The sequence below is a fragment of the Pedobacter sp. 01N310 genome (assembly GCF_056399805.1).
On sequence record NZ_JBFTSB010000002.1, the window covers coordinates 115344 to 230686 of the forward strand.

A 115343-nucleotide genomic window follows, 5' to 3' on the forward strand; every position below is an offset into this window, starting at 1 on the left:
AATGAGGAGAAATACAAAAATGAAGGTAGACCATCCAATAATCTGCTGGCCAATGGGATGATTGATCAACAAACTCCAATGGATCATTTTAATTATACCAAAAAACTCATATTTATAATCGGCAACTAAAGTTACTTTTCCGGTATAAGGGTTAATCAGCACAACATCGTAATAATCTATAGAATCGAAATACCAGAATGCCTTAGCGTCGCCAGGTTTATAAACGCCAAGTTCCCATGCCCTTTCTGGTGCTTTATATGCAGAAACAAAGGTGATTTTCTTTTTATTCCCCAGTGCTTTTTCGGCATTGGCCTGTAGTACGCTTAATGGTAGGGTTTTAGGATTTGATGGAACTTCTACAAAAATCTCCTTGTGGCGAATGAGTTCGGTAATTTCTTTTTGAAAAACATAAATACAACCGGTAATGCCCAACATCAGTACGATTAAACCAGATGTGATACCCAGCCATAGGTGCAGCCAGTCGCTTATCCGCCTTAAACGCGATTTCTTGTTTTTTGATTTGGTTGATGTTTTTGTTAGTGCCATTCGCAAAGCTGTATTAATAAAAGAACCAATTAGCCTTTTTTAAGACTAATTGGCTTTAAATTTTATAAAATTTCGACTATTTAACTTCAGTAGTATAAGTTACCAAATGCCAAACTTTATCGTAGTCTTTTCCATTTAATTTTCCTGGCGTTTTATCTTCAGTAAAAGCTTCCAGAAAATAATTTCCTTTTTTTTCTGGTTTGAAAATGAATTTTCCTTCCGCATCTGTTTCAGTAGGTTGTGCTTTTCTTTCAGCATTTACAACTGTTAACTTTTGTTTTGCAAAAGGTGCTGTGTTGTAAATTACCTGATGAACTGAAGTTTCTCCAACGGTTAAAGCGTGTTTATCTGGTCTGATAGTTAATGCCGCAGCTGCCGGAAAACTGGTGTTTATTTTTGCGTTCCCTACGGCAACGTCTGCAAAAGCATAATATTCAATTTTAGCTTTTTCATAAACCGCTGCAACTTCATGTACTACAGAAAGTTTATAGGTGCCTTCTTGATCCGGTGTGAAACTGGCTTTGAAGAAACGTACATCAGCAGTGGTTGGTAAAACCTTGGTTGTTCCATTTGGAGCAGTTAAAACCAGCTTAAATTCTTTTAGGTTACTAAACCACTTGGCTGCAGAATCTGGTTCGTTACTCTCGTATTCGCCGAAGAAAACTTTTACTTCCTGTGCTTGTCCTTTTTTGCCTGTTGAGGCTGTTTCTATCCATAAAGCATGTGCAAATGCACTAGAAATGCTAAAGGTTAGAAAGAAAAATAGTAATGAGATTTTAGTTTTCATGTTTTCTGGGTTGGGGTTTAAAACCAGGAGAAATTGATCTGATCCAGCTTCTCCTGATTGATTTAATTAAAATTTGTAAGTAACACTTCCAGTAAAGGTTCTCAGGTCCTGAGGGTTCATGGTGCTGTAACCTGTCCAGTATTTTTGATTGGTAAAATTGTCTGCTTTAACACCAAGTCTAAATCTATGATGATCATAAAATACTGATGCGTTAAAAACCTCATAAGCAGGTAATATAAATACGCCTTGGCTAACACTGTTTACAATTTTATTGTCGCTGGCATAATTACCGCCGGCACCTAATCCAAAACCTTTAAGTGATCCTGTAGCGAATTTATAACTGATCCATAAATTTGCTGAATAAGGCGCTGCCGAATAAGCATCTCTTCTGCCTTCTACATCTGGCGATGCATTTTCTAAATGGTTATCGTTATAAGCGAAACCTGCAATAATATTTAAACCGTTAACCGGGTTTGCAATAACTTCGGCTTCTATACCTTTGCTGATTTTATTGCCATCCTGGATTTGTGCATTTGGATTTGATGGATCTCCGTTATAACCCCTAACAATATCTTTAACTTTAATGTAATAGTAAGATACAGCGCCTGTTAACTTACCATTAAATATGTTTGTTTTAACTCCACCTTCAATTTGGTTTGCTTGCTCTGGTTTAAAAGCATTACCTTGATAATCTATACCGTTTAAGTTGTTAAAGCCGTTTTGGTAATTGGCAAATAATGATAGCTGATCTTTAATTGGCTGAAATACCAAGCCAAATTTTGGCGAAAAAACAGTTTGTTTGTACGCACCTTTTGGTGCCGAGCCTGTACGATCGGAATTGCCTTTATTGTCAAATCTGTCTACTCTTAATGCAGCTAAGGCGATTAACCTATCTGTTAAACTAATCACATCAGAAACATAAGCACTGTATGTATTGGTTTTGAAGTTATACGGATATTTAGGAACACTAGGAAGTGCTGCATAAAATGCCGCTAAATTATGTTCAGTAAAGTTATTGTAGTTAGCGCCGCTTCCATCTTTATTGGTCAGATCAAAAGTATCGATCGAATAAAATAACTGATCGGAGTTTTGTCGTAAATAATCAAGGCCTAAAACCATTCTGTTTTTTACCGAACCTAAGTTAAAAGTGCCATTGAAATTTTGTTGTACCTCGTAAGTGAAAACCTTACTGTTATCAGTTGATTGATCTGCTCTTGATATCAAATCGGCACCTGGTGCAGCCGTTGGGTTGCCCAGTGGAGGATAGTTGTTTGGGACTAAGAACAAATACGTACCACGGCCATTAGAGAAACTATAGTTGCTTGAAAAGCTGGTGTGAGACGACCAATTATCATTAAACTTGTAATTAGCCTGTCCGAAGAAGTTTGAGCTATTGTATTTTTGCTTCATCGCATCAGCGGTGAAGGACTTGTCGTAAGCTATTCCAGATTGATCCGCCCTATCAAAACCAAGGTCTTTTACAGGGAAATAGAAGAAAACGAATGGTTTTAGGGTGCTTGTACCGTTGGCAATTTCGGCATCAAAAACAAAGTCTAATTTATCGTTTACTTTATACGACAGGCTAGGCGCAATGAAGAAACCTTTGTCATAAACATTCTCCTGGAAAGAACCTTTGTAATTGTAAGAAGTATTTAACCGGGCATAAATGTGGTTATCTTTATCAACAGGAAAATTGAAATCGGTACTAACCCGGTTAAAATCGTAGCTACCTGTCGAAAAGCTTACCGCGCCTCCCATTCCTTCGAAAGGTTTTTTAGTTATACGGTTAATTAAACCACCATATGAGGTTAATGTGCTACCGAATAAAGTAGCAGATGGACCTTTTATAAACTCTACATTTTCTAAGTTAGCAGCATCGTTGCGGCCGGTTACGTTACCAGCAATTCCATTTCTGAGTTTAGCCTGTACAATAAAGCCTCTTGATGCGTAATAAGCACCACCATCGCCACCGCGCGAAGTTGATTCCCACATTTTTTGAACGCCAGTCGCATTGCGGGCAGCATCATCAACCGAAAACACAAGCTGGTCGGCCATTGTTTCCTTCGTAATCGTGGTATATACCTGTGGGTTTTCTAGGTTGTTAAGCGGCATTTTTGAAACGAATTCACTTTTCTTAGCGATATACTTATTTATGCCCTGGTTAATATTTACTTCATTAAGCTGATTTGAATTTTGGTTGATTACAAAATCAACGGTTTTGTTCTCTCCAGCAGTAATAACTATTGGTTTTTCTATATTTTGGATACCAACAGCCGATACCCTTAAAGTATAAGATCCTGGTTTAACTCTCTGGATTTCGAAAATACCCTTTTCGTTGGTTACATTCCCCAGGCCTTTTCCTTTTAAACCAACCGAAATGTAAGCGGCAGGTTTACCATCCGAAGTGGTAACTGTGCCGCCTATGGTCGAAAACTGTTGGGCAAAGGAGAGTAGACTGGCAAAAGTTAAAAAAAACGTTATACAGAAAAGTCTGATTTTAAGCATGATAATATTTATTTGGATTAATTCTAAACTGCTGCAAAATAACGGTAGAAAATCTTATTATCCAAATTATTTTGAATTATTCTAAATAGTGGTGATTGGTGCCTGTAAAACCTAGTTTTAATTCAGACTAGGAATGAAGTGAAGTAAATAGCTTTAACGTTTTAGTTGTGTTAAAATCTAAGTTTATCGAAATTTTTTCAACTAAACTTCTGGGAGATTTTTTTCGAATTTAGTTCGAATGTGATCAAGAAATATGAGGTAATTTGGCAAAATAGACCGTTTTGAGCAGCTATTGGTATATTGTTAATTGCAAAAGTCAGTTTTTGTAAAACAAAATGTGGTATTTAAGCCAATTTTTAGGTTAAAATATGGTTCCTTTTGATTAAAAAAAAATTAAAATCGAAGTAAAAATGTTGATACTTTTAGTTTGTAATCAAACCAAACTAACTAATCATCAATGGAAAAAACTTCTACAAGACATTGCTATGTGAAATTTTTGATGGCAACATTCTTTTATTTACTTATTCCGTGGCTCGCTTTTGCGCAGAAAACAATTAAAGGAACTGTTTTAGATCAAAATGACAAACCCATACCAGGGGTTTCTATTATCGAAAAAGGTACCAAGAATGGTACCGCTACAAACGCCGATGGAAAATTCACCTTAACAGTTCAAAACGACGGTGCAATTATTACCGCTAGAATAGTAGGTTATCGTTGGGCAGAGAAAACGGTTTCGGCAAGTGGTACATTAAACTTTTCTTTGGAAGAGGATAATAATACGCTGAATGAAGTGGTTACTATCGGTTATCAAAAAATTACCAGAAAGAAAACTACAGCTGCAATATCCAGTATTTCCGCTAAAGAGTTGGCAAATTTGCCGTCCGCGAGTTTCGATCAATTGCTGCAAGGTAGGGTGTCGGGTGTAAACGTTCAGAATTTCACCGGTCAACCCGGAGCATCGCCTACCGTATCTGTTAGGGGTAATTCGTTGGTTAGCAGGGGTTACGATGAGTTTAACGTAATAAATTCACCACTTTATGTGGTTGATGGCGTTCCTCAGCCAACCGAAACCTATGTCGGGCCAGGTGTAGGTACAGGTCAGAATTATCTAGCCGGCATAAATCCAACAGACATCGAATCTATAGACGTATTAAAGGATGCGTCAGCAGCAGCTATCTATGGATCTCGTGCAGCCAATGGGGTTATCTTGATAACGACGAAAAAAGGGCTTAGCGGCGAGCCGCGGGTTTCTATCAATGCTTATGCAGGGTTAACCCAAAGACCAAAGTTAAGAGATGTGACACTTGGAACCACCGAGAGAAGGCAGAAAATGGATGTTTTGCAAAGGCAATTATCTTATAGTGATCTGAAACAGCTTCCTTACATTTTAACAGATAGTTTAAATCCTGCTTATAATGGCAATACAGATTGGCAGGATCTTTTTTATCAATCTGGAAAAATCACTAATGGCGATTTGAGTGTGAGTGGTGGGGGAGCTAATGGAATGGTATACAGGTTTAGTGGAGGTTACTATGATGAACAAGGTATTATTAAGGCAACTGGTTTCAAAAGGTATTCTGGTAGGTTAAATCTGACGACCAGAGCCATGAAGGAGAAATTAATGATTAATCCCATCATTGCCTACTCGAGATCGGATTTTTCAAGAGGTAATGGGAGTGGCAGTAGCCCTGTTAATTTAGGGGCTGGCAATATGCCTTCATCATTGTTGAATCTGGATGAAGATAAAAAAGCACTTTTATTAGGTGCCTATGATGAGAATTTGGATAAAAACATCAGCAATCAACTTACGCTAAATTTAAACTTAAGTTATGAGTTTAATAAACACCTAATGCTCACTTCTCAGTCCTCTTATTTGTTAAATACAGCCAGAAGGGATTATAGTAGGACAAGTATATTGAACAATGGCCAGGGAAATTCATCATCGAGCTACGCAGATAATAGTACAAATGCACTAACGTCTAATTTTTTATCATATAACAATCAGTTTGGTAAACATTCCCTGAGTGTTATTGCTGGGCAGGATATTCAGTATAACCAGTTCCAGAATACATCTGCTTCAGGTTATGGAGGTCCATCAGATAACATTCAAGTTGTCAGTGGGTTTCAGCAATCAAGGATTTCAGCTGGTTCTGACTATCAGGCTTATGGACTTCTTTCCTATTACGGACGTTTAGCTTATGATTTTGATGGTAAGTATTTACTTTCGGCAACTGCCAGGGCAGATGGTTCATCCAGATTTGGTAAAAACAATAAGTGGGGATATTTCCCGTCTGCATCTGTTGGTTGGCTAGCTTCAGAAGAAAATTTTATGAAAAACTGGGTAAATAATCCATTTACACTAATCAAATTGAGGGCCAGTTTAGGAACATCAGGAAGTTTACCTAATAATAATTATTTACAATATAACTTGTATTCTGTAAATAATGGTGGGTTTAATGGAAATGGTGGAGCAACTTCCTATAATGGTACTACAGCTATTACACCGAATTTAAGTGATGGTGCCGCGCAAAGTAACCTGAGCTGGGAAAAATCCCTTCAATGGAATATCGGTACTGATATTGAAATCAAAAATGGTAAGTATGCACTATCGTTTGACGTATATAACAAAGAGTCTTCTCTACAATTATTTAGTGTAAACCTTCCACTAACAACAGGGTACGATCGAGCTTTAACGAATTCCATAGGCGTCCGAAATTCAGGTGCCGAGTTGACCGTTTCTGCTAATCCGCTTGAAGGAAATTTCAAATGGTTTACGAGGATTAATGCTTCATATAATAAAAACCAGATCATGAGTTTGCCGAATGGTGGAAGAGATCTTATTTTAAGTGGAGACAGATTTGATAAATCCCATATCCTTTCAGTTGGAAGTCCAATAAATGCATTTTATCTTTATAGGACAAATGGCGTATTTTCAAGAACAAGCGATATACCTGTTAATCCTTTTACAGGAGAATTATATAGAAATAGCAATGGTGCGTACCAAGCAGGCCAATTTTACCTAGCGGATCTTGACGGAGATGGTTTCATTGATATTTTTAATGATGGCATCAATCCGGACAAAGCGCCGATCGGCGATCCTAATCCAAAAGTTACCGGAGGCTGGACCAATGATTTCAGTTACAAGAACTTTTCATTGAACATATTTTGCACCTTTACTTTCGACAGAGATGTGTTAAATTTATTTGAATCAGATCGTTTTTCTAATTCAACAGATGGGGACCCAATAAATAGATTTGCTGGATTTTCAACTCCGGATTTAAGCAAAACAAATATTTGGAGAAATCCTGGTGATCAGGCAGACTACGCCAAATATGATTTGGGAAGTTATCGTTACTATTACACCGGTGCCCAGACTTTTTTCTTGGAAAAAGGTGGTTATTTCAGAATCAGAAGTATAAATTTTGGTTACAATTTTCCGGCTAAAACGCTTAAAAAATTGGGGGTAAATAAACTTAAACTTTTTGCAATTGCAGATAATGTTTATATGTTCCAGCAGTCTAAACGCCTTCCCGATGCTGAAAACGTAAATCCATATGGGGAATATAATGGCGGGGGATATCCTATCCCAAGAAAATATACACTTGGTTTGGAACTTCAATTTTAATTTTAACACTATGAGACAGCACTTAAAAACTTTAAGCATATTAAGTTTAGTTATATTAATAACTCCACTTATTTCTTGTAAAAAAATATTGGAGCAGGAACCAAAAAACTCTACTTATTTAGAAAAATTTTGGAAATCAGCAGGTGATGCAAGAAGTGCATTAGCTGGTAATTATGCATTGCTTCGCAATGCTTGTACAGATAAGGAAAACCGTTACTATATGTATGGAGATGCCATTGCCAAGAATTATTTTACAATTCAGTATAATGGGGATGGGCTTGAAGGTATACAAAATGGTGATTTTACTTTTCAGTATAACATAAACTCACTGGCTAATTATACGCTATACTATAAAACGATTGCGATGTCTAACATCGTTATTGCTAATGTAGGCAAGATGACTGATGCCCAACTGAAAGACACAGATGATCCTATAGCGTTTAAAAACAACATAACGGGGCAGGCAATGTTTATCCGTGCTTTAAGCTATTTTATGATGGTAAGGGTTTGGGGTGATGTCCCCTTGGTTACTACAGCTTATGACGATCCAATCACAGCGCCACAACTTCCGAGAAGTTCGAGAGCAGATGTTATGAAGCAAATTGAAACCGATTGCAGAAATGCCATCAATTTATTGACCTGGAATTATATTAATATTGGCGATGCAAAAGTGACCGCCAATAAAGGGTCAGCATATGCATTATTGGCCCACCTATACCTATGGAGAGCTACGATGTCTGACGTTAGCAAAGATGCGCCAAATTTAACTGACGTAAATAGTGCAGATACGACAATTACTACTTTAATACAAAAGGGAGGATATAGCCAGACAGATACTGCAAATTATAAATCAACCTTTGTAGGCCGTTCTACTGACGGAATATTCGAGATCAATATGAGTGAGAATACATTAGAAGGTTCTAATTCCAGCATTGGTACGAGATTCCTTAGCGGTGCTTATATCAATACATATTCTAATAATCCAAGATTTTATGTTGTTCCACGTTTTCTGACAGATCAATTTGGATCAAATTCTAACGATATTCGCTTTACCAAAAACTTCGACCTTTCAAATCCTGAAAGACCAATTTGTACAAAATACAGCAATATAATTTATAGAAATCCCGGACAGAAATTAGATGCTTACTTGAGTAATAACATGATTATTTTCCGTTTAAGTGATATGAAGTTGCTAAAAGCGGAAATCGCATTATACAAAAATGATGCAGCCACAGCGACCACTATCATCAATGAATTCAGAACAAGGAATAATCGTAATCCTACACTTGTACAAAATGGACTTTCTGTAAGTGGAGTAATGGATGAGTATATTAAGGAAAGAAGTAAGGAAATGTATCTTGAGGGGCACTTGTTCTTTGATCTTTTACGTACCAGACGCTATGGTAATGTTGTGGACTGGCTTACGGAAACCAGGTTTAGAAGAGAAGGGTTTTATTGGCCGGTAGATCCTGCACTATTCAGGGAAAATCCAAATCTTAAACAAACAACCTATTGGCTTGGAAAAGTTTAACTATTTAGTATTAAATCATGAAAAAATATATCATAGCTGTAATAGCGATTATAACCGCCGCATTTACGTCCTGCAAAAAGGATAGCTACAAGAATGATGGGGGTATTAGTAATGCCTTTGTTAATATGACAACATATGACTATTTGAAATCTAACCCAAAGTTTGATTCTTTAGTTAAGGTTATTGACAAGGCAGGTTTGAAAGATGCTGTAAATGGAAATATAACTTTTTTTGTTACGACAAATTACGGAATTGTGGACTATGTCGCGGCGAAGAAGAATCAACAGGCGATAAAAATTGGTAAAGAAAACTTTGATTTTGGGATTAAAGATATTCCTTCTCAAGAATTGAGTGATTCCTTGAAAACATACATGTTTGCGGGTAAAATTAACCGTGATCAAATGACAATCTCCGGTAAACTTTATGATAGTATGCTTGGTTCAATTCCTAATGTACAGTATCTGATTAAGCTAAGAAGGACGTTTGATTATAACGCTTATGTAAGTAATGTAGATTACGTAACTTATACCAAAGTGATTGGTACCAGAGATGATCGTGAGCCAAATCAGGATGATATTCCAGATAATCAAAAAGATAAGGCTGTTGATTGCCAGACTTCAGGGATTATTACTACAACCGGAATCGTGCATGTGCTCAATGGAAATCATAGGTTGTTTTTTAATGCCCAGTCGTTAGGTAACTAAGACTACCTGTGAAAAACAATATGTTAACCTCAATAATGTATAATTATGAAAACAAAATATATTTTAGGTTTTTTTGCGCTGCTAAGTATAGCAGCATGTAAAAAAATACAACAAGGCTTTCAAAGTGATGCTATTAGATATAAAGACAATAATATCTACGCTAAAAGAGGCTTGATTTTATATCAGTCTGATAGGATAAATGCCGATGGCTCTACACCGCCATATACATTTAAACTTCTTAATCTTCGACGCGAGGATGGATCTCCTGCTCCTTCTCAATTTAATACCGAGTATGAAATTACTACGTTTAAAGCTGGGATGTCATTTGATGCTACTACTGATACTACTGTAGCATTGCTAAATAAAAAGAGAGAGACAGTTAAGCGATTGCCTATGTACTTCAATGAAGCCAGCGGTCAGCTTACTTTTAATAAGGCTTCTGCCAATTTACCCTTAGGTAAATACTATTATGATGTAGAAATGACAAATGTAACGGGTACAAAATTATTTCCTAAATTGGCTACGATAAATGTGGTAGACCCTGAATTGGAAGATCTTTTTGTAGTAACTGATAATGTTGCTAATGGATTTAATGATATAACAGGAGTTGCAACAGCAATGCGTAACCCAACCATTACCTGTACCAAAATATCAAATTCAGGTGCACGCGCAATTTTGAAAATGGTTGATAAGAATGGACGTACATTTAATCCGAAAGCCGGCGAGATCATTCAAAGAGGAGACCGTCCAGTTTTTGAAAACTATGCAAAGTTTAACCCCGTTATCAAAACGGATACCGCGATGATATGCGACTTTGAAGTTGCGCCGTTTCCACTAACGAAGTATATAACGCCTACAACCGATTGGGGATTTCTAATGTATTATCGAATACCTAGTCAATTTGTTACTATTGATAATTTTCCATCTTCACCGGGTTTTTCTGTGAATCCAAGATGGTCGTGGCAATTGAAGCTTGAGGGTACTTATGTAATCCAGATAAAATTTCCTGATGTAACAAAAAAATAGTGATGAAGAAATAGCTTTAGCCTTAATGGGCAGATAACCTTTTTCTACGAATTAAAACGGCAATTTTCGATACGAAAATTGCCGTTTTTTTATGAAGGGTAAACACAAAAAGCCTTTTTTTATTTGATCAATATAACCTGTAAACTTAAAGGACGTTCAGTTTCATTTGCAGGTGTTACCAAACCACCGCAAATAATGTCATAATGATAACCCGCTGTAAAACTGGTGCTGGCGGAAGTAGCTTTAACTGTTCCTGATGAAGTTTCTTTTGCATCCAATGTATAAGTTCCTGCATCTACAGCAATAAAACCACTCGCATTTTTATAAGTTTTATTGGTAACCAGCATGGTCGTTGCGCTCGTTTTGGCCAGGTCTAAAGCCGGTGCATCAGGCGATAAATTGATAAAGCGGATGTAAGCTTTATCAGTTGATGGTATAGAAAGATCATCACCAATGGTATAAATATCTAGCGCCGCCGGTTTATTAATTAAATAAGAAGAGTAATAGGTGCTTGCATTTAAAGTAACGGTTTTGGTTAACAAGCTCTCTGCGCTACTGGCCGTTGTAAATTTTAAACTGTAAGCGCCTGCGGCATAAGAAAGATAAGCAGCAGAGCCTCCAAATGGTAAAGCTGCCGAATTAACCATGCTGCCATTAAAGTAAGCATTGTAGGTAGCCAAAGAAGGTGATGCATTGATTACCCTTAAATAAGATATGTTGGGATCGGCAGTCTCGGTTTTTTTACATGAAGTTAATGCTGTAAAAGCAATTAGAACAAATAAAGGGATCGATTTGAAATGAAATGGCGTAAAATTCTTCATACGGTTAAAATTTGATTTAATATTTAAGGAGTATCCATAAAACGATAGCCAGATCGCATTCGCTACAGACATACAAATATTGAGTTTAAACCGTATTACGGGATGTTAAATGATGTTAAGCAGATGTTAAAGTTTGTTGCGTTTTTTTAACAATGTTAAAATTGGCAAAAGAATCTATAACTGAAATGCACGATACTCGAATTTTTTATAAATTTATAAATGGCCTCAATACTTGTTTAAGTCAGATTAGTTCAATAAAATCGAAAGCTTAACATAAAAAAATGATGATATTATTGTGTAACTCGATTTTTATTTAAACCTTTGCACCTCAATAGAGTTAAAGCCGTTTTAATACGCAAGAAATGATTAAACAAATTTTATATAAACTTTCTGTTTCCACAGCACAAAATGTGTCTGGGAAAGGTATGTTTATTAATCATTTTCAGCCCGTGTTTTATTATCCCACAAGCCGGCAAAATTTCACTCCACGTATTTAGTACCTACACTAAACGTAACGAGGAATTGATCCTCTCTAAAAACCCAATTAACAAGAATACTTATAATTTTTCGTTAGAAAACGAATGGATATTAACGAATTTATAGTGCAGGTTGCACTTCCTGAACATCGTGTATTTGCAGAAGAAATAGTAACCGAAATGGCAGAATCGGCAAAAGCTCGTGGAACAGGGATTGCTAAGCGTTCGCCGGAATATATTTCTAATAAAATGCAAGAAGGCAAATCGGTTATTGCTTTCCATAAAGATGGCTCCTGGGCAGGATTTTGCTATATAGAAACCTGGAGCCACGGACAGTTTGTGGCCAATAGTGGCTTAGTGGTAAGTCCTAAATACCGCAAAGCGGGATTAGCAAAAGCCATCAAAAATGAAATTTTCGGTTTATCGAGAAAGTTGTACCCAAAGGCAAAAATATTTGGTTTAACAACAGGCTTGGCCGTAATGAAAATCAATTCAGATTTAGGCTACGAGCCTGTAACCTACAGCGAACTTACCCAGGATGAAGAGTTTTGGAAAGGCTGCCAAAGCTGCGTAAACTTCGAAATTTTAAAAATGAAGGAACGCAAAAACTGCATGTGTACAGCTATGCTTTACGATCCGGCCGAGAAGAAACATGAGGTAGCCAAGCAATTTGCCGAAGAACTGCAAAAGAAACCCAAATTATACGAGCGCTTTATGCGCATTAAACAGCGTTTAGTTGTTAAACCTAAGCCAAAAAATGGCTTAAAAGCCCTTTTATTTTTATTTACCTTTTTATTTAAATAGCATGAAAAAAGTTGTTTTAGCATTTAGCGGAGGCTTAGATACCTCATTTTGTTGTATTTACCTGGCACAAGATCGTGGATTAGAAGTTCATTCAGTAATTGTAAATACTGGTGGTTTTTCTGATGAAGAGTTACAGGAAATTGAGAAAAGAGCATATGCTTTAGGCGTAAAATCGCATGCTGTTGTAGATGAAACTGAAAGTTACTATGAAGGATGCATTAAGTACCTGGTTTTTGGTAACGTATTAAAAAATGCTACTTATCCATTATCGGTAAGTGCAGAGCGTGTTAGTCAGGCAACAGCTATTGCCAACTACGTGAAAAAAATTGGTGCAGATTATGTAGCTCATGGAAGTACCGGTGCAGGTAACGATCAGGTACGTTTCGATATGATTTTCAATATCCTTATCCCAGAGGTTGAAATCATTACCCCAATTAGAGATTTAAAATTATCCCGCGAGGCGGAAATAGAATATTTAGCACAACATGGTGTAGAATATAGTGCAGAAAAAGCAAGATACTCAATCAATAAAGGTTTATGGGGAACTTCGGTAGGAGGAAAGGAAACGTTAACTTCTCACGAAACCTTACCAGAAAGCGCCTGGCCAACCCAGGTTTCGGAAACAGAATCGCATAGGGTAGAATTAACCTTCGAAAAAGGTGAACTGGTTGCTATTGATGGTGAAAAATTAGCACCTGTTAGGGCAATCCAAAAATTACAGGCAATCGCTCAGCCTTTTGGTATCGGTAGAGATATCCACGTTGGTGATACCATTATTGGTATTAAAGGTCGCGTAGGTTTTGAGGCAGCTGGCCCCATTATCATTATCAAAGCACACCATACGCTAGAAAAACACACCTTAACCAAATGGCAGTTAAGCTGGAAAGAACAATTATCGTCTTTCTATGGTAACTGGTTGCACGAAGGTCAGTTCCACGATCCGATTATGCGGAATATTGAGGCTTTTTTAGCTGATACGCAAAAATTTGTGAGCGGTAAAGTATTTGTAGAGTTGTTACCGTATCGTTTCCAGGTTATCGGAATTGAATCAAACCATGATTTAATGAGTAATAAATTTGGCAGCTATGGCGAAATGAATAACGCCTGGAGCGGAGAAGACGTTAAAGGTTTCTCTAAAATATTTGGTAACCAGGTGATGATCTGGCATAAGGTGAACAACGAGGCATAAGGTAAAAGGCATAGGTGGATTAGTGCAAACCTTACACTCAAACCCTCTACCTTAAAACTTTAAATTGTGAGTAATATAACAATCAAACAGATAGATTTAACAGAAACCAACTTAGTAGTTGGTCTGTTTAATCAGTATCGCATATTCTACAATCAGTTTTCTGACATCGGAATGGCTAAGGCTTTTCTAGATGAAAGATTACAGCATAATGAGTCTATCATTTTTGTTGCTACTGATAGTAATACACAAGAAGCGATAGGTTTTACACAGCTATACCCAAAATATTCGTCGGTAAGATTAACAAAAAATTGGATTTTGAACGATTTATATGTTGATGAAAATTACCGTAAGCAGGGCATTGGAGAAAAGTTAATTAAAGCAGCCATGGGTTTTGCCAAAACTCAGGGAGCTACATTTGTACAGCTGGAAACAGCGGTTGATAACTATACTGCCCAGCATCTGTACGAAAGTATAGGATTTGTTAAGCAAGAAAATGATTCAGAATTTTTTCTTTATAAAATAGCACTAAACGCATAGAGATGAATAAAATTAAAGCAGGAATAATTGGTGGTGCGGGTTACACTGGAGGCGAAATGTTACGCATTTTGGTTAACCACCCAAATGTTGAAATTGCTTTTGTAAACAGTACAAGCAATGCCGGGAACTTAATTTCTGATGTACACACTGATTTAATAGGCGATACAGATCTAAAGTTTGTGAGCGATATTCCACAGGATATTGACGTGCTTTTCCTTTGTGTTGGCCATGGTGATGCGAAGAAGTTTTTAGCCGCTAATCCAATTAGCGATAACATTAAAATCATCGATTTGTCGCAGGATTTCAGGTTGCATGCAAATGCTAACTTTTCGACCAAAGACTTTGTTTACGGATTACCCGAGCTAAACCGCGATAAAATTAAAGCAGCTAAAAATATCGCAAACCCTGGCTGTTTTGCAACTTGTATTCAATTAGGCTTGTTGCCTTTGGCATCGAAAGGTTTGATCAAGAATGAAGTTCATATTAATGCAACTACGGGATCAACCGGTGCAGGACAGAGTTTAGCTACCACTTCGCACTTCAGCTGGAGAAACAACAATCTTTCCATATATAAGGCATTTGAACACCAGCATTTGAACGAGATTAGCGAGAGTTTGTTGCAGTTGCAACCATCACTTTCTGAAGCTTTAAGTTTTATCCCACAGCGTGGTGCATTTACAAGAGGTATTTTAGCTGCCATGTACCTGGAAAGTGATTTAAGTTTAGAAGAGGCGCAAAATATTTACGAAGCATATTATAGTGCCCATCCATTTACACATGTCAGTCGGAAAAATATCGATCTAAAACAGGTAGTGAATACCAATAAAGCGCTGGTTCATGTAGAAAAACATGGCGGTAAATTATTTATCATCAGCGTTATTGATAACCTGTTAAAAGGTGCCAGCGGACAAGCGGTTCAGAATATGAACTTAATGTTCGGCTTGGATGAAACAGCAGGACTTAAGTTAAAAGCAGCTAATTTTTAGGTAGAAGAGACCAAAGCTGAAAGACTAAAGTCTAAAGCGAAGGTAGCATGAAGAATAACTAAAACATCAAATGAGAGACTATCAAAAATTAGACGTTTGGAAAAAATCACATCTAATGGTTTTACATGTATATAAAGTTATTTTACCTGCTTTTCCTCCTCATGAGAAATACGACTTGCAAAGTCAGGTTAAAAGAGCTGCATATTCTGTTCCACTAAATATTGTTGAGGGAGCAGGGCGGCGGACTGAAAAAGATTTTGCCCACTTTCTTGATAATGCTTTAGGCTCTGTCCAAGAAATGGAATATGCTTGTTTTCTTGCAAAAGATTTAGATTATCTTGAAGAAAGCAAATATTTTGAAATTTATAAAATGGCAGGTGAGGTTAAAGCAATGTTAATTGGCTTAATTAAACACCTTCGACAATAACCAAGATTAAATGCTATTGGATTTGGCTTACTGCTATATGAAATGTCACAGGAAGCTTTGGTCTTTGGTCTTTAGTCTTTAACCTTATAAAAAAAATGCAACTATTCGACGTTTACCCACTTAACGATATAGAAATAACCAAAGCAGCAGGCAGTAATGTTTGGGATGCTAATGATCAACAATATTTAGATTTATATGGCGGTCATGCTGTAATTTCAATCGGGCATACCAACCCACATTATGTAAACCGCTTAACTGATCAATTAAATAAAGTTGGTTTTTATTCAAATTCAGTAAAAATTCCTTTGCAGGTTCAGCTTGCAGAATTATTGGGAACTGTTTCTGGTAAAAAAGATTTTCAGCTCTTTTTATGTAATTCTGGAGCTGAGGCAAATGAAAATGCTTTAAAACTAGCTTCATTTTACAACGGGAGAAAAAAGGTAATTGCTTTTACAGGCGCTTTCCACGGACGTACATCTTTGGCAGTTGCCGTAACCGATAATCCTAAAATTGTAGCACCGGTTAATCAGACCGAAAATGTAATCTTTTTGCCTTTCAATAATGAGGTTGCTTTAGAAGAAACTTTTAAAGCACAGGGCAATGAAATTTCGGCTGTTATTATTGAAGGTATTCAAGGTGTAGGCGGCATTAAAGAAGCTTCGAAAAGTTTCTTGCAAAAAATCCGTTCACTTTGCGATGAATATAATACGGTTTATATTGCAGATAGTGTACAATGCGGTTACGGACGTACAGGATCGTTTTACTCACACGATTACGCTGGGGTTAAAGCAGATGTTTATACCATGGCAAAAGGAATGGGTAATGGCTTTCCGGTAGCGGGAATCTCTATAGCGCCCAAATTTAAACCTTGGCATGGAGAGTTAGGTACAACTTTCGGTGGTAACCATTTAGCTTGTGCTGCGGCTTTAGCTGTTTTAGAAGTGATGCAACAGGAAAACCTGATGAAAAATGCAGAAGAAGTAGGAAGTTACCTAATTACCGAATTGAAAAAATTTGAACAGGTGGTAGAAATACGTGGCCGTGGATTAATGATCGGTATTGAGCTACCTGCCGAACTGGCGCATGTTAAAAAAGAATTATTGTTTACACACCATATTTTTACTGGTGAGGCAAAACCGAATGTGATCCGTTTGTTGCCAGCCTTAAATTTAACAAAAGCACATGCTGACGAGTTTTTGGCGGCGTTTAAACAACTGGTAAAATAAATACTGTGTATTTGGTCGATCGTCATGCTGAATTTATTTCAGCATCTATTTTGTAGAAAAGACCCTGAAATAAATTCAGGGTGACGGATCGGGATAAATTAATTTATATTAAAAATGAAACTTTTCACTTCCGTACACGATGTTCCAAGCATCAAACAGTTTGTAAATGATGCGCTAGCGTTAAAGGCGAATCCTTATGCGCACCAAGATTTAGGTAAGAACAAAACCTTAGGTTTAGTTTTTATGAATCCAAGTTTACGTACCCGGTTAAGTACGCAAAAAGCGGCCTTAAACTTAGGTATGAATGTAATGGTGATGAATCTGGATAAAGAAGGCTGGGCTTTAGAAACGCAGGATGGTGTAGTGATGAATGGTTCGACAGTTGAACATATTCGCGAAGCTGCTGCCGTAATGGGCCAATATTGCGATATTTTAGGCTTGCGTTCTTTTCCAAAACTGAATAACCGTGAGGAAGATTATAGCGAAGATTTCTTCAATAAATTTGTGAAATATTGTGCCGTACCTGTAGTGAGTTTGGAGAGTGCAACACGTCACCCTTTACAAAGCTTTGCCGATATCATTACCATTCACGAAACCTGGACAAAGAAACCTGATGGGCGCAAACCAAAGGTAGTTTTGGCTTGGGCGCCTCATGTAAAGGCTTTGCCCCAGGCAGTACCAAATTCTTTTGCAGAGTGGATGTGCAAAGCTCAGGCAGAAGGAATGATCGATTTTACTATTGCGCAACCAGAGGGTTACGAGCTTTCGGAAGATTTTACGCCTAATGCCGATATTCAGTATAATTTAGAAGAAGCTTTGGCCGGTGCTGATTATGTGTATGTGAAGAACTGGAGTAGTTATAAAGAGTATGGAAAAGTGTTAACTTATCCTGATGGCTGGATGATGAATAATGAGAAATTAAAATTCACAAACGATGCTAAAGTGATGCATTGCTTACCTGTACGCCGCGATCTGGAATTATCATCAGAGATTTTGGATGGACCAAATTCATTGGTTATTCACGAAGCCGGAAACCGTTTATGGGCGGCGCAGGCAGTAATTAAAGCGATGTTGGAGGAATTGTAAATCATATGCCTCGGCTCGTGTCCCCGCGAACCGAAATTATTAATATGGTGAAACAAAACTATTAATGTGATTCGTGGAGACACGAACCACGGTAAGAATAAATTATGAAACAACTCACTATCATAAAAATCGGCGGAAACGTAATCGATAACTCCGAAAACTTACACCAGTTTTTATTGGATTTTACTGCATTGCCAGGAGATAAGATCCTGGTGCACGGCGGGGGTAAAATTGCAACTGAACTGGGCGAATCGTTGGGCATTGAAGCCAAAATGGTTGAGGGTAGAAGAATTACCGATATCGAAACCCTGCGTATTGTAACGATGGTTTACGCCGGACTGATCAATAAAAATATGGTTGCCCAACTACAGGCCAAAGGAAGTAATGCGATTGGTTTAACCGGCGCAGATGGTAATATCATTAAAGCGAAAAAAAGGCCTGTTAGTACCAAAACTTATGGTGCAGAGGCCGGCCCTATGGCAGGTGCAGTTATTGATTACGGCTTTGTGGGCGATTTAGATGAAAATTCTGTTTCAGCGAATGCTTTAGGCACTTTATTAAATGCTGGCTTTGTTCCGGTTTTATGTGCCATTACACATGATGGTGGTACTCAGCTTCTGAATACCAATGCTGATACCATAGCCTCTTCTGTTGCGGTGGCTATGTCAAGCTTATATGAAACCCGTTTGGTATATTGCTTTGAGAAAAAAGGAGTACTTAGGGACGTTAATGATGATGCTTCTGTTGTAAGAGAAATCAAAGCTGATGAGTTTGAAGGTTTAAAAGCCGATGGAACTGTGCAAGGTGGAATGATCCCTAAACTGCACAATGCCTTTGAAGCGATTAAAAAAGGAGTTTCTGCAGTTTATATCGGCAAAGCCGATGAGCTCGCTGAACTTGCCAAGGGAACTTTTGGTACTAAAATGCTGAAGTAAAGGTGGGGGAAAAGAGGTAGAAGGTGAGTAGGTTGAGGGTGGAAGGTTTTTAGTCGAGGTACCTAAACTTATCGTTTGCTTTTCAACACAAAAAATCTGTGCAATCAAACCGAAGAAAAAAAATAAAATCTGTGTAAGCAAACTAAAGGGAAAATAATCATGACAAAAAAAATAGCCATAATTGGTAGCGGAAATATCGGTTTATCTTTAGCGAAAGGTTTGGTAAAGGCCGATTTTGCTCAAGCAGGCGACATTACGCTTACCCGTAGAAATATTGATCATTTAAAATCATTCGCCGAAGCCGGTTTTAATGTAAGCAATAACAATAAACAGGCTGTAGTTGATGCTGATGTTGTGATTTTGGCTGTTCTGCCACAACAATTAAATACGGTTTTAGATGAAATTCAAAATTCAATTGTTCCGACCAAACATTTGGTTATTTCGGTAATTTCTGGCGTGAGCTGTGCTGCGGTTAGGGAAAAATTAGGTGATGATGTTGAGGTAATCAGGGTAATGCCTAACACAGCAATTGCTATTGGTCAATCGATGACTTGCATGGCCAGCGATAATGCATCAGCAGCAAACATTGCAGATGTGACTAAAATGTTCGAAACGGTTGGTTCTGTTGTGAAAATTAATGAAGATTTAATGACTTCAGCAACAGCGCTTTGTGCCTGCGGGATTGCGTTCTTTTTAAGGGCAATCAGGGCTGCATCGCAAGGTGGCGTAGAAATCGGTTTTCATGCTGATGAAGCTTTAAAAATGGCTGTTCAAACGGCTAAAGGAGCGGCTGATTTGCTTTTATTACATGGAACACACCCAGAATCAGAAATAGATAAGGTAACTTCGCCGAAAGGTTGTACCATAGCAGGTTTAAATGAAATGGAACATAACGGTTTTAGCTCATCATTGATAAAAGGTATTAAACTTTCGGCTTTAAAAGCAGGGAATCTGTATACCAAAGAAGGTTAGAGGTGTAGGGTTTAGGACATAAAGTCTTAATTGCAAACATAAAACTGAAAGCCAAAATAAAAGGTAGAAAGTTTAAAGACGGGTTTAGTCTTAATACTTAATACTAATTACTTGATACTATGTTACTAGAAAATATACAAAAAGAAAGTCTGGATTTATTGCGACAGTTGATCCGCATCCAGTCTTTTAGTAAAGAAGAAGATCGGACGGCGAATTTAATTGCGCAGTTTTTGGAGGAGAGAGGAGTTAAGACTCAGCGTAAAATGAATAACGTTTGGGCTTACAACAAACATTTTGATCCAGCTAAGCCAACACTTTTGTTGAATTCACATCATGATACGGTAAAGCCTAATTCAGGTTACACCCGCGATCCTTATGATGCTGCAATTGAAGGTGATAAACTGTTTGGTTTGGGCAGTAATGATGCTGGTGGTTGTTTAGTGTCGCTAATCGGAACCTTTTTATATTATTACAAGCAAGAAAATTTAAAATACAATATCTGTTTGGCAGCGACTGCCGAGGAAGAAATTTCTGGTAATAATGGATTAGAACTGGTTCTTCCTGATTTGGGCGAACTGGAGTTTGGTATCGTAGGCGAGCCTACAGAAATGAATTTAGCCATTGCCGAGCGCGGTTTGTTGGTATTAGATTGTGTATCGCATGGTAAAGCCGGTCATGCTGCTCGTGAAGAGGGAGAGAATGCGATTTACAAAGCATTAAAAGATATCGAATGGTTTAGGAACTATCAGTTTCCAAAAGTTTCGGAGGTTTTTGGGCCATTAAAAATGACGGTTACGATTATCAACGCAGGTTCGCAGCACAATGTTGTTCCGGCAAATTGTACTTTTACGGTTGATGTTCGTGTAACTGATGCTTACACTAATGAAGAGGTTTTAGAGATTATCAGGGCAAATGTTGATTGTGATGTTACCCCACGGTCTATCCGCTTAAAACCATCGTCGATTGATAAAAACCATCCGGTTGTTCAGGCTGGTGTTGCCCTTGGAAAAACTACTTATGGTTCGCCTACTACCTCCGATCAGGCGTTATTAGATATTCCATCAGTAAAATGTGGTCCGGGTTTTTCTGGCCGATCGCACATGGCTGATGAGTTTTTGTATGTGCGAGAAGTAGCAGAGGGTGTTGAGGGCTATGTAAATATGCTGAAACCGGTTATACAAGGTTGAGGGTTTTAAGGTTGATGGTATATGGCTTGGATGCCCAACTTAAATGCTTTACAACTCCTGGTGTTCGCTGTGTAAAACGCTGAGTACGCTGTGGTAAAATGATAGAATAGCTTTGTGTGCTTTGCGGAAAACTTAGCGCACTTTGTGGTTAAATAAATTTAAAATGAAAATTGCGGAAGCATTCTTCATAACCATTGAAAAAAATATCACTAATGAAAATCTGGCAAAAAAATATAGATGTAAATCAGTTTGTAGAGCGTTTTACGGTTGGTAAAGACCGTGAACTGGATCTGCAAATGGCAAAGTTTGATGTATTGGGTTCTTTGGCGCATACCCAAATGTTAGAAACTATTAATTTGCTATCCGCTGAAGAACTGAAAACGGTTCAACAAGAATTGAAAAATATTTATGCTGAAATTGAAGCTGGAAATTTCACCATAGAAGACAGTGTGGAAGATGTGCACTCACAGGTAGAGTGGTTGCTTACACAACGTATTGGCGAAGCAGGTAAGAAAATCCATAGTGGCCGGTCGCGTAACGATCAGGTGCTGGTTGATTTGAAACTGTTCTTTAGGGCTTGCATCGAAGATATGGTTGGCCAAACCTCAATCTTGTTTAATGAGCTAATTGAGCTGAGCAATACGCACAAAGATAAATTGATGCCAGGTTATACGCATTTGCAGATTGCCATGCCATCGTCTTTTGGTTTATGGTTTGGTGCTTATGCCGAAAGCTTGGCAGATGATATGGAATTGATGTTGGCTGCATGGAAAATCTGTAATAAGAATCCATTAGGGTCAGCTGCTGGTTATGGTTCTTCATTCCCTTTAAACAGAACTTTAACAACTGAGTTGTTAGGCTTTGAAAGCTTAAACTATAATGTAGTTTATGCGCAGATGGGGCGTGGCAAAACTGAAAGGGTTTTAGCACAGGCAATGAGTGCTGTTGCAGCAACTTTAGCTAAAATGGCGATGGATGTGTGTTTGTTCATCAATCAGAATTTTGGCTTCATTAGTTTTCCGGCAGAACTGACTACAGGGTCGAGTATTATGCCACACAAAAAAAATCCTGATGTTTTTGAGTTGATCCGTTCGCGTTGCAATAAAATTCAGGCTTTGCCGAATGAAATTGCCATGATGATTACCAATCTGCCATCAGGTTATCACCGCGATTTACAATTGCTGAAAGAAAATCTATTTCCAGCAATTACTTCTTTAAACGAATGTTTGGAGATTGCTACTTTTATGTTCCAGAACATCACGATAAAAGATGATATTTTAAAGGATAAAAAATACGACTATCTGTTTAGCGTTGAAGTAGTGAATGATCTGGCTTTACAAGGTGTTCCATTTAGAGAGGCTTATAAAATTGTTGGCGAACAGATAGAAAATGGTACTTTTGCACCGTCTGGCCAAATACATCATACACACGAAGGGAGCATTGGCAACCTGTGCAACGAGCAGATTGCTGCAGCAATGCAAGGAGTATTGTCTCAATTTGGTTTCGGAAAAGTGAATAAAGCAATAGAAGATTTAATTCGCTAATTATAAGATCGATAATAAATAATAGTATATGAAAGTTTCAGTATTGGCCAGTTCATTAATCGGCTCAGAAATTATAAAAATCGGTAATGAAGTTAACGAAATGAAGCGCAAAGGTGCTTCGATCGCTAATTTAACCATAGGCGATTTTGACGCAAACATTTACCCAATCCCAACCGAATTAAAGGCCGGAATTGTAGAAGCATACAACGCCAACCAAACCAACTACCCGCCTGCTGACGGTGTTTTGCCTTTAAGAGAAACGGTTTCGGAATTGTTAAAGGATAGATTTGGGTTAGAATACAACACCAACAGCATTTTAGTTTCTGGTGGTTCACGCCCTTTAATTTATGCTACTTACCTGGCTTTGATCGATCCTGGAGATACCGTGGTTTTCCCTGCACCATCTTGGAATAACAACCACTATTCTCACTTAACTTCGGCAAAAACAATTGCGGTAGAAACCGATGCTGCGCATAATTTTATGCCAACTGCAGCGCAATTAAAACCGCATTTAAAAGGGGCAACCTTATTGGCGCTGTGCTCGCCATTAAACCCAACAGGAACCATGTTCGATGCCGATTCCTTAGCTGAAATCTGTGATGCTGTTTTAGAAGAAAATGCATCACGTGGTGCCGACGAAAAACCATTGTACATGATGTACGATCAGATTTATTCGCTTTTAACTTTCGGAAAAGAACATGTAAATCCAGTTTCCTTACGCCCTACAATGCGTCCGTTTACTGTTTTTGTTGATGGTAGTTCGAAATGTTTGGCGGCAACTGGTGTACGTGTAGGATGGGGTTTTGGTCCGGAGGATATTATCAATAGAATGAAAGCTTTAGTTGGCCACATGGGTGCCTGGGCGCCAAAAGCCGAGCAAGTGGCTATGTCTAATTATTTTAACGATAAAGCACAGGTTGATACTTTCTTAACCAGTTTTAAAGGTCAGATTCAAGATAGCTTAAACGCACTTTACAATGGATTTAACGAATTAAAGAACGAAGGCTTTAATGTTGATGCTGTTGAGCCGATGGGCGCGATTTATTTGACCATTAAAATCGATTATATCGGAAAAACCACTGAAGATGGTCAAGTTTTAAAAGATAGTGCAGATGTAAATTTCTATCTGATTAAAGAAGCTGGAGCAGCTTTGGTTCCATTCTCTGCTTTTGGAAATGAAGACAGTATGCCTTGGTTCAGGGCTTCGGTTGGTGCTTGTACCCTGCAGGATATTAAAGATATGTTGCCAAGGATTAAAACCGCTTTGAGTAAGTTGAAGTAAAGATTATAAATTAGATAAGAAACCCTCTTCAAAATTAACTTAAGAGGGTTTCTTTATTTTTACTCCAACGAACATTTTGATTCGTTTCCTAACTTGGTCGTCATGCTGAATTTATTTCAGCATCTTTATTGGGAGATAGACCCTGAAATAAATTCAGGGTGACGACTGTACAGTAGACTCCAGACTAAGGACTCCAGGCTAAAAACTAATCCTCCCTGCTTCCATCATCAGCCATTCTCACCATTTTAGGTTCAAATTTGGCCACTACATCAACCAGTTCGGTTTGCGCTGCCATCACTTTGTTGATGTCTTTATAGGCCATTGGCGCTTCATCTAAACCTGCACCAATTAGGGTAACATTATGATCTTTCAAAATCGCTTTCATATCCGATTTGGTAATCGATTGAATCGCTTTGGTCCGGCTCATTTGACGTCCCGCACCATGAGATGCTGAATTGATTGCACTCATTTCGCCTTTTCCCCTAACCAAAAATCCTGGTGCGGTCATACTTCCTGGAATAATCCCCATCACATCTTTACCTGCTGGTGTAGCACCTTTTCGGTGGACAATTACTTCTTCTCCATCAAGCATTTCTTTCCATGCAAAATTATGGTGGTTCTCTACCTTGGCTAAAACTTTAGCGCCAATTGCCTTGGTTAATCTTTTGTGGATCACCTCATGACAGGCTGAAGCATAATCGCCGGCTAAATTCATGGCAATCCAATACTCTTGTCCTTCGGCAGAATTTAAATCCAAATAAGCCAGGTTTACAGCCTCTTTAGGTAGTTTACATATGTCTTTAGCCAGTTTGGTGTAATGACCTGCAATGGTTGCGCCAAAACCACGGGAACCCGAATGGGTCAATAATGCTACGTAACGTCCTTTATCGATATTTAAAATCTCATCACGTTCGGCAAAATCAATAATCCCCCATTCTACAAAGTGATTTCCACCACCCGAAGTACCCAGTTGTGCCCAAGCCTTTCCGTGTAAATTTTTAAGAAAAGGAGTAGCGTTGAAAGCGTCGTTTTCTAAAACATCATGATCAGCCCTTTCATTACCTTTAAAATTCTGACCCGCACCAAATTTGGTGAAAGCAATTAATTCGCGTTTATACATTGCATCTTTCCCAAAATAATGTTTCTCTGGAATATCGAAAATACTTAAAGCCATTCTACAACCGATATCTACACCGACACCATAAGGGATAATTGCATTTCTAGTCGCTAATACGCCACCAATTGGTAAACCATAGCCTTGATGGGCATCGGGCATTAATGCCCCAGCTACCGAAACTGGCAGTTTCATGGCGATATCCATTTGGTTTCGGGCACCTTCTTCTATATAATCGGCACCGAAAATTGAATAATCTTTAGCATTGTTGATTAGTTCAATGGTCCCATCTGATTTTGGATTGGCTTCCTCGATCACAGCAGTTGCCAATACATTTAATACCTCGTCATCCAAAAAACTTTCCGGGTATTCTTTTACTTTTTTAAATAAGGCCAATAATTCTTTTTCCTCAATATTCGCGAAATTTTCTTTCAGGATATCTAATGCTATGCCTACTATTTTTCCTTCGGAATAACCTATTTCGATCAGGTTATTACCTGTTATGTTGTTGTTCATTTTATTTCTTGTTCAATCCTCGGCAGGTAATACTCACCTGACCGAGGGTTTCTAAATTTAATTTATTTTACGAAGATTTGCTTCAATTGATCTACAATTTGTCCACTGCCTGATAAGCTGATGTTGTTGATTTTTTCTGCGATTTTCTCTACATATTCCATCTCTTTCAACTTGTACAACATTGCATTGTCTTCCATCAATTTAGCTGTATTCAACAAACTTCTGGTTGATGCTGTTTCTTCTCTCCGGGTAATGATATTGGCTTGGGCTCTTTTTTCGGCAACTAAAACCTGGTTCATAATTTCTTTAACGTCACCAGGTAAAACGATGTCTTTAACCCCACAATTGGTTAGTTTTACGCCCAAGTTTTCAACCTTATCCAAGGTGATGGCCATTACCATTTCGGCAATTTTTTCTTTGCTTTCCATCAATTCGTCAAAAGTCATTAAGCCAATACATTCCCTTAACGCCAATTGCATGGTGATGTATAATTGTTTTTCAAATTCTTTGTTCTCCAATAAGGCCTTAATGATATCATCCACTTTATATTGAATGCTGAAATTTACCCTCAATTGTGCTTTATCTTTGGTTAAGATTTCTTGCCCGATAATTTCCATATTCAATTGCCTCATATCGGTTTTCAAAACTTGAACAGTAGTGCTGTTTTTCCAGTAAACATAGTTTCCTGCTTCCAATACGGTTTCAAATTTACCATCAATAAACAATAAAGCTTTTTCGAAAGATTCTACTTTATAAGCCCTGATATAATTCAATAATGGTGCTTTCTCCAATAAGTTTTTATCAATGGTTTCATCAATTTTGATGTTACTGATATCTACCTTAACAAAGTTATATGCCGACAAACCTTTCCAGATGGCGTGTCTGCCAGCTGTTAAAACGTTCTTGAAATTTTTGTTTTGATAAACCAAGGCCAATTCATTATCGGAAACGCTTACCAAGTGAATTAAATTCACAAAATCTGTGTTTTCCAATAAGATATCCAATTCGGCAACTGTGTAATAGTACTCTTTTGCCATATCATACAAAGTCATGTCTTCACCGAAACCTAACCAGTAAGTTCCAGCTGTTAAAACGTTTTTTAATTTTCCTTTTTTAAACACCAATCCAACATAATTGGTGTTAATTGTTACTCTTTTCATGTTTTTTTGATGTTAAGATTTATAATTATTTAATTTTTGTTTTACAAAGCATTGCAAAAGCACATTCATTTTTTTCTTGCGGAAGCAAATTGAATCTTGATGTTTTTAAGAATGAAATCAAGCTTTGGCAAGTAGTTAAATCCGAGGATTTAAATAAATTTTTCGGCGAAATTTGATTTTTAAATCAGCTCTTTCATCGTTTTTACTTTCAAAGCAAAAGGCAAATTGCGTTTCAGATTTATTAAAAATCTTAAAGCCGAATGCGGTTTTACAATGCTGTTCTTTTGAGCGATTTTAAAAGTTGCTCTTCTTTTTGTTTTGGAGTTTGAGTCCTAAACGCTTACCAATTAGCTATTCCAAGTGATGGTTGGAAGCAGGATTCGAACCTGCATGGTTTGGTTGTTATTCTACCCCTGAATTATTCCGAATAATATCGGAAGTGGGATTCGAACCCACGACACACAACGTGTTTAGACAATCTATCATAATTCTTATCAGCATATTCTACGCAATTGCCCGAATACTTTGGGGCTATTCCGAAACCCGCAACATTGGATAAGTTTTATTTAGTATTGCCATCCCTTTCGGGATTTCTTTATATTAACCTGATTGTGATAACCTTTACTAATGTAACCCTGTCCGGCGTATCCCGAACAGGGGCTTCATGTTGGTGAATGCTGATCCAGTTAAAACCGGAGCAGCATAAACGAGAGCGCGTATCATTTAGAACAGTAAACTGTTTCTATCAATCAGATTGTTGTTATTAATATTTATCAAAGAACTTTATCGACTGGCGACATTACAAAGATGCCACCACCACTACGCGGCAGATTTGCGCAGTAAAATTTATTTTGGTATAAAATATATAATTGGTTGATAATTAGATGGATAAATTTAATTTTTACATTGTATTTTTTCTTTTATCCTCCCATTACGCAATTGTATTGCGTAGATTATAAATGCTTTGCTATATTTAGTTAAGCTTTTCAATCAGATTTTTTAGCTTCAAACTCAAATTGATTAAAAATGGCAGTAAATAAATTGGCACTCATCCGGTATAAAACCATCGACGATTGTTTGAAGAACCGTTACCGTAAATGGACACTAGAAGATCTTATCGAAAAGGTATCGGCAACGTTATACGAGCTCGAAGGAATTACCACCGGGGTAAGCAAGCGGACCATTCAGGCAGATATCCAGCTCATGCGGAGTGATAAGCTTGGCTATAATGCACCGATTGTGGTGAAAGATAAACGCTTTTATGCCTACGAAGAAGCTGGTTTTAGCATTACCAAAGCACCAATCAATAACGCTGATGTAGATAAAATGAAAGAAATTGTAGGTGTACTGAAACAGTTTAATGCCTTTAATTATTTCGACGAAATGAGCGATATGATCGCCCGTTTAGAAAATAACCTCTACAAATCGACGAAACAGAGTGGCAATAATATTCAATTGGAAAGTAATAAGCTCGTTAAGGGTTTGGAATGTATTCCACCATTATATCAGGCTGTTTTAAACAAACGTTCACTATTAATCGAATATAAGTCTTTCAAGGCGCAACAATCGCAACAAGGAATTTATTATCCGTATCTGTTAAAAGAATACAGAAACAGATGGTTTTTGATCTGTAAAGCGAAAAAACGGCCAGGGATCTTAAATTTGGCATTGGATAGGATAGTAGAATTTCAGGAATTGCCTAACGAAGAATTTGTAAGTTATCAAGGAGTAGATTTCGATCGGTATTATGAAGATCTGATCGGTGTAACGAAAAGCGAAAGGGACCGTGCGCAGAAAGTGATCCTCGAATTTACAAATGACCATGCGCCCTATGTCGTAACGAAACCAATGCATCAATCGCAGGTAGTATTAAGTAAGAGCGAGAAAACAACAACTTTTAGGATCGATGTGGTACTAAACTATGAACTGGAACGCGAAATTTTAGGCTTTGGAGAGTGTGTTAAAGTGCTTTCGCCACGATTGTTGATTTCAAAAATCAAAAGAAGATTGGCGCAAACTTATGAGCAATACGAAAGCATTGATGAAGGAAAAGTTTTTATAAAGTCCTGAAGAAACTAGTTAAACGTTTTAGTAATTGGATTCTTATGTGTAATTTGAATTTAATTATGTTCAAGACCAAATATATTCTAGCTTTTCTAATGTGCTGTTCGATAAGTATTTTCGCTCAACGGCATACGCCTCAATGGAGGCCAAATTATCATTTCACTGCACCATCAAATTGGTTAAACGATCCAAACGGGTTAATTTATCTGAATGGGGAATTTCATCTTTATTATCAGTACAATCCGTTCGAAAATAAATGGGGGCATATGAGCTGGGGCCATGCCACCAGTAAAGATCTGGTAAACTGGAAGCACCTTCCGGTTGCTATTCCGGAAAAAATTACAAATGACACCACCACCATGATTTTTTCAGGTTCGGCTGTGCTAGATAAACATAATGTAAGTGGATTGGGGAAAGGACAGGCACCCGTTGTTGCTTTTTATACAGCAGATCTACCTAAGCAACGGAATGAATCTCAATATATGGCCTATAGCAATGATGGAGGGTTAACCTTTACCAATTATGCCAAAAATCCCATTATTGATTTAAATAAAAAAGATTTCAGAGATCCTAATGTATGGTGGCACGAGGCCTCTCAACAATGGATTATGACTGTTGCAATGGTTGATGAGCATCAGGCAAGGTTTTATGGCTCAAAAAACTTGAAAGATTGGACCATGCTGAGTGATTTCGGTAAACAGGGTAATCAGGCGAGTGGTTGGGAATGCCCGTTTATTATTCCCCTGGCCGTTGACGGAAATAAGAACATTACAAAGTGGGTTTTGGCAATATCATTATTTGGACCAAAGGGGCCAACAATGCAGTATTTTGTAGGTGATTTTGATGGCAAGACTTTTAAGAACGACAATGATGGAAAATTAACCTTATTGGTTGATGAAGGCGATTCTTTTTATGCCGCCATTCCATGGAACGATGCGCCAAAAAAACAGCGGATTTTATTGGGATGGTTACAACCTGGCGGTAAAGAAACATTCCCATGGAAAGGACAGATGTCTATCCCAAGAGATTTATCTTTAAAAACTACACCCGAAGGAATTAGGCTGTTTCAGCAACCGGCCAGCCTGATTGCCGATAATATTAAAAAACACTCAAGTGGTAAGGTTATAACGAGGCAAAATGTTGTTATCGATCAGGATATCGACTTAGCTGCCAGCCAAAATTCGTATTGGATTGATGCCGAATTTTCTGTTAAGGATGCAAAAAACTTAGGTTTTAAGCTTGCACAACTAAAGGATGAGAAAGAAAATGTTGTTAAGGAAGTTGAAGTGGGCTATGATGCTGTTAAAAAACAACTTTATGTAGATTGCTCACGTTCAGAGAAAGGTGTTAAAAATGATAAGAACATCATTCAAACCATAACCGTGAGTCCGTTAAACGGTAGAATAAAACTCCAGATTTTGCTCGATAAATCTTCATTAGAAGTTTTCGTGAATGGTGGCGAAAAAGTAATTACCACGATGATTTTTCCTGATGAAAAAGCCACAGGTTTAGCCGCCTTTTCCACAGGAGGTAAAGCGGTTTTAAATAGCCTTAAAGTTTGGGATATGAGTAAACGAAAATGATTGAATTTGAGTGATTGAATTAATGAATTTATTAGTGCTGTTGCCAATATTCCCTCATTCAATCACTCAATTATTCAAAAGTTAATTTTTAAATTCGCTGGTTTTATGGAATTCGATATCTGGATAATCCTGTTTGGTTAAATTAATCATGTATTCACTATCGGCCAAATAAACTGGATTAGCCTCTTTATCAAAACCGATGTGCTGTTGTTTACGTTTTACAAATTCATCCAGTTTCTTTCTGTCGGTAGAAGTTACCCAGCTCGAACGGGTATAACTCAGAGTACGGAAACGGCATTTTGCACCATATTCGTGCTCTAACCTGAAGTTGATTACCTCAAACTGAAGTTCGCCAACCGCACCGATCACTTTCCGGTTTCCAGGCTGCATCACGAATAACTGTGCAACTCCTTCATCGGTTAACTGCTCAATGCCTTTTTCCAATTGTTTGGTACGCATTGGGTCCATATTTTCTACCTCTTTAAAAATAGATGGAGAGAAACTAGGGATGCCTTTAAACTGCAGTTTTTCACCTTCGGTTAAGGTATCGCCGATTTTAAAGTTACCGCTATCGTATAAACCCACAACGTCACCTGGCCATGCCTCTTCCACAATACTTTTTTCGTTCGCCATAAAGTCCATCGGGTTGGAGAATTTCAGTTTCTTATCCTGACGGGTGTGGTAATAAAATTTATTGCGTTCAAATTTACCCGAGCAGATCCTTAAAAATGCAATCCTGTCGCGGTGTTTTGGATCTAAATTGGCGTGGATCTTAAACACAAAGCCACTGAAATTTTTCTCTTCAACCAGTACATCACGCTCTTCAGCCTCTCTATGTCGAGGGCTCGGGGCAATATCAATAAAGGTGTCCAAGAGTTCTTTTATCCCAAAATTATTAATCGCACTGCCAAAAAATACTGGTGCAACCAAGCCATCGGTATATAAATCCTTATCTATCTTACCGTAGATACCATCAACCAATTCAACATCATCTTTCAATGTGTTGATTTCGTTCTCTTTAAGGTAATTTAATAAAGATGGATCATTTAAATCGCTTGCCGCCACAACCGAATCGGTTACTTTGGTCTTATCGGAATTAAATAAATTTAAATGTTTGTTATAAATGCTGTAAACACCTTTAAATGTATGTCCCTGGCCTATAGGCCAGGAAAGCGGACAAAGGCTGATATTTAATTTTTCTTCAATTTCATCCAATAAATCGTAAGCCTCTTTACCTTCACGGTCCATTTTGTTGATAAAGATAATCACCGGGGTGTTACGCATCCGGCAAACCGACATCAGTTTTTCGGTCTGTTCCTCCACACCCTTTACACAGTCTACCACCAAAATAACACTATCTACCGCCGATAAAGTTCTGTAGGTATCTTCCGCGAAATCTTTGTGACCAGGTGTATCGAGAATATTGATGCGTTTACCACTATATTCGAAACCCATTACTGAAGTCGCAACCGAGATACCACGTTGCTTTTCGATCTCCATAAAATCGGAGGTATTACTCTGGTTCGCTTTGTTCCTTTTTACCGCACCAGCAGTATTAATAGCGCCACCAAAAAGCAGAAATTTTTCTGTCAATGTGGTTTTGCCCGCATCGGGGTGGCTAATAATGGCAAAGGTTTTACGTTTTTCTATTTCAGGGTTAAGCATAATAAAATTTTGGGTGTAAAGAGTGATGAAACCTTGTTAAAGGAATTTAACAGCGATAAGATTTGAATATTGTTGTTTCATCAGGGCGCAAAGATAAGAAAAAGCTTTATTATTAATTGTTAGGATGTTGTATTGTTTTGTTAAATAGATCTAAATATTAGCAATACTTTGGAAAAGTAGGGACAGTAGTTCTTTCGTTATTGTAGCCCTGCCATACACTATAGTCCCGACGAATCCGGATGTAAAATTGGGCCGGGAGCTGCCGTTTCTGTCAGGTTTATGTTGCTTCTCCAGTAATTCTATTGAGGTTTTTTATTCTGCTAATTGAGATTAATGAACTGTTCTGCTCCGTGATAGATAGAAAAGCATTGTCATCCTGAGCTTGTCGAAGGACAAATGTTTTATTTGTTTAACTATCAAAAGGTCTTCGACAGGCTCAGACTGACAGCTCTTGCGCTTAAAGTTAATAGCGTTTGAAGATCCAATGTGGCTTGAATAAGTGCTCGCTGAAAATTATCCAATAAAATTTAAAATTTCTCATCAATCATTGTTTAATTTTGTGCTAAAATGTTTAGCTTTATTCATCCCTCCGTTTATTGTTGACTAAAATTTTACTGCCGATGCCCACTTTAGAAGAAACTTCTATGCCCGCAGAAATTGCGGCCAAATTTGTTAATTATACCTCAAAACACGTTTTCTTGACCGGAAAAGCAGGAACAGGTAAAACAACTTTTCTACGGAAACTCATTCAGCTTACGCACAAAAAAGCCTTAATTGTGGCACCAACGGGTATTGCTGCAATCAATGCAGCTGGGGTAACTATCCATTCGCTTTTTCAACTTCCTTTTGGGGCATTTTTTCCTGATGCTGCCGGCGCCTTGATCAATGAAAATATCAATTTTAACTTCAATACGGCCAAAACTCTAGTGAAACACTTAAACATGCAAGGCAATAAACGCCGCATGTTGCAGGAACTGGAGTTACTTGTTATCGATGAGGTAAGTATGCTGCGGGCCGATATGCTCGATGCCATAGATTTCGCTTTACGTTATGTACGCAGGAACAGAAACCTTCCGTTCGGCGGAGTACAGTTATTGTTTATAGGCGATCTGCACCAGCTGCCACCTGTGGTAAAAAATGATGAGTGGCGCATCATGGCTAAGTTTTATAAGAGTATTTATTTCTTCGATGCCCTGGCCCTGCAGGATAATCCACCGGTTTATATCGAACTGGATAAAATTTACCGTCAGGACGATGCTGTTTTTATCGATTTGCTGAACAACCTACGGAACAACAAAATTACTGCTGAAGATACTGCATTATTAAGGCAGCATTTCAAACAGGATTTTAAACCCTCGGCAGATGAAAATTATATCACTTTAACCACCCATAACAATAAAGCTGATAGCATCAACCGTGAAAGATTAACCCAGCTGAAAACTAAATCTTACTTTTTTGAGGCAAAGATTCAGGGTGAATTTAGTGAATATGCTTACCCGAATGATAAAAGTTTAGAGTTAAAGGTTGGTGCACAGGTAATGTTCATCAAAAATGATATGACTGCCGAAAAGCGGTATTACAATGGTAAGATCGGTGTGGTACATCATATCGAAAAGGATGTAGTTGAAATTGAACTGCCTGAAGACAAAGTGGTGATCCAGATTTCACCCTATACCTGGGAGAACGTAAAATATAAATTGGATGAAGCAACCAACGAAATCAAAGAAAATGTAGCAGGATCGTTTATCCAATATCCGATTAAGCTGGCCTGGGCCATCACCGTGCATAAAAGTCAGGGTTTAACCTTTGATAAGGCCATTATTGATGTAGGTGATGCATTTGCACCTGGCCAGGCTTATGTAGCCTTGTCGCGTTTACGCTCTTTGAAGGGTTTGGTTTTAACCTCTCATCTGCGCGATAGTGGTTTGCAACAGGACCAAAATGTACATTACTTTTCTAAAACGAAACAACCTTCCGAGGTGCTAAACGAGCAGATCAGTATAGAGAGTTATACTTTTATCCGCAGTTATTTGCTTGCGGCATTTGATCTGAACCTGATCCGTTATTACTTAAAAGAACATCGTCAGACTTTTGATAAAAGTGAAAAATCGACCAAGCAAAAACACGAAGATTGGACTGATACTGTTTATACCGATTTTCAAAAAATAACAGCCACAGCCGATACGTTTGTTAATCAGCTCAAAAACCTGTTCGCACAGCAAACCGAACATACTTTATTTAACGTATCGAAAAGGGTAGAGGCTGCCTTAAAATATTTTAATCCACTGGTTAAGGAGATTTCAGATCGTTTTCTCGCTCAAATTGAAGTGATAAAGGAAGAAAAGCAGATTAAAACCTATGTTACAGAACTGTTAGAGCTAGAAATTTTGGTGTATGAGCAGTTAAAGAAAATGCACAAAAGTAAAGCATTGTTGCAGGCACTCATCGCTGGGAAAGAGTTTAGCAAAGCCGATACCGATGCACTGTTGAATACGGTTGAAAGAAACAACCAACTCCAAAAAGCAATTCAGCTAAAAGGAGAAACGCTTAAAGTAAAATCTGCAGCAGAGAAAAAGAAAAAAGAGCCAAAGATTGATACCAAGTTAGTGAGCTTCGAGCTGTATGAGCAGGGCAAAACCATCGATGAAATTGCAAAAGAACGTGGCTTTTCTGCCGGTACCATTGAGGGACATTTGGCCTATTATGTTTCTACACAACAATTGGATGTAACCAAACTGGTAAAGGCCAATAAAATCAAAAACATTACCGATGCAATAGAAAGTCAGAAAACAAAATCTATGGCCACGATAAGGGAGTTTTTAGGTAAAGATTATTCTTTCGGGGAGATTAAATTGGTGCTGGCATCGTTGTTCCCATCAGAGGAATAGGTCGAAATCTAACCGCAAAGATAGCTAAGAACAAAAATGGAAGTGCAGGCCAGGTTTACTACGCGCTTATAAGGAGCGTTTGTTCTATAAATCTGATCGTCATGCTGAACTTGTTTCAGCATCTTTCCTGAATAAAGACCCTGAAATAAATTCAGGGTGACGATTGTATGTTTAAGTATGTACAGAACATTTTTCCCAAAACAGATTATTTATCTAATTGAGTTTATAAACTTTGTTGTAAATGGTTATTAGAATTGCCTCTGTTTTCTCTGTGTAAGCTCAGTGAATCTCTGTGGTTAAGCAATGATGAATTCTGTTTTATCTGTGTAAAACTTTGTGCCATTTGTGGTTAAACCTTAAAATTATTTATCTTAGCATCCGTGGAAAAGGTTAAAGTTTTAGCGCAGTACATGCCCGAACCAGCGGCACCGCTAATTGCAAAATGGATAGATTATTTTCAGTGCGAATTTAAGATTTCTAAAACCCGCTCTACAAAACTGGGCGATTACCGCCATCCTTATCAGGGCAAAGGGCACCGCATTTCGGTGAATTTTAACCTCAATCATTATGCCTTTCTGGTTACTACCGTACACGAGTTCGCGCATTTACTCACCTGGAACGACTTCAAGAATAAAGTAAAACCGCATGGCACAGAGTGGAAGAAGAACTTTCAGCGGATGATGGTTCCCTTTTTTGAACTGAATATCTTTCCGGCCGATATCCACAAAGCGATTGATAATTATATGTCTAACCCGGCGGCATCCAGCTGTTCTGATCTTCATTTATCGCGAGCCTTAAAAAAATACGATAGCAATAAAACCGAGACTTTACATTTAGAGCAATTGCCGATTAATACCACTTTTAAAATTAAAGATGGCCGGCGTTTTACCAAAGGCGAACGCATTAGGAAGCGGTACCGCTGTATTTGTTTAGATGATAAACGGCTATATCTGTTTAATCCTTTGGCAGAGGTTTTTGTAGTGGAATAAGATTAATTTGCTGTCATTCTGAATGCAATGAAGAATCTTTTGCAAAATAGCTCTGCAATTACATTTTGCGTTTGAAGATACTTTAGATTAATGTCATTTGAAGTGTCAATAGTAAACAGATTCTTCGCTGCGCTCAGAATGACAAATCAGCTACACAAACTTAAACTCATCCCCATCAAATAAACCTTTATCGCTTAATTTTAAGTGTGGAATCACCAATAAGGCCATAAAAGAAAGCGTCATAAAAGGGGCAAGCAAAGTAGAGCCTAAATCTTTCGCAAATTGATCTATTGAAGTATAACTTTCTGCAACCTGATAACCGTTATGGTTACTCATTAAGCCTGCTACCGGTAAAGCTAAAACTTCTTTTTTCCCATTTCCCAATGCCACTACGCCACCGGTTTCATTAATCACCAGATTTACGGCTTCACAGATACTTTTATCGTCTACGCCGACAGCAATAATGTTATGACTATCGTGTGCAACACTTGATGCAATGGCGCCTTCTTTTAATCCAAAGTTTTTTACGAAGGATACTGCGATAGGCGCATCATGATAACGGTTTACCACCACCATTTTCAAAACATCGTTTTCCAGATCACTAAGGATATTTTGATTTAAAACTTTCGGTTTGGCAGATATTCTGTTGGTAATCAATTGCCCATCCAATGCTTCAATAACTGGAATTTCTTTTTGTCCGCTGAAGGGATAAATAAAATCTTCTTCCTTTTTCAAACTGCAATCGAAATGGTTTACCGATTCTCGATCTTCGACATGTTTTACCCAATTGCCAACTGTTTTGCCATTCTCAGCAAGTAATAAGCCATCGATATAGGTTTGTTTAACCTTGAACGTTTTTAAATCTTCAAGCACAATAAAATCTGCATCATCATTGGTTTGGAGTGAGCCAACATCTAATTTATAGTGAAGAATAGGATTGATGCAGGCTGCTCGGAGTATATTGAATATATTGATCCCTTTTTCTACTGCCCTTGCACAGAGCTGATTAATATGGTTTTCGACTAAACTATCAGGATGTTTATCGTCGCTGCAGAACATCATCATTTCTGGCCAATCGTTCAGTAGATCGATTAAGGCTTCGAAATTTTTTGCCGCACTTCCTTCACGGATGAGGATTTTCATGCCGCGCTGTAATTTATCCAATGCTTCTTCGGCAGTAAAACATTCGTGATCGGTAGAAATTCCGGCATTGATGTATTGTTGAACAGCATCGCCACGTAAGCCCGGGGCATGCCCATCAACAGGTTTACCCAACTGGTGCGCCGCCGCAATCTTTTTTAAAACTTCTTCATCTTTATAAAGTACACCTGGGAAATTCATCATTTCGCTGAGGTATTTTATTTCAGGACGTTCTAAAAGTGATTTTACATCATCATGGTCCAATTCAGCTCCGGCCGTCTCAAAAATGGTAGCTGGAACACAGCTTGGGGCACCAAAATTGAATTTAAAAGGCACGGTATTGCCATTTTCAATCATAAATTCTACACCTTCCATACCACAAACGTTGGCAATTTCGTGTGGATCGCTAATAGTTGATACCGTTCCATGAACTACTGCTAACCGCGCAAATTCACTTGGAATTAACATGCTGCTTTCGATATGCACATGACTATCTATAAAACCCGGTGAGATAAAATGTGCTCCTTCTTTCTGTTCAGAAATTTTAGAGATTGATTTTATTTTTCCATCCTCAACGGCTACTTCGCCAAAGAAAATATTTCGCTTTGTGATGTTGATGATATTTCCTTCGACTTTAAAATTGCTCATGCATTCTTTATGTTTAACTGGTTAATTGTATAAATTGGTTAACTGTCGATTTACTTTAGCAATTAACCAATTCAAACAGTTTATACAATTAACCACCTTCTTAATATTTCAATAATTTATCAATCGTTTCTGCCAATCTTGCCTTAGCTAAAAAATCTTCCTCCAATACCTTACTCATTGGAATTGCCGTATCTAAGCTTGCACAGCGCATTACAGGTGCATCGAGACAAGAGAAACAGTGCTCTCCAATCCAGGCAGATAGTTCGGCGCCAAAGCCATTGGTTAAGGTATCCTCATGCAAAATTAAAACCCTTCCTGTTGCTTTAACCGCTGCCCTTACTGCTTCTTTATCCCAGGGCTGTAGCGTGCGCAGATCAATTAATGTAGCGCCGCTTTCAGGATATTGTTTCAGGTAATCTAAAGCCCAATGTACCCCCAGCCCGTAAGTAATAATCGCAAATTTATTTCCTTCGGCAAGCCTAACTGCTTTACCAATCTCTGTAGTATAGTAGCCATCAGGAACAGGAGCGCTTAAACTTCTGTAGAGGTATTTGTGCTCGAAATAAAGCACTGGGTTTGGATCTTCAATCGCTGCCAACAGCAAACCTTTCGCATCTTCAGGGAAAGCTGGATAAACAATTTTTAAACCTGGTGTTTTGGTAAACCATGCTTCATTACTTTGTGAATGGAATGGTCCAGCCCCTGTTCCGGCACCCGTGGGCATACGCACCACTACATCGGCTTTTTCGCCCCAACGGTAATGCGTTTTGGCCAGGTTATTCACGATCTGATTAAAGCCGACGGTTACAAAATCTGCAAATTGCATTTCTACAACAGCTTTATGGCCATTTATGGATAAGCCTAAACCTGCCCCCACAATGGCCGATTCGCAAATAGGGGTATTGCGGACTCTGCTTTTGCCATATTTAGCAGTAAAACCATCTGTAATCTTAAAAGCCCCGCCATAATCGGCAATGTCTTGCCCCATTAAAACGAGATTAGAATACTTTTGCATGGCCAGGTCTAATCCATCAGTTATTGCATCTAAATATCTTTTTTCTGTAGAAATTTGACTAGGTTGGACAACATCTTGCTGGTAAGGAAAATACATATCAGCCTCTTCCTGATCGGCATTAGTAATCGGCTCATCTTCTTTAAAAGCTTCTTCAACTTCCAGCTCTATATCTCTTTTAACCTGGATTTTGATGTCGATAATTGAATCTGAGGTTAAAATACCCTGCTCAATTAAATACGCTTCGTAATTACTCAAAGGATCTTTCTTTCCCCACTCGTCCAACAATTCTTGCGGAACGTATTTCGTGCCCGATGCTTCTTCATGGCCACGCATCCTGAAAGTTAGACACTCTACCAAAACCGGTCTTGGATCTTTTCGGATTTCCATAGCCAGTTGATTGATGGTATCATAAACTTCTAAAATATTATTCCCATTTATCTGAATACCCTCTACACCATAACCAATGGCCTTATCAACCAGGTTTTTGCACCTGAACTGCTCTGACTTTGGAGTGGAAAGTCCATATCCATTATTTTCGATCAGAAAAATAACAGGGAGGTTCCAAACTGCAGCAACATTTACTGCTTCGTGGAAATCGCCTTCACTGGTTGCCCCTTCTCCGGTGTAAACTAATGTGGCATGCTGTTTATTGGCTAAAACATCGGCAAGAGCAATACCATCTGCCAAAGCCATTTGTGGCCCCAAGTGGGATATCATCCCAATTATTTTATATTCTTGTGTGCCGAAATGGAAAGAGCGGTCGCGGCCTTTGGTAAAGCCGGTAATTTTGCCCTGCCATTGGGCCATTAATTTTTTTAAAGGAATATCGCGAGAGGTAAAAACGCCCAAATTACGGTGCATGGGTAAAATGTACTCCTCACTTTGCATCGCTAAGGTGCTACCAACAGCTATTGCTTCCTGGCCAATGCCCGAGAACCATTTGCCAATTCTACCCTGACGCAACAGCTTGAGCATTTTGTCTTCAACCATCCGAGGGTAAAGCAATCTTCTGTATAAGTTCAATAAGAACTTGTCGTCTTTATCACCTCTGTTAAATTGCATATCTGGTTATTTTGACTAATGAGTCCTGATTTAAGACTCCTTATTTTTTTTCAATTCTTCCCATTGTTTAGCAAAAGATTTATCGGCAACTTTAGGCATTTCCCGGTATTTGCCCCAGCTCTTTTTGAAAAATCTTTTGAGCATAAAATTTTTAAACTTTCCGCCAAAAAAATCCATCCATTTGCGTTTTTGCATCATTCTGCTGAACATGCTCCAGCCAATTTCTTCTTTTTTGCCGTTTTCATGCCCTGCGGCGGCATCTCTCCGGTTAAGCAAGAGCATTTTATGGATATCGATTTTTACCGGGCACACTTCTGAACATTTGCCGCAAAGACTAGAAGCATAGCTTAAGTGTTTAAACTCTTCCATACCCTTTAAGTGAGGCGTAATTACTGAGCCGATTGGCCCACTATAGGTTGTATTATAAGTATGCCCACCAATATTTTTATAAACCGGGCAAGCATTTAAACATGCACCACAGCGGATGCAGTACAAGCCCTGTCTCTGGTCTTTTTGTGCCAATAAATTGGTGCGGCCATTATCTAGCAAAATCACATACATTTCCTCTGGCCCATCTGTTTCATTGGGTTGGCGTGGACCACTTAAAATGGTATTATAAACCGTTAAGTTTTGCCCAGTTCCATGCGATGCCAGTAAAGGCCAGAACAGATCAAGATCTGTCATCGAAGGAATTACTTTTTCAATACCCACAATAGCAATGTGGATTTTAGGGAAAGTGGTACTTAAACGAGCATTACCTTCATTCTCCGTTAAGGCAATACTTCCGGTATCGGCAATTAAAAAATTTCCGCCACTAATACCAATATCGGCATTTAAGTATTTATCGCGGAGTAATTCTCTTGCTTTTTGTACCAGCTGCGGGGGAGTGGCATCGATAGGTGTGCCAAATTTATCGTGAAATAACTGCGCTATATCTGTTGCACTTAGGTGCATGGCCGGGGTAACAATATGGTAGGGAGCCTGCCCAAGCAGTTGAACAATGTATTCGCCCAGATCACTTTCTAAAGACTCGATGTTGTTCTTTTCCAGGAAATCGTTTAAGTGGATTTCCTCGGTGGTCATCGATTTTGATTTGATAACCGTTTTGCCATTGTTTCTTTTGATGATGTTGAGGATTTCCTGTTGGGCTTCTTCAGCATCATTGGCCCAGATTACCTTACCGCCACGGCGTTGGAAATTTGATTCAAATTCTGGCAAGAACTTATCAAGGTTTTCCATCACACGCCATTTGATTACGTGTGCCTTTTTTTTGGATGCCTCTAAATTTTCGAATTTTGATAAGCCCCGTTCAACAGCTGCATTGTATTTCCCAATATTATAATTTATGGTTTTACGATGCGGTAGATCGAAAGCTTTCTCGTCAGATTTCTCTAAAAATTCCTCGGCAATATTCATCAATAGTTATTTTGTAATAGGGTAACGAATATTAACTGATTTTAGTTCTTAGCTATTTCGTTATAACATCAAAGATAGGAATTTATGCAGGCGCGAAAAGGTATTGTGCATAAAAAAGCCCCGACATTTTGTCGGGGCTAACTGTTTTGAATATTTATTTCTTTGGATTTCCTTTTCCATCCATATCTACCGCCGGACGTTTTGCGCTGTTGGCCAATTCCCATGCGGTAAAATAGGTCAGTTTAGCTCTTTTGGCCAAAAGTGGGAAGTTAATTTTACTTACTTCATCACCTGGTTTGTGGTAATCCTGCAGTAACATCCCGTCGTAATAGAAGATGATCGGAATACCCAATTTAGCAAAGTTATAATGATCTGAACGGTAATAAATCTGCTCAGGATCTTTTGGATCATCGTATTTATAATCCAGTTTCATTTTGGTATAGGTCGCGTTAACTCGCTCGCTTAAATTAGCCAAATCACTACTCAACATTCTTGAACCTACAGAGTAAATGTAATTTGCAGAATCTGCTTTACCTAAATATTCTTCGCCAGTACGGCCAATCATATCGGTATTTAAATCAGCAATGGTATTTTCGACAGGGAAAACCGGATGCTCCGAATACCATTCAGAACCCCAAAGCCCTTTTTCTTCACCAACAACAGTCATGAAAAGGATACTGCGTTTAGACCCTTTTCTGGCTTTTTTAGCATCTGTAAATGCTTTTGCCATTAATAAAACGCCGGTAGTTCCCGATCCATCATCATCTGCTCCGTTGTTCACTTTGTCTTTTGCATTTGGATCTGTTTCCAATCCAATATGGTCGTAGTGGCCAGTAAGGATTAAAACTTCTTTTTTAAGTACCGGATCAGAACCTTCTAAATAACCCAGAACGTTCTCACATCTAACTGGTGTTTCTGTTTTTGCAGCACTTGCGGAGAAAGGTACGTTTAATACTTGTGATGCGGGAGCCTGACTATCTACTATTTTCTTTTGCAGATCAGCCACAGTAGTGTTCGAGGCCTTTAGCAGATCGTTTGCCAAAGCGACAGATATCGAGATGCGTGGAATATCGTTTTGCTTTTGAGCTTCGATAGCAGCATTGGTTTTCACCATTACCTTACCATTTTTAAGAGTTTGCTTGGTGTTTTCAGTTATTCTATCAACTGCTGGGTCGATCAGGATAATTGCTTTCACATTATTTTCTGCAAAATACTTTGCCCTTGCTTCAAGCGTAGCACGATAAGCTGCTCTATCAATTCTTGTACCCGGTTTTACGGTTGGATCTCCACCATTAAACATGATAACCACTTTTCCTTTGATATCGGTACCTGTAAAATCGTTATAGTTGTCTTTCTTTAAACCATAACCAATAAATACAAGTTCGTTGGCTGAGAATGTAAAACCTTGATCGCTGATTAAGCTAGGAGATACCAAATAATCTTTTTGGTATTCTTTAGGCTGACCGTTAACCGTTAAGTGGCTTTCTTTTAAGGTAACGTTAACCAAATCGACTTTTTGGAAATAGCTGCCATTTACAGGCGCTTTTAGACCTAAAGATTTGAAATAATCGCGGATATAATCAGCAGCCATCCAAGCGCCTTTTGTGCCTGTTTCGCGGCCTTCGTATTCATCAGAAGCCAATACAGAAAGGTGTTTGTAGGCATTTTCAGGATTAATGGCCTTGCTGAATTTTATCGCATCCTTATTTGGTATAAGGGGCTTTACCTGGCTAAAACAACTTGCGGTAACAAGCGATACCAACCCAAGGGTTAAAAATTTTTTGTTCATTATGATAATAGTTAGTTAAGTTTCTTGTTAGCACGAAATCTTTTCAACCCTGTTTTGGTGGCGCCCGCCCTCAAATTCAGTTGTTAAAAAGGTTGTGGTAATCTCCTTAGCCAGTTCTTCCGAAACAAATCTGGCAGGTATACACAAAATGTTTGCGTTGTTGTGCTTGCGGACTAAAGAAGCAACTTCATTCTCCCAACATAAACCTGCTCTGATATGCTGATGTTTGTTTGCGGTGATGGCTACACCGTTTGCCGATCCACAAAGTAAAATCCCATAAGTAAATTCTCCATTTTCTACAGCAGCAGCAACCGGATGAGCGAAATCTGGATAATCAACAGAGTTTTCTGAGTAAGTGCCAAAATCTTTTACTTCGTAATCCTGTAAAAAATCTTTTAGTATTTCTTTGTATTCAAACCCAGCGTGATCCGCTCCAATAGCAATTTTAATTTTTGTATCAGACATTGTCAAATTTATAGAGAATTATAAAATCTATTCGTAATGTTTTTGTTAGTTAGCGTAGAAAGCAGCATCAGCCTTTTTCTTCTTTTTTTCTATGTAGGCCGAAACAAAAATGCTCAGCTCATAAAGCAAGAACAATGGCGTAGCCACAATTAGCATCGTCATAATATCAGGCGTTGGCGTAACTATAGCGGCAATAATTAAGATAATTACGGCTGCATACCTTCTGCTCGATCTCATCAGCTTTGGTGTCATCAACCCAAGTTTCGACAGCACGAAAATAATAACCGGAAGTTCGAAGATAATCCCTGTACCTAAAGTTAAAGTTGCCACAGATGATAGATACGAATCAACAGTGAATGTATTTTTGATTTCGGCACTGACTGTATAACCTGTTAAAAAGTTAACCGATAATGGGCATACCACAAAGTAGCCAAAAAGGATACCAATAATGAAAAGTACAGAAGCGAAGAAAACGAAGCCACTTGCCGATTTACGCTCATTTTCGTGTAATGCCGGTTTAATAAAACGCCAGATTTCCCACAATAAATACGGGAAACCAACTACGATACCGCACATTACACAAACATTTAATTGCAGGTTAAACTGACCGGCCATTTCGGTGTTAATAATCTCTCCATTAATTTTGGTGATACACATATCTGCACCAAGTGAAGGGAATTTTTCTACCAGTTTGCACATCATCCTGTAAGTCCAGAAATCTGGCTTTTTTGGACCAAATATGATTTTATCTAAAATGAATTCGTTGAAGTAAAAAGCAATACCGGTAAAAACGGCAATGGCAATTACGGCCCTGATTAAATGTTTACGGAGAACATCCAGGTGATCAAAAAAAGACATTTCTGCCTCTAATGTGGTGCTCTTTTGTCCGATAGCTTTTGTTAGTGAAGTTTTTTTAGTGTCGCTCATGTTGAAAACAAAAATACCATTCTATTTGAATAGAATGGTATTTACGTGTTAAATATAGAAATAGTTTATATTATTATGAGAAATGACTGTAAAATAGAAAGAAGCTACAACAATAGTTTTTAACGTTGCCCTTTAATTATACTCAGTTGCTTTAAATTTGCGGCGTTGTTATAATTAAATTGATATACACCATCGTCTCCTGTAACGATTAAAGATTTAGGGCCTGCAATAACATCAAAGCTTTTGATGTTAGTCAAATGCTGCAACATGTTGTTGCCTATTTTGGTTTTATCGGTAATATTGAAGCTCTTTATTCCATAATTGCCTTCGCAGAGAAACAGATTATCGCCACTGGTGCTTAGGCCGTGTGGATTTTGCATAGCATAAACTGCAATCTGTTTCGGTTTGGTGGGATCTTCTATATCTATAACTTCCAATTGATTGCTTGCTTGCATGCACATATTGCCTGTGCGTAAGGTAACGTAAGCATATTTGCCTTGTACAACAACAGGGTCGCAGGCAAAAATATGGCTGTAAGTAGATAGTTGTACGGGATTAGCCGGATCGGTAGCACTAAAAATGTGCATACCTCTATTGGTACCTATAAATAATTTATTCTCGTATGGAAAGATGGTTTCGACACCCCAACCTAAGGGAATAGCCTTTAAGAAAGTTGGGCTCGATGCAGTCTTAACATCAAACAGACTTAAATTATTCATACCAACAGTATATAAATAGTCATTCATTAAGGTAAATCTGGCCATCGAGCCACCTTGTCCAGAAGAGTTGCTGCTATACGCGGAAATGTCGTAATATAGCTTTTCCTTGTATGTTTCTTTCTTTACCAGGGTATCTTTATAAATGTAGAGATATTTTTGAGTGCCGGTGGTATACAATTGATTGAAAACATCAGTTACTCTCTTAACTTGTTTGATATTGCCCATATTTGAGAGATCAAAAGCGAGCAAATCAATAAAATTGTCGGCGTAAAGGATATTGTTGTGGATCGCTAAATCTACGTTTCCCGGAATTTGTAGAAAACCCACGTTTACCGGAGCACCCGGATTAGCATTGTTGTAGATATGAATACCTTCATTTGGTTCATTAATGAAAAGATAATCGTTATAAATGTATATTTTTCCGGTTTTTTTGGCAGGAATAGCTTTTGTCATACCTACAGGTAAAGCCCTCATTTGCTGAACCGAAATCATTTTTACAATCTTTATCATTTCATACTCGTCTTTTTTGCATCCTATAAATACAGCGAAAACAAGTAGGAGGAGTAGTGCGTTAATTAGACTTTTTTTCATATTTGGAGTGTTTGGTTATTAAACGTAAGGAATTAATCAAACGCTACAGCATCGGACTTAAATATTAATTATCAACCTGAACTCGATTAATAACATGCTTTTAAAGATCTTCTGTAGATATTTTCAACTCACCGTCGTCACCCTGAATTTATTTCAGGGTCTATCTAGCAGGAAAGATGCTGAAACAAGTTCAGCATGACGATCGCGTTAGAAAAAGAGACTAAAATTGATCACAATGGGTAAATATTAATCGAACTAAGGTTATTAGGTATTTATCCGATCGTAACTGAAATCTAAAACAATAAAAAAGGCTATCCAAATTATTTGAATAGCCTCCTTGTGTCATTAAGTATAGAAATACTTTTACTATTCTGAAAACTCAAACGTTTCCATAAATTTCGTAGTGAAATTTCCTGCCCTAAAGTTCGGATCTTTCATCAATTGAAGATGGAATGGAATAGTTGTTTTTACACCTTCAATTACAAATTCGCCTAACGCACGCTCCATGGTACAGATTGCCTCTTCGCGTGTTTGTGCCACACAGATTAATTTAGCAATCATAGAATCGTAGTTAGAAGGAATTGAATATCCTGCATAAACGTGCGTATCAACGCGAACACCATGGCCACCCGGAGAGTGGAAATTGGTGATCCGCCCTGGTGACGGACGGAAGTTATTTGCTGGATCTTCTGCATTGATACGGCACTCGATTGCGTGCATATCAGGGAAGTAATTTTTACCCGAAATTGGAATTCCGGCAGCAACTTTAATCTGTTCTTTGATTAAATCGAAGTTGATTACTTCTTCAGTAACCGGATGCTCTACCTGGATACGGGTGTTCATTTCCATAAAGTAGAAGTTACGGTGTTTATCAACCAGGAATTCGATTGTACCAGCACCTTCGTAATTTACGGCCATTGCACCTTTAATAGCTGCTTCTCCCATTCTTACACGGAGTTCATCTGTCATAAAAGGAGAGGGAGATTCCTCTACCAATTTCTGGTGACGGCGTTGAATAGAACAATCGCGCTCTGATAAGTGACATGCTTTGCCAAACTGATCTCCGATAATCTGGATCTCGATGTGACGTGGATCTTCGATATATTTTTCTAAATATAAACCATCGTTACCGAAAGCTGCACCAGATTCCTGACGGGCACTATCCCATGCATTTTCGAAATCTTCGTCTTTCCAAACTACCCGCATACCACGGCCACCACCACCGGCGGTTGCTTTTAGAATAACAGGGTAGCCCATTTCATTCGCAATTGCAATACCTTCTTTAACGCTGGTAAGTAAACCTTCAGATCCTGGAATGGTTGGTACACCGGCAATTTTCATGGTTTCTTTTGCAGAGGCTTTATCGCCCATGCCATTGATCTGCTCTGGAGTTGCACCAATAAATTTGATGTTGTACTCGCGGCAGATGTTAGAAAACTTAGCATTTTCTGATAAGAAACCATAACCTGGGTGTATGGCATCGGCATTGGTTAATTCTGCTGCCGAGATAATATTTGGAATATTTAAATATGAATCTTTACTAGGAGGGGGGCCAATACAAACAGCCTCATCAGCAAAACGTACGTGTAAACTTTCGCGATCTGCGGTAGAGTAAACAGCAACCGTTTTGATGCCCATTTCCTTACAGGTACGGATAATACGCAAAGCGATTTCACCCCTGTTGGCAATTAGTATTTTTTTAAACATAATTTTCTACGTTTCGTCTCTGTTTTAAAATAATCGTCATGCTGAATTTATTTCAGCATCCATTTAAAAAGAAGACCCTGAAATAAATTCAGGGTGACGTCAATCTTTAAATAGGTTCTACTAAAAATAACGGTTGATCGTATTCTACCGGTGATGCATTATCAACCAAGATTTTAACGATACGGCCAGAAACTTCGCTTTCAATCTCGTTGAAAAGTTTCATTGCCTCGATAATACAAACTACTTTACCAGTGCTAATTTCGTCGCCAACATTAACAAACATTGGCTTGTCTGGGCTAGCTGAACGGTAGAACGTACCGATCATTGGCGATTTAATAGTAATGTATTTTGAAGTGTCTTCTGCAGCCGGTACAGCAGGTGTTGCTGCATTTGGAGCAGTAGGAGCTGTAGCAACAGGGGCAGCAGCCTGTACAAGCGGAGCCTGTGGTACGGTAGCATGCACAATTGTTGGTGCTTGGTTTGTTTTGATCGTGATTTTGAAGTCTTCTTGCTCAATAGCAACTTCATTTACTCCAGAACGAGAAACAAATTTAATCAGTTCCTGTATTTGTTTGATATCCATTTTTTAGGCTAGTTATGTAAAAAATAGTGTTTATTGAATTAACTAAGTTATACTTTTTTTGTTTTATTTTTTTAAGGATGGTTGATAGTTTTTTAGTTGATGGCTCATAGCCAATCGACCATAAACCATTAGCTATAAGCTATTGACCATAAGACTTCTGACTAGTTAGTGTCGTAAGCCCATTTAAGGTATACCGAACCCCAGGTAAAACCACCACCAAATGCAGCTAAAACGATGTTATCGCCTTTTTTCAGTCTGCTTTCCCATTCCCATAAACATAAAGGAATTGTTCCGTTGGTTGTATTTCCGTAACGTTCAATGTTGATCATTACTTTATCGGTGGTAACGCCCATGCGGTTTGCAGTGGCATCGATAATGCGTTTGTTGGCCTGGTGAGGTACTAACCATGCAACATCATCAGCAGTTAAGCCGTTGCGTTCCATAATTTCGGCAGCAACGTCGGCCATATTGGTTACGGCAAACTTAAATACTGTTGGGCCTTCCTGGTGCGCAAAATGTAGTCTTGCGTCTACAGTTTCGTGTGTTGCCGGCATAACCGAACCACCTGCTTTCATGCCCAGGAAATCTCTTCCCGAACCATCTGTTCTCAAGATAGAATCCTGAATACCGAAACCTTCTTCATTTGGCTCTAATAAAGCACAACCGCAACCATCACCAAAAATGATACAGGTTGTACGGTCTTCGTAATTGATGATTGATGACATTTTATCGCCGCCAACAACTAAAACTTTCTTGTGTCTTCCTGACTCGATAAATGATGCACCGGTAGAAAGCCCGAAAATAAAGCCAGAGCAAGCGGCCTGTAAATCGTAACCCCAGGCATTTGTAGCACCTATTTTATCAGCTAAAACGTTTGCTGTTGCAGGGAATGTAAAATCTGGAGTAGTGGTGCAAAAGATAATCAGTTCAATTTCTTTTGCATCAATTCCCCTCTTTTTAAGTAAACCATTTACGGCATGAACAGCCATATCGGAAGTACCTAAACCTTCTCCCTTTAAAATTCTACGTTCTTTAATTCCCGTTCTGCTGGTAATCCATTCATCCGAAGTGTCAACAATGGTTTCTAACTCTGCGTTTGTAAGCACATAGTCGGGAACGTAACCATTTACTGCTGTAATAGCAGCGTGAATTTTACTCATTTTAAGAATTTTAATAAATTATTTAAATGCCATTCTAATTTTTTCTACCAATCCTGTAGTGATCATTTCTCTGGATTGTAGAACCATATTTTTAACAGCTAACGGACTTGAAATTCCATGTCCGATAACAACGGGAGCGTTAACGCCTAGAACCGGACTTCCACCGTATTGTTCATAATTAAAACGATCGAAGAACTCATCTTTAAGTCCCTTTTTGATGGTAAGTACGTAAAACGATTCTGCTAATTTTAGCATTATATTTCCGGTAAAACCATCGCACACAATTACATCGGCTTTATCATTAAATAAATCCCTTCCTTCCACATTGCCAACAAAGTTGAAAAGGTTGGTTTCTTTCATTAACGGGAAAGTAGCCATGCTTAGCATATTTCCTTTCTCATCTTCTTCGCCAATATTTATCAGGGCAACTTTCGGATCATTTATCTGCAAAAGATTTTCTGCATATAAGCTGCCTAAAACACCAAATTGTAATAAAATATCGGGTTTGCAGTCGGCATTAGCACCTACATCTAACAGCAAGCCAGTACCACCTTTAATTTTTGGAAGAATTGTACATAAACAAGGGCGGATAATGCCCGGAATGGTTTTAACGCTAAAAACTGCGCCAACCAACATGGCTCCAGAGTTACCAGCACTTGCGAAAGAATCGATTTTGCCTTCTTTTAAAAGGTTAAAACCAACTGCTATGCTCGAATTTGGTTTCTGAACGATTGCTTTGGTGGGATGTTCGCCCATACCAATTACTTCATCAGTATGAACGTATTCAAAATGATCTGGATTAAAACCTTCTTCTGCAAGAATGGGTTTAATCTGTTCGGTATCGCCAATAAGAACTAAATGCTCTCCAGCGTTAAGCGATTGATGAGCAGCTATTGCTCCCAAAACAATTGCTTTGGGAGCATAGTCTCCGCCCATTATGTCGAGGCCTATTTTCATAGAAAAAATCTGTTTGTGTTAAGTCAGGTGTAATCCTGAATTTTTCAGTTGACTAAGGTATGACTAAAGCCGCTGAAAACACAAACAATTTTTTAAGAAAATTACCCTATCTGAGTATTTTCGATAACCAGTTTGCCGTTGTAGTATAAGTTACCATCAACGTTGTAAGCACGGTGAGGTACGTGAATAGCACCTGTTGCCGAGCATGTTGCTAAAGAAGGAGTAACAGCTTTATAGTGTGTTCTTCTTTTATTTTTTCTCTGTTTCGAGATTTTCCGTTTTGGATGTGCCATTGGTGTATAATCTAATTATTTTTTTAACTTATTAAGGGCTTCCCAACGTGGGTCGCTTGTTTGTTCATTTTCTTCAGCCTGCTTTTGGATAGATAACTGATTTAAGCGATCAATCATCTCCTGATCGCAATCTTTACCTGCCTGCTCGCAGTTTTTGATATAAGGTACGGCTACGTTAATCATTTCGTATAAAGGGCCCGATATATCAATCTCGGTATCTTTACGGCTTAGCGAAATAATTTCTTCATCATCGCTTTCCATCTCGGCCTCTGCAAATTTTACGATCTGTCTTTCGTATAGATTTACCGGTAATGAAAACTCAGATAAACATTTATCGCAATCTAAATTAACCGTACCAATAACTTTGAATTTTAGAAGCAACATGGTCTCTTGTTTCTCAAGCTCCAGGTCTACTTTTAATTTTCCGCTTTTAATTAACGAATACTCAAATGCATTAAAAAAGTGGTCATCAAGCTCATAATCAAACTGATGAGTTCCCAATTTTAATCCGGTAAACGGTAATGAAAATTGTTTTAGTGGGTTCAAAGTACTGTAAAATTTTAGCCTGCAAATGTAGGGATAAAATAATTAGATTAAAAATGTTTTTTAAAAATTGTTGATGTTAATCGAACAGGTTTTCAGAATGTTAATCGAAATACTGAAAGACCTTACACGTTTCTTGTTAGTCGGGATTTGTGATCCCGACTTAGAATAAAGAATTTTTACTCATTAAGTGGATGGTAAATCCACCGTCCATTGAGTCGAGATTGCAAATCTCGACCAACGAAATTATTGATTAGCCAAAACCATTTCCTTATTATTCCTGCTCCATTCGCTCCAGGAACCAACATAAAGCTTAGGGATTGGTAAACCTGCATAATCCATAGCCAGTAGCGTATGGCAGGCGGTAATGCCCGAGCCACAGTGTACAATTACGTTTTCGGGTTTAACGTGGGCCAAAGCTTCAGCATATTTTTCTTTCAATATTTCTGGGGCCAGGAAAGCACCCGTAGCATCCAAATTTTCGGTATATGGAATATTTGTCGCACCAGGGATGTGCCCTGCAATTAAATCGATAGGTTCAGTAAGGCCTGCAAAACGATTGGCATCGCGCACGTCAATCACAATGTAATCGTCGGTTTTGGCAACTTTTTCTACCTCATTGATATCTGATAACGGTAAGTTCCATGCTGTGATTTCGTATTTTTCGACAGATTTTGGGATTTCTACTTTATCTGTAGTCGGGAAGCCTGCTTTAATGGCCGCCTGGAAGCCTCCATCAATTACCTGTACTTTTTCATGACCGATTGCTTTTAGTATCCACCACAGCCTCGCAGCTGCGTTACCGCCGTTTTTATCATCGTAAACAATCACATGGCTATCTTTTGTGATACCAAGTTGCTGTAAAACGGCAGAAAACTGCTCGAATGTTGGTAAGGGATGCCTTCCGCCAATGGCAAAATCGCCAATGTTGGCTAAATCGTTATTTACATCAGCAAAGAGCGCACCAGCAAGGTGTTGCTCGTCATATCTTGCTTTTGATCCGGCACTGGCATCGATAATTACGATTTCATCGTCTTGGTTTAACCAGGTTAATTCTGCTGGTTTTATAATGGGTGGTAAATTATTCATATTTCAATTTTATTATCCGTAATCAAACCATATTGCATTTGCGCCATTGGCTTTTGCATATTCTAAAAATCTTCTGAAATTTCGAAGGTCCTGACCAAAATTATTGCCAATGTAACCTTCACCTTTATCGAGATTAAAATCGGTAAAATAGTAATCATTATCCAGGGTGTCTGTCTCATGGCTATCCAATTTATCATTTAGCGTGCCTAGCTGTGAAAGCTTTTGGATCAAGGTTTCGATCGTTTCCAGTACCTTATTTATATTGCCATCTATTTTTTTTCTATTATTTGCGATCTGCTCAAGAACTTTTTTCTTATCGTTTTCGGTTTCTGCAAAAGACAGACGAAAATCAACCTCCATTTCGTTCCAGTATTGCTCCATTTCATATAAAACTGAAATATCTGTTTCTGTTAGCCTACTTATCTGGTCGAGTTCGGTTTCTTCTTCAATAACATTCCTCCGCGACATCAGGTTGCAAAAGGTTCTGCTTAAACTATGCTGGTTAAAAAAATCTACCTGGTTATCTGTGTTTTTCAAACGGGATATTTCTTCTGAATTATCGGTAATGAGATGAATGTCGAGCCCCATGGTATATTTTGTGATTCAATTTTTTGCAATATAAGAGATTTTGGAAATCGGGCCTAATGCGATTTTTTGCTGATAAGTGCCCATAGCCCCAAAACTGGGCCAACAGCTAAAGCCATATAAAGATAATGCGAATTCATTTCTTTAGCCAAAAGATTAATCACCTGGATGCTAATAATCGTAATGGCAAAGCCGATACAGTTTACCAGTGTTAACGAAGTTCCCCGCAGGCTTTGGGGCGCATGTTTGGCGATTAAAGAAGAAAACAAGGGTGAATCGGCCGTGCCAGACAAGCCCCAGCAAAATAAAAATAGAAGAAAAGGATATACCGAGCCGCAGAATAGGAAAAGCGGCGAGAGCAGGCAGCATAACCCCGAAATGGAAAGCGCAATGGTGGCAATCCGTTTTGCACCAAATTTTTGTGAGAGCAAACCGCCGATCATGCAAGACAGACCTCCTGATGCGATAATTAAGAACGAAAAAAGCGGTATATTTAAAGTTGCAGGTGCATGTTTAGTGTTGTAAAGCAGCAGCATGCCGGGTAAAAAAGCCCAAAAGGTATAGAGTTCCCACATGTGCCCGAAATAGCCGAAAGCAGCAGATCGAAAATCAGGATTTTTAAAGCCATTAAAACAAGAGCGGAAATCGAATTTCTGCCCGGCAGTTCTAAATGGACCGTTTGGCACAAGCCATAAAATAGCAATTGCACCAATCAGAGATAAGCCCGAAGTAGCAAAGATTACATATTGCCAATTAAAATTTGCTGTAAATGTTTTTAATAAATGAGGGAAGGCAGTACCAAAGACCAGAGCACCAACTAAAAAACCTAACGATTTCCCTAGCCCGTCTTTAAAGTAATCAGATGCTATTTTCATGCCGACAGGGTAAATTCCAGCCAACATAAAACCGGTTAAAAAGCGAAAAAGCAACAATAAACAGACATCGGATAGTTCTAAACAAATGCCCAGATTAAACAAAGCGGCTGCAATTCCACAAATAAAGAACACTTTTGAGGGTGAAAAAATATCGGAAATGGCAAAAAAAGCGAAAACTAATGTTCCGCTGATGAAACCGAACTGTACCATGCTGGTGAGGTTGGCCAGCAGGTTTGTTTCTGTTGGAAAACTTTTAACAATATCTGGTAATACTGCATTGCCAGCAAACCACAACGATGTACAGAGAAACTGTGCAATAACAATTGTGGGGAGAATGTAATTGGGTTTTTTAGTGCCGTTCATTTTGAATTTGATGCACAATTTTACCTAAAATAAACCTGATAGTAGTGGAAATACTTTTTGATATGGTGCTTCGACAAGCTCAGCATGACAATCACAAAAAGATTGGAACGCATAGCAGGACTTTCGGGACCTATGAAACACAAGACCATGTTTTGCGAAAAAAAAATATTGACCACCTAAACTGCCTTAGTAGATCTGAGTTTAATAAACTTTGGTCTTTCAGCTCTAGTCTTTCTACCTTTTAAGAAGCATCATCTTTAATGTCAAACTGCGTTTCAACCACTTTTCCACCTGTACGCAACTGATTGCCCAACATTTCTTCTTGCTCCCTACGGTTTTTTACAATATGGATAGCCGAAAACAATGCTTCAGTGAAAGAAGTAGAATCAGCCAGGTCTTTACCCGCAATATCGTAGCCCGTTCCATGATCGGGAGAGGTGCGCACGAAGTTTAAACCAGCGGTATAATTTACGCCATTATGGAAAGCTAATGTTTTAAAAGGAATTAAGCCCTGATCATGGTACATAGCCAAAACGGCATCAAACTGTTTGTAGCTACCATTGCCGAAAAAGCCATCAGCAGGGTATGGCCCAAAACAAACAATACCTTTATCGTAGGCTTCCTGAATGGCCGGTGTAATAATTTCAGCCTCTTCGGTACCCAATAAACCATTATCGCTCGCATGTGGGTTTAAGCCTAAAACGGCAATTTTTGGTTTTTCGATCCAAAAATCTTTTTTAAGGCTTTCGTTAATCAGCTTTAATTTACTGATAATTTTCTCTTTTGTAATCGAGGTTGGAACATCTTTCACCGGAATGTGGCCAGTAACTACACCCACACGTAAATTTTCGCTGATCAAAAACATCAGCACATCTTTACTACCACTTTTTTCCTGCAGGTATTCGGTATGGCCCGGAAAAGCAAAAGTTTCTGATTGAATGTTATGTTTATTGATCGGAGCGGTAACCAGTGCATCGATATCGCCGTTTACCAGATCGGCTGTTGCGCGCTCAAGTGATAAAAGTGCATATTTTCCACCTGTTGGCGTTACCTGTCCCAATTCGATTTTCACATCCTCTTCCCAGCAATTAATCATGTTTGCTTTTTTTGGCTGTGCCTGGTTGGCATGGCTAACTACGTTAAAACTGAAATCGCCCAGGTTATTTGCTTTTCTATGAAAAGATGAAACCTTGGTATGGCCATAAACAATCGGTGTACAATAATTTAAAATGGCAGGATTGGATAATGTTTTAATGATTACCTCTAAACCTATGCCGTTTACGTCGCCTATACTGATGCCAATTTTAAGTTTATCGCTCATAATTACTGGAAAATTTTAGCGCAAATTACTGATTTTCGTTTAAAGACTTTAAAAAAAATGAAACCTCAAAGAACAGAGATTGATTCGCAAAGAAATAATAAGCCTATCTTTGCGTCCATAGCGCCGAATCTTAGCACCTCTTTGTGGTTAAAATATTCGATTAATTTTAAGGTATGAGTTTAGTAAAAGCGAAAAAACATTTAGGCCAACATTTTTTAACCGATAAAGGCATTGCCAACCGCATTGTAGAGGCATTGGTAAACACCGATAAATACAATCAGGTTTTAGAGGTAGGGCCAGGGATGGGAATCTTATCTGATTTTTTGCTGCAGCGTAAAGACTTAGAAACTTATCTTATTGATATTGATACCGAATCTTTCCACTTTTTAAATGAAAAATATCCTCAGCTTGGCGATCGGTTGATTAATGGCGATTTTTTGAAACTCGATTTCGATGCTATTTTTCCAGGTCAGTTTGCCATTATTGGTAATTTTCCATACAATATCTCATCACAGATTTTATTTAAGATTTTAGATAACCGCAACAAGGTTGTAGAAATGGTTGGGATGTTTCAGAAAGAAGTTGCCCAACGTTGTGCTTCACCTGCTGGAAGTAAGGATTATGGAATTCTGAGCGTATTTCTTCAGGCCTATTATAAAATCGAATACCTATTTACGGTTAAGCCGGGTACATTTAATCCACCGCCAAAAGTACACTCGGCAGTAATCCGTTTAACCAGAAATGAAGTGGAGACCTTAGACTGCGATGAAAAATTATTCTGGCGGGTGGTTAAGGCAGGTTTTAACCAGCGGAGAAAAACTTTACGTAATGCTGTTTCGGCGGTGATGCCTAAAGATAAAATGGACGACCATATCTACTTCGAGAAACGTGCCGAGCAGTTAACCGTGGCTGATTTCGTGGCCTTAACACAGCATGTGACTAAGTTGATGCAACCTTAAGCCTTAATTTTTCGTCTATCTTGAATAAATTAAAGAATGATATGAAAAATCAAATCACTATCTCTTTTAGTATCCTTTTATTATCTATAATAATGGTTGGTTGTTCAGTGTTACATATGGACCCCAAGTCGTTATACATCATGAAACCTTTAGCTCCAAGCACAAAACTATCAATATATCTGGAGGACAGATCTGCATTTGATATGGATATCCAGAATACTTCAAAAGATACTTTAATACTCAAAAGGGCAAATCAGAAAGATCAGGTAATAGTCAATAATAAGATTTCGATAGCGGTAGATCCTAAAGTTGATATTGAGATATTAAATGTTTCCAGGAAAGAGATTGAGCCTACAGTTCGGATATATAATCATAAGTCAAAAGTTATTAATGAGGTAAGTGACATTAAATAAGCACTAAAAATCTGATTTTTCTACTACATGTTGTTACATCAAATTGCAAAGTAATGATCATTCTTATCTAATTTCTCCTTTCCTTTGCGCTGTATTTTTAAGGAAATCTTATGATAAATTATCGCGAAATTTTTGAGGAACAAGGCATTGACTATTTAACCTATCGTGCATTGATTGATCAACTTCTGTTAGAGGGAAAGGCTACCGGTGATGTAACTTACGATTTGCACTATACTAAAATGAATGTGCAAAGGATGAGTCGTGTGGATAAAACAGTTAGCTTAACCGATGAGTTGACTTCAACCATTGATCATCTTAAAGAAAATTATAAATTTTTAGTGATTACCGAAGGCTGGTGTGGCGATGCTGCCCAGATTGTTCCGGTGTTCAATAAAATCGCAACTGCATCATTAGGTAAAATTGATCTGAAATTTGTTTTACGCGATAAAAACCTCCCGTTAATTGATGCGCATTTAACCAATGGTGGAAGAGCTATTCCGGTTTTAATTGTGTTAAATGAATCAGCAGACCAAGTTTTAGGAACCTGGGGGCCAAGGCCACAAATTTTGCAGGAGCTTTTAAAAGAGTGGAGAAAAGAAAGCACTGAAATGCCAATTTTGGCAGAAAAACTTCACGGCTGGTACGCTAAAGATAAAACGCAGACGACACAAGCCGGATTAAATGAACTTTTGAAGGGGCTAAAGTTATAATCTTATAATTTCATTTTAGGCGGTCGTCACCCTGAACTTGTTTCAGGGTCTATCTAAAGATGCTGAAACAAGTTCAGCATGACGATTCGTAGAAAAAATCTTACTTCGTAAATTTAATCAACAGAAACAGTTAATCCCTCTTGCTGTAAAATTTTGCGGTAAACTTCCATCTCGGTAAATGATCCTTCCAAAACTGGGCATTTTCCATCATTATGCACTTTCCAGGCAATTTTCTCAGCCTGCGATTCGTTATAATCTAGATATTTCATCATGCAGTAAATCACATGATCGAAAGTATTGATATCATCATTCCACAAAATAAGGCGATGTACGGTTTTTAGGGAAGTTAAAATTTCTTCGAGCGTAAAGGTCTCTTCTTTGGTTTCTGTAGACATGGCGCAAAAATAAACAATAATTTAGAAGATTTGAGCTATTAGACCTGAGATATTAGATTTTAGGATATTGCGATGAAATCTCACGTCTCAAATCGCAGCTCTCATATCTTTTTTAATTAACTAACTTTGTTTAACCAAATTATAATAACACGAGTATGCACCAGTCTAAAATAGCCGGAATAGGTTACTACGTTCCGAAAAATGTATATACCAACGATGATTTAAGCCGTTTTATGGATACCAACGATGCGTGGATCCAGGAACGTACCGGTATTAAAGAGCGCCGTTTTGCCGATCGTAACGAGGAAACCACTACCACAATGGGTATTGAGGCAGCCAAAATCGCGATCGAAAGGGCTGGTATTACCGTTAAGGATGTCGATTTTATCGTTTTTGCCACCTTAAGCCCCGATTATTATTTCCCGGGTTGTGGCGTACTACTGCAACGCGAAATGGGCATGGGCGAAATTGGTGCTTTAGATATCCGCAACCAATGTTCGGGCTTTGTTTATGCACTTTCTGTGGCCGATCAGTTTGTGAAAACAGGTATGTATAAAAATGTGCTGGTAGTGGGAAGCGAGAAACATTCGTTCGCGATGGATTTCGAAACCCGTAGCCGTAATGTATCGGTGATTTTTGGCGATGGTGCTGGCGCTGTTGTATTACAGCCTACAGATGAACCCGGAAAAGGGATTTTAAGTACACATTTGCATAGCGATGGTGCCGATGCCGAAATCCTGGCCATGTATTATCCAGGTTCTCATGCCAATAAATGGTTGAAAGATAAACCTGCCTATCCTGAACAGGAGCTTGGTGGCTTATTTATGACGCAGGAAATTTTGGATAGCGGTGCCGCTTTACCTTATATGGATGGGCCATCGGTTTTCAAAAAAGCGGTGGTAAAATTTCCTGAAGTAATTAAAGAGGCTTTGGCTGCAAATAATTTAACAGAGAAAGATATTGATATGTTGGTGCCACATCAGGCAAATCTGCGTATTAGCCAGTATGTGCAGCAGTTGTTGGGTTTAAATGATGATCAGGTTTTTAATAACATCCAGAAATATGGCAATACTACAGCAGCTTCTGTTCCTATTGCCTTGTGCGAAGCTTGGGAAGCAGGCAAAATTAAAGGTGGCGATCTGGTTTGCCTTGCCGCATTCGGATCGGGTTTTACCTGGGCCAGCGCGTTGATTAGGTGGTAGGTTTAGGGTTTAGTTAAAATAACCAAGCAAATTAATATAAAATAGACTGTTTTCTCATTAATATAGATTCGTCATTTCGAGCGAAGTGCAACGAAGTGGAGAACCCGAAGGCTCAGCGAAGCTAAATCTGTTAAAATAGATAAGTGTTGTACTGCAAAGTTTCACTGTTTTATACCATTAAGGAGTTAAGGGCATTAAGGTTTTATCGCATGGTTCCTAACTACCTTAACTTCTTAATGGTCAAACGTGCTTATTGCGTTTTTGGCTTAATAAAATCTCCTAAATAACTACACTCGCCCGCCGCAACAGCATAAAAAGGCGTTTTGCCATAGCTAAACCTTAATTCTTTAAGATAAGGGTTGTTGTAATTTGCCTTGATGAAGTTTCTCCATTTCACATCCTTTTTATCATAATAATAAAATGATAACGGGTTTGCATTCATGATGATCTGTTTCTGTAAACATTTAGCCAACATAAATGTACATTTTGCTTTAAAATCAGCATTGGTACTTAATGCTCTGGCTTTTAAATACCAGGCTTTTGCCGTTTGCGCTTTTTTATAATCGCCATCGTATACATATTTTGCTGGGTTGCTGTTGTCGTATGATGACCAGTCGTAACTGATTAAAAACCAGCTGTTGCCGTAGTAGCCGGTTTGGTAAACTGCATTGGCCATTTTATAATAGTAAAGCGCAGCATTCTTTTTATCACTGATGGTTAATTTCTGCAAGCGGAGCATTTCAGCTGCAAAAGCTTTTTTGGTAATTGATGTTTTCGCTGTTACATATTTTTTTGGATAATCGTTTATCGTTTCGATGAAAGGATTAGCATAAAGTTTAGCGTTGGCTTCATCAGCGTACCAGTTATCGGGGTTAAAATATTTGTAACCTGGCGAAACCTTTGCAAACATTTGAACGGCCTTATCATATTGATGTGTGCGTAAATAAGTTGTGCCAAAAAGTTCATAAAAATCATCGTTTTTGAGCTGGTTTAAAGCCGAAGCCAACAAAGCGGTAACATCATTGCCTGTTGCCCTGGTTTTATAAACAGCTAAGCCCTGCATGCTTTTCGGACTTAAGTTTTTCTGCCAAAAAGCAATACTTTGATAACTCATGTTCTGGAAAAGTGAATTCTCTTTTAACGTTTTGTATTCCAGGTCGCCTTTAACCATTGCTAATGCCGCTTTCGCAGTATCGCCCATACTCAAATAAGCTGGAGCCAATATTTGCTGATAAAAATTTCTGGTCGTTCTGCTAAAGCGTTTGCTGGCACGATCTGTATCATAATAATATGGTCCTTTTGGTTGCTCGCTGTTCTCTGCAAAACGTTTTTCGTCAAGCCATTTTAAGGTCGGTAATAAATCGTTCTCATTAAAAGGGTTTCCTTTTTTGATGTTTTTCGCCTTGATCAATAAATCGGTAATGCGGTATTGGTCGCGTAATCTTTCTGGTAGTTTATCTGGTTTTAGGATTGCAAGGTAATTTGTCGCCAGAAAATCTTTGTTCTCCATCCACGATAAATAAGCTGCGGTTAAAGTGCCTAGCTCAGGCTGCGGATATTTTTTTTCGGTTGCCAGTTTTACCGCAAAATTCCTGATTTCATTCAGTTGTTTAAGATTGACGGCTTTTAGACTGTCTTTATATTTAGAATTGCCATTATCCGAAAAATAATAATTATAGCCAATTTTGGCAATATCGTTCGCCTCGATAAGATCTTGCTCTAATTTATTTACTTCACGTACCAGCAGCGTGCCGTTAAGCTGGCTTTTTGGTTCGTACTGATAAACTTTATTCAGACTTTCTATACCCGAATCAGCATCTCCAAACCCGTTTATCGCCCAGATATTGGCTTTCTCGTTATTGGTTTTGGCATATTTTAGCGCCCCGTTAACTGGCGAGCTGGTGTAATAATAATTTTTATATGCCTGTACTCTTCGCTCTGGGTTGCTTGCAAAAACCTTCGAGAATAAAAAGGCAGATTCTTCAGGATTTCCCAACCTACGGGTCGATCCGGCATAGAGTGCTAATGCCCAGCCCTTAACCGCACTGTTTACCTTACTGGTTTTGATATACTTTTCGTAGGTCGATTTGCTTTCGGCGTGCAATCCTGCAAAATGAAACATCCGTTCAGCTTGGTAAGCGTAACGCAGTTTAAGAAAATCGTCTTTCTCTGCTTCTGTTAATTTTAGACCTTCTTGGGCTTTTGAACCCATGGCAGTCGTATCACGGGGATTAGGATCCCAAAGACTAAAATCCACATTGGCCAAAGGTTCACAGCTTTTGGCGAATTGATAATACTTTAGTGATTCTTTGCGTTTGCTTAACGCCTTGATAAAACTATTCTGTTGTAAGCTATCGGGTAATTGTGATGCGTTACCATCAAAATTAACGAGTTTTATGTCAGTTGCACTATCTGTTTTGTACATTACTTTTAGCACATCTTCTTTTTTAACATTGAGGTATTTTGCCCATTCACGACTATTGATATCTGGCTCGCTTTCTATATCCGTTTCGCTGTTGAGGTATACCATCTGGTTGTAGGCGAACGGAGAATATTCATCCCCTTCTATGTTGTTGTGGAAATAAGAAATGTAATAATCGTAAGGATCTATCTCACCGCCACAGGCAAGATTTACGGCAATTTCGCCGAAAAAAGTAATCAGGAATACACTAAAAATTAGCGATAACTTTTTGAACGTCTTCATTAGTAAAATGTTTTAAAAGGTCGGTGTCTAAATGGTAAAAAACGAGGTTCCGGTCTCTAGGGCTTAAATATCGGGATAAAAATTTAGAGGTCGAAAGTAAATCTTCAGTGGAAATCTGTTCCCACCTTACCACATCTCCTTTTTTTAACCCAGCTGCAGAATAATCAACCAAAAGATCATAAAGAATCGAATTTCCCCTCTGTTTAAAAAGTTTTTTATCCCCGATCTGGGTTTTGCCTATTCGTTTGGAGATACCCGCATATTGCCCGTTCCTGAATACCACTGCCCATTCGAAAATGGGTAAGGCCACATCAAGTGGTAAGGGATATTGTTCCAGGAAATCTTTTAAGTAGAGATCCATTTCGTGCTGATCCAGTATGGAATTTTGTTCACCATATTTACGCAGGTTACCCATATTATAACACATTAAAATGGCCTTTTCTACAGGAGGTACGCCGCTTGATACGATGTTTTTAACCTGATGCAACCGCAAGGTTACCGAAATGGTTTTTCCCTTTAAAAGCGGATTCGCCTTTAATTGTTCGAGAAATTTAAAATACCTGTTTCTGGTGCCTTTGGTCCAATCACAATCAATCTGTAATTCCATATAATTTTGCTTTCCTGCCTGTTTTACCTTTGCGGCTACAAATTTAACAATGCGATCTGCCATAACCGCTGTTTGCATGGTGTCAATCTTGTTAAAAACCTCGTTAACGATAAACACAACGGGGATAATGTCGATCTGTTTAGGTAGGGGATCTGAAAATTTAATCGGCGAAATAGGTACAGGTAGCTGCAGATCTGGATTAAAATCTACATCCATAATCCGCATGTACAAAGATTTAGATTTAAATTGATCAAGATAACTGGTTTCTTCCTTTTTGTTCTGATAATCCGTTTTCCAATAATAAAAAGTAGGGTGAACAATTGATTTTTGCATACACCCAAGGAAGAGAAACACAGAAATCACTAAAATACTTATCTTGCGCATATCAATTTTATTGAGCAAAAGTAGTATAAAATGCGAGCAGTTTTACAAAGAGTTACACAGGCAAGTTGCACAGTTGATGGTGAGGTTACGGGAGCGATTGATACCGGATTTTTAGTGTTGTTAGGCATAGAAGATGCCGATGCTTTAGAGGATTTGGATTGGTTAGCACAGAAAATTATCGGTATGCGTGTTTTTGGAGATGAAAACGGAATGATGAATAAAGCACTTGCCGATGTGAGCGGAGATATTTTATTGATCAGTCAGTTTACCTTATTTGCATCTACCAAAAAAGGAAACCGTCCAGGTTTTACAAGGGCAGCACGACCAGATGTGGCGATTCCACTTTACGAGAAAATGATTGAAAAGCTATCGGCTTTATTGGGTAAAAAAGTAAAAACCGGAATTTTTGGTGCTGATATGAAAATCGCACTTTTAAACGATGGACCAGTTACAATTTTGATTGATACAAAAGATAAGGAATAATTAAATTTAAACAATAGCGGCGTAACTTATTAAGTCTTTTTTTGTCAAAAAACAATATTAATTTATTTCCAAAATTTAACCTAAGCTAATATGAAGGGTAAAAATCCGAACCAGCTAGCGGAGTACAGTTGTCTTGTGTTTTTTCTGATTTTAAAGTTAGTGTTATCTTTTGTATTGGTCAATTCAGTTTACGAATTGCACCGTGATGAATTTCTGCATTTAGATCAGGCAAACCACCTCGCTGCGGGTTTCACCTCTGTTCCGCCGTTAACCTCGCTATTTTCATGGCTTATTAAAGCTTTTGGCAATGGATATTTCGTGGTAAAGCTTGTTCCTGCGTTATTAGGCGCCTTCACCATATTGTACTGCTGGAAAATTGTCGGTTTTTTAAAGGGTAACTTACTGGCCAAATGCCTGGTTGCTGTAGCTTGCCTGTGTTCTGCCATGCTTAGGCTAAATACCCTTTACCAGCCCAATTCTTTCGATGTTTTGGCGTGGACAGCTATATTCTATTATCTGTTAAAATATTTCGATAAAAACGAAGCCAGATACCTGTATGCCTTTGCCATTTTTGTCGCTTTAGGTTTTTTAAATAAATACAACATCCTTTTTCTCATAATTGGTTTACTACCAGCTATACTCATTACATCAAAACGAAAAATATTTACCGATAAACATCTTTATCTGGCCATTTTACTGGCGCTTTTAATCATTTCGCCCAATGTAATCTGGCAGATTAACAATCACTTTCCGGTGCTCGCCCACATGAAACTTTTACAGGCAACTCAATTGGTTCATGTAAACCGGATTGATTTTTTTATCGGACAGTTCCTCTTTTTTATCAATTCGATCTTTATTCTTTTAGCAGGCATTGGCAGCCTGATTTTTTATAAGGATTTCAGCAAATACAGATGGATTATTCTCTCCTACCTGTTTACACTTATTGTATTTAGCTATTTTAAGGCAAAAGATTATTATGCATTAGGCTTATATCCGGTTTTACTGGCTTTTGGTGCGCATTATTTAAGTCGGGTTTTAGCAAAGAAATATGTACTAACGGGATTACTGTTTGCTTTTAATATTGGCTCATTCATTTATTTGATACCGCTTATTATGCCAGTTTATAGTCCTGATGAAATTGTAGCACATCATAAGAGATTTGAACGGGTAGGTGCCTTGCGATGGGAAGACGGGAGAAACCACCAGCTGCCACAAGATTATGCCGATATGCAGGGCTGGAAAGAATTGGCAACACTTGTTGATGTTGCTTACGGGAAGGTTAAAGATAAATCTACCGTATTGGTACGTGCCGATAATTATGGCCAAGCAGGTGCGATTAACTATTATTCAAAATATAAAAATATAAATGCGGTATCGTACAATGCCGATTATCTTTATTGGTTTAAAATGGATAAACCGATCAAGGATTTAATTATGATCACCGAATGGAACGATGAAGATCCTCAGCGTAAGAGAGAGCAGCCATTTTTTGTCAAGATTACCAAAATTGGGGAAATAAAAACACCTTATGTGAGAGAAGAAGGTGCAGGTGTGTTTTTGCTCGAAGGTGCCAATATCAAAGTGAGCAGCATTATAAAATCAGAAATAGAAGAAGAAAAACATGACCATTAACGAAGCACAGGAAACCGTAGACCATTGGATTAAAACCACAGGCATCCGCTATTTTAACGAACTCACTAATACCGCCATTTTGATGGAAGAGGTTGGAGAAGTAGCCCGTATTATGGCCCGTAAATACGGCGAGCAGTCATTTAAAAAAAGCGACGAAGAGGTAAACCTCGCCGATGAAATGGCCGACGTGATGTTCGTTTTAATCTGTCTGGCTAATCAAACAGGCATAAACCTTACCGATGCTTTAGAAAAGAACCTTGAAAAAAAGAGCATCCGCGATGCAGATAGGCACAAGAATAATGAGAAGCTTAAGTGAATTATTGAGTGATTGATTAGAAAAGAACCTTGAAAAAAAGAGCATCCGCGATGCAGATAGGCACAAGAATAATGAGAAGCTTAAGTGAATTATTGAGTGATTGAATTTTGACTGAGTGAATGAAGGGTATTTAATAGCATTCAATCATTCTTTTGGCTTAGCCAACGAACTCCATCAAACTCCTATATGCCACAAAGCGGTTTTTGTATCTTTCGTTTAGTTCAGCCTGTAAAGCAGGTGCAAATATTTCCTGGTATTTATTGTAATGATCTAATGTTTCGGCAACGTACTGTGCGCAATAGGTTACCCCTTCGTTCGGTGAGTCTACAACCTTTAATAAACGGTTGGAAATAAACATACCCGTAGCCATCACTTCAGGGATATGAACATCTTGCATCCACTGTAACCACTCTTCGGCTGCTGCATCATCAAGGATGAGCGTAACATTATATAAAAACATGGCACAAAGGTAAATAATATATAAATGTTAAAAAATTGATGATAATGGATTTTATTCTTTAAAGTGGTGTCAATCTGTTAAATTTGACGAATCCCATTGTTTTTAAGCATGATACGAACTAACGACTCTCAAAAAATAGACAATTCCACACGTAATTATATTTATACTGGGTACCTAACTGCAATTTTCGGCGGCATTTTAGGGCTGATGATTGGTTGGGATTTAATGAAGAAAAAGAGAACATTAAATACTGGCGAAAAGGTTTTTTCTTATTCACTAACCGATAGGCAGCATGGCGCCAGAATTTTAATTTTGGCAGCAATTTGCTTCGTTTTGTTGCTAACCTTAACTATTATTGCATTAGATGCCTAAGCCATCCATATCCAGAAATGATTGTCATTACCAAATCTTCTACTACAAAAGAGCTTGAAGGCATTCTTGAGCTTCAAAAGCAAAACTTAAAGAAAGATTTAACTCCAGAACAAATAAAAGAAGAAGGCTTTGTTACCGTTTCGCATTCGCTTGATGATCTGGAAAAGATGCATCGGCACGAACCCAACATTATTGCAAAAGATGAAGAATTGGTAGTGGCTTATGTGTTAGCAATGACTGAGGAATCTAAAAATGATATCCCAAGATTGGTTGAAATGTACGAAAGTTTCGATCACATGCAATATCACGGTAAATCCATTTCTTCTTATTCCTATATCGTTGTAGGGCAGGTGTGCGTTAGTCAGGCTTATCGTGGTAAAGGTTTGTTCGATCAATGTTATGGGGCTTATAAAGATTATTTTAAATCTAAATACGATTTCGCAATCACCGAAATTGCAAGCATCAATTTACGGTCAATGAATGCACATAAACGTATTGGTTTCGAGGTTATTCATACTTATACAGATCACAGCGCGGTAGAATGGAACGTTGTGGTTTGGGACTGGAAACGTTATAGCGTTTGGCGTTGAGGGTGTGGGGCAATTAACCAGTTACAACAATTAACCGATTAACCATTACGAACGCACTAATGACTAATGAACCATTGAACTAATCAAACTCCATCTCCGCGTAAATTCCTAAACCTTTTCCTGGCTTCGGCACTGAACATGCTCCCCGGGTAATCCGTAATAAGTTTCTGGAAATAGATTTTGGCCTGCGCAATGTCGTTCAATTTCTTTTCATAAAGATCGCCCAATGTAAAAAGTGCATCGTCTGTCCAAATCCCATCTTTAAAATCTTCAGTTACCTTTTTCAAGATATCGGCTGCCTTTTGGAAATCGTTGGCTTTGATGAGAATTCTTGCTTTACTCATCATTATCGCGTCGGTTAGGCTATTTTGTGGAAACGCTATCGCAATACTATCCATTTTTTTAACTGCTCGTTCAGGGAGGTTTCTGAATAAAAGCATCTCTGCATCGGCATACATTTTTAGTGCGTTGCTATCAGCAGGGGTTTGAATATTATCGTTAATCAGTAGACTCAGATTCAGCGCATCGTTTGCAATGAGTTGTGAAGTCGCAGCCTTTAAAACTAAGCATTGGCCATTGCTGTATTCGAAATTACCCTGATAAAAGGAAAGTTTTGCGCTCCTGAAGCGTGCTTCATTTCCTACGGGTTGCCCCTCAAATTGTTTGCTCACTTGCTCGTACACTAAAAAAGCTTCCCAGGGTTGGTTGGTTAAAATATAAATATCGCCTAAATCGAGTTTCAGTTGGCCTAACTCCTGATCGTTAATGCCAGGCATTTTTATGGCTTCTTCCAGTTCTTTTTCTGCACTACTGGGTTGATTTAAATAGTAAGCCTGCAAGTTTGCGAGTTTTTTTATCGCGAAAAGTGTGTTTCTGTTCTTGCCGTTTTCGTCCAGTAAGGCCTGATAATCTTTCGCTAACAGATCAAGGTCGGCTACTGTATATTTCCCGTTGGTGCGCAGGTTATACTTGGTATTGAGCATTTCTATTTTTGAAGGAAGATAATACTGGTTATCTTTTCCTTTAGTTAACAGGTAATCGTAAGCTTTAATCGCTGTTTCGTATGCGCCATTGTCAACAAATGTATAAATGGCATTAAACAAGGTACCTCCATCAGCTTTGGTGCGTTTATCGTATGCAATTAGTTGGCGCAGGGCCATATCAAATTCCTGTTGTTGAATATAGTTCCAGGTAAGTAACTGAATATAAATTTCGGCATCGGGCTCTTTCTGTATTTTCCTTAAAATGGCTGCCTGAAAGGTTTGGTAATCGTTTTTGTCCTCAAAAATAGATGCCAGTACGGCTTCAGCCTGCGGTAAAAGCTGCGGCATGGTGCCCATGGCATCAAGGTACTCTTGCATGAGCATGGGCTTATCCTTTTTAAAACGGTAGATATTTAATAGCTCAAAGGCAAAGAGTTGATCGTTGCCCAACAGTTTTCTTCCCTGCTTAAAAGTTTGAACCGCAAATTCATAATTTTCAAAACGATAAAAACTATTGGCTAAATTCCTGATCTTAAATTCATCTTTCGGAAGTTTATTAATAACATCGGTAAAAATCTTGTTTGCCGCTTGTACATCACCCTTCTCTTGATAAAGTTTGCCCAATGCTATTGGATAAACATCACCCTGTGGATTTTTTTTTATTTCCCTTTTAACCACTTTCTCCGCAACGTCATAACGCTTCAGTTTAACCAATGTATTAAAGTAAATGTCGAAATAGGCTTCGTTATTGGGTATGGCATAAAGTTTTTCCAGTAGCACAACTGCTTTTTCATAATCACCATCATTATAGTATTGAATGGCCAGGCTACTTTCATCAGGTGCAATCTGTTGATTGGGACGGAAGATTTGTGCGTTGGCCCAAAGAGATAGAAATAAGAATATGATGAAAAGCAAGCGGTTCATAAACCCTAAATTATAAGTTTTAAATGTAACATTTTAATACATCTTTAGCTAAAGCATCAATTGATATTAAACGTATTTTAAATGTTACCTGTATTTTATTTTGTAGGTATTTTATAAATACTAAATTGAACCACGACTTATTATTGATTGCATAAGTAACATTGTTGGTGTAAATCGCAGTTAAGTTGTTATGATACTTATTTTTGTCATCCCGTAAAGGATTTATTTATGCTAAAAAAGATTTTTCTATTGTTAATGGTTGCATTGATCTGGGCCTGTAAAGGCGCTAACAATGATACTATTCCTGTGGACGACTTTTTTAAAACGCAGGATAAAGCCTATTATCGCATTTCTCCGGACGGGAAAAGTCTTTCTTATTTAAAGCTTCATGATAAAAAACTTGATCTTTTTGTTGAAGATCTTGCTACTGGAAATAGTCTTCAGTTAACCCATTTGAATGGGAAGAATATTAGTTTTCATTTCTGGACCAGCAATAACGAGTTGATTTATTATACTGAAGATGAATCTAAAGAGCGTAAATCGGATATTTTCGTGATCAATAAAGATGGAAGCAAGCAGGTTCAGCTGAGTGCAAACGAGAAAAACAGGTTGAGGGTAATAGAAGATCAGTTGATTGATGATAAATACATTATTGTTGCATCCAATAAACGCGATTCGACAGTTTTCGATGTTTACCGCTTAAATGTTCGGAATGGTAAAATGGATATTGCAGCTAAAAACCCCGGCAATATTACCGAATGGATGACAGATAACAGAGGGGTGTTGAAAATTGCTGTAGCGAGTGATGGGGTGAACGAAACTTTAATGTACCGGGAAAACGAAAACCAGGCCTTTGCTCCGGTAATTACCAATAATTTCGAAACCACTTTACAGCCAGTTGCCTTCTCCGAAAGCCAACCTAATATACTTTATGTCATTTCAAATGTAAATAGGGATAAGAATGCACTAGTGGCACTCGATTTAAAAACTGGTAAAGAGAAACAAGTGCTTTTTGCAAACGATACCTTAAATGTAGTAGATGCAAAATATTCGCGACCACAAAAGAAAATGCTTTTTGTAACCTGCGAAACCTGGAAAAAGGAAAAATATTACCTGGATGACAGTACGAAGATTACCTATTCCAAAATAGATCGGCTTTTGCCAGGTACCGAATGGAAAATTATGGATAAAGATAAAATGGACAAGGTTTTTGTGGTAAGAACATTTACTGATAAAAATCCGGGTTCCTATTATCTCTATACCGTTAGCGAGAATAAACTTAAAAAACTAACTGATATTAGCCCATCTATTAAACAGGGCGATATGAGTGTCATGAAACCAATCTGTTTTAAAAGTTCGGATAATTTAACCATTAACGGTTATTTAACCTTACCCAAAAATAAAAAGGCTGTTAATTTGCCTGTAGTGGTTCTGCCACATAATGGCCCTGCAGGGAGAAATAGTTGGGGCTATAATGCAGAAGTTCAATTTTTGGCTAACCGTGGTTATGCTGTTTTGCAGGTAAACTATCGTGGGTCTACCGGCTATGGTAAATCTTTTTATGCCGCTGGTTTTAAGCAGTGGAGCGATAAAATCCAGGAAGACGTTAACGATGGTGTAAAATGGTTAATTGCCAAAAAAATTGCCAATCCTAAAAAAATCGCCATTTATGGCAATGGTTTTGGCGGTTATATTGCATTAAATTGTTTGTATAAAAATCCCGATCTTTATAAATGTGGTGGATCAAATTCAGGAGTAATCAATTTGTTTAGTTACCTGAAAACCATCCCACCGTTTTTAAAAGCGAATTTGCAGATGTATTATGAAATTGTTGGCAATCCGGTAACAGATACCGATTATATGCGGTTTGCATCACCTGTTTTCCATGCCGACCGGTTTAAAGCGCCTGTGTTTATAGCACAGAATCCTAAAGATCCTCGTGTTAATGTAGCGGAAGGTGTTCAGTTTATTAAAGAGCTGAAAAAACGGAATGTTCAGGTTACCTATATCGAAAAGGAAGAAGGTCCAAACCCTATAGTACGTCAACAAAGTAGAACTGCTCTGTACAAAGCATTAGAAGAATTTTTACAGGAAAATCTAGGTAAGAAATAGGGTATGGCCTTAGATAAAAAAAGTGGATATCGTAAAAATTTCTCGCTCGGTATAACCTTCATTGTACTCATTTCCATTCTTTTTATTCTATCGCTTTTTTTAGCGTTTAACTACAGCAAGAAATCGATTGAGAACGATTTTGTATCTGAGAAAGTAAACGTGCTAGAGCAGAGTATTAAGCCTTATAACGATTTCTTTCAGAATAAAATGCCCGAGATTTCGTATTATAGTGGCTTTTTAGATTCTTCTACAGCAGCAAAGTTTGTAGATACCGTGATGTTAAAATATCCTTTTATCTCGAAGGTTACTTTTTACGATACAGAGGTAAAGAATGTTCCCGTAAAAGATGGGATCAACGCAAACCACTTAGGTATTGGCCCTAAATCTATTTTTCAGTTTGGCAAAGGTGTTAAACCCGATTCGGTAAAATTATATTCAGAAGATGATACCAGATCTTTTAATGTGGGGAGCGATTTTAATGCAATAGCCATAAAACTTGCCACTTTTGTTGAGGATCTGGATACAGCATCGGTACCTACACAAGAGGAATTGTTTACTAATTTTTCTATCGTTAACTCGAATGAAAATAAAATCACCTATTTAAATATTCCGCGTCGGGAAGATTTAAGGGCCTATAAAGATATGATCAGACGGAAGTTAAATCCAGCGCCTGTTTATCAACAGGATGTACTGGTTTTTAATCTCGATGCACATAAAATAAAGATCATCAATACCAGGCCATTGTTGTACCAAACGATCAGGATTGAGCCGTTGACTTACGATCCGATTGATACTTCTGACGAAAATATTAATACCGAAATTGCTCTGCCGGGCGCATTTTCTGATTTTAAACTCTACCTTATTTCATCAAGATCTTACATCAAGAAAGAAATTTTTATTTACTTCATGCCGATCGCCCTGGTGCTTTTATTGGTATACGGCGTACTTTTATTGGTTGCTTTTTTGATTTACCGTAACCTGAATATCAATAGCAAAATGTTTAAGCTGCAGTACGATTTTGTGAATAACCTTACGCATGAGTTTAAAACGCCCGTCAGCGTGATTAAGATTGCGGGAAACAATATTAAAAGTGCTACTACATTAAGCCAGAGGGAACAGCAACTTTATGGCAAGATACTGGATGAAGAAGCCGACAAGCTGAATGGCTTAATGAACAAATTACTGGCCTTTACGCAGATTGAAAATAAGGCGATTAAGCTGAATCAGGAAGAAGTTAATATTGTAGATTTTATTGAAAGTACCATCGAATCGCATACATTAAAACATCCCGATTTTAATATTACCTACGAGGTGGTGGGCTTTAAAACCTTTATTACCGATCCGGTATTATTGGGGAGTTTATTCGATAATCTGGCAGAGAATGCCTACAAATATTCGAAACCAGAACAGAAAAAATTACACATTAGTGCAAAGTTGATTAAAGGGGTGCTGGTTTTTCGGTTTGCCGATAAGGGAATAGGTATCGCAGCATCAGAATTAAACAATATATTTAAGAAGTTTTTCAGGATACAGAATGAATATAACCAAATGGGCAGTGTAGGCCTGGGTTTGGCATTCTGCAAAGAACTGGTTAACTTTATGGAGGGAGAAATCTCTGTAAAAAGTAAAGTAGGAAGTGGTACTGAATTTAAGATTGTGCTGCCTTATAATAGTTAAATTTTAGGAGTTGGAAGGTTGTAAAGTTGAGTTTAACCCTTTAAACATTACAGCGTTTCAACATTACAACCGCATATAAAACACACATACAAATGTCAAAAGAAGTAAAAATATTAATTGTAGAAGATGATGAAAATCTTCGCTTTCTTGTGGCCCACCGTTTAAAGGCTGAAGGTTATACTGTGCTTGAAGCAAATGATGGCGAAGCTGGTGAAAGAATGATTGTTGCCGATCAGCCTGATATTGTTTTATTGGATTGGATGATGCCGGGTAAACAGGGTGCCGAAGTTTGTGAGAATGTGCGCAAGCAAGGATTCGAAAACCTGATCATTATGATGACTGCTAAAGCGCAGGATGTTGATAAAATTGACGCCTATAACTTTGGTGCATCTGATTATATTACCAAACCATTTAATATGGATGTTTTGGTTGCGATGTTGGAGAGTAAGGTGAAATTTATTGTGAATAAAGATACGGCCGAAATTCACCGTTTTGGTAATATGGAACATCATCCAAACATCCACACGTTGTTTAGGGATGGAAAGAAGATCGAGTTAACGATATTGGAAAACCGTATCCTCCTTTATTTCTTGCGCAACCCAGGTAAAGTTATCAACCGTGATGAATTGATGTTGGTGGTGTGGGGCTACAACTCTGATGTGAATACAAGAACGCTTGATATGCATATTGTGCGTTTACGTAAGAAGATAGAATTGAACCCTGATAATCCGCAGTTATTACAAACTGTTAGGGGGGTAGGTTATCGCTTTAACGCGGGATAAATATAATTCTTGAATGAGAGAATGATTGAATTAGCGAATGTTTTAGGCCTGATGCCGATATTCTCTCATTCAATCATTCAAAACTCACTCATTCAAAACTCACTCATGTTTAGTCTAAGCCCTCTTCAAAGTAAATATTGTAATCTCAGGTAAAATACCAACCCTGCCCGGATAACCTAAAAAGCCATAGCCCACATTAACATAAAGCTGTTGTTTTTGCTCCTGGTACAAACCCGCCCATTCTTTGTAAATGTATTGCACCGGGCTCCATTGAACCTCTTTGAAACGAACGCCAAACTGCATTCCGTGGGTGTGTCCGCTAAACATCGCATCTATTTGTGGATATTTCTTTAAAACCTCTCCACGCCAGTGCGAAGGATCGTGACTAAGCAAAAGTTTAACCGGTAAATCGTCTGTATGCTGAACTGCAAGCTCCATTTTTCCATATTTAGGGAAGCGGCCCATTCCCCAGTTTTCAATACCTAAAATCCCGATTTCTTCTCCATCTACTTTTAATCTCCGGTTTTCGTTCATTAGTAAATCGTATCCCATTACTTTATGCACATCAACCATATCTTTCAGGTTTTTTACCTTGGCAGGAGAAGATTCTTTGCCAAAAAAATAATCACCATAATCGTGGTTTCCCAATGTTGAATATACACCTAGAGGTGCTTTTACTTTCGAAAATATATCCTGATAATCTCTTACCTCGTTGGTAAGGTTATTCACTAAATCGCCGGTGAAAAAAACGAAATCGGGTTTCTCGCCCAATAGCATTTCTACACCGCCCTTTACGGCTGTTTTATTGTAAAAGCTTCCAGAGTGGATATCCGAAATCTGCCCCATGGTAATGCCGTCGAAAGCTTTGGGTAGGTTAGGGAGGATTAAATTTACCCGTCGTACCTGATAATCGTATGCGCCAGAAATAATGCCCCAGCTTAATGAAGTTAAGGGTACTGCTGCTGCCACCAATCCGGCCTTAACCAAAAACTCAGAGCGTGAAATGGGTTCTGCTGTTGTATTTTGTGCTGTAGAAACTTCACTTTTTTTGTTCCTCCTGAAAAATTTAATGAATAACCTTCGTAAATCATCCAAGATCAAAAATGGAAGCATAGCCAGTTTACAGGCAACGGTTAAAAAGAAGGCAACCAAAATAATAGCTCTTAACGTAAGGAAAAGGTTGAGGTAAATGCCGCAGAAAACGCCGAAAATTAAGAGTAGGCTATAACTCCAATAGGCAATAGCGAATACTTTTTTAGTGGTCGGTTTCCATTTTTTAAAAACAGCGATTATGGCTTTGTAACAATAAATATCAAAAGCAATGATGAATATGCAGGCGGCAATGATGAAAGGTAGTCTTCCCATACGATCGGGTTATTCGGGTTAAATTAAAAAATAAGACAGGTTCTTTTGACCCGTCTAAATTAAGTATTTGAAGTAAATATATTATTTAATATTCGTTGAGGATGATCTAAAAAGGCTTTGTAAACCCTGTAAACTTCCGATTCCTCATATTTAACCTTAGCTATTTTATTTCCCGACATTTCGTATATCCAGGCATTGGGGTAGGATAATAAGATCGGAGAGTGTGTGGCTATAATGAATTGGGCATTTTTGTTTACCAGATTATTAATTTTGGATAACATGGCTATTTGTTTAGTAGCAGAAAGCGCCGATTCGGGCTCATCGAGGATATAAACACCATTGCCCCAAAATCGGTTCGTAAATAGTGACCAAAACGATTCCCCGTGCGATTGTTCGTGTAAGGAAATATGCCCATATGATTCTATCGCTTGCAATTTATCAACCTCACTAGCAACATTATAAAAACTTTCTCCCCTTAAAAAGAAACCATCCTTAATTTGTTTAAAACTTTTAGTTATCGCTAAATAACTATGCAAAACTGAATGTGTTTCTGAAGTTCTAAAGTTGAAGTTTTTACTGCCACCCTCTGCATTGAAACCAAGATAAACTGCAATAGCTTCAATCAGGGTCGATTTTCCAACCCCGTTTTCGCCAGTAAAAAATGTAACATTAGGATGGAAGTCTAACTTTTCAAAAGATTTTAAGCATGGAATATTAAACGGATACCCATTAGGAAGGTTCTCTTGTTTTAACCTTAGCGATAAAAGATATCCGTTAAACTCCATTGATTTTATCTGAAATCGTCTTCGTCCTCTTCTTCGTCAAATTCGGCGTTAAATAAACTGCCAAACATATCAGAGAAACCGAAGCCGCCATTTAAATAATTTTTGCTTAATTGCGAATATTCAGCTAAACCATGCAATACGAACTCCATTAACAATAAAGTTTGATTTTCGCTTAATTTAGGATGAAACTTCTTTACCAGATCGTATAAACTTGGGACCAGCATCAGCGCTTTTTTATACTGTGCATTGGTTAAAGCATCGGTAACATCTACATTGTTGCCTTCCGTAAACCATTCAGTTACTTCGGTATAAGGATTGGCCGTTTTACTTTTCTTTGCTTTTTCAGGATCAGGGAAGTAACGCGCAAACAACGTTTTAACCGCTTTACCGATTAAGGTTGTAGCTACATGCGCTGGCCCTTCCAGTTCGCCTTCGTAAACCAGTTCTATTTTACCGGTTATTGCCGGGATAATTCCTGCAAGGTCAGATAAACGTACAAAAGTATTTTTCTCGTCTGCAATCAGCATTCTTCTTTCAGCCGTGCTGATTAAATTTTCATAAGCCGAAATGGTTAATCTGGCTGAAACACCCGATTTCTGATCGATATATTCACTTTTACGTGCCTCAAAAGCAATCTGCTCGATTAAATCCTTTACCAAACCATCGGCCTCAATATTGGCTTTTTGATCGGTGGTTAATTTTGCCTCTTGAAAAGTAATTTTGCGCGAAATTTCGATGGTTTTAGGATAGTGCGTCAAAATCTGACTTTCAATCCTATCTTTCAAAGGTGTAACAATGCTTCCACGGTTGGTGTAATCTTCAGGGTTTGCGGTAAATACAAACTGAATATCCAGGGGTAAACGGAGTTTAAAACCACGGATCTGGATATCTTTCTCCTGCAGCATGTTAAATAATGCCACCTGGATACGGGCCTGTAAATCCGGAAGCTCATTAATCACGAAAATGCTGCGGTGTGCACGCGGAATTAATCCAAAGTGGATTACACGCTCATCATTATAGGTTAATTTCAATGTTGCGGCTTTAATGGGGTCAACATCGCCAATTAAATCGGCAACAGTAACGTCGGGCGTGGCCAGTTTTTCGGTATACCTTTCGCTACGGTGCAACCAGGCAATTCCGGTATCATCTCCTTTTATGGCAATTTCGTTTTTAGCATACCAAGAAATCGGGTTCAACGGATCATCAAAAATTTCACTCCCGGCCACGTATGGTACATATTCATCCAATAGGTTTACCATTAAACGGGCAATCCGTGTTTTAGCCTGCCCACGCAAACCTAAAAGTAAAATATTGTGGCGCGATAAAATGGCCGTTTGCAATTCAGGAATCACCGTTTCATCATAGCCGATAATGCCCTCAAAATCGGTTTTTTTATCGCGGAGAACTTTAATCAGATTTTCCCTAAGCTCTTCCTTTACAGATCTCGATTTATATCCTGTGGTTTTTAATTCGCCTAATGTGGTGTTTTGCATCTTTTAAAATGGGTTTAAGGTTTAAGGTTTAGGGTTTAAGGTTGCAGCACGCAACATCAATCGCTAAATCTTCCCTTGTTTAAATGTTTCTAAGACTCGTTAAATAGGTCTTTTCGGCTTTAGGTTTTACCTTAAACCTTCCACCTTTTGCCCTCTACCTTATTTAACCGTCTTACGTCTGTTTTTAATGTAATCTTCAAAAATGTATTCGCCCAAGCCATTTAATGAGCTATAAAAAGCCCTGCCGCCATTAATTTCTGTAAACTGGCGCACAAACTGTTGCAGGTAAGGGTCTTTGGCAATCATAAATGTAGTAATCGGGATCTTCAGGCGCTTACATTGGGCAGCCATGTTTAAGGTTTTATTAATTACCTTCCTATCCAAACCCATACTGTTTTTATAGTATTTGCCATTTTCTTTTAAGCAGGTTGGTTTTCCGTCGGTAATCATGAAAATCTGCTTATTATGCGTTTTCCTGCGACGGAGTAAATCAGCAGCCAATTCTAATCCCGCATAAGTATTGGTATGGTAAGGACCAACCTGTAAATAAGGTAGGTCTTTCACGCTAATTGGCCAGGCGTCATTTCCGAAAACCACAATGTCTAAAGTATCTTTAGGGTATTTCGTTTTAATCAGCTCGGCCAAAGCCATCGCAACTTTTTTTGCAGGGGTAATCCGGTCTTCGCCATATAAGATCATCGAGTGCGAAATATCGATCATCAATACGGTAGATGTTAAGGTTTTAAAATCCTTTTCCTCTACTTCCAGATCGCGATCGGTTAAGGTGAAATCACCAATCCCATGGTTAATCTGCGCATTGTGGATAGAAGCCGTCATATCAATCTGATCCAAACTATCCCCAAAGCTGTATTCGCGTCTATCGGCATTTTTTTCTTCACCAACTCCTGATTGGTTACTGTTGTGATTTCCCCGTCCTGACTTTTTTAGTTTCCCGAAAATTTCATCAAGGGCCGATTTGCGGATAGTCTGTTCGGTTTTGGCTGTAATTTTAAATTCCCCAGATTGATTGTCTTCCGTAAGATAACCTTTGTCTTTCAGATCGTCGATAAAATTACCAATGCCGTAATCGTTATTGGTTAGTTTATATTGTTTGTCGAGCTCGTTCAGCCAGCTTAAAGCCTCTGCTGCATCTCCAGCTGTATAATTCAGCAGTTCGCTAAATAATTTCAGCAACTCATCAAACCCACCCTTTGGCGTATCGCCCGGCTTATAATCAGAAAAACGAAAACCTCTCATGTGCTTGTATTAACGATTTATCGAAGATAAAAGTTTCGCTTTGTATTAATTTAAGCGCGGTGTCATATTTGGAACAAAGCAGAAAGGTAAAAGACCAAAGCAGATTGAACTGCAAATTGCCAATTTAAAACTGTCAAACTGATCTGGGCGTTTCCCAATCCCGTGAAAAACGGGAAAGGGGCGGGCTTTTCAGGGCTGCGCTTCGCTTCGGTACCGATAAAGACCTGTGAAACAAGCAAGCATACCGTAATTAAATAAAAACAGATGCTTAATCGGTACTGAACCCTTACAATCCCTAACGCAAAACCCACCGTTTTAGGGTAGACCTCGCAGGTTTTTAAAACCTGCGAGGTCTACGAAGGCTTACCCCAAGGCCATATGATAAATCTTTTTATTGTACTCTGGATTTGCGCCAGGCTGAGAGGCTACAAATGCCCCAACTTTGCAGGCGTTATCTAATGTGGTCTCCATAGGGTAACCTTGTAGGTAACAGGCAATAAATGTGGCTAAAAAGGCATCACCGGCACCAACTGTATCGGCCACTTGTACTTTGTAACCAGCATGTTTAAACAACTTGCCATCTTTTAACACACAGGCGCCTTTATCACCAAGTGTGAGACAGATGATTTCAATGTTAAACTGACTGGAAAGTTGCTTTAAAAGTTGCTCATCGGTATTGCCAGTTAAAGCAAACGCTTCTTTCACCCATAAAATTTCATCTTCATTTATTTTTAGGATATCCGCTTTTGCCAAAAGCGTTCCAATTAATTCTTTTGTATAAAAAGGAGCACGGAGGTTTATGTCAAAGATTTTAGTCTTTGCATTTTCTAAGAGCGTAAGGATAGTTTTTTTAGATTCTTCCGCTCTACAGGTTAAGCTGCAATATACCAATGCATCTGCCTGTTTTACGGCGGCTATGTTTTTATCGTTGATTTTGATGTCATCCCATGCTACAGGTTGTTTAATCGTATAAGTGGCCTGATGGTTTTCATCCAACCGCACAACAACCGTACTGGTTGGTAACTCGGTGTTTACCTGAATCAAATCAGTTGCAAAATGACTGCTGGCTAGAAAATCAAATAGCTCTTTTCCATTTTCATCATCACCAATTGCGCTAATAAAACTGCTATCTATACTTTGTTTATGCAAATTAAGCGCAACGTTCATGCTCGAGCCGCCAGCTTTTTTACCCTCTGGGAAAACATCCCAGAGTATTTCGCCAATTGTGATTACTTTATTTTGCATAGGAGATTTATAGATATGTAAATAAAGAATTTTTACGCATGGAACAAAATAATTTGTTTCTTATCTTTAATTTTTACCTCAACTTAAATAACCATGAAAAGAATACTTGTAATTGCATTGTTTTTAACTTCTTTTAGCGCTTTTGCTCAAAATGCAAATGATAAACAAGCCATACTTAATTTACTCGAAAAGCAACGCACGGATTGGAACAAAGGCGATGTTGAAGCCTTTATGCAGGGTTATGAAAAATCGGATAGTTTACTTTTTGTAGGTAAAAACGGGCCAACTTATGGCTGGCAGAAAACATTGGATAATTATAAGAAGGGCTATCCGGATAAATCGGCAATGGGTTTTTTGGTGTTTGGAATTAAAAAGGTCGATTTTTTAAAGCCTGATCTGGCTTTTATATTGGGCAGTTGGAATGTTAAACGCGAAAAAGATGAACTTAAAGGATATTTTACCTTGTTAATTAAAAAAATTAAGGGCGAATGGAAAGTAGTTGCTGATCATAGCAGCTAAGGATGGAAGGTTTTGATCAAATCGTCATTCTCAACTTGATTGGGAATCGTAATGCAATAAGCTTATAGAATTGTCATCCTGAGCTTGTCGAAGGACCTGCCATAGCCCGTATAAGGCGTTTCGACAAGCTCAACGTGACAAACCTAATGAAACTAGGTTTATAATACAGCCTCTAGAATAAATTTAATGGCGATGAAATCGCCACTTTCATGCATCCCGATTGCAAATCGGGACAATTATTACTCCCCCAGCTTAAAATCCTTATAATAATAATCCTTATCTGCATCTGTTAACTGGCGGATTACCCTACATGGATTTCCTGCGGCAAAAACATTATCAGGAATATCCCTGGTTACAATACTACCTGATCCGATGACCACATTAGATCCGATTTTTACCCCTGGATTAATCACTACATTTCCACCGATCCAAACACTGTTGCCAATGGTCACTTCCTGTGCCCATTCATATTCCTGATCGCGTAAATGTGCATGAATAGGATGGCCTGCGGTATAAATAGCCACATTTGGTGCAATAAAAACGCTATTGCCAATGCGTACCTTGGCGCAATCTAAAATAACAAGGTTAAAATTTGCGTAAAAATTATCGCCAATTTCGATGTTGTAGCCATAATCGCATCTAAATGGAGGTTCCACATAAAACATCCGCTCTGTTTTCCCGAATAACCTTTTTAATAACTCTTTTCGTTGTTTGATAAATTTTGGCGCTAGGTTATTAAACTCGAAAACAATTTCACGCGCTTTTAATCTTTCTTTTGATAGTTCTTCGCCGCCAGCCAGATAGGCTTTGCCAGCCAGCATTTTTTCTTTTTCGCTAAGGATATTGTTTTCCATCTTAGGTGTCTGATTTTTAATTTCAGGTGTTTAAGCGCAATAATAACAAAAACGGGGCTATCGTAACCGATGCCCCGTTGTATTTTACTTTTTCAATACTTTTCTATGGTCTGCCTTTGGCTAAAGCCCTTTCGGCAATTTTAACTGCTTTTTTCTCTCTCCAGTGGGCGTATTTTTCTTTAAAAGTCATTTTGATTAAACTGTCTATCGCACCGTGGGTAAATAAGCTCCAAACGCTGGCTACTTTGCGCGTAATTGATTGATCCCAGGCTCTTAAACTTAAAGAGAACGATCCATCCAGGTATTTCATCCAGTGCCACATTCCGGTTGGCATAAATAAAGTATCGCCATGCTCCAGGAAAACTTCATAACCTTCTACACCATTCAGTGCCGGGAATTTTTCGAAATCGGGGTTGGCCACATCATAATCTTCTAAAGCATAAGTTGCATTTGGCAGGCAATACAGTCTGTCTTTCCATTTGTTGTCGAAAAGAACAATGTGCTTTCTACCACCGAAGTGTGTATGGAAAATATGCGGTAAATCGATATCATAATGTAAAAAGGTTACCGAGTTAGAACCGCCAAAAAACATAGCAGGCATACTTTCGATAAAACCACCCATTAAATCTTTTGGGATTTTTACATCATTGATTAAACTTGGTACTTTTTTAAACAGGTTAAAAAAGAATATACGCAGTTCAGTTGGCTCACGTTTGATCAGGTCAAGGTAATCGCCAAATTTCATATGCGCCGTAGCTGCATTGATCGGTTTAGATGGATCGGCTTTAGAGTTATCGTAAAGTGGAACTTCGAGTTCGCCACCAATTTCCTTTAAATATTCAGTCGTCCATTTTTCTCTGGCAGGCCAGTCTTTGGTTAGGCCCCTGATTACTAACGGACGTTTAGTTTTCAGATAATTTTTCTTAAAATCTTCGGGAGTGATGCTCTCAACGATATCAACAGGTTTTAAAATGAAACTCATGCGCTTAAAATCGGTTATTTGTGCCGAACAACAAATGTGTAAATTTTATTTTACAAAATTGATGTTAACAGGTAAATGTGACTAAAATCACGTAATCTAAAATTAGTAAATACTTAACAATTTAATAATTACGCCTCAACTTTATTTTTAACAATTTCGGTATATGCAGCGTCCCACAGGTCGATCCTTTTCTGCAAGGCTAGTATTGTAGTCTCTTCTGCTTCGGCCCAAAAGGCTTCATTTTTTTCACAGAGCTTCTCCATCATAGAGAGTGCCAAATGGCTATGGTGATCGCCATCTACTTCGATATGGCGCTCCAGGTAATATTTAAAGACCGAAACTTTATCAGCCTGGGTACTGTTCAGGTCATTTACCATGCTAAAAAACATGTTTGGAATTAAATCCTCGCGGCCAAAGGTAAAACTTGCGGCCTGTAAATGTGTTTTTCCACTGTTTATGGTTTCGAAAGTCGCATTTACAAAATCCTTTGCCGCTGCAGGAACACTCGCTTTCGTGAAAGCCTCATTAAAACTTTTCCCGCTTTTTAGTTCCTGTAAAAAGATATTGATGGGTTTGGTGTTGGCACCGCATTGATCCATAGCATCTAAATATAACTCGAAGTGGCTTTTAATCGCTCCATTGGCATCCACATCCGATTCTTCACCGGCCACAATTTCATTGATCAATTGCCGGGTAACAGGATCGCCTACGGGGAACCATGGCAAAGTAGTACAGGTTAAATTAATTTGTAGGGCTTTAAGCAACGACATAAAATCCCAAACGGCGAAAATGTGGTGTTCCATAAAAATCCGGAGATCTTCTATTTCACTAATGGCCGAATAAACTTTGTGGTTAATGATTTCTTGCCTAAGCGGCTCTATTCTTTCCTGGATTTTTATAATGTTAGGATGCATGTATTTAATGAGTGAGTGTTTGAATGAGAGAATGTTTGTATGTGGGAGGTAATTCTCTCATTCTATAATTATCTATTTTGGTAAATTCTTTTCTAGCGCTCTGCTCGCTCTTTTAACTGCAAGTTCTTCATTCCACTGCATGTATTTTTCGCGGTAGTTTGCTTTCATAAAGTCGTCAAATTTACGCTGTAAAGTTAAGTGTAAAACAAAGTTGTAAGAATAGTAACCTTTGTAAAAACTAAAACTTTATAAACAGCTGACAATTAAATAAAAAACGTCCTTACTGTTAAGTAAGAACGTTAATATGAAAATCACACAGGAGGTGATGTAAGTTTTTAATAAGGATATCTTTTAAATATTATTTCGGCATTAAAACAGTATCGATTACATGGATCACGCCATTTTTTTGGTAAACATCTGCAATGGTTACAGTGCTCATTCCGCCTTTTTCATCTTTTAGCACTAATTTTTTACCTTCCATCCAGGCCCAAAGTTTACCACCTTGTACTGTGGTAAGTTCAGCTTTGCCGCCACCAGCTTTAATTGCTTTTGCAATTGCTTTGCTATCCATTTTACCGGCAACAACATGATAAGTTAAAATAGTAGTAAGCGTTGCTTTATTTTCTGGTTTAACCAGATTGTCAACAGTTCCGGCAGGAAGTTTATCAAATGCAGCATTTGTTGGTGCAAAAACAGTGAAAGGGCCAGCACTTTTTAAAGTTTCAACCAAACCTGCGGCTTTTACTGCTGCAACCAGTGTAGTGTGGTCTTTTGAATTTACAGCATTATCTACAATATCCTTAGTCGAATACATGGCTGCGCCACCAACCATTGGATTTTTTTGAGCGTAAACTTGAGTAGTGAATGCCATGGTAATTACGGCAAATGCGGTTAAGATTAAATTTTTCATTATTTCTAATTTTTAAGTTTCTGTTATTTGATTCCATTTACGATAGCTTACAGATACTTGGTTTTTAGAAATAAAAAATAATTTTTAATGTGTTGATTGTTAATGATTTAAATTTTTATTTTTTTTAATTTGTAAAGGTGCGGTGGTGGTTCTTCGGGTGGGCTAGCCCCGTTTTTCGCTAAATCTTTTGGCTGTTCTTCGACTCCGCTCAGAATGAGCGCCAAAAGGATATCGCTTCAACCAGGTTTAGATCAATTGGGCTCGCCCCTAAATCGCATCCTTTTAAACTTGGTGGATCACGCTTAACGCCAACCTCAAAACGCAGTGCTAGTTCACTTTCGCCGTTCTTACCTTTTTAGAAAAAAGCTTAGGGAAAAAGCGTTTCAATAATACTGCTCTGGTTTCTTTTCCGCCAATATAAACCTCTTCCTTTTTATTTTTAACAGCTTGTACAATTTGTTTTGCACATTCGGCAGGTGTCATGGCATTTTCATGTGCATCGCCCATCTTATTAAGTGGGTTACCATCTCCCGTAAGTGCGTTGTAGGTAACATTTGTTTTGATAAAACCTGGACAGATGATGGTAATATCGATGTTTTTATCGTAAACTTCCGATCGGAGCGAATCGAAATAACCATGCAGCGCATGTTTTGAGGCCGCATAAGTAGAGCGGAATTTCGTGCCGAATTTTCCAACAAGGCTACTAATTACAACTATCTGTCCACCACCGTTAGCGATCATCAAAGGTAAAACTGCTTTGCTCAGTACAACTGTTCCCCAGAAATTGGTGTCCATAATCTGTTGTTCTGTTTGCAGGTTGGTTTCGAGCGCTAAACTCCGCTGACTTACGCCGCCGCTATTGATCAGTAAATCTATTTTTCCAAAAATACGGATGGCATCGGCAGCTTTGTTTTCAAGTGTAGCTGTTTCGCTCAAATCGAATGGTAAAACATGTACATTAAAAGAATTTTGGCAGTTTCCTTTTACACGGAATAGTTCGTCACGATTTCTTCCTGAGATGATCAGTTTATTGCCAGCTTTAAAATATTCATATACCAAGGCCTCTCCAATACCTGATGATGCACCTGTAATCCATACAATTTTTGACATATATTTTAATTAATTATTGAATGACTGAGTTTTGAATGAGTGAATGTTGTTTAACCGGCTAAATCAGTCAGCTCTAATTCAATCCTTCTCAATTCACTCATTCATCTCCTACAATAAACAATTCCGAAGCAATATGATCGGCAAATAATTTTCCGTTTTGACTTAAACAAATTTTATCCCCATCAATGATCAGCCAGTCTTTATCCTCGAAATTTTTTAGGTTGTGTTTTGTTTCCGCTAAAAAATCTTTCCCGAAATCGGTATTTATTTTTTGTAAATCAGTTCCCCACATCGTTCTTAACGAAGTCATGATGTACTCGTTAAATCTGTCGTTTAAACTCAGTTCTTCAACAATTTCAGGAAGCTTGTTATGGCCTAACGTTTCCATATACAACGCGTTATTGGCAGGGTTCATATAGCGGTTTTGGCCATTAAAACCGTGTGCCGATGGGCCAATGCCAATATAATCTATTCCCTTCCAGTAATTGGTGTTATGCACTGCATAATGATCGGGTTTAGCAAAATTCGAAATTTCATAGTGTTCAAAACCTGCATCAACAAGTTTATCCATCAAAATTACAAACTGAGCGGCGCTTTGGTTATCGTTTACGGGAGTTTGTTTTTTATTTTTGATGGCGTGGGCTAAAGCTGTCCGAGGTTCTACCGTTAGCGCGTATCCCGAAATATGCGGAACCTCCAGCTCAATTGCTTTTTGGATATTACTTAACCATTTTTGATCGGTGAGTAAAGGATAGCCATAAATTAAATCGAGGGTTAGGTTTTCAAAACCAGCATCCTGACTTCTTCTGATACAATCTTCCGCTTCTTGGGCCCGGTGCGCGCGGTTCATCCAGGTCAGATCTTCATCATAAAAAGACTGTATGCCCACACTAAAGCGGTTAACGGGCAATTGTTTCAGTTCTTTTAATTTCTGGGCGGTTAAATCATCTGGATTGGTTTCGATGGTAATTTCAGCATTTGCATCAACAGAAAAAGTGTGGTCAATGGCATCGAAAATCTTTTGTAAAGCTGCCTGCGATAAAATAGAGGGTGTTCCGCCGCCAAAATAAATGCTTCCAACCTGTCCGCCAATCCGATCTTTTTTCATTTTGATCTCTTTGCAGATCGCATCAACCATTTCATCAGCATATTTTAAAGAAGTGCTGAAATGAAAATCGCAATAGTGACAGGCCTTTTTACAGAAAGGGATATGAATATAGATACCGGACATTGATGCAAAGATAGCGAAGTTAGGTTTTCTTTATTGTCATAATATTTAGTTAGGTAGTTTGAACGGTCGCATAAATTTTAGAATAACAAGAAAGTAAAGCTATATATTTACTTTTTATTGCTTTTGTAAAGTAATAGCTTTACCTGCGTTACTAGTTAAATGAATGAAACTACTTTCGCATTTCTTTGCTACTGTAGTTTTTTAAGTGTCTTTTCCCATCTTTATCTCCATCCCAAACGTTTGTGACCGCTGAAATTTTATGTGGAAGTTCTTTCTGTTTAATAATCTGGATTTTTGCGATCCTTCTAAAAGTTTTGTTCCATCGCCTTTTATCTAGCTTTTCTGAAGTCGCAGTTGTTATTCCGAATATTGGCGTTTTCTTTTTTGAATTGGACATTGTTTAATGCGTGCTATTTTTGCATTATTGCTAAAGTTATTAATTAATCCATTTATTTTCTTTAGGTAAACCATGATTATTCGACTACTTTTGCATCCTTAAGTTTTGATTTACAGCATGCCGAAATTTATTTTCTTTTTGTTCGCGTTTGTGTGGTCTGCTAATCTTGTAGCAGCACAAGAAATTCCTGTTCAAACAGATAGCGTAGCTGTAAATCAATATCAATATCGAAGATACCGGCCCGATTCGGCAACACTCGCCAGACAGAAATTTTCGACCGATTCGCTTGTTCACCATACCTGGGTGCTTCCTGATAGTTTAGTTAACAAGGGGGCTCTGCTTGATACCATCGAAAAGGAATATCTTTTTCCTAAACTCGATCTACTGGCCTGGCAAAAGAAATACCAGCACTTAAAGAAAAAGGCAAATCCCTATCAATTGGGCACAAAAATCCCAAAAGGCAACGTTGGTTTGCTTGGATTTATTTTTGGCATGCTTATCATCTTTGCCATTCTAAAAAATGCTTTTTCGAAACAATTATCGGCAATCGTTCAATCGTTTTTCAGCAACAGGATTTTGAATAATATTAACAAGGAAGATAACCTGTTTAGTTCGTGGCCATTTTTGTTGCTTTTTGTGCAGTTTGGTTTCGTTTTTGGAATGTTCTTTTTTCTGGTAGCGCAGTGGAATGATATGTATCAGGCAAAAGATGGGTTTAAGTTCTTTTTTAGTATATCGATTACTATAATTGTTTTTTATGCCCTCAAACTGGTTCTTTTACGCTTTTTGGGGTATCTGTTTAATGTACAGAAACCGGTGGGCGAATACATCTCAATTTTGTACCTCAGCTACTTCAATGCATCCCTACTATTTATTCCTTTAGTAGTTGCTTTCGCCTTATCGCCACTTAAATACGGCGGGGTGTATATCGTGTTGGCATTCTTACTGTTAGGCATTATTTTTGCTTTTCAGCTATTGCGGGCAGGTATAACGATACTTTCTAATAATAAGTTTTCTAGAATGCATTTATTTTTGTACTTTTGCGCCCTCGAAATATGTCCTATCCTAATACTAATTAAAACGATAGGACTGTAGCAGGAAAAAGGAAAATGCAAGAAAAGAACGACTCTAGAATCCGCAAAGTAAAAAGTATTTTGGTTACTTTACCAAAACCTGAAACAGAAAAATCTCCTTACTACGATTTGGCCAAAAAACACAACTTAAAAGTTGATTTTAGGTCCTTTATTCATGTTGAAGGTGTGCCCGCAAGAGACTTTAGAAAGGATAAGATTAACCTGGCCGATTTTACGGCAGTAATTTTTACCAGCCGTAATGCAGCAGATCATTTTTTTAGAATTTGTGAAGAAATGCGTTATGAAGTGCCGGCAGAACTGAAGTATTTTTGTCTGTCTGAGACTATTGCATTGTATCTGCAGAAGTATATCCAGTATAGGAAGCGTAAAATCTTTTTTGGTAAACAAACTGCAGCAGATTTAGCAGAGGTGCTAAAGAAGCATGCAAACGAGAAGTTTTTATATCCTTGCTCTGATATGGCTACCGAAGACACGATGAAGTTCTTGGAAAAAAGTGGGTATAATTTTACCCCTGCAGTTTTGTTTAGGACAGTAGTGAGCGATCTATCTGATTTAGCTGAAGTATTCTACGATGTTATTGCATTTTTTAGTCCGTCAAGTATCCAGTCGTTGTTTAAAAATTTCCCCGATTTTAAACAAAATAATACACGGATAGCTGCTTTTGGAACTAACACGAGTAAGGCTTGTACCGATATGGACCTGATAGTGGATATTGCTGCGCCAACCCCGGGTGTTCCGTCTATGACGATGGCTATTGAGAATTACATCAAAATATCTAATAAATAATACGATAAATAATTTATTTTAAGTCAATACAATAAATGCGTAACTTTACTGTTAGTAAGAGAGTTACGCATATTTTTGAACAAAATATAAGGCTGTTGGAGACGTGTTAATCTAACTTTAATTGTCTTTGAGTGATGATTTAACGTAAAATATTTGCTTTTGTTGATAATTTCAGTGATTTTTGATAAAATTGCTCCTAATCGTGCTGTGCACACTATAAAAAATATGAAGAAAATCTACCTTCTAGCTATTGTAGGTATAACTGTAATGCTAGCAAGCTGTGGCCATGTCGGTCAAGGCGAGCTGGTTGGTGCTTATAACCGAAAATTTAAAAACGATAGAATCCCACTAGGAATGGTTTATGTGCCGCCAGGGCATACCCCACTTGGAGGTTCGGATGAAGATATCACCTTTTCTCAGAATGGTCCAAGTAAAATGGTTACCATTAGCGCGTTCTTTATGGACCAGACCGAGATTTCCAATGCGGAATATCGCCAGTTTACCAACTGGGTACGCGATTCAATTGCAATTGTGATGATGGGCAACCCTCAACAATTTATGGTTACGCCAAAGGGAAATGCCGCAAATGCTGTTGGTGGAGAGAAGTACATCGATTGGAGGAAAGTTGGACCAAACGGTGCCAACATTTGGCGTAATAAAGGAAAAGGAGCAGCAGCAGCCCAAGTGAGCCAACTAGATGGGATGTATTACTCAGGTTTAGACGCACTTCCTGGAAAAAAAGAATTAGATGTTCGTAAATTCGAATATTCTTATGCCGAATTAAATATGGAGAAAGCTGCTCTGGGGCATAAAGACCCAAACAGCAAACGCCAGGATTATATCGATCGTTATAACGTTGCTATTTATCCTGATACCATGGTATGGAAAACAGATTATTCTTATTCACAAAACGATCCTATGGTACGTGGTTACTACAACCACCCTTCTTACGATGATTATCCTGTAGTTGGTGTAAGCTGGGAACAGGCAAAAGCATTCTCTCATTGGAGAACAAGATTGTACGATGGAGTTGCCACAGCAAGAAAATTACCTGCAGGATCCAGATCAGATTATAGATTACCAGCCGAAACTGAATTTGAATATGCAGCAAGAGGTGGCAATACCAAAACCAAATACCCGTGGGGCGGTCCTTATATTAGAAATACAAAAGGATGTTTACAGGCTAACTTTAAACCAGGTCGTGGCGATTATTCGAGCGACGGGGGTATTTATACCGTAGGTGTTAGATCGTATTTCCCTAATGATTATGGTTTGTACAACATGGCAGGTAATGTTTCTGAATGGACATTAACTGCGTACAATAAAGGTGCAAGCCCATTATTGCACGATTTGAACCCGAATTTTACTTATGATGCTGGCGCAACGGACAGCAAATACAAAAAGCGTAAAGTAGTAAAAGGTGGTTCCTGGAAAGACACAGGCTATTTTCTACAAAACGCTGTAGCAACATACGAATATCAGGATACACAAAGATCATACATTGGGTTCAGATGCGTTTCATCTTATCCTGGTACCGACTTAAGACATTAAACCAAACAAACTAAAAACTAAAGAAAAACATCAAAATTTTATGGCAGCAAAGAAACAACCAGGCTGGTTACACGTAGCGATTTCATGGGGAGCAAGTATTGTAATTATCGGAGCGTTATTTAAAATTCTACACATTGGTGGAATTGTAGGTAGCTATATGATCGGGCTTGGTCTTGGAATAGAGGCGATTTTATTCTTTTTAACAGGGTTTTTTCCACCAGAGCCAGAACCAGCTTGGGAAAGAGTATATCCTGAATTAAAACCAGATTTTAAAGGAGAATTACCAACTGCATCAGCAAGACCGGTTGCAGCAACAGAATCGAACACGGCGGCCTTAGATAAAATGTTATCAGATGCTAAAATCGGTCCTGAATTGATTGAAAGCTTAGGCTCTGGTTTGCGTACTTTTGGTGATAAAGTAGCAACAATTTCTAATGTTGCAGATGCATCTACCGCAACTAATGAATTTACAGGCAAAATTAAAACAGCTTCAGCTGGTTTCGATAATTTAAGTGCATCTTTTGATAAAGCTACAGCTAATTTGAAAGCGATGGGTGAGAGCAGTGTAGATTCTCAGGCTTATCACGATCAGGTTAACAATTTGGCTAAAAATTTATCAGCTTTAAATGCAGTGTATGAATTAGAATTACAAGATTCGAGCGCGCATCTAAAATCGATGAATAAATTCTATTCAAACTTATCATTAACCATGCAGAACTTTAACGAATCGATGGAAGATTCGAAACAGTTTAAAGAAGAGGTGAATAAGTTGGCTAAAAACCTATCATCGCTTAATGCAATTTATGGCAATATGTTATCGGCTATGAACGGCCCACGTGTATAATTTGTTTAGTTTTTAATTTTTAAAGGAAAAGCTACATCAAACATGGCAGGCGGAAAAGAAACAACAAGGCAGCGGATGATCAATATCATGTATTTGGTATTGTTGGCTATGCTCGCCTTAAACGTATCAGATACCATTTTAGATGCATTCAAAAATATCAACGATAGTTTGGATACTTCTAAAAACAATGTAAATACAAGTATTAATCAGTTATTTTCTGCCTTCGAAAATTCGAAGTTGAAAGAAGAGCCAGCCCGTGCACAGCCAATTTACGATAAGGCAAAACAGGCACAGAAGGCGGCTGATGATTTGAATAATTATATTGAAAGCATTAAAAAAGAATTTACCCAGGCAGGTGATGGAATCGATCCGGAAACTGAAGATTTGGTAAATAGATCAAATCAGGATATTGCACAGAATATCATGATTAATCAAAAGAAAGCAGATGAGTTGAAAAAGAGAATTAACGCCACACGCGAAAAATTAATCTCTTTGTTAGACCCGGCTGATAGAGCGAATGTTTCATTCTCTCTCGAAGCTAAAGATCCTGCAAGAAAAAGGAAAGGAAACTGGCAGGAAACTTACTTTGGTGAGGGAACACCATTAACTGCTGCAATGACAATTTTAACCAAACTGCAAACAGACACTAAAAATGCTGAAGCAGAAGTAGTTAAAAAATTGTTCGGAAATATGGATAAAGCACAGGTTAATTTGGATCAGTTTGCAGCTGTTGCAGTAGCACCTACTTCTTACGTAATCCAAGGTCAGCCGTATACTGCTGAGGTATTTTTAACAGCCAGCGATTCGAGATCAACGCCTGATATTACCGTTAATGGAAGTAAGTTATCTGTTAAAGATGGTAAAGGAACTTATAGCGGTGGTACAAGTAGTGTTGGCCAGTTTACCTGGGTAGGTACCGTTCGTGTTCGCCAAACCGATGGTCAGGTAAAAGAATATAAAACCCAACCACAAACTTATCAGGTAGCGAAACCTTCAGCATCTGTTTCCTCAACCAAACTGAATGTAATTTATGCAGGTATTGCTAATCCATTTACGGTATCGGCGGCAGGTTTTCCATTAGAGAGTGTTCGTGCTTCCATTTCAGGAGGTTCAATGTCTGGTGGTAACGGAAACTATAATGTTAACGTTCCGGGAAGCATGGTTGGTCAAGAAGTATCCATTAATGTATCCGCAAATAACGCTGGTAAAACGGTTAGCTTAGGCTCACAAAAATTCAGGGTTAAAGCTATCCCTGCTCCGGTAGCTAAGGTTGGTGGCCGCGCTGGAGGTGATGTAGCTTCAGTACAGCTAAAAAGCGAAACTGAAATTGAAGCAGATCTGGATGATTTTCCTTTCGATGTTAAGTTTAAAATACAACGTTATAAGTTAACCATTATAAAACCTCGTTCTGATGCTGTTACCATTCCTGGTAGTGGAGGAAGTTTCGCGGGTGCAGTTAAGGGTGCAATAAACTCAATTACGCCTGGTACAAGAGTATTTTTTGAAGATATTGTTTCTGTAGGACCAGATGGTCGTCAAAGAATTTTGCCTTCATTAGCGTTTAGCGTAAAATAAAAAGAAGATGAAAAGGATTTTAAGTATTGCTATTTTAGTGTTGTTAACCACGTTTGCTTTTGCACAAAAAAAGCCAACCAAGTTAGCACCAAAGAAAGCTGCACCAGTAGTTGCTGCACCCCCTGTGGCAGATACGGTGAAAGCCCCTGTTAAAACAGCTAAAAAGAAACTTAAGGTACCACCTAAAGATGGTTTTTATGCCCGTAAGGACATTGACAGTACTGAAATGGTTCCTTTGGCTGATGTGAGGGAAGAGGATGTTTTTTATGCAAAACGGATCTGGAGAGAAATTGACTTACGTGATACGGTTAATTCAGCCTTAAAATCGCCTAAATCTCGATTAATTGATGTACTGATTGCCGCAATTAAGAAAGACGAACTAACAGCGTATTCGCCGATTGATAGTGCGTTGAACGAAGATGATGCTTTTCTTAATCCAATGTCGGCAGATTCTGCTTCCAAATCGGCTTTAGGAACAGCAGAGGTTTCGAACAATAAAACCGGAACGGTTACTACTGTAGTTAATGATTTTAATCCGGAGTTATTCTTGAAATTCAGAATTAAAGAAGACTGGATTTTCGATACCAAACGTTCTGTTTTCGAACCCCGTATTGTAGGTATTGCACCATTAAAATACAATGAGGTTTCTAAACAATGGCAACCGGTATTTTGGGTGTACTATCCAGAGGCCAGAGAGATTTTAACGAAGAAACGTTTAATCAATACCAATAACGATGCTTCAGCATTGAGTTTCGATGATTTCTTTATCCGCCGCTTATTCAGCAGCTATATTGTAAAAGAATCAAATCCTGGTGACAATAAGATCAGAGATATCATTACCGACCCTAGAGAAAGGTTGTACGAATCAGAGAGGATTAAAAAATCAGTTCTTGATTACGAACAAGGTCTTTGGGAATACTAAATATTACGAAAAAGCTCCGATGAAAATCGGAGCTTTTTTGTTTGCACCACATCCACTCATTACGAACAAAAGAGTTGAGAAGAACGGGAAGATAAGTCAATCTTTAATTCTTAAGCTGGCTCAGTTTGATGATGCCAATTTTCTTTGAGGATAAAATATTTTATAGGTTATCTGTTGTTGATTCTATTACACTTTGGATAGCTGCAGGTACATTTGATAAAATATCGTAACCAGTTGCAGATTCTACAGCATTAACTGTTGTACGATATGTTTTCCAATTGGTATTTAAACCATTTGTATTCGGCATATTTACGGTAATTACCCTTGTAGATGAGGTAATACGGCTTAAATCGTTATTGCCGTTGGATAATACCACAATAACTTTCCAGGTATTAGAAGGTACATTAACTTTACCATTGTCGATAGTATAAGTGATGCCGCCATTGCTTCCTGTACCGCCCGATCCATAAGAACCGCAAATAACATATACTTCGTTACCTGCTGTTACCAGCGAGCGGGTGTAGTTTTCAAGATCGGCCCATGGTCCTTGGTTATTATTTGGTGCCTGAGGCATCATGTTGCTCATTAAGAACGTAGAAGAATTTGCGGCTACAGAGGCTGTTCTATCTGCTGAAGGGCAGTTATGGCCACGATCAAAACCTGAACCTGAATAGCTGCTGCTCGATACTTGGTACCATCCAGAAGGCAAAGTATTATCTGCTCTAAAATCGTCTTGGCGAGGAGTTGAACCTAAATCAGATGATCCAATGTGCCAGCTTACCCAATTAGGTGTAGCCCTTGTTTTGCTGTAAGAAAGTGTATAATAAGTGCGTTCCATCAGGTAATTTTCTGGATAAGAAGTACTGGCAACAGCATTGCTTGGGTTACCCATTAAAAGATGACTGTTATCTCCTGGTGTGGTAGGCGGATTGGTTATATCGCCAGTGGAAATACTTAAATCGTCTATGTTGATGCGGGCAGTACCGCCACTGATTTTACGGATCTGAAAACGTACATTCCCAACAATTGCAGTATTGAAGGTTACTGTTGATAATGTTGTGGTACTACTGGTAATGGTACTGCCTGATTGTAACCAGCTTGAGCCACCATTGGTAGAATACCAAAGCTGCCAGGTGCTATTGGCATCGGTACCGTATTTGGCATGGGCAATACTTACCACATCAGCTCCGTTTACGTCGAAATTCATACTCAATATACCGGTATTGCGTATTCGGACTGATTGACTGCCGTTTTTTGCATCTGCAGCAAGGTTTCCAATTAAGGCATCGTTAAGGCTCCAGCTTCCACTGCTTAAGGTTACTGATGCCGTGGCATAACTTCCTTTTGTGCCAGATTCAAAATCTTCAGGAAAACCTGCAGCAATAGCCTGTGTGCTGGCAGTAGCGGTTTTACTGTTTAATTTTTGTTCGAATAAGTTGGTTTCAGGTTGAAATTGGTTTTCCTTTTTACAGGCAGCGAGGCCAAGGCATAGGACGGCCAGTAAGCTTAATTTTTTTAATGCTTTCATGTTTAGTTTGGGATTATTTAATGGATGGGATTGATTGCTTAGGTTTCGACAGCAAATGTTTCAATAACTACACAGTTGCCATCTTGTAAATAGCCGGTAATCAGAACAGGTATTCTACTGGCACCCTCTAATCTGATGACCTGTATGTTGGAAAGGTTTTGCTTTAATGAAGAATAAAACGCTGTTATTTTATGGGCATTTTCTACCATAGATGCATCGGATGCATCTACCTTTGAAACGAGGTGGTTGAAAAATACAGCGTGATCCAGGTGTTTTAAATTGGATGGAGTTGAATGGTATTGAACTGCAATTTTTTGCAATAGTTCTGCAGGAGGGACTTTACCCCAGTCAGCCGCTTTAAAAGGGCTTTCTGATTCGGTAAAATACAATACACCCAATAAAAGCTTGGTAATTGTAACCAGGATGTTGTTACTCATGTAAATTAGGGATAGATGTTTACTTGTATTAACAGTCCTAATTTATAGATAAAGTATTTAAGGCATACCAAGAAAAGATTAATATTGTGTTAAGATTTTTACACGCTGGTCTGTTGGCGTTTACGGCGCAGATTTACGCTTCTTTAAAGTGGGTCAGCAAGGTAATTACCTGTTTTTTATTCAATACTTCTGCCAGTTCCTTTTCGGTAGCCTCTTTAATTTTTTTAACCGATTTAAAATGGGTTAGCAGTTTATCCGCGGTAGTTTTGCCGATACCTTCAATCTGCTCCAGTTCTGTTTTAAGTGTCCCTTGATCGCGTTTCTTGCGGTGGAAGGTAATCCCAAAGCGGTGGGCCTCATCACGTAGCTGTTGGATCACTTTTAAGGTTTCCGATTTTTTATCCAGATACAATGGATAGGAATCGCCAGGATAGAACAGTTCTTCCAAACGTTTGGCAATACCAATTACGGTAACTTTATTTTCTATGCCCAATAACTTTAAACTCTTCAGAGCCGACGAAAGCTGCCCTTTGCCGCCATCAATGATGATGAGCTGAGGCAACGTCTGGTTTTCATCCAACATTCTCCTGTAACGACGGAAAACGGCTTCTTCCATGGTCGCAAAATCGTTAGGACCCTCTACCGTTTTCACATTAAAATGGCGGTAGTCTTTTTTCGATGGTTTTGCATCTTTAAAAACAACTATTGCCGAAACCGGATATTTCCCCTGAAAGTTGGAGTTATCAAAACATTCTATATGTTTTGGAAGCTGGGTTAAACGCAGATCTTTCTGCATGGTCGTTAAAATACGATCGGTGCGTAAATCGGGATTTAATTTTTCGTATTGATTAAGTTTCTCTTTTTTGAAGAACAATACATTTTTCTGCGAAAGCTCCAGAAGTTTTTTCTTTTCGCCGAGCTTAGGTACAGTAAATTTTAAACTTTCATCCTCTAACGAAGGCTCAAAAGGAACAATAATTTCTTTTGAGGTGCTGCTGAACTTCGTTCTGAATTCTAACATGGCCAATGTTAAAATTTCGTCATCACTCTCATCCAATTGCTTTTTAACTTCGATGGTCTGCGTCTGGATAATCGTTCCGTTCATCACTTTTAGGTAATTTACAAAAGCATAACGTTCATCCGATGCAATACTCACCACATCAACATTGGTAATGGCGCTATTTACCACAGTAGATTTACTCTGGTATTTCTCCAGTACTTCTAATCTCCTTGCATATTGATGCGCCAGTTCGAAGTTCAGGTTTTCTGATGCCGATTTAATGATCCCTTTAACATCTCTGATTACATTTCCGATTTTGCCATTCAGGATCTCTTTGATCTCACCTATATTTTTATCGTAGTCCGTTTCGGTCTGGTAATTCTGACAAGGGCCTTTACAGTTGCCGATTTGATATTCCAGGCAGACTTTAAATTTCCCTTCAGCTATATTTTTTTCTGTTAAAGGTAAGCTGCAGGTACGAAGGGGGTAGGTTTCTTTAATCAGATCCAAAATAGTATGCATCATGCCTATCGAACCATAAGGGCCAAAATAGGTAGAACCATCTTTAATCACTTTCCTTGTCCAGTAAATCCGAGGATAATTTTCGTTTTTAACAATTATCCATGGATAGGTTTTGTCGTCCTTTAGGTTGATGTTAAATTTTGGCTGATGTTTTTTAATTAAGCTATTTTCGAGTAACCAGGCATCAATCTCGGTATCAACAATGGTGAATGTAATTTTACGGATTTTGGATACCAATACCCTTGTTTTGCCATTAAATTGGTTTCTGTCGCTATTAAAATATGAGCCCACACGGTTGCGCAGGTCCTTCGCCTTTCCAATATACATGAGCTTTCCATCAGCGTCCCAATATTGGTAAACACCGGGTTTATGCGGAATTGCGGTTAATGCTGTTTTATGGTCGAAACTGCTCATTATTTACAAAAATAGGATTCGAGAGGGATAATTTTGATTAAGTGGACGTCGGTTTAGTGTAATTTATAATTTAGGCGTGCCCCAATCCCGAAAGATCGGGAAAAGGGTCAGGCTATCCGTTACAATCTTTTGTTGTCTTTCGGCTACGCTCAAGGCGACAACAAAAGGATTTCCACTGCTATCCTTCACGCAAATCCCAAAGCATTAAAATCCCAACTTCTCATCCAATTCTGTTGCGCCTTCTTCCTGTTGTTGATATTGGTTACAATCAAAAGTAATGGAAACCCCAGATTTTGGTGCCTCAAAATCCGCATGACTGATTTTTAACGCAGGATTGGCATAGACTCTTTTGATAAAACCAGCAAAAATTGGTAAAGCAGTATTGGCACCTTCACCCTGGTTGGTACTGATAAAGTGGAATGCCCTATCTTCACAGCCAGTCCATATACCTGTTACCAATTGAGGAGTAATGGCCATAAACCAACCATCTGAGTTATTTTGGGTAGTACCCGTTTTAGCTCCGATAGGTGCGTTTACTTTGTATTTATAATTCAGCCTCGATCCGGTTCCGTTAGTTACTACACCTTTTAACATTCTGGTCATTACATAAGCAACCTCTTCACTCATGATCGGTTTTGGTATTTCCTTTTGTGAAAATAATACCACCCCATTTTTATCTTCTATCCTTAATAGATAAATCGGCTTGGTATAGGTTCCTTTGTTTGCAAAAGCGCCATAAGCGCCTACCATATTATAGATTGACGAATCGAATGTCCCTAAACAAATAGATGGAAATGCCGGAACATTAGGAATGCCCATTTTAGTAGCTAATGTAGACACGGCCACAGGACCAACCTGTTTCATTAAATAGGCGGTAACATAATTTTGAGAGTAAGCCAGGGCTTTTTGTAAAGTAATGCTGCCCGGTAGAGGTTTACCCGAATTTCTTGGCGTCCATGGTGCTCCATAGCCATCTATCGTTACTGGTACATTTGGCACAGTGTAACAAGGAGAATAACCATTTTCAATTGCTACGGCATAAGTGAACGGTTTTGCGGTCGAACCCACTTGTCTGGTCCCCATTTTAACCTGATCGTATTTAAAATGTTCGTAATTAATTCCCCCAACCCATGCTTTCACATGTCCATTAGTCGGGTCCATGGTCATCATAGCGTTACGCAACAACATTTTGTAGTAACGAACGGAGTCGATCGGTTTCATTACCGTATCAATATTACCCTTCCAGGTAAAAATGCTCATTTCTGTTTTGGTGTTAAAATCATCTTTAATTTCATCGTCTGATTTACCTTCCAGTTTTAAGGATTTATAACGGTCTGATCTTTTAATGCCCTGTTCAATCTGTAAAGCTTTATCCTTAAAAGGGTTTCTGCCTTTCCAGCTGGCGATAAACTGCGCCTGTAAGATCTTCATATATTCTTTTTGCGCCTCTTCGGCGTATACCTGCATATCATAATTCAATGTGGTATAAATTTTCAAACCATCACGGTCTAAATCGTAAGGTGTGCCATCAGGTTTGGTAATCGACTGCTCCTGAAAAATGTTTTTAATATCATTCTTCAGTACCGAACGGAAATATGGTGCAATCCCATCGTTAACTGTTGCCGCATTAAAATGCAGGTTTAAAGGTTTTTCTTTTTGCTCGTCAAATTCTTGCTGGGTTAAGAGCTCCGATTTAACCATCATGGCCATTACGGTATTTCTGCGGTCTCTTGATCGTTCGGGGTGACGGGTTGGCGAGTACATGGTTATCCCTTTTTGCATCCCTACAAGCGTTGCAGCCTCTGTTAAAGTAAGTTTATCAGGGGTAGTGTTAAAATAAACCCTGGCAGCCGATTTTATGCCATAAGCCTGGTTACCAAAATCAACCGTGTTTAAATACATGGTAATAATTTCTTCCTTGGTATAGTTGCGTTCCAATTTAACGGCAACAATCCACTCTTTAAACTTGGTTAACACCAGCGAGAAAAAATTCAGGTTCGATTCTCTAGGGAAAAGATTTTTTGCCAATTGCTGTGTAATGGTACTTGCACCTTGTTTTTTACCGATTAAATTATAACCGATAATGGTGAAGGTACGTTTGAAATCTATGCCCGAGTGTTCTTTAAAGCGGGTATCTTCCGTCGCGATCAGCCCGTTGATTACATTTTCCGAAATATCTTTATAAGTAACATTCGATCTGTTTTGAACAAAATAGGTGCCTAATGGCCGGCCATCCTCGGCAATAATTTCTGAAGCCTGGTTGCTTTTTGGATGTTCGATATCCCTGAAAGAAGGTAGCGCACCAAAAAGGCCCAAGCCTACCATCGAAATGAAAATAGCAAACAGGGCAATTCCCCCGATTAGTATTTTCCAGATGATTAAACTATATCTTTTTGTTTCTTGTGCAGAAAGGGACTTGTTCATTTTGTGTTGTTATTTTCCAATCACCTCCAGAATAGAAGATTTGGATGCAAATTTATTAATTTTTTATAGAATAGGTTTTTCTCCGCCAGCTTAAACCATATTACTTTATTTGTAATTGTCTTTTAAAAACTCCAGGTACTCGTTAATGCGCGATCGGTCTGTTAGCTTTTCGAAGTTTTCTTTGCTGATGATAAAGCCTTTATATAAGTTAGCTGGAACTTTCATAATGTTCTTTAACTGGCCTGTAATGCTTGATTCGTAAATTTTGGCGTCTTCAAGATCGATAAAACTCGTAATGTAAATCAGCTGATCATTATCTAACTCTACCAATTTATGTTCCAAATCATTATCGGGGTAATTACCACGGTTAAACTGGCCTATTCCGAAACGCGATGAACTTAAGGTTAAAGTTGCGTCGGCAACATCGATCACATAATAATACTCTTCTGATTTAGCTGCACTAAAAATGCTGACCGGTTTGTTAGGATCGGCCGGTTTAATCTCAACAGGTTTAGATACAGTGGTAGGGTCTGCTGTTTTTACAGTGGCATTATCAGTTACTAAGGGTTTTGTTGGAACGGCAATTGGTGTAGCCTGACTTACAAAACGTGGCGCATTTGGATCAAAATCGATAAGGGCAAGCGGCCGTTGTTTAAACTCTTCCAAATTTGCCTCAATATATTTTAAATGATCGCGGACCAATGGGGTAATAATTTTATCGTTTGGATAAAGCGTGGTAATCAAATTAAATTCAGTAAGCAGCGCATCAACCTTAGCGGTGCGGCCGACAGCAATTGCTTTTAGATAGGCATACTGTGGTGCTAAATCATTGTTAGGGAAAGCCGTAATGTTATCATCCGCCTGTTTTACTACCCCTGGATAATCTTTTTTCGCATAAGCATCAAAGGCTACATTGTAGTTGTTAATGGCAATGTTTTCCATTTCAGTTTGTTTGGCCGAGTATGATGGATCTAAGATATTCTTTGCAAAATTAGATTCAGGGAACTTAGTGAGCACCAATTGTTTATACTGATCTGATTTTACTTCATCAACACCCTTGTAATTTAGATGTAAACTGTAGTAAATGGCAACTAAGTGGTTATTGTCCGGATATCTTTTAATTAGTTCCAGGTAAATCTTATTTGCTTCCGCTTTGTCGTTTAGCTCTTGTTGATAGAAGCTGGCGATTTCGAAATAAGCATCAATGATTTTTTGATCGGAGGTAGCCAATAATGCGGGAGTGGTTGGCAAACCATCCAAAAACTGTTTTTCTAATGTGGTTTGGTCTGCAGCTGTTTGATTCGTTTCTCCATTTGCAGGCGTTATTCCTGTGGCTACATTTCCTCCTGCCAAAACCTGATTGGTTTCCTGGGCTGATGAACGGATGCTTTGTCGCCAGTTATCTTCCAGCTGTCTGTTGCCCCAGCGTTTTTTGAAATCGCCAAAACCATTGCTTATTGCAGCATTGTTATTAAAGTAAAAGGTGTTCCCCGCAGTATTATTCGAAGCATTTAACGATCGATTTGGGAATTCAGGATCATTTAAATATTGATTGCTGATTACCCCTCCAGTATTGCTCACCTCAACTTTAGGTGTTAAATAAGCTTTAACCTTAGCCTCGCGCTCGCCTGCAGGAAGTTTGGCAATAGCCTGGGCGGTATGTTCTTTGGCAATAATGGTATACCTATCAGTTAAATATTTCAGGTTATCGGCCTTTTTAACAATGTTGTCGTAGTCAGGAAAGTTTTTAGGTAAAATCATCACCGTACTATCGTAATACAGTTTTGCTTTAATGTAGTTGTTAAACGCTTTAAAATTTAAGTCGGCAATTCTTAAATAGGACAAGGCCTTTTGAGTTTGGTTTCTGGTGCTTTTTGCAACTGATTTGTGGTAATTTTCTTCGGCTTTTACAAAGTTTCCTTCTGCAGAAAAGAGCTCTCCAACCTGATAATAAATCTGATCGGTATAATCGAAATTCTTATCATCTTTTAACAAAGCAAGCAGCTGTTCTTCCTTATTCAGTTTTACGCCACTGAGCAATGCCCTTAGTTTAATGCGGTTTAAATTGGCATGAAAATACATCTCGAACGGTGCGTTGCTTTTTTCAACCTTAGTGAAATTGGCATAAGCATCCTGAAGATTTTTCTCTTTCTCCTGCAATTGGGCAAGGATAAAGCGCCAGCGTATACGCAGCTGTTTTTCTGCCGGAAGCGTAATTGCCGATTCTAAAAAAAGAATAGCTTCTTTATTGCGTTTTTGATAAATACGCATTTGAGCGGCAGTGGCTAAAGGTTCTGCCAGATCTTTCTTCAGCTCGTCAGAGGCACGCAACATGGTGTCAATAATTTTATCGGCAAGCACCATATTGTTCAATTGCATTTGGCTACGCGCTTTCCAGTTCATCGCCATAATGAATGTTTTTAAATCGTTATTATAGGTTTTTGCTGTATAATCGAAATATTCTGATGCGATAAAATAATTGCCTTTTAAATAATTTGCTTTACCCAAAAGCATATAGGCATCATCAATATAATTACTGAAACTTTTATCGTTTATAACGGTTTGTCCTTTTGTAATTACTTCATCAAGCTGTTTATTGGCTATTCCTGGTGTGAGTACCAGATTTACCTGCGGCTCTGGATCGAGGTAAACGGGTAGGGTTTTCTCATAATTATCGGCGTAACTTTGTAATAGGCTCTCATTGTACTCGGTTAGTAAAACATTGGAGTTGTAGATATAGTTATACCTTGCCGTTAAGTTTTGAAACCTGCGATCTACTGCTGTATCTTTATTTGCGACACAGCCATAAATAAGGAGGACACTTATAAGGATGAAGAAGGGATTTAAGTTTTTGTTAGCGTAATTTTTCAAGTATGATAAATCTCTTAGGTGGATATACAATAAACAATATATGTAGAAAAATATTTTATTTGGTAACAAATTTTAATTATTCAAAGTTAATTTAATTATTGCATTAAAAAATGGAAAATCCGAAAGAAGAAGATACAAAGAAAAAGGTAAATGCGGCCGCCAAATATTCGGCCATTGGCTTCCAGATGATTGCTACCATTGGCCTGCTTACTTTTATTGGCTATAAGATTGATGAGTACAGAAACAGCAAAACTAATTTAATTACTGCTGCTTTTGCTTTGGCAGGGGTGGGGATTGCATTATACCAGGCCATTAGGCAGGCCACTAAATAATTGCTAAATGGCTGTATTGTTAGATTGTTGAACGAGATGAGCCCAACAATGAAGCAATTTAACAATCCAGCAATAGAACAATTTACCTCAGTTAACCGATTAATCAATTTAAACAGTTAACCAACCTTCATAATAATTATCTCCCACACTACTTACTTGATACTAAAAACCTTACCTTTGCAAAAGTTTTTATCTGCTAAGAAATTATACATTGACTCTAGCCAAATTTACCAGTATCTATTTCATTTTCGTAGGCCTTTTAATAGGTGTAATTGCCGTTTTACCTGTCGTATTTCCTGATAAACAATTGTTTGTAAATAACTTTTGGGTGATGTTTGGCTTTTTGGCCGGCATCACTTACGTGGCTTATATGCTTGTGGATATCGGTATAAAACGTGATCCGGAAGTAGGTATAATGGCTATTATGGGATCAATTGCGGTGAAGATGATTTTTTGTATGGCTTTTGTGTTGATTTACAGTATAAAAGCGAAGGGGATTGGGCTAATATTTCTGCTTAATTTTTTTTCTTTATATTTATTGTTTACGGCCTTTGAAATTTACTGTTTGTTACGTAACTTGCGCCACCAAAATTTAAAGTAAAAAACTGCCAATAAATGGATTGTAACCAAGTTTTTGTGTCGAAAGTTAAAAGACTAATTGTTGTTTTTACGCTTTTAATCGCGTTTTTATCTATCAAAATTGATACTTTCGCTCAGGTTGATAGCGCTGTTGTTCCTGTTGATAGTGTTGTAGCCGGATCTGCCGAAGCAGTTTCTGGTGAGCATGGCGCTGCTAAGCATGGTGAAGAAAAATTCGAGCCAACTAAGGTAATTATGGAACACATTGCCGATTCGCATATGTGGCATCTTTGGGGGCATACTTCATTGCCTCTCCCTGTAATTTTGTACACTAGTAACGGGCTGGAGGTTTTCTCTTCTGGTAACTTCCATCATGGAGAACATGATTATAATGGTAAATACAATAACTATCGCTTAGAGGAAGATCATGTAAAGGTAGTTGGTGCTGATGGAAAGGTCGATGAAGAAGCTAGTAAGTCTGTTTTAGATTTCTCAATTACTAAAAACGTTGCCGCGATGTTCGTGGCGATTTTGATTATTTTAATTGTATTCATTTCAGTCGCTAGGACGTATAAAAAACGCGTTGGTAAGGCGCCAAAAGGTTTACAGTCTTTAATCGAACCGATCATTGTTTTTGTAAGGGATGATATTGCTAAGCCAAACATCGGTCATAAGTATGCTAAATTTATGCCTTACCTGTTAACCGTATTTTTCTTTATCTGGTTTAACAACTTGTTGGGATTGATTCCGATTTTCCCAGGTGGTGCTAACGTAACCGGTAACATTGCCTTGACTTTTGTAATGGCATTGGGTACTATGATTATTGTTAATATCAACGGTAATAAATATTACTGGAAACACATTTTAACACCTGATGTGCCTTGGTGGTTATATCCGATTATGATTCCTGTTGAATTAATTGGTATCATTTCTAAACCTTTCGCTTTAATGATTCGTTTGTTCGCAAACATTACTGCTGGTCACATTATCGTATTAAGTTTAATTTCCTTAATATTTATTTTCGAAACGGCTTGGATTTCTCCTGTTTCAGTGGCATTCGTAATATTTATGGACGTGTTAGAATTGTTGGTGGCATTTTTACAAGCCTTTATTTTTACATTATTAACTGCCTTGTTTATTGGTATGGCAGTAGAAGAACATCATTAATAGAAAACTATTTTTTACAAATTAATATAAATTAAATTAGTTATGGTAGGTTCAATCGCGGCAATTGGTGCCGGTTTAGCAGTAATCGGTGCAGGTATCGGTATCGGTCAAGTAGGTGGTAAAGCAATGGAAGGTATTGCTCGTCAACCAGAAGCTGCATCAAAAATTCAGACTGCAATGATTATCGCTGCTGCCCTTATCGAGGGTGCTGCTTTATTCGGTGTGGTAGTTGCATTATTAGGAAACAACCCTCAGTAATTCACCTGAAAAAATTAGGTTGGGTATTTAACGATTGGTTATTTACCCAATCTTATTAAAGAGATTAAGATTAAAAAAATTAGATAAAATGGATTTAGTAACCCCAAGCATAGGATTAATTTTTTGGACTGGAATATCGTTCATCTGCTTATTGATATTACTTAGAAAATTTGCATGGAAACCTATTTTAGGTGCTATTCACGAACGTGAGCAAAGCATTGATGAGGCACTTAACAAAGCTGAATTAGCCAAACAAGAAATGGCTCGTTTAACCAGCCAAAATCAAGATTTGATGCAACAAGCTCGTGCAGAACGTGATGAGATTTTAAAGGAAGCTAAAACTTTAAAGGATGGTATTTTAAACGAAGCTAAAAAACAAGCCCAGGTTGAAGGTGCTAAACTGATCGAGAAAGCTAAAATCGAAATCGAGAACCAAAAGAAAGCAGCTTTAGCTGAAGTTAAAGACCAGGTTTCTTCATTATCATTAGAAATTGCAGAACGTGTTTTACGTACCCAATTGGATGATAAAGCAAAACAAGAAACTTTAGTAGCTAACTTGTTAAAAGACGTTGAATTAAACTAAGCGTATTGCGTAAAGCGATAGCGTACTAAACGCTAACCGCTAAACGCCAACCCAAAAGATATGTCAGAAATTAAAGTTGCAAGCAGATACGCCAAATCATTAATAGACCTAGCCGTTGAAAACAACGCGTTAGAGGTTTCTTATAATGATATGGTTTTGTTTGAGCAAGTGGTTGATGAAACCCCTGAACTAGAAGCAATATTAAAAAACCCGATTGTACCTTTAGATAAAAAGACGGGTATTTTGAACGGTATTTTTGCTGATAAAGTAAGTAAACTAACCATCTCGTTTTTCAAGATTGTTGTAAGCAAAGGCCGCTCGGCGATTTTATTTGCTACAGCAAAACAGTTTATACAACAATATAACCTAATTAAAGGTATTGTGACTGCTGATGTAACTACTGCAAGTGCTTTAAGCCCTGCAGCTAAAGAGCAGATTATTGAAATTGTAAAAAGAGAATTAAAAGCTAACCAGGTTATTGTTAACGAAAAAATTAACGAAAAACTAATTGGTGGTTTTATATTAAAAGTAGGCGATAAGCAATTTGATGCAAGTATTGCCAGCGGTTTAAGTAAACTGAAAAAGGAATTTGCGCAATAGCGTAGGGCGATAAGCGTGTAGCGGAAAACGCCATGCGCCAAACGCCAAAAAAATAGAATTGCGTAAGCGGATGGCAAATAAATGCCAAGCGCCATGCGCCAAGCAAAAACATTTACAAAAAGATATAATTAAAATTATGGTAGAGGTAAGACCAGACGAAGTATCGGCAATTATCAGACAGCAATTGGCGGGCTTCAAATCAGAAACCGAACTGGAAGAAGTTGGTACCGTGTTGCAAGTGGGCGACGGTATTGCCCGTGTTTACGGTTTAACTAAAGTTCAATCGGGAGAATTAGTTGAATTTGCAAACGGCCTACAAGGTATCGTATTAAACCTTGAAGAAGATAACGTTGGTGTGGTACTTTTAGGTGCTTCAGACGAGATCAAAGAAGGTGATACGATTAAACGTACCAAAAAAATTGCCTCTATTAAAGTTGGTGAAGGTATGCTTGGCCGCGTAGTGAACACTTTAGGTGAGCCTTTAGATGGTAAAGGTCCAATCTTAGGTGAAACTTACGAAATGCCTTTAGAGCGTAAAGCACCAGGTGTAATTTATCGTCAGCCGGTAAATGAGCCTTTACAAACTGGTATTAAAGCAATTGATGCAATGATTCCAATCGGTCGTGGTCAACGTGAGTTGGTTATTGGCGACCGTCAGATTGGTAAAACTGCCGTTTGTATCGATACTATTATCAACCAAAAAGAATTTTATGAAGCAGGCCAGCCTGTGTTCTGTATTTATGTTGCTATCGGTCAGAAAAACTCTACTGTAGCTAACATTGTACGTACATTGGAAGAAAACGGCGCTTTACCATATACAGTTGTTGTTGCTGCTTCGGCTGCAGATCCTGCTCCAATGCAGTTCTATGCACCGTTTGCAGGTGCTGCAATTGGTGAGTTTTTCCGCGATACAGGCAGACCAGCTTTAATCGTTTATGATGATTTATCTAAACAGGCTGTAGCTTACCGTGAGGTATCTTTATTACTTCGTCGTCCACCGGGCCGTGAAGCTTATCCAGGTGACGTTTTCTACTTACACAGTCGTTTATTAGAAAGAGCTGCGAAAATCAACTCTAACGATGATATCGCAAAAGCGATGAACGATTTACCTGAATCGATTAAACATATTGTTAAAGGTGGTGGTTCATTAACAGCTTTACCGATTATCGAAACTCAGGCAGGTGACGTATCAGCATATATCCCAACCAACGTAATTTCGATTACTGATGGTCAGATTTTCTTAGAGTCGAACTTGTTCAACTCAGGTATCCGTCCGGCAATTAACGTAGGTATTTCGGTATCACGTGTGGGTGGTAATGCGCAAATCAAATCGATGAAAAAAGTAGCAGGTACTTTAAAATTAGATCAGGCTCAATACCGCGAGTTAGAGGCTTTCTCTAAATTCGGTTCTGATTTAGATGCTGCAACGAAATCGGTTTTAGATAAAGGTGCACGTAACGTACAAATGTTAAAACAAGCTCAGTTTACACCTTTTACAGTTGAAAAACAAGTAGCTATTGTTTATGCAGGTACTAAAAACTTAATGCGTAGCGTACCGGTTGATAAAGTAAAAGAATTCGAAACTGAATATTTAACGCAATTGGAATTACGTCATCCAGAAACTTTAGCGGCATTAAAAGCTGGTAAATTTGACGATACCATTACAGGTGTTTTAGATACAGTAGCAAAAGAGATTTCAAGTAAATATTAATAAGATTTGAGACATGAGATTTGAGATTTGAGATTGGGCCGGAAACGTCTCACATCTTATATCTCACATCTCACATCTAAATAAAGAATGGCTAATTTAAAAGAAGTAAGAAACCGGATTGCATCGGTACAATCAACGCAGCAGATTACCAAGGCTATGAAAATGGTTTCGGCAGCTAAGTTGAAACGTGCTACCAATGCAATTATCGCTTTACGTCCTTATGCAACTAAACTGAAAGAGATTTTAGGTAATCTATCAGCAAGTTTAGAAGGGTCTTCATCGCCTTTTATACAAGAGCGTGAACCTAATAAGGTTTTAATTGTAACAGTATCATCAAACCGTGGTTTGGCTGGTGCTTTTAACATGAACGTGATTAAAGCGGCCAACAATTTAATTGCTGAGAAATATAGCGAACAGTTGAAAAACGGTAATGTAAGCATTATTTCTATCGGTAAGAAAACTCAGGATTTTTACGAAAAACGTAATTATAACGTAATTGGTAATAATAACGAAGTATACGCTGCTTTAACTTTCGAAAACGTAACCAAAATTACCGATGCGATTATGGCCGGTTTTGTTAAAGGTGAGTTCGATAAAGTGGAGGTTGTTTACAATCGTTTTAAAAATGCAGCGGTTCAGTTTATTACAACTGAGCAATTGTTGCCTTTACCAAAAGCAGAAGGAACAAAGGTTGAAAGTAAAACGACCAATGTTGATTACATTCTAGAGCCTTCGCAAGAAGAGATTGTAGGACAGTTGATCCCTAAATCAGTTAAAATTCAGTTATACAAAGCCGTTTTAGATTCTCATGCTTCTGAGCACGGTGCACGTATGACATCAATGGATAAAGCAACTGAAAACGCTGGAGAATTATTGAAAGCCTTAAAACTTTCATACAACCAGGCACGCCAGGCAGCAATTACAACTGAGTTAACTGAGATTGTGAGTGGTGCAGCAGCATTGAACGGATAATTAGTTTGCAGCTCACAGTTCTGAGTTAGCAGTATTGGTTATATAAAATACAAAACCCATTTCTTAATTGGAATGGGTTTTTTGTTGTTAATACAGTCTGTAATCCAAAATTATTATGTTTTTTATGGATTATTGAAAAAAAGAAGCAATAATCTTTGACCCCTGAATCTAAGTGAAAGGGGCAAAATTAAAATCCTCTAACTGTAAATAAGCTTATACTGAAGCAGAAACATTAGCCTTATCGTAAGCGGTAGCAGAAACTTTTCAAACAGTTAAAATTTTTATAAACACAAAGCCCGCCTCGGTTAGGAACGGGCTTTGTGTTTTATACCGATTGTTATAAATTCCCAAGTGTAGAACTAATTCCTAGTTCCCCATGTGCGCCAAGCTGAATTTTAGTATCGTTATTTACTGAGAGGATGTTATGCATAGAATCTTTTTGCCAGAACATATCATCAAAACGAAAAGCTTTTCCTTTCACAATGCCACTAATGTTTGTAAGCTGCAATAAATTTCCTGTAGCCTGTAATTTAACATAAATAGTATCAGAGAGCCCATTGGGCTTTAATACTGATCTCACTGTATTAGCAGGTAGGTTTACATAAGAATTCAGATCCAGATCGAAAGCGCTGTTGTTTTTAATTTGGTAACTGATATCCCCCGGAAGTATCCTTACTTTGATCTTACTAGTCTTGTTGTAAACGGTCAAAGTCACTTCGAAAATGCCAGAAGTCTTGTACTGATGTGCAGTTTTACTTCCTTTGGTTTCAATAGTTCCATCGCCGTAATTCCAAATATAATTGCTGCCTGCAGTTGCATCTTTTGCATTAAGCTCAATTTTTTGCGTTAAATACAATGATTTTTTGTCAATGTTAAAATCGGTTGTACTAATTTCGGTTGTGCCGATTTCTGGATTTGATTGTTTCTTGCATGCAGCAAGGAAAAATAGGGCAATAGCTATCCCTAGTAGGCTTTTAGATTTCATAATAAAATGATTTTATTTGTGTGTATTCAAAGCTAATAAATTTACTATAACTAAAAATTTAATCGATTAAATTATTCGCGATTTTTTACCCTGAATTTATTGAGACATGATTTAATGATGTTTAATGAATGCCGCATCACAGGAGTTTAATATCTTTGGGCATTAATTTCAAATCATGAAAAAACACCTGCTTATCGTTATATCGTTTCTGCTACCACTTGTTGCTGCAGCTCAAAATCCAGCGAGAGATTATACCAATGCGGTACTTTGGCAGCAAACTTCGGGCGAGTATAGAGCACTATGCTTTCAGGCTTATAACTTTGCCCGTTTATCATTAAAAGATGCTTTATGGGCAGATACCAGCAAAAAGCCAAATTGTGTGATTGTTGATATAGACGAGACGGTTTTGGACAACTCGGCTTTTCAGGGACATGAAATAAAAAAAGGACTAAGTTATATTCCCGAAGACTGGACCGAATGGACAGACCTGGCTAAAGCTGATACTGTTCCGGGGGCTTTGGCTTTTTTAAAGTTTGCCGCATCAAGGCATATCGAAACATTTTATGTAAGTAACCGCAATGAAAAGGATTATACCGCAACATTGAAAAACCTTCAAAGCTTTGGCTTTCCATATGCAGATGATGCGCATTTAGTGGTTTCGAAAGGAACATCAAATAAAGAACCGCGCCGCCAAAAAATTACTGAAACGCATAATATTCTCTTGTTATGTGGCGATAATTTAAGCGATTTCAGCAATATTTTTTATCGTGAAAATAAAAATACCTTTGAACAGGTAAACACAAATCAACACCTGTTTGGCACAAAGTATATCGTGTTGCCAAACCCAATGTACGGAGATTGGGAAAAGCCTTTGTATCAGGGAGAAAAACTTAGTGATAAGGATAAAGCGAAACAAAGATTAGAACGATTAAAAAGTTATTAAGTTTTATAATTATTCAGCAATAAGTATTACTTTTGCAGCATCATAAAAATAAACATTATGGAGAACAACGAATTAAAGCACAATACAGAAAGTATGAAAACGGCTAACCAGCCAGGAATTTATAAATTAATAATTTTTGGTGTACTGGTTTGCATGGTGGGTACTTACGCGCGTTTCGCTTACGATTCGTGGCAAGTATCTTTAGCATCCTGGATTGTTTTGTTCATCGGTGCAATTATTGCCATTAAAGGTGTATTTAAAATATTAGACGCATAAGCCAATTGCGATCAAGATATAAAGCCGGTCATGTTCATTCATGATCGGCTTTTTTGTTTATAGGCACAAATCCATCAGATTTTAAGTCCTGCAGCCCTCATTGAGGCCATTAGAATAATATTACTTTCTTTTTTGAAAAGCAAATTCAGAAGCATTTAGGTTACAGCAGTCCCGCCATTTGCTTTAGCCCTGATGAAGAATCAGGGGCTATCGCGACTGTCGGGTTTAGGATAGAAAGGTCTGCCTAAGTAATTTAAACCTGACAGGAGCGGGCACCGAACGCAGAGCGGTAAAGCGGATGGCAGGGCTTTCGGAACCGATGTACACAGTAACCTGCTTTTCAAAAAAGACACATATTAAAGACGCTAGGCAAACCTCGCAGGTTTTCAAAACCTGCGAGGTTTATAATAACCGAAAAACCCTTCCAAACTCCCTTCTTACTAGGCTAAACTCAGTATTGGGTTACCTAAATATAATTCTGGTATTAAGGGAAACACAGCGTTAAAAGCTAACCAAAACGCTGCACTTCTTATGGCCATTTGAAGCAAATATTTAAAATGATTATTTATTTAAAAACACACAATCATGAAAAGGAATATTATTGCTATAGCCATAATTTTGGCCCTATTTGGCTGTAACGCCGAAAAAAAAGATTACGCCAGTACTGACAAAGAAAGTATGGCAGATACTACTGCTACAGTAGAGTTGCCAGCCGAAAAAATTATTAAAACTGCTGATATGCGTTTTAGGGTTAAAAATGTTCAAAACACCAAAGAACAGCTCAGCAAAGCCATTAAAGCGGAAGGAGGTACGGTGGCTGAGTTTTCTATTGAAAGCTCCATCCAGGAAACCGATAAGGTTAAACAATCTACTGATTCGTTAAAAGAAATTACCTCCTATCGTACGCAAGGTTATCTGGTGGCTAAGGTTCCATCTGATAAACTAGACGAATTTACCAATACCATCGCAAAAATGGCTGTTTTTGTAGATAACCAATCGATGAAGATGGACGATCAAAGCATTGCTTATTTAGCCAATAAACTAAAGGCACAGAACCGAGTCGATGCGATCGAAAAGATCAATAAAGTAGCCTCAAAAAAAAGTGCCAATGTCGAATCATCTCTTTATATCAAAGACGATTATGTAGATAGGAAAATCGAGAATATGCAAATCGATAGCCGTGTAAAATTCAGTACCATTACCCTTAATTTTTATCAGGATAACACCGTTAAAACAATGATTGTTGCCAATGACAATCTGTACGACTACCGTCCGGCATTTATTAACAGACTTTGGTTGGGTATTGTAAATGGTTGGACAATTTTTAAAGAAATCATCATCGCAATTTCAAATTTATGGATGTTGATATTAGTAGGTATTGCAATCTTCTTCACTATAAAATATTTTATTCGTAAGAATAAATTAGCAATGGATGAAGCGACTAAAAATATGATTGATCAGGCTAGGCAGTAAGAATCTATTCCTTCAACTACGCTACCAATGACAGATTAAATAATCGATCGTCATTCCCGCGCAGGCGGGAATCTTAAAGTTTATAGCATTAGGATTCCCAATCAAGTTGGGAATGACGATACCTCGTGACCTATCATCGTTATTCGCTCTCCTTCGGTTGGTGATTCACCAACCGATATTTATTTCTTTGCTTTAACCACTAAACCTTTAACCTTGGTTTTGTTATCACTTACAAAAGATTCCCAGCCCGAATAGGTTTTGGATTTCCCTCCTGAGGTAATTTTTTGAAAAGAATGGCAAACGGCTACAGCCAACCCATCAGTAGCATCTAAAAACTCTGGCGTTTCTTTAAAATTTAACAAGCGTTGCAACATGGCTGCCACTTGCTCTTTAGTGGCATTTCCGCTGCCGGTAATGGATTGTTTGATCTTACGTGGAGAATATTCGGTTACCGAGATATTTCTGGAGAGTGCAGCCGCAATGGCAATACCCTGGGCGCGACCCAGTTTTAACAATACCTGAATGTTTTTTCCATAAAACGGTGCTTCGATGGCCAGAACATCAGGTTTGTACTGATCGATCAAAATCACTGTTTTTTCGAATATCCGCTGAAGCTTAAGAAAAGGATCATCCAAATGGGTCATCTTTACCACCCCTAAACTGATCAGTTCTGTTTTATTTCCCTTCTCTAAAATTACGCCATAACCCATCACCGCTGTGCCTGGATCAATGCCCATAATAACCCGCTCCTTTTTTTCGTTCAACATTACAGCAATATTAAGCATATTTGCAAACTAAAAAGATAATCTTGACAGGCAAGAACAAAAAAATATTATCAATCTTCATCAAAGCTGCAATCGTAATATTTGCTTTTTGGTTTATTTACCATAAGCTCGTTGCGAATAAAAATCTGCACGATTTCAGTACATTATTAAAAAATATCCCTCAAACAGAAATTATTACGGTAATTGGTATCGTGGTGTTATTGATGTTTGTGAATTGGTTTTTGGAGGCGGGAAAATGGAAATACCTCATGAGCCACATCGAACCTATCAGTTTTTATCGCGCTATCGAATCGGTATTTTGCGGATTAACACTGGCCATTTTTACACCCAACAGGCTAGGAGAGTATGGAGGAAGGGTATTTTTCCTGTCACCTAAAAGAAGGATTGTGGGCATAGTGGCCATGAGTGTGGGCAGCATTGGTCAACTGGTATTAACGAATGTCTTTGGAGCCATTGCAGCCTGTTTTTTTGTTTATCGTTTTATTCCTATCGACCGTGTACTTTTTATCGCCATGGTATTTCTCGCGGTATTTTTCTGCCTGTTTTTCCTGATCTTCTACTTTAACATCCGATGGTTAAATGGCATTTTGCTTTCATTTAAATTTACCAGGAAATACAAGAAATTTTACAGCATTTTAGCGAGGTACCGAAAAAGGGAACTATTCAAAATCATAATCTATTGTTTTGTTCGCTATTTGGTGTTTAGCTCGCAATACTTCATCTTGTTTGTATGGTTGGTGCCAGGTTTGCATTATGCAGATATCATCATGATGACCTGTTTGCTATTTTTGGTACAATCGGCATTACCGTCACTTGATCTTTTTGATGTGGGTATCAGGAGTGTTACTGCTGTTGAATTATTTAAACACGTAACTGATCAACATGTGGCTGTTATTGCATGTACTGCAAGTATTTGGCTCATAAATATTATAATTCCTGCTATCTTAGGCACTTATTTCGTTTTTAAACTCAATTTTTTTGGAAATCTTAAATCTAATTAGTCTAGTATCTGCTGCTTTAACCTTAATCTATGGTTTTTTAGTCCTTAATTTTATCAGAGGATGGCATAACCTGGTTTATTTTACACCACAAAAGTCCGATCCTCAAACCAAAGTTTCTATCATTGTTGCCGCAAGGGATGAGGAAGCTAATATCACCAAAACCATTGATGACCTGGTTGCACAGCGATACCCTAAGGTTTTAACCGAAATTATTATTATCGATGACCATTCTACCGATCGTACGGCAGAAATTGTGTTAAGTTATGCAGACCGGAATGTGAAACTGATTAAGCTGAATGAAGATAGGGCCCTGAATTCATACAAAAAAAAGGCTATACAAACTGCAATAGGGACTTGTTCTGGCGATCTGATTATCACTACTGATGCCGATTGCAGGATGGGCGCAGATTGGCTGGCTACCATTGTAAACCTATATGAGCAGAAAAATTATAAAATGATCTCCTCTCCAGTAGCCTATTTTCAGGAGAAAAGTTTCTTTGAGCGCCTGCAGTCGTTAGAGTTTCTATACCTGATCGGCTTGGGGGCGTCTACTATTGGCAATAAGGAACCCTCTACCTGTAACGGAGCAAATTTAGCTTACGAGAAAACAACCTTTTATGAAGTTGGTGGCTTTCAGGGCATAGATGACCTGGCTTCAGGTGATGATGAGCTACTATTACATAAAATTGCTGCCAAGTATCCTGATCAGATCGGTTTTCTCAAAAATAGAGAAGCCATTGTATATACGCATGCAAAAGAAACCTTGGGCGCATTTATTCAGCAACGCAAACGTTGGGCTTCTAAAAGTACCCGTTATAAAAATAAGGCCATTATCGTTTTAGGGGTTCTGATTTGGATCTTTAACCTCACTATTCTGGCAAACTTTATCACCGGGCTTTTTATTCCGGGTTTTTTGACCATCACATTTTATCAACTATTGGTTAAAATGATTTTAGAAACCTTATTTTTATGGGATGTAACTGGCTTTGCAAAAAGGCGCAGTTTACTCATTTTAATCCCGGTTTTAAATGTACTGCACGTACTTTATATGGTGTACATCGGCATTGCTGGAAACAGTGGCAAATACAATTGGAAAGGCAGAATGGTTAGATAATGGATAATAGCCCATCAAAAAAAGTATGGTTAAAGTTTAAACGGAATAAATTTGCCTTCGGCGGATTGGTCTTTATTTTACTTTTGATGGTAATGGGTATTTTGGGTTATTTAATTATGCCTGATGATTCTCCAAATGCGAACGTTCAGATTCTCCAGTTAAACAAAAAGAAACCCGGAAGTACATTTACGTTTTTAATTATCAGTAGGAGCCCGAAAGTAGAAAAGCTTAACTTTTTCGAAAGAATGTTAAACGGGCAAACACCAACTTTTAAAAGTATCCCGATTACTTCTTACAAGATAAAAGATAAAAATGTTTTTGTACAGGAATATATTGGTGATGATGAAAAAGCCAGGGAAACGAAGTATGAACTTAAAGATTTGTGCCCTTCTTGCGTAGTACCCTC

101 protein-coding genes (2 of these 101 cut by a window edge) are annotated in these 115343 nt (G+C 38.2%); 53 read left to right on the forward strand and 48 right to left on the reverse strand.

Annotated elements, in window-relative coordinates:
• The 3 genes from AC1DNH_RS06080 to AC1DNH_RS06090 form a co-directional block, all read right to left on the reverse strand.
• A protein-coding gene (locus tag AC1DNH_RS06080) for a PepSY-associated TM helix domain-containing protein (RefSeq protein ID WP_477625262.1) crosses the window boundary here: on the reverse strand, positions 1–546 show its 5' portion. 660 nt of this gene lie to the left of the window's left edge; the window shows 546 of its 1206 coding nt (coding positions 1–546); its start codon is at positions 544–546; the stop codon falls past the left edge of the window.
• Positions 547–622: 76 nt separating this feature from the next.
• Positions 623–1333 (reverse strand): DUF4198 domain-containing protein, encoded by a 711-nt coding sequence (locus AC1DNH_RS06085; RefSeq protein ID WP_477585551.1) that lies wholly within the window; start codon positions 1331–1333, stop codon positions 623–625.
• A gap of 66 nt (positions 1334–1399) precedes the next feature.
• Positions 1400–3838, reverse strand: coding sequence for a TonB-dependent receptor domain-containing protein (locus tag AC1DNH_RS06090; RefSeq protein ID WP_477610726.1), 2439 nt, complete (start codon positions 3836–3838; stop codon positions 1400–1402).
• Positions 3839–4295: 457 nt separating this feature from the next.
• On the opposite strand from AC1DNH_RS06090, the gene AC1DNH_RS06095 reads away from it, so the two are divergent.
• From AC1DNH_RS06095 to AC1DNH_RS06110, 4 genes are read left to right on the forward strand one after another with little or no spacing between them, the layout of a single operon-like run.
• Entirely contained in the window at positions 4296–7463 is a 3168-nt protein-coding gene (locus tag AC1DNH_RS06095) for a SusC/RagA family TonB-linked outer membrane protein (protein ID WP_477625263.1), read from the forward strand.
• Positions 7464–7473: 10 nt separating this feature from the next.
• Complete coding sequence (locus tag AC1DNH_RS06100) at positions 7474–8994, forward strand: RagB/SusD family nutrient uptake outer membrane protein (protein WP_477610866.1); 1521 nt, start codon at positions 7474–7476, stop codon at positions 8992–8994.
• 17 nt (positions 8995–9011) lie between these two features.
• Complete coding sequence (locus AC1DNH_RS06105) at positions 9012–9698, forward strand: hypothetical protein (RefSeq protein WP_477610865.1); 687 nt, start codon at positions 9012–9014, stop codon at positions 9696–9698.
• Between the two features lie 45 nt (positions 9699–9743).
• On the forward strand, positions 9744–10724 hold the full coding sequence (locus tag AC1DNH_RS06110; protein ID WP_477582539.1) for a hypothetical protein: 981 nt from the start codon (positions 9744–9746) through the stop codon (positions 10722–10724).
• Between the two features lie 119 nt (positions 10725–10843).
• Here AC1DNH_RS06110 and AC1DNH_RS06115 read toward each other — a convergent pair whose 3' ends face one another.
• A complete protein-coding gene (locus AC1DNH_RS06115; RefSeq protein WP_477582540.1) occupies positions 10844–11617 on the reverse strand; it encodes a DUF4397 domain-containing protein in 774 nt (257 codons plus the stop codon).
• A gap of 509 nt (positions 11618–12126) precedes the next feature.
• On the opposite strand from AC1DNH_RS06115, the gene AC1DNH_RS06120 reads away from it, so the two are divergent.
• The 12 genes from AC1DNH_RS06120 to AC1DNH_RS06175 all read left to right on the forward strand — a co-directional run bounded on the left by AC1DNH_RS06120 (position 12127) and on the right by AC1DNH_RS06175 (position 24196).
• Positions 12127–12825: an N-acetyltransferase gene (locus tag AC1DNH_RS06120; protein ID WP_057931816.1), complete on the forward strand. Its 699-nt coding sequence runs from the start codon at positions 12127–12129 to the stop codon at positions 12823–12825.
• A 1-nt stretch (position 12826) separates the two neighbouring features.
• On the forward strand, positions 12827–14014 hold the full coding sequence (argG, locus tag AC1DNH_RS06125; RefSeq protein WP_477582542.1) for an argininosuccinate synthase: 1188 nt from the start codon (positions 12827–12829) through the stop codon (positions 14012–14014).
• A 66-nt stretch (positions 14015–14080) separates the two neighbouring features.
• On the forward strand, positions 14081–14551 hold the full coding sequence (locus AC1DNH_RS06130) for a GNAT family N-acetyltransferase (RefSeq protein WP_477582544.1): 471 nt from the start codon (positions 14081–14083) through the stop codon (positions 14549–14551).
• A 2-nt stretch (positions 14552–14553) separates the two neighbouring features.
• Positions 14554–15537, forward strand: a complete 984-nt coding sequence (gene argC, locus AC1DNH_RS06135) for an N-acetyl-gamma-glutamyl-phosphate reductase (RefSeq protein WP_477582545.1) — start codon at positions 14554–14556, stop codon at positions 15535–15537.
• A gap of 70 nt (positions 15538–15607) precedes the next feature.
• Entirely contained in the window at positions 15608–15964 is a 357-nt protein-coding gene (locus tag AC1DNH_RS06140; RefSeq protein ID WP_477582546.1) for a four helix bundle protein, read from the forward strand.
• Between the two features lie 95 nt (positions 15965–16059).
• A complete protein-coding gene (locus AC1DNH_RS06145) occupies positions 16060–17190 on the forward strand; it encodes an aspartate aminotransferase family protein (protein WP_477607892.1) in 1131 nt (376 codons plus the stop codon).
• Positions 17191–17304: 114 nt separating this feature from the next.
• Positions 17305–18276: a Rossmann-fold NAD(P)-binding domain-containing protein gene (locus AC1DNH_RS06150; RefSeq protein WP_477607894.1), complete on the forward strand. Its 972-nt coding sequence runs from the start codon at positions 17305–17307 to the stop codon at positions 18274–18276.
• Positions 18277–18380: 104 nt separating this feature from the next.
• On the forward strand, positions 18381–19211 hold the full coding sequence (argB, locus tag AC1DNH_RS06155) for an acetylglutamate kinase (RefSeq protein ID WP_477607896.1): 831 nt from the start codon (positions 18381–18383) through the stop codon (positions 19209–19211).
• A gap of 159 nt (positions 19212–19370) precedes the next feature.
• Positions 19371–20183, forward strand: coding sequence for a pyrroline-5-carboxylate reductase (gene proC, locus AC1DNH_RS06160; RefSeq protein WP_477584247.1), 813 nt, complete (start codon positions 19371–19373; stop codon positions 20181–20183).
• Positions 20184–20302: 119 nt separating this feature from the next.
• Positions 20303–21370 carry a M20 family metallo-hydrolase gene (locus tag AC1DNH_RS06165; RefSeq protein WP_477607899.1) on the forward strand — a complete coding sequence of 356 codons (1068 nt, stop codon included), beginning with the start codon at positions 20303–20305 and terminating at the stop codon, positions 21368–21370.
• Between the two features lie 212 nt (positions 21371–21582).
• A complete protein-coding gene (gene argH / locus AC1DNH_RS06170) occupies positions 21583–22914 on the forward strand; it encodes an argininosuccinate lyase (protein WP_477585118.1) in 1332 nt (443 codons plus the stop codon).
• Positions 22915–22942: 28 nt separating this feature from the next.
• Positions 22943–24196, forward strand: coding sequence for a pyridoxal phosphate-dependent aminotransferase (locus AC1DNH_RS06175; protein ID WP_477585117.1), 1254 nt, complete (start codon positions 22943–22945; stop codon positions 24194–24196).
• Between the two features lie 205 nt (positions 24197–24401).
• Here the strand turns inward: AC1DNH_RS06175 and AC1DNH_RS06180 are convergent, their stop codons facing one another.
• Together AC1DNH_RS06180 and AC1DNH_RS06185 are read right to left on the reverse strand one after the other, a co-directional pair.
• Positions 24402–25826 carry an RtcB family protein gene (locus tag AC1DNH_RS06180; protein WP_477579340.1) on the reverse strand — a complete coding sequence of 475 codons (1425 nt, stop codon included), beginning with the start codon at positions 25824–25826 and terminating at the stop codon, positions 24402–24404.
• 62 nt (positions 25827–25888) lie between these two features.
• Positions 25889–26986, reverse strand: coding sequence for a slipin family protein (locus AC1DNH_RS06185; RefSeq protein WP_477579339.1), 1098 nt, complete (start codon positions 26984–26986; stop codon positions 25889–25891).
• A 1026-nt stretch (positions 26987–28012) separates the two neighbouring features.
• Here AC1DNH_RS06185 and AC1DNH_RS06190 point away from each other — a divergent pair.
• Together AC1DNH_RS06190 and AC1DNH_RS06195 are read left to right on the forward strand one after the other, a co-directional pair.
• A complete protein-coding gene (locus tag AC1DNH_RS06190) occupies positions 28013–29056 on the forward strand; it encodes a helix-turn-helix transcriptional regulator (protein WP_477579338.1) in 1044 nt (347 codons plus the stop codon).
• A 56-nt stretch (positions 29057–29112) separates the two neighbouring features.
• On the forward strand, positions 29113–30633 hold the full coding sequence (locus AC1DNH_RS06195; RefSeq protein ID WP_477579336.1) for a glycoside hydrolase family 32 protein: 1521 nt from the start codon (positions 29113–29115) through the stop codon (positions 30631–30633).
• An 81-nt stretch (positions 30634–30714) separates the two neighbouring features.
• Here AC1DNH_RS06195 and AC1DNH_RS06200 read toward each other — a convergent pair whose 3' ends face one another.
• Complete coding sequence (locus AC1DNH_RS06200) at positions 30715–32298, reverse strand: peptide chain release factor 3 (protein ID WP_477607962.1); 1584 nt, start codon at positions 32296–32298, stop codon at positions 30715–30717.
• Positions 32299–32918: 620 nt separating this feature from the next.
• Between AC1DNH_RS06200 and AC1DNH_RS06205 the strand changes: the two genes are divergently transcribed.
• Entirely contained in the window at positions 32919–35186 is a 2268-nt protein-coding gene (locus AC1DNH_RS06205) for a helix-turn-helix domain-containing protein (protein WP_477579332.1), read from the forward strand.
• A gap of 380 nt (positions 35187–35566) precedes the next feature.
• Positions 35567–36175, forward strand: coding sequence for a SprT-like domain-containing protein (locus AC1DNH_RS06210; protein ID WP_230149336.1), 609 nt, complete (start codon positions 35567–35569; stop codon positions 36173–36175).
• 150 nt (positions 36176–36325) lie between these two features.
• Here AC1DNH_RS06210 and ade read toward each other — a convergent pair whose 3' ends face one another.
• The 17 genes from ade to pdxA form a co-directional block, all read right to left on the reverse strand.
• On the reverse strand, positions 36326–37963 hold the full coding sequence (ade, locus tag AC1DNH_RS06215) for an adenine deaminase (RefSeq protein ID WP_477607960.1): 1638 nt from the start codon (positions 37961–37963) through the stop codon (positions 36326–36328).
• 100 nt (positions 37964–38063) lie between these two features.
• Positions 38064–40040: an alpha-ketoacid dehydrogenase subunit alpha/beta gene (locus AC1DNH_RS06220; RefSeq protein ID WP_477607958.1), complete on the reverse strand. Its 1977-nt coding sequence runs from the start codon at positions 40038–40040 to the stop codon at positions 38064–38066.
• Positions 40041–40070: 30 nt separating this feature from the next.
• Positions 40071–41456, reverse strand: coding sequence for a LutB/LldF family L-lactate oxidation iron-sulfur protein (locus AC1DNH_RS06225; RefSeq protein ID WP_477625264.1), 1386 nt, complete (start codon positions 41454–41456; stop codon positions 40071–40073).
• 154 nt (positions 41457–41610) lie between these two features.
• A complete protein-coding gene (locus tag AC1DNH_RS06230) occupies positions 41611–43245 on the reverse strand; it encodes a M28 family peptidase (RefSeq protein ID WP_477625265.1) in 1635 nt (544 codons plus the stop codon).
• A 27-nt stretch (positions 43246–43272) separates the two neighbouring features.
• On the reverse strand, positions 43273–43710 hold the full coding sequence (gene rpiB, locus AC1DNH_RS06235) for a ribose 5-phosphate isomerase B (protein ID WP_477578227.1): 438 nt from the start codon (positions 43708–43710) through the stop codon (positions 43273–43275).
• Between the two features lie 45 nt (positions 43711–43755).
• Positions 43756–44637 carry a twin-arginine translocase subunit TatC gene (tatC, locus tag AC1DNH_RS06240; RefSeq protein ID WP_477578225.1) on the reverse strand — a complete coding sequence of 294 codons (882 nt, stop codon included), beginning with the start codon at positions 44635–44637 and terminating at the stop codon, positions 43756–43758.
• Between the two features lie 119 nt (positions 44638–44756).
• The gene (locus AC1DNH_RS06245) at positions 44757–45947 is read right to left on the reverse strand and encodes an LVIVD repeat-containing protein (RefSeq protein WP_477611037.1); all 1191 of its coding nucleotides are present in this window, start codon (positions 45945–45947) and stop codon (positions 44757–44759) included.
• Positions 45948–46313: 366 nt separating this feature from the next.
• Positions 46314–47654 (reverse strand): acetyl-CoA carboxylase biotin carboxylase subunit, encoded by a 1341-nt coding sequence (accC, locus tag AC1DNH_RS06250; protein ID WP_029274147.1) that lies wholly within the window; start codon positions 47652–47654, stop codon positions 46314–46316.
• A gap of 106 nt (positions 47655–47760) precedes the next feature.
• A complete protein-coding gene (gene accB, locus AC1DNH_RS06255; RefSeq protein ID WP_477578221.1) occupies positions 47761–48237 on the reverse strand; it encodes an acetyl-CoA carboxylase biotin carboxyl carrier protein in 477 nt (158 codons plus the stop codon).
• Positions 48238–48398: 161 nt separating this feature from the next.
• On the reverse strand, positions 48399–49397 hold the full coding sequence (locus AC1DNH_RS06260) for a beta-ketoacyl-ACP synthase III (protein WP_029274149.1): 999 nt from the start codon (positions 49395–49397) through the stop codon (positions 48399–48401).
• 18 nt (positions 49398–49415) lie between these two features.
• The gene (plsX, locus tag AC1DNH_RS06265) at positions 49416–50354 is read right to left on the reverse strand and encodes a phosphate acyltransferase PlsX (RefSeq protein WP_029274150.1); all 939 of its coding nucleotides are present in this window, start codon (positions 50352–50354) and stop codon (positions 49416–49418) included.
• Between the two features lie 101 nt (positions 50355–50455).
• Complete coding sequence (rpmF, locus tag AC1DNH_RS06270) at positions 50456–50647, reverse strand: 50S ribosomal protein L32 (protein ID WP_025143959.1); 192 nt, start codon at positions 50645–50647, stop codon at positions 50456–50458.
• Between the two features lie 15 nt (positions 50648–50662).
• Positions 50663–51193 (reverse strand): YceD family protein, encoded by a 531-nt coding sequence (locus AC1DNH_RS06275; protein WP_477607903.1) that lies wholly within the window; start codon positions 51191–51193, stop codon positions 50663–50665.
• 243 nt (positions 51194–51436) lie between these two features.
• Positions 51437–52279, reverse strand: coding sequence for a sulfurtransferase (locus tag AC1DNH_RS06280; RefSeq protein ID WP_477578217.1), 843 nt, complete (start codon positions 52277–52279; stop codon positions 51437–51439).
• 12 nt (positions 52280–52291) lie between these two features.
• Positions 52292–52867: a hypothetical protein gene (locus AC1DNH_RS06285; RefSeq protein ID WP_477578215.1), complete on the reverse strand. Its 576-nt coding sequence runs from the start codon at positions 52865–52867 to the stop codon at positions 52292–52294.
• Between the two features lie 53 nt (positions 52868–52920).
• Positions 52921–54102, reverse strand: a complete 1182-nt coding sequence (locus AC1DNH_RS06290) for an MFS transporter (protein WP_477578213.1) — start codon at positions 54100–54102, stop codon at positions 52921–52923.
• Between the two features lie 241 nt (positions 54103–54343).
• On the reverse strand, positions 54344–55423 hold the full coding sequence (gene pdxA, locus AC1DNH_RS06295) for a 4-hydroxythreonine-4-phosphate dehydrogenase PdxA (RefSeq protein WP_477607905.1): 1080 nt from the start codon (positions 55421–55423) through the stop codon (positions 54344–54346).
• A gap of 173 nt (positions 55424–55596) precedes the next feature.
• Here pdxA and rsmA point away from each other — a divergent pair, with 173 nt between their 5' ends.
• From rsmA to AC1DNH_RS06310, 3 genes are all read left to right on the forward strand, one after another.
• Positions 55597–56382 (forward strand): 16S rRNA (adenine(1518)-N(6)/adenine(1519)-N(6))-dimethyltransferase RsmA, encoded by a 786-nt coding sequence (gene rsmA / locus AC1DNH_RS06300; RefSeq protein WP_477578209.1) that lies wholly within the window; start codon positions 55597–55599, stop codon positions 56380–56382.
• A 140-nt stretch (positions 56383–56522) separates the two neighbouring features.
• Positions 56523–56795, forward strand: coding sequence for a hypothetical protein (locus AC1DNH_RS06305; RefSeq protein WP_477578207.1), 273 nt, complete (start codon positions 56523–56525; stop codon positions 56793–56795).
• A gap of 110 nt (positions 56796–56905) precedes the next feature.
• On the forward strand, positions 56906–57505 hold the full coding sequence (locus AC1DNH_RS06310; protein ID WP_477578205.1) for a thioredoxin family protein: 600 nt from the start codon (positions 56906–56908) through the stop codon (positions 57503–57505).
• A 113-nt stretch (positions 57506–57618) separates the two neighbouring features.
• Here the strand turns inward: AC1DNH_RS06310 and AC1DNH_RS06315 are convergent, their stop codons facing one another.
• The gene (locus AC1DNH_RS06315; protein ID WP_029274160.1) at positions 57619–57900 is read right to left on the reverse strand and encodes an ATP-dependent Clp protease adaptor ClpS; all 282 of its coding nucleotides are present in this window, start codon (positions 57898–57900) and stop codon (positions 57619–57621) included.
• A gap of 155 nt (positions 57901–58055) precedes the next feature.
• Here AC1DNH_RS06315 and AC1DNH_RS06320 point away from each other — a divergent pair, with 155 nt between their 5' ends.
• Entirely contained in the window at positions 58056–59102 is a 1047-nt protein-coding gene (locus AC1DNH_RS06320) for a 3-oxoacyl-ACP synthase III family protein (RefSeq protein WP_477578202.1), read from the forward strand.
• Between the two features lie 250 nt (positions 59103–59352).
• Here AC1DNH_RS06320 and AC1DNH_RS06325 read toward each other — a convergent pair whose 3' ends face one another.
• Positions 59353–61806: a hypothetical protein gene (locus tag AC1DNH_RS06325; RefSeq protein WP_477578200.1), complete on the reverse strand. Its 2454-nt coding sequence runs from the start codon at positions 61804–61806 to the stop codon at positions 59353–59355.
• Positions 61772–62746, reverse strand: a complete 975-nt coding sequence (locus AC1DNH_RS06330; RefSeq protein ID WP_477578198.1) for a hypothetical protein — start codon at positions 62744–62746, stop codon at positions 61772–61774. The genes AC1DNH_RS06325 and AC1DNH_RS06330 overlap by 35 nt, the downstream gene beginning before the upstream one ends.
• Before the next feature lie 81 nt (positions 62747–62827).
• Here AC1DNH_RS06330 and dtd point away from each other — a divergent pair, with 81 nt between their 5' ends.
• The 3 genes from dtd (at position 62828) to AC1DNH_RS06345 (ending at position 65228) form a co-directional block, all read left to right on the forward strand.
• A complete protein-coding gene (gene dtd, locus AC1DNH_RS06335; RefSeq protein ID WP_477578197.1) occupies positions 62828–63280 on the forward strand; it encodes a D-aminoacyl-tRNA deacylase in 453 nt (150 codons plus the stop codon).
• A gap of 90 nt (positions 63281–63370) precedes the next feature.
• The gene (locus AC1DNH_RS06340; RefSeq protein ID WP_477578195.1) at positions 63371–64912 is read left to right on the forward strand and encodes a glycosyltransferase family 39 protein; all 1542 of its coding nucleotides are present in this window, start codon (positions 63371–63373) and stop codon (positions 64910–64912) included.
• Complete coding sequence (locus AC1DNH_RS06345) at positions 64902–65228, forward strand: nucleotide pyrophosphohydrolase (RefSeq protein WP_230144398.1); 327 nt, start codon at positions 64902–64904, stop codon at positions 65226–65228. Before AC1DNH_RS06340 ends, AC1DNH_RS06345 begins: the two co-directional genes overlap by 11 nt.
• Positions 65229–65385: 157 nt before the next feature.
• Here AC1DNH_RS06345 and AC1DNH_RS06350 read toward each other — a convergent pair whose 3' ends face one another.
• Positions 65386–65688, reverse strand: a complete 303-nt coding sequence (locus tag AC1DNH_RS06350) for a DUF4286 family protein (protein WP_230144399.1) — start codon at positions 65686–65688, stop codon at positions 65386–65388.
• Positions 65689–65796: 108 nt separating this feature from the next.
• Here AC1DNH_RS06350 and AC1DNH_RS06355 point away from each other — a divergent pair, with 108 nt between their 5' ends.
• The gene (locus AC1DNH_RS06355) at positions 65797–66060 is read left to right on the forward strand and encodes a hypothetical protein (RefSeq protein ID WP_477578194.1); all 264 of its coding nucleotides are present in this window, start codon (positions 65797–65799) and stop codon (positions 66058–66060) included.
• A gap of 17 nt (positions 66061–66077) precedes the next feature.
• Complete coding sequence (locus AC1DNH_RS06360) at positions 66078–66650, forward strand: GNAT family N-acetyltransferase (protein ID WP_477578193.1); 573 nt, start codon at positions 66078–66080, stop codon at positions 66648–66650.
• Between the two features lie 83 nt (positions 66651–66733).
• Here the strand turns inward: AC1DNH_RS06360 and AC1DNH_RS06365 are convergent, their stop codons facing one another.
• Positions 66734–68557, reverse strand: coding sequence for a tetratricopeptide repeat protein (locus AC1DNH_RS06365; RefSeq protein ID WP_477578191.1), 1824 nt, complete (start codon positions 68555–68557; stop codon positions 66734–66736).
• A gap of 228 nt (positions 68558–68785) precedes the next feature.
• Between AC1DNH_RS06365 and AC1DNH_RS06370 the strand changes: the two genes are divergently transcribed.
• The 3 genes from AC1DNH_RS06370 to AC1DNH_RS06380 all read left to right on the forward strand — a co-directional run bounded on the left by AC1DNH_RS06370 (position 68786) and on the right by AC1DNH_RS06380 (position 73128).
• Positions 68786–70669, forward strand: coding sequence for a S9 family peptidase (locus AC1DNH_RS06370; RefSeq protein WP_477578189.1), 1884 nt, complete (start codon positions 68786–68788; stop codon positions 70667–70669).
• Between the two features lie 3 nt (positions 70670–70672).
• Positions 70673–72346, forward strand: a complete 1674-nt coding sequence (locus AC1DNH_RS06375) for a sensor histidine kinase (RefSeq protein WP_477609172.1) — start codon at positions 70673–70675, stop codon at positions 72344–72346.
• A gap of 92 nt (positions 72347–72438) precedes the next feature.
• Positions 72439–73128, forward strand: coding sequence for a response regulator transcription factor (locus AC1DNH_RS06380; RefSeq protein ID WP_029274172.1), 690 nt, complete (start codon positions 72439–72441; stop codon positions 73126–73128).
• A 114-nt stretch (positions 73129–73242) separates the two neighbouring features.
• On the opposite strand, the gene AC1DNH_RS06385 is transcribed toward AC1DNH_RS06380, so the two are convergent.
• From AC1DNH_RS06385 to AC1DNH_RS06405, 5 genes are all read right to left on the reverse strand, one after another.
• Positions 73243–74493, reverse strand: coding sequence for a metallophosphoesterase (locus tag AC1DNH_RS06385; RefSeq protein ID WP_477578185.1), 1251 nt, complete (start codon positions 74491–74493; stop codon positions 73243–73245).
• A gap of 59 nt (positions 74494–74552) precedes the next feature.
• Positions 74553–75278, reverse strand: coding sequence for an AAA family ATPase (locus AC1DNH_RS06390; protein WP_477578183.1), 726 nt, complete (start codon positions 75276–75278; stop codon positions 74553–74555).
• A gap of 5 nt (positions 75279–75283) precedes the next feature.
• The gene (locus AC1DNH_RS06395) at positions 75284–76771 is read right to left on the reverse strand and encodes a P-loop NTPase family protein (RefSeq protein ID WP_477609752.1); all 1488 of its coding nucleotides are present in this window, start codon (positions 76769–76771) and stop codon (positions 75284–75286) included.
• A gap of 159 nt (positions 76772–76930) precedes the next feature.
• Positions 76931–78028 (reverse strand): vWA domain-containing protein, encoded by a 1098-nt coding sequence (locus AC1DNH_RS06400; protein WP_131030386.1) that lies wholly within the window; start codon positions 78026–78028, stop codon positions 76931–76933.
• Positions 78029–78391: 363 nt separating this feature from the next.
• Positions 78392–79273 (reverse strand): carbohydrate kinase family protein, encoded by an 882-nt coding sequence (locus tag AC1DNH_RS06405; protein WP_477578179.1) that lies wholly within the window; start codon positions 79271–79273, stop codon positions 78392–78394.
• 93 nt (positions 79274–79366) lie between these two features.
• Between AC1DNH_RS06405 and AC1DNH_RS06410 the strand changes: the two genes are divergently transcribed.
• The gene (locus AC1DNH_RS06410; protein WP_477578177.1) at positions 79367–79792 is read left to right on the forward strand and encodes a YybH family protein; all 426 of its coding nucleotides are present in this window, start codon (positions 79367–79369) and stop codon (positions 79790–79792) included.
• Between the two features lie 239 nt (positions 79793–80031).
• Here AC1DNH_RS06410 and AC1DNH_RS06415 read toward each other — a convergent pair whose 3' ends face one another.
• The 7 genes from AC1DNH_RS06415 to AC1DNH_RS06445 all read right to left on the reverse strand — a co-directional run bounded on the left by AC1DNH_RS06415 (position 80032) and on the right by AC1DNH_RS06445 (position 86190).
• Positions 80032–80646, reverse strand: a complete 615-nt coding sequence (locus AC1DNH_RS06415) for a sugar O-acetyltransferase (RefSeq protein WP_477578176.1) — start codon at positions 80644–80646, stop codon at positions 80032–80034.
• A gap of 103 nt (positions 80647–80749) precedes the next feature.
• Positions 80750–81628, reverse strand: coding sequence for a cupin-like domain-containing protein (locus tag AC1DNH_RS06420; protein ID WP_029274179.1), 879 nt, complete (start codon positions 81626–81628; stop codon positions 80750–80752).
• A 128-nt stretch (positions 81629–81756) separates the two neighbouring features.
• Positions 81757–82542, reverse strand: a complete 786-nt coding sequence (locus tag AC1DNH_RS06425) for a DUF3050 domain-containing protein (protein WP_477611293.1) — start codon at positions 82540–82542, stop codon at positions 81757–81759.
• Between the two features lie 358 nt (positions 82543–82900).
• On the reverse strand, positions 82901–83452 hold the full coding sequence (locus tag AC1DNH_RS06430) for a fasciclin domain-containing protein (RefSeq protein WP_057931760.1): 552 nt from the start codon (positions 83450–83452) through the stop codon (positions 82901–82903).
• A gap of 327 nt (positions 83453–83779) precedes the next feature.
• Positions 83780–84562: an SDR family oxidoreductase gene (locus AC1DNH_RS06435; protein ID WP_477582976.1), complete on the reverse strand. Its 783-nt coding sequence runs from the start codon at positions 84560–84562 to the stop codon at positions 83780–83782.
• A 97-nt stretch (positions 84563–84659) separates the two neighbouring features.
• Positions 84660–85793 carry a radical SAM family heme chaperone HemW gene (hemW, locus tag AC1DNH_RS06440; protein WP_477582975.1) on the reverse strand — a complete coding sequence of 378 codons (1134 nt, stop codon included), beginning with the start codon at positions 85791–85793 and terminating at the stop codon, positions 84660–84662.
• Positions 85794–85962: 169 nt separating this feature from the next.
• The gene (locus AC1DNH_RS06445) at positions 85963–86190 is read right to left on the reverse strand and encodes a hypothetical protein (RefSeq protein WP_477582973.1); all 228 of its coding nucleotides are present in this window, start codon (positions 86188–86190) and stop codon (positions 85963–85965) included.
• 117 nt (positions 86191–86307) lie between these two features.
• Between AC1DNH_RS06445 and AC1DNH_RS06450 the strand changes: the two genes are divergently transcribed.
• The 6 genes from AC1DNH_RS06450 (at position 86308) to porN (ending at position 92962) form a co-directional block, all read left to right on the forward strand.
• Positions 86308–87285: a DUF4271 domain-containing protein gene (locus AC1DNH_RS06450; RefSeq protein WP_477582971.1), complete on the forward strand. Its 978-nt coding sequence runs from the start codon at positions 86308–86310 to the stop codon at positions 87283–87285.
• Positions 87286–87299: 14 nt separating this feature from the next.
• Positions 87300–88070: a uroporphyrinogen-III synthase gene (locus tag AC1DNH_RS06455; RefSeq protein WP_029274186.1), complete on the forward strand. Its 771-nt coding sequence runs from the start codon at positions 87300–87302 to the stop codon at positions 88068–88070.
• A 225-nt stretch (positions 88071–88295) separates the two neighbouring features.
• Positions 88296–89621: a T9SS ring complex lipoprotein PorK/GldK gene (porK, locus tag AC1DNH_RS06460; RefSeq protein WP_477608503.1), complete on the forward strand. Its 1326-nt coding sequence runs from the start codon at positions 88296–88298 to the stop codon at positions 89619–89621.
• Between the two features lie 40 nt (positions 89622–89661).
• Positions 89662–90465 (forward strand): type IX secretion system motor protein PorL/GldL, encoded by an 804-nt coding sequence (porL, locus tag AC1DNH_RS06465; protein ID WP_477583972.1) that lies wholly within the window; start codon positions 89662–89664, stop codon positions 90463–90465.
• Positions 90466–90507: 42 nt separating this feature from the next.
• On the forward strand, positions 90508–92040 hold the full coding sequence (gene porM, locus AC1DNH_RS06470; RefSeq protein ID WP_215132251.1) for a type IX secretion system motor protein PorM/GldM: 1533 nt from the start codon (positions 90508–90510) through the stop codon (positions 92038–92040).
• Between the two features lie 7 nt (positions 92041–92047).
• Positions 92048–92962: a type IX secretion system ring subunit PorN/GldN gene (gene porN, locus AC1DNH_RS06475; RefSeq protein ID WP_477608505.1), complete on the forward strand. Its 915-nt coding sequence runs from the start codon at positions 92048–92050 to the stop codon at positions 92960–92962.
• A gap of 160 nt (positions 92963–93122) precedes the next feature.
• Here porN and AC1DNH_RS06480 read toward each other — a convergent pair whose 3' ends face one another.
• From AC1DNH_RS06480 to porW, 5 genes are all read right to left on the reverse strand, one after another.
• Positions 93123–94490, reverse strand: a complete 1368-nt coding sequence (locus tag AC1DNH_RS06480; RefSeq protein WP_477608507.1) for a DNA/RNA non-specific endonuclease — start codon at positions 94488–94490, stop codon at positions 93123–93125.
• Between the two features lie 38 nt (positions 94491–94528).
• On the reverse strand, positions 94529–94927 hold the full coding sequence (locus AC1DNH_RS06485) for a nuclease A inhibitor family protein (protein WP_477581491.1): 399 nt from the start codon (positions 94925–94927) through the stop codon (positions 94529–94531).
• A gap of 133 nt (positions 94928–95060) precedes the next feature.
• The gene (uvrC, locus tag AC1DNH_RS06490) at positions 95061–96863 is read right to left on the reverse strand and encodes an excinuclease ABC subunit UvrC (protein ID WP_477581489.1); all 1803 of its coding nucleotides are present in this window, start codon (positions 96861–96863) and stop codon (positions 95061–95063) included.
• A gap of 204 nt (positions 96864–97067) precedes the next feature.
• On the reverse strand, positions 97068–99287 hold the full coding sequence (locus tag AC1DNH_RS06495; protein ID WP_477625266.1) for a transglycosylase domain-containing protein: 2220 nt from the start codon (positions 99285–99287) through the stop codon (positions 97068–97070).
• Between the two features lie 105 nt (positions 99288–99392).
• Complete coding sequence (gene porW / locus AC1DNH_RS06500) at positions 99393–102158, reverse strand: type IX secretion system periplasmic lipoprotein PorW/SprE (RefSeq protein WP_477581486.1); 2766 nt, start codon at positions 102156–102158, stop codon at positions 99393–99395.
• Positions 102159–102268: 110 nt separating this feature from the next.
• On the opposite strand from porW, the gene AC1DNH_RS06505 reads away from it, so the two are divergent.
• The 8 genes from AC1DNH_RS06505 (at position 102269) to atpG (ending at position 108360) form a co-directional block, all read left to right on the forward strand.
• Positions 102269–102490: an AtpZ/AtpI family protein gene (locus AC1DNH_RS06505; protein WP_477581484.1), complete on the forward strand. Its 222-nt coding sequence runs from the start codon at positions 102269–102271 to the stop codon at positions 102488–102490.
• 211 nt (positions 102491–102701) lie between these two features.
• Positions 102702–103091 (forward strand): hypothetical protein, encoded by a 390-nt coding sequence (locus AC1DNH_RS06510; protein ID WP_477610236.1) that lies wholly within the window; start codon positions 102702–102704, stop codon positions 103089–103091.
• A 14-nt stretch (positions 103092–103105) separates the two neighbouring features.
• Positions 103106–104236 carry a F0F1 ATP synthase subunit A gene (atpB, locus tag AC1DNH_RS06515; RefSeq protein WP_477581480.1) on the forward strand — a complete coding sequence of 377 codons (1131 nt, stop codon included), beginning with the start codon at positions 103106–103108 and terminating at the stop codon, positions 104234–104236.
• Positions 104237–104278: 42 nt separating this feature from the next.
• Positions 104279–104494 carry an ATP synthase F0 subunit C gene (gene atpE / locus AC1DNH_RS06520; protein ID WP_056087863.1) on the forward strand — a complete coding sequence of 72 codons (216 nt, stop codon included), beginning with the start codon at positions 104279–104281 and terminating at the stop codon, positions 104492–104494.
• Positions 104495–104582: 88 nt separating this feature from the next.
• A complete protein-coding gene (locus AC1DNH_RS06525) occupies positions 104583–105077 on the forward strand; it encodes a F0F1 ATP synthase subunit B (RefSeq protein WP_057931912.1) in 495 nt (164 codons plus the stop codon).
• Positions 105078–105137: 60 nt separating this feature from the next.
• The gene (gene atpH, locus AC1DNH_RS06530) at positions 105138–105677 is read left to right on the forward strand and encodes an ATP synthase F1 subunit delta (RefSeq protein WP_477585235.1); all 540 of its coding nucleotides are present in this window, start codon (positions 105138–105140) and stop codon (positions 105675–105677) included.
• A gap of 136 nt (positions 105678–105813) precedes the next feature.
• The gene (gene atpA, locus AC1DNH_RS06535) at positions 105814–107388 is read left to right on the forward strand and encodes a F0F1 ATP synthase subunit alpha (RefSeq protein WP_029279568.1); all 1575 of its coding nucleotides are present in this window, start codon (positions 105814–105816) and stop codon (positions 107386–107388) included.
• Positions 107389–107475: 87 nt separating this feature from the next.
• Positions 107476–108360, forward strand: coding sequence for an ATP synthase F1 subunit gamma (atpG, locus tag AC1DNH_RS06540; RefSeq protein ID WP_477579389.1), 885 nt, complete (start codon positions 107476–107478; stop codon positions 108358–108360).
• Between the two features lie 337 nt (positions 108361–108697).
• Here the strand turns inward: atpG and AC1DNH_RS06545 are convergent, their stop codons facing one another.
• Entirely contained in the window at positions 108698–109345 is a 648-nt protein-coding gene (locus AC1DNH_RS06545; RefSeq protein ID WP_477579387.1) for a PKD domain-containing protein, read from the reverse strand.
• A gap of 175 nt (positions 109346–109520) precedes the next feature.
• Between AC1DNH_RS06545 and AC1DNH_RS06550 the strand changes: the two genes are divergently transcribed.
• The 3 genes from AC1DNH_RS06550 to AC1DNH_RS06560 all read left to right on the forward strand — a co-directional run bounded on the left by AC1DNH_RS06550 (position 109521) and on the right by AC1DNH_RS06560 (position 112037).
• On the forward strand, positions 109521–110288 hold the full coding sequence (locus tag AC1DNH_RS06550) for a 5'-nucleotidase, lipoprotein e(P4) family (protein ID WP_477579385.1): 768 nt from the start codon (positions 109521–109523) through the stop codon (positions 110286–110288).
• Positions 110289–110345: 57 nt separating this feature from the next.
• Positions 110346–110564, forward strand: coding sequence for a hypothetical protein (locus AC1DNH_RS06555; RefSeq protein ID WP_193424183.1), 219 nt, complete (start codon positions 110346–110348; stop codon positions 110562–110564).
• A gap of 585 nt (positions 110565–111149) precedes the next feature.
• Positions 111150–112037: a DUF4349 domain-containing protein gene (locus AC1DNH_RS06560; RefSeq protein ID WP_477579383.1), complete on the forward strand. Its 888-nt coding sequence runs from the start codon at positions 111150–111152 to the stop codon at positions 112035–112037.
• A 179-nt stretch (positions 112038–112216) separates the two neighbouring features.
• Here the strand turns inward: AC1DNH_RS06560 and ruvC are convergent, their stop codons facing one another.
• Positions 112217–112804 carry a crossover junction endodeoxyribonuclease RuvC gene (gene ruvC, locus AC1DNH_RS06565; RefSeq protein ID WP_477579382.1) on the reverse strand — a complete coding sequence of 196 codons (588 nt, stop codon included), beginning with the start codon at positions 112802–112804 and terminating at the stop codon, positions 112217–112219.
• A 41-nt stretch (positions 112805–112845) separates the two neighbouring features.
• Here ruvC and AC1DNH_RS06570 point away from each other — a divergent pair, with 41 nt between their 5' ends.
• The 3 genes in view from AC1DNH_RS06570 to AC1DNH_RS06580 are tightly spaced (each overlapping or abutting the next) and all read left to right on the forward strand, a layout consistent with a single transcriptional unit that may run on beyond the window.
• A complete protein-coding gene (locus AC1DNH_RS06570; protein WP_477579380.1) occupies positions 112846–113823 on the forward strand; it encodes a lysylphosphatidylglycerol synthase domain-containing protein in 978 nt (325 codons plus the stop codon).
• Positions 113801–114937, forward strand: coding sequence for a glycosyltransferase family 2 protein (locus AC1DNH_RS06575; RefSeq protein ID WP_477608164.1), 1137 nt, complete (start codon positions 113801–113803; stop codon positions 114935–114937). The genes AC1DNH_RS06570 and AC1DNH_RS06575 overlap by 23 nt, the downstream gene beginning before the upstream one ends.
• On the forward strand, positions 114937–115343 hold the 5' end (the start) of the coding sequence (locus AC1DNH_RS06580; RefSeq protein ID WP_477579376.1) for an ABC transporter permease. The gene runs 736 nt beyond the window's last position; 407 of the gene's 1143 nt are visible here — the first part of the coding sequence; its start codon is at positions 114937–114939; the stop codon falls past the right edge of the window. Before AC1DNH_RS06575 ends, AC1DNH_RS06580 begins: the two co-directional genes overlap by 1 nt.

Bases quoted from the DNA above. Each gene is read 5' to 3' on its own strand.
- AC1DNH_RS06085 (WP_477585551.1), bottom strand. From the start codon at position 1,333: ATGAAAACTAAAATCTCATTACTATTTTTCTTTCTAACCTTTAGCATT.
- AC1DNH_RS06090 (WP_477610726.1), bottom strand. From the start codon at position 3,838: ATGCTTAAAATCAGACTTTTCTGTATAACGTTTTTTTTAACTTTTGCC.
- AC1DNH_RS06095 (WP_477625263.1), top strand. From the start codon at position 4,296: ATGGAAAAAACTTCTACAAGACATTGCTATGTGAAATTTTTGATGGCA.
- AC1DNH_RS06100 (WP_477610866.1), top strand. From the start codon at position 7,474: ATGAGACAGCACTTAAAAACTTTAAGCATATTAAGTTTAGTTATATTA.
- AC1DNH_RS06105 (WP_477610865.1), top strand. From the start codon at position 9,012: ATGAAAAAATATATCATAGCTGTAATAGCGATTATAACCGCCGCATTT.
- AC1DNH_RS06110 (WP_477582539.1), top strand. From the start codon at position 9,744: ATGAAAACAAAATATATTTTAGGTTTTTTTGCGCTGCTAAGTATAGCA.
- AC1DNH_RS06115 (WP_477582540.1), bottom strand. From the start codon at position 11,617: ATGTCTGTAGCGAATGCGATCTGGCTATCGTTTTATGGATACTCCTTA.
- AC1DNH_RS06120 (WP_057931816.1), top strand. From the start codon at position 12,127: ATGGATATTAACGAATTTATAGTGCAGGTTGCACTTCCTGAACATCGT.
- argG (WP_477582542.1), top strand. From the start codon at position 12,827: ATGAAAAAAGTTGTTTTAGCATTTAGCGGAGGCTTAGATACCTCATTT.
- argC (WP_477582545.1), top strand. From the start codon at position 14,554: ATGAATAAAATTAAAGCAGGAATAATTGGTGGTGCGGGTTACACTGGA.
- AC1DNH_RS06140 (WP_477582546.1), top strand. From the start codon at position 15,608: ATGAGAGACTATCAAAAATTAGACGTTTGGAAAAAATCACATCTAATG.
- AC1DNH_RS06145 (WP_477607892.1), top strand. From the start codon at position 16,060: ATGCAACTATTCGACGTTTACCCACTTAACGATATAGAAATAACCAAA.
- AC1DNH_RS06150 (WP_477607894.1), top strand. From the start codon at position 17,305: ATGAAACTTTTCACTTCCGTACACGATGTTCCAAGCATCAAACAGTTT.
- argB (WP_477607896.1), top strand. From the start codon at position 18,381: ATGAAACAACTCACTATCATAAAAATCGGCGGAAACGTAATCGATAAC.
- proC (WP_477584247.1), top strand. From the start codon at position 19,371: ATGACAAAAAAAATAGCCATAATTGGTAGCGGAAATATCGGTTTATCT.
- AC1DNH_RS06165 (WP_477607899.1), top strand. From the start codon at position 20,303: ATGTTACTAGAAAATATACAAAAAGAAAGTCTGGATTTATTGCGACAG.
- argH (WP_477585118.1), top strand. From the start codon at position 21,583: ATGAAAATCTGGCAAAAAAATATAGATGTAAATCAGTTTGTAGAGCGT.
- AC1DNH_RS06175 (WP_477585117.1), top strand. From the start codon at position 22,943: ATGAAAGTTTCAGTATTGGCCAGTTCATTAATCGGCTCAGAAATTATA.
- AC1DNH_RS06180 (WP_477579340.1), bottom strand. From the start codon at position 25,826: ATGAACAACAACATAACAGGTAATAACCTGATCGAAATAGGTTATTCC.
- AC1DNH_RS06185 (WP_477579339.1), bottom strand. From the start codon at position 26,986: ATGAAAAGAGTAACAATTAACACCAATTATGTTGGATTGGTGTTTAAA.
- AC1DNH_RS06190 (WP_477579338.1), top strand. From the start codon at position 28,013: ATGGCAGTAAATAAATTGGCACTCATCCGGTATAAAACCATCGACGAT.
- AC1DNH_RS06195 (WP_477579336.1), top strand. From the start codon at position 29,113: ATGTTCAAGACCAAATATATTCTAGCTTTTCTAATGTGCTGTTCGATA.
- AC1DNH_RS06200 (WP_477607962.1), bottom strand. From the start codon at position 32,298: ATGCTTAACCCTGAAATAGAAAAACGTAAAACCTTTGCCATTATTAGC.
- AC1DNH_RS06205 (WP_477579332.1), top strand. From the start codon at position 32,919: ATGCCCACTTTAGAAGAAACTTCTATGCCCGCAGAAATTGCGGCCAAA.
- ade (WP_477607960.1), bottom strand. From the start codon at position 37,963: ATGAGCAATTTTAAAGTCGAAGGAAATATCATCAACATCACAAAGCGA.
- AC1DNH_RS06220 (WP_477607958.1), bottom strand. From the start codon at position 40,040: ATGCAATTTAACAGAGGTGATAAAGACGACAAGTTCTTATTGAACTTA.
- AC1DNH_RS06225 (WP_477625264.1), bottom strand. From the start codon at position 41,456: ATGAATATTGCCGAGGAATTTTTAGAGAAATCTGACGAGAAAGCTTTC.
- AC1DNH_RS06230 (WP_477625265.1), bottom strand. From the start codon at position 43,245: ATGAACAAAAAATTTTTAACCCTTGGGTTGGTATCGCTTGTTACCGCA.
- rpiB (WP_477578227.1), bottom strand. From the start codon at position 43,710: ATGTCTGATACAAAAATTAAAATTGCTATTGGAGCGGATCACGCTGGG.
- tatC (WP_477578225.1), bottom strand. From the start codon at position 44,637: ATGAGCGACACTAAAAAAACTTCACTAACAAAAGCTATCGGACAAAAG.
- AC1DNH_RS06245 (WP_477611037.1), bottom strand. From the start codon at position 45,947: ATGAAAAAAAGTCTAATTAACGCACTACTCCTCCTACTTGTTTTCGCT.
- accC (WP_029274147.1), bottom strand. From the start codon at position 47,654: ATGTTTAAAAAAATACTAATTGCCAACAGGGGTGAAATCGCTTTGCGT.
- accB (WP_477578221.1), bottom strand. From the start codon at position 48,237: ATGGATATCAAACAAATACAGGAACTGATTAAATTTGTTTCTCGTTCT.
- AC1DNH_RS06260 (WP_029274149.1), bottom strand. From the start codon at position 49,397: ATGAGTAAAATTCACGCTGCTATTACAGCAGTAAATGGTTACGTTCCC.
- plsX (WP_029274150.1), bottom strand. From the start codon at position 50,354: ATGAAAATAGGCCTCGACATAATGGGCGGAGACTATGCTCCCAAAGCA.
- rpmF (WP_025143959.1), bottom strand. From the start codon at position 50,647: ATGGCACATCCAAAACGGAAAATCTCGAAACAGAGAAAAAATAAAAGA.
- AC1DNH_RS06280 (WP_477578217.1), bottom strand. From the start codon at position 52,279: ATGAATAATTTACCACCCATTATAAAACCAGCAGAATTAACCTGGTTA.
- AC1DNH_RS06285 (WP_477578215.1), bottom strand. From the start codon at position 52,867: ATGGGGCTCGACATTCATCTCATTACCGATAATTCAGAAGAAATATCC.
- AC1DNH_RS06290 (WP_477578213.1), bottom strand. From the start codon at position 54,102: ATGAACGGCACTAAAAAACCCAATTACATTCTCCCCACAATTGTTATT.
- pdxA (WP_477607905.1), bottom strand. From the start codon at position 55,423: ATGAGCGATAAACTTAAAATTGGCATCAGTATAGGCGACGTAAACGGC.
- rsmA (WP_477578209.1), top strand. From the start codon at position 55,597: ATGAGTTTAGTAAAAGCGAAAAAACATTTAGGCCAACATTTTTTAACC.
- AC1DNH_RS06305 (WP_477578207.1), top strand. From the start codon at position 56,523: ATGAAACCTTTAGCTCCAAGCACAAAACTATCAATATATCTGGAGGAC.
- AC1DNH_RS06310 (WP_477578205.1), top strand. From the start codon at position 56,906: ATGATAAATTATCGCGAAATTTTTGAGGAACAAGGCATTGACTATTTA.
- AC1DNH_RS06315 (WP_029274160.1), bottom strand. From the start codon at position 57,900: ATGTCTACAGAAACCAAAGAAGAGACCTTTACGCTCGAAGAAATTTTA.
- AC1DNH_RS06320 (WP_477578202.1), top strand. From the start codon at position 58,056: ATGCACCAGTCTAAAATAGCCGGAATAGGTTACTACGTTCCGAAAAAT.
- AC1DNH_RS06325 (WP_477578200.1), bottom strand. From the start codon at position 61,806: ATGAAGACGTTCAAAAAGTTATCGCTAATTTTTAGTGTATTCCTGATT.
- AC1DNH_RS06330 (WP_477578198.1), bottom strand. From the start codon at position 62,746: ATGCAAAAATCAATTGTTCACCCTACTTTTTATTATTGGAAAACGGAT.
- dtd (WP_477578197.1), top strand. From the start codon at position 62,828: ATGCGAGCAGTTTTACAAAGAGTTACACAGGCAAGTTGCACAGTTGAT.
- AC1DNH_RS06340 (WP_477578195.1), top strand. From the start codon at position 63,371: ATGAAGGGTAAAAATCCGAACCAGCTAGCGGAGTACAGTTGTCTTGTG.
- AC1DNH_RS06345 (WP_230144398.1), top strand. From the start codon at position 64,902: ATGACCATTAACGAAGCACAGGAAACCGTAGACCATTGGATTAAAACC.
- AC1DNH_RS06350 (WP_230144399.1), bottom strand. From the start codon at position 65,688: ATGTTTTTATATAATGTTACGCTCATCCTTGATGATGCAGCAGCCGAA.
- AC1DNH_RS06355 (WP_477578194.1), top strand. From the start codon at position 65,797: ATGATACGAACTAACGACTCTCAAAAAATAGACAATTCCACACGTAAT.
- AC1DNH_RS06360 (WP_477578193.1), top strand. From the start codon at position 66,078: ATGATTGTCATTACCAAATCTTCTACTACAAAAGAGCTTGAAGGCATT.
- AC1DNH_RS06365 (WP_477578191.1), bottom strand. From the start codon at position 68,557: ATGAACCGCTTGCTTTTCATCATATTCTTATTTCTATCTCTTTGGGCC.
- AC1DNH_RS06370 (WP_477578189.1), top strand. From the start codon at position 68,786: ATGCTAAAAAAGATTTTTCTATTGTTAATGGTTGCATTGATCTGGGCC.
- AC1DNH_RS06375 (WP_477609172.1), top strand. From the start codon at position 70,673: ATGGCCTTAGATAAAAAAAGTGGATATCGTAAAAATTTCTCGCTCGGT.
- AC1DNH_RS06380 (WP_029274172.1), top strand. From the start codon at position 72,439: ATGTCAAAAGAAGTAAAAATATTAATTGTAGAAGATGATGAAAATCTT.
- AC1DNH_RS06385 (WP_477578185.1), bottom strand. From the start codon at position 74,493: ATGGGAAGACTACCTTTCATCATTGCCGCCTGCATATTCATCATTGCT.
- AC1DNH_RS06390 (WP_477578183.1), bottom strand. From the start codon at position 75,278: ATGGAGTTTAACGGATATCTTTTATCGCTAAGGTTAAAACAAGAGAAC.
- AC1DNH_RS06395 (WP_477609752.1), bottom strand. From the start codon at position 76,771: ATGCAAAACACCACATTAGGCGAATTAAAAACCACAGGATATAAATCG.
- AC1DNH_RS06400 (WP_131030386.1), bottom strand. From the start codon at position 78,028: ATGAGAGGTTTTCGTTTTTCTGATTATAAGCCGGGCGATACGCCAAAG.
- AC1DNH_RS06405 (WP_477578179.1), bottom strand. From the start codon at position 79,273: ATGCAAAATAAAGTAATCACAATTGGCGAAATACTCTGGGATGTTTTC.
- AC1DNH_RS06410 (WP_477578177.1), top strand. From the start codon at position 79,367: ATGAAAAGAATACTTGTAATTGCATTGTTTTTAACTTCTTTTAGCGCT.
- AC1DNH_RS06415 (WP_477578176.1), bottom strand. From the start codon at position 80,646: ATGGAAAACAATATCCTTAGCGAAAAAGAAAAAATGCTGGCTGGCAAA.
- AC1DNH_RS06420 (WP_029274179.1), bottom strand. From the start codon at position 81,628: ATGAGTTTCATTTTAAAACCTGTTGATATCGTTGAGAGCATCACTCCC.
- AC1DNH_RS06425 (WP_477611293.1), bottom strand. From the start codon at position 82,542: ATGCATCCTAACATTATAAAAATCCAGGAAAGAATAGAGCCGCTTAGG.
- AC1DNH_RS06430 (WP_057931760.1), bottom strand. From the start codon at position 83,452: ATGAAAAATTTAATCTTAACCGCATTTGCCGTAATTACCATGGCATTC.
- AC1DNH_RS06435 (WP_477582976.1), bottom strand. From the start codon at position 84,562: ATGTCAAAAATTGTATGGATTACAGGTGCATCATCAGGTATTGGAGAG.
- hemW (WP_477582975.1), bottom strand. From the start codon at position 85,793: ATGTCCGGTATCTATATTCATATCCCTTTCTGTAAAAAGGCCTGTCAC.
- AC1DNH_RS06445 (WP_477582973.1), bottom strand. From the start codon at position 86,190: ATGTCCAATTCAAAAAAGAAAACGCCAATATTCGGAATAACAACTGCG.
- AC1DNH_RS06450 (WP_477582971.1), top strand. From the start codon at position 86,308: ATGCCGAAATTTATTTTCTTTTTGTTCGCGTTTGTGTGGTCTGCTAAT.
- AC1DNH_RS06455 (WP_029274186.1), top strand. From the start codon at position 87,300: ATGCAAGAAAAGAACGACTCTAGAATCCGCAAAGTAAAAAGTATTTTG.
- porK (WP_477608503.1), top strand. From the start codon at position 88,296: ATGAAGAAAATCTACCTTCTAGCTATTGTAGGTATAACTGTAATGCTA.
- porL (WP_477583972.1), top strand. From the start codon at position 89,662: ATGGCAGCAAAGAAACAACCAGGCTGGTTACACGTAGCGATTTCATGG.
- porM (WP_215132251.1), top strand. From the start codon at position 90,508: ATGGCAGGCGGAAAAGAAACAACAAGGCAGCGGATGATCAATATCATG.
- porN (WP_477608505.1), top strand. From the start codon at position 92,048: ATGAAAAGGATTTTAAGTATTGCTATTTTAGTGTTGTTAACCACGTTT.
- AC1DNH_RS06480 (WP_477608507.1), bottom strand. From the start codon at position 94,490: ATGAAAGCATTAAAAAAATTAAGCTTACTGGCCGTCCTATGCCTTGGC.
- AC1DNH_RS06485 (WP_477581491.1), bottom strand. From the start codon at position 94,927: ATGAGTAACAACATCCTGGTTACAATTACCAAGCTTTTATTGGGTGTA.
- uvrC (WP_477581489.1), bottom strand. From the start codon at position 96,863: ATGAGCAGTTTCGACCATAAAACAGCATTAACCGCAATTCCGCATAAA.
- AC1DNH_RS06495 (WP_477625266.1), bottom strand. From the start codon at position 99,287: ATGAACAAGTCCCTTTCTGCACAAGAAACAAAAAGATATAGTTTAATC.
- AC1DNH_RS06505 (WP_477581484.1), top strand. From the start codon at position 102,269: ATGGAAAATCCGAAAGAAGAAGATACAAAGAAAAAGGTAAATGCGGCC.
- atpB (WP_477581480.1), top strand. From the start codon at position 103,106: ATGGATTGTAACCAAGTTTTTGTGTCGAAAGTTAAAAGACTAATTGTT.
- atpE (WP_056087863.1), top strand. From the start codon at position 104,279: ATGGTAGGTTCAATCGCGGCAATTGGTGCCGGTTTAGCAGTAATCGGT.
- AC1DNH_RS06525 (WP_057931912.1), top strand. From the start codon at position 104,583: ATGGATTTAGTAACCCCAAGCATAGGATTAATTTTTTGGACTGGAATA.
- atpH (WP_477585235.1), top strand. From the start codon at position 105,138: ATGTCAGAAATTAAAGTTGCAAGCAGATACGCCAAATCATTAATAGAC.
- atpA (WP_029279568.1), top strand. From the start codon at position 105,814: ATGGTAGAGGTAAGACCAGACGAAGTATCGGCAATTATCAGACAGCAA.
- atpG (WP_477579389.1), top strand. From the start codon at position 107,476: ATGGCTAATTTAAAAGAAGTAAGAAACCGGATTGCATCGGTACAATCA.
- AC1DNH_RS06545 (WP_477579387.1), bottom strand. From the start codon at position 109,345: ATGAAATCTAAAAGCCTACTAGGGATAGCTATTGCCCTATTTTTCCTT.
- AC1DNH_RS06550 (WP_477579385.1), top strand. From the start codon at position 109,521: ATGAAAAAACACCTGCTTATCGTTATATCGTTTCTGCTACCACTTGTT.
- AC1DNH_RS06555 (WP_193424183.1), top strand. From the start codon at position 110,346: ATGGAGAACAACGAATTAAAGCACAATACAGAAAGTATGAAAACGGCT.
- AC1DNH_RS06560 (WP_477579383.1), top strand. From the start codon at position 111,150: ATGAAAAGGAATATTATTGCTATAGCCATAATTTTGGCCCTATTTGGC.
- ruvC (WP_477579382.1), bottom strand. From the start codon at position 112,804: ATGTTGAACGAAAAAAAGGAGCGGGTTATTATGGGCATTGATCCAGGC.